This is a genomic window from Salibacterium aidingense DSM 18341, assembly GCF_000429685.1.
Lineage (GTDB): Bacteria > Bacillota > Bacilli > Bacillales > Marinococcaceae > Salibacterium > Salibacterium aidingense.
Genome location: NZ_AUCI01000006.1, coordinates 113,081 through 228,423, shown reverse-complemented (window position 1 = coordinate 228,423; position 115,343 = coordinate 113,081). Strand labels below are relative to the sequence as shown.

Genomic DNA, 115,343 nt, shown 5'->3' with positions numbered 1-115,343 from the left:
CAGCGGTTAGTGGATAATGGGGATACTGTTATTATCATTGAGCATAACCTGGATGTGATCAAAACGGTAGATCATATTATTGATCTCGGACCGGAAGGAGGAGACGGCGGCGGTAAAATTGTAACCACCGGGTCTCCTGAAAACGTAGCGGAAGATAAACAATCTTACACCGGCTATTATTTGAAACCAATTTTAGAGCGGGAACAAAAACGGATGGAAGAACGATTGGCAGCTGCCCGGCAGGTGGCGGAGCCTTCCTCTTCCTAACATGAAAGCTGCCCTGCAGACGAGAAATGGATACCGCGAACCGGCCATTTGCTTTTTTCTGCGGAGCAGCTTTTTCCTTTACGAACGGAAAAACGGGCACCAGAGGGAGAGGGACTCCGACTTCAGACGGAAGAAATATTGAAACGGAAACGGTATCGTTGACGTATAAAGGAATAAGCAATCATGTTTGCGAAATACCCTTAAATTGAATAAAAGGAAGGGATCAATCATGGAGGAAGAACGCAAACTAATATTAAAAATGGTGGAAGAGGGAAAAATCACTCCGGAAGATGGATCGAAACTTTTAAAAGCCTTAAACTCTAAATCGGAGGATCAGCAAGAGGATAGCAATGCTTCGGTTTCCGGGCCGGAGGAAGGTTCTGGTCCGAAAGAGCAGCAGGGGACTGTCACGGAAGCTTCAACAGAGACAGAATTGTCGACCCGGGTCAGCCGGGAGAAAGAGCAGCAGACAGAAAACGGCGAGGAATCCGAAAGGCGGAAAAAAACGGATCCCGCCACAGGATTCACTGACTTTATCGACAGTGCCATTCAGAAAATAAAAGAACTAGATCTTGATTTTAATTTTGGCCCGTATCAGGAAGTTCACCATATCTTCCAGCATAAAAATATGGAACAGTCGGTGGTTGATGTTTCGCTTGAAAACGGCTCGCTGGAATGGAAACCCTGGGATGAGCCGGATGTGAAAATAGAATGTGATGTGAAGGTATATAAGGGCAGAACCCAGGACGAAGCCCGGGAGGAATTTCTGAACCAGACCGCATTTGAAGTTGACGGCAGTCATCTGCAGTTTTATACGAGAACCAAATCAATAAAAGTGAATGCCGTAATGTATGTTCCGCGTAAAACGTATGAACGTCTGCAGGCCTACACGTTTAACGGGCATTTGAAAGGGGAAGAAGTAAAAGTAAACAGTTTTTCTGCTAAAGCAGTGAATGGAAGCCTCACGATCCAAAACCCGGATGCCATGAAGTTTCATGCGGAAACAGTGAACGGCCCCATAAAAATAACGGGCGGGCGCGTGGACATTGGAGATATTAAAACCATGAACGGCACCATAGAACTAAACTCCGAAATCCGGGATTTGGAAGCGGAATCTGTGAATGGGACGATTGACAGCTTGATCAAAATTACTCAGGATGCCAGAGCGAACCTCTCGGCAACCACAGGAAGTATATTTGTTACCGTTCCGGAGCATATTCGTACCGAAGGACAATTACGGACGAATGTTGGGAATTACAATTATTCCCTGAGCGATATGGACATTCATGAAGAGAAAAAAGATTTTATTCAAAAATCGCTGCGCTTCACATCTAATCATGCAGCCGCTCCAAGACTGCGTTTGAATGCCAGTACGAAAACCGGTTCTATTTCGGTGAAACCGGACTACACCTGAGGAGGGAAAAGCAATGAAAAAACTAGTACGCAGCCAGAGTAATCGAATGCTTGCCGGTGTATGCGGCGGCATCGCTGACTACTTTAATGTGGATCCTACTCTGATCCGTATTGTCAGTGTTCTTTTATTTTTTGTTACAGCAGGTTTCCCGGTCCTTGTCGCTTATATTGCCCTTGCGATCATCATGCCCAATGAAGGAGATGTCACAGAGTAATGGGGTGTCTCGTTCCGTTTCTTGTGAATATGGTAACGCTCATGGTGGTCGCCGGGTTCTTCCCGGGATTTGAGCTTGACGGACTTGCCGCAGCGTTTATGGCAAGCCTTCTTTTATCGATTATAAACGTTCTTATTCGACCGCTGCTTGTGATTCTTACCCTGCCGATTACCGTATTTACGCTCGGCTTTTTTATCTTTATTATCAACGCGGCCTTGCTTATGCTGACAGCCGGGTTGATGGGAGATTCGTTTAACATTTCCAGCTTTGGCATGGCGCTGCTTGCTGCCGTGGTCATCGCTCTGTTAAACGTGTTAATCAACAACTTTATCGTCGAGCCGCTGCGAAGAAAATAAATCTAACAGGAACACGGAAAGGCCGGCCGCCTATATGAGAAGCTCCCTGCGGACATTTGTGCCGTTAAATGGCCAAATGATCGGCCTGTGCCGTTTTTTTCGGACATTTGTTCCTTTATTTCCCCTTTTTTTAGCGAAAAAAAGCGCTCTAGGCCCCGATTAGCGGAACAAATGTCCGAATCCCCCTTGCAAAAGCGAAAAATCCAGAGAATAACGGATCGAATGTCCTCATGCTTCTGCAAAAGGGTGTCTATTCTTGGCAGCTCCTTTTTTGCAATGCTCCAAGGGACGAAAGACGAGGGACCTGGGTTCCTTTCTTTTCTTTTTCTCAGCCTTCTGTAAAAACCATCACCTTCCTCTCTGTTTCAAACCTTTCCCGCTGATTTGCCATTTCCAATAGAAGGTGAAATCGTGCTACAATAATACAAGTATAAGGAGAAAAATTCTGATGATTTCCAGCCGTCTTTCGCGCTGGAAAGGTTAGAGGGGTATGTATGCCAAAAGTAAGTGCCAATGATTTAGTCCATCAATTCAACTTAGAAGTACTGGCGGGGCAGGATGGTGTCTACCGTGCCATCACCACAAGCGATATTTCCCGCCCGGGGATAGAAATGGCTGGTTTTTTTACGTACTATCCGGCAAAAAGGCTTCAGCTGCTGGGGCGCACGGAGCTTTCTTTTTTCCAGCAGTTAAGTGACGAGGAAAAAAAGGAACGAATGACAAAACTCTGTACATATGATACACCCGGTATTATTATCTCACGCGGTTTGATTGCTCCCCCTGAACTAATAGAGAGTGCGGAAAATATGGGGGTACCTGTTATGAGAGCGGATGTCACGACAACTCGTTTGAGCAGTCAATTAACAAATTTTCTGGAAGCCCGGCTTGCAAAATCGACGGCCGTACATGGGGTGCTCGTTGATATTTACGGTATCGGTGTCCTGCTCACCGGAGCAAGCGGAGTTGGGAAAAGTGAAACGGCACTGGATCTGGTACGGCGCGGCCACCGCCTGGTAGCAGACGATTCAGTAGAGATCTTTCAGCAGCACGGAGATACGCTGGTGGGAAGTGCTCCGGAATTGATCCGCCATCTCCTGGAAATCCGCGGTCTTGGAATTATAGACGTGATGACCTTGTTTGGTGCCGGAGCGGTGCGTCCTTTTAAACGGATCGGGCTGACGATTCACCTGGAGCTTTGGGATGAAAACAAAGCATATGACCGGCTGGGTCTCGAAGAAGCAAAACTGCAGATTATCGATACGGAAATCCCCAAGTATACTATCCCGGTCCGTCCCGGGCGGAACCTCGCTGTAATTGTGGAAGTCGCAGCCATGAATTTCCGTCTGAAACGAATGGGAATTAATACCGCGCAGCAGTTTTCCGACCGTTTGACAGACGTGATCGAAGAGGGAGATCGTGAGGATTTTTAACGTTAGGAGCGAAATCAGATGATTTATACAATAGAACCTATCGACCGTGTCGCATTTGAAATAGGGTCATGGCCGGTTTATTGGTATGGTATTATCATAGGGCTTGGTGCCTTTCTAGGATTTATTATTGCCAATCAGGAAGCGAAAAAGCGCGGCCTGCCGAAAGATATTTTTGCTGATTTGCTGATTTTCGCGATTCCGATCGCGATTTTATGTGCAAGATTGTATTACGTCATTTTCCGCTGGGGTTATTATGCCGACCATCCCGGTGAGATTCTTGCTGTCTGGGAAGGCGGCCTGGCGATACACGGCGGTTTGATCGGTGCGGTCTTAACAGCCCTGGTATTTACAAGAAAACGAAGGGTTTCGTTTTGGAAAATGGCAGATATTGCGGCACCCAGCATTATATTGGGGCAGGCCATCGGACGCTGGGGAAATTTTATTAACCAGGAAGCCCACGGCGGACCGGTGTCGCGCGAATTCCTGGAAGGGCTGCAGCTCCCTGAGTTTATTATTAACCAAATGTTTATTGATGGCACCTATTATCACCCTACTTTTTTATATGAATCGTTATGGAGTCTGACAGGATTCGTCCTGCTCCTGCTGCTGCGCCGGGTCAACTTAAAACGGGGAGAATTGTTCTTAAGTTATGTGATTTGGTATTCCATCGGCCGTTTCTTCATCGAAGGTATGCGTACGGACAGTCTTATGATTGGAGACGTACTGCGGGCCGCACAGGTTATTTCTGTACTGCTTGTTCTTGCCGCGGTGATTCTTTGGATCTACCGCAGAAAAACCGGCATGGCCTCTGCCCGGTATTTGGATGAGGACGGGAGTGGAATGCCAGGGTCCAAAAAGAACAAAACCCGAAAAAAGAAATAAAAAGGACAGGGGGAGAGGTATGAACACATTACGTAAAGGCGGCTTGGCCGGTCTTAAAACAACATGGATACTGGGGAAAGTTATATTTCCCATCACTCTCATTATTACCATATTGGGTTATACGCCTATTCTTCCATGGACAGCGGAACTGCTGGCCCCGCTGATGAACATCATCGGACTCCCCGGGGAAGCGGCGATTCCGCTTGTCCTTGGAAACGTCCTTAACTTATATGCAGCGATTGGGGCGATTCTATCGATGGATTTGGCTGTCAAAGAAGTTTTTATTCTGGCAGTCATGCTTTCATTTTCCCATAATTTATTTATTGAGTCCGCTGTCGCTGTGAAGGTTGGTGTCCGCATGTCCGTGGTGCTGGCCGTTCGGATTGGTCTCGCTTTCGTTTCAGCGCTTTTTATTCATCTTTTATGGAGCGGCGGTACTGAACCGGCTCAATATGGCTTTGTTTCCGGCGGAGCATCCCACCAGGCGGAAGGAGCAGGTGCCATTCTATGGGAAGGGGTCTCCAGTGCCGTTCTGGGCGTCGCGCAGCTGGCTGCGGTTGTGATCCCGTTAATGATTTTTATTCAAATTATGAAAGATTTGCATTGGCTGAATCTGTTTTCGAAAGCTATGTCTCCCTTCACGAGAATGCTGGGAATCCGCGAAAACACCTCCACCACTCTGGCCTCCGGCATTTTTTTCGGGCTGGCATTCGGGGCAGGTGTTATGATGCAGGCGATTGAGGACGATAATGTAAAAAGGAAGGACTTGTACTTAGTATTTATATTTCTCGTGGCCTGCCATGCTGTTATTGAAGACACGCTGATTTTTCTACCGCTTGGCATTCCGGTGCTTCCATTATTGGGAATCCGTCTGCTGACAGCGATCGTTTTGACGATGATCGTGGCTTACATTTGGAATAAAGCGGAGAAAAAGAAATCTATCCGCAGGGAGGCGGCTTATGACTATCAACACGATACTATTTGATTTTGATGGCACCCTCGTAGATACCAATACATTAATCATTGCTTCGTTTGAACATGTGCTGGAAGCCTATTATCCCGGGCAATACAGCCGAGAGGATATCGTAGAATTCATCGGTCAGCCGCTGCCCGAAAATTTCCGCAGCGTTGATCCGGAGCGTGCGGAAGAAATGATCCGGATGTATCAGCAGTACACCCTGGAGAACCATGATGAGTTGATTGAAGAATACGAGGGGGTAACGGACACCATAAAAACCCTGCATCAGCAGGGGTTTAACCTTGCTGTTGTCACGACAAAACGCAGAGAAACGGCACAGATGGGGTTGAAAACGTCAGGGCTGGCCCCGTATTTTCCAACTGTCATTACCCTGACTGACGTGCAGCACGCCAAACCTCATCCAGAACCCCTGCACAAGGCGATGCAGTCCTTTGATGCACAGCCGGAGGAGACAATGATGGTGGGGGACAGCCAGTATGACATTCTGGCTGGGAAAAATGCCGGAGTGACCACCGCCGGGGTGGGTTGGACAATTAAAGGAGAGGCTCATCTTCAATCGTTTGAACCGGATATTATGCTGCCAAAGATGCCGGCTCTCCTTGACTATCTCGGAGTGAAAATGACATGAGACGCACCGAACGCTATCCTGTAAAGACAGGCAATTCCCTCTGGCATATTTATAAAACCGTCCCTTTCTGGAAGGTGGTTAAAAACTTTACCGTCATTCAAATGGCCCGATATACTCCCTTTCTGCCTATGAAAAATTGGATGTACCGGACCTTTCTGCGCATGAAAGTGGGGGAAAAAACGGCATTTGCCCTGATGGTGATGCCGGACATCATGTTCCCGGAAAAAATCAGGGTCGGAAAAAACAGCGTGATTGGATATAATACCACCATTTTAGCGCATGAATACTTAATTACGGAATACCGGCTCGGCGTAGTGAGCATTGGGGATCACGTAATGATCGGTGCGAATACCACCATTCTTCCAGGAGTCCATATCGGGGATCATGCTGTTGTTGCTGCAGGATCAGTTGTTCATAAAGACGTGGAAGCGGGAACCGTGGTCGGCGGTAACCCGCTCCAGATCATATCAAAAGACCCTTTTCCTGAGCAGTAATGAAGTGACGGAAAAGGGTTTTCGTTTATAATTTCCAGATTGACGGCGTGTGCAATCGGGTGTAAACTACACGATATACACTTTATCTCTCTATTACATTAGCATACTAAAGTACATAAAATGAGTGATATAAACCATAAAACCTTTGGAAAGGAGCAGCTGCGATGAGCCAGCCATTTATGTTTGAAAAACCGTTAGGAATGCGGGATACGCTGCCGGCTTATTATCAGATAAAGCGGAGTGTACAGGATGGGATGGAAGAAGAAATTGGAAAATGGGGCTACCTTCCCATGGAAACGCCCGCTCTCGAATACTATGACACCGTAGGGAATGCTTCTGCGATCCTGGAACAGCAGTTGTTTAAATTACTGGATCAGCAGGGGCATACCCTCGTGCTGCGTCCGGATATGACCGCCCCGATTGCAAGAGTGGCGGCGTCCAGTTTGAAAGACCAGTCCTTTCCGCTCCGTCTCTCTTATCATACGAATGTCTTCCGGTCCCAGCAGCGGGAAGGCGGGAGACCGGCAGAGTTTGAACAAATGGGGGTAGAACTGGTTGGAGACGGTACGGCCAGTGCAGATGGGGAAGTCATTGCCCTGATGGTTGCTTCTCTACAGGAAGCTGGTCTCCAGGATTTTCAGGTTGCTGTTGGTCATATCGGTTATGTCAATGCGCTGCTGCTTGATGTCCTGGGAAGTCAAGAGCGTGCAGATACCCTGCGCCGCTTCTTGTATGAAAAAAATTACGTCGGCTTTAAGCAGCATGTTAAAAGTCTATCGCTCTCTTCTATCGATGAAAAACGACTATTAGGCTTGCTGCAGCTGCGCGGCGGACCAGAAAAATTCAATGAAGCAGAGACGCTTGTTGACAATGGAGAAGCCGCAAAAGCGCTTGAGAATCTGCGTCAGCTCTGGGACGTTTTGGAGTGTTATGGCGTGGAGAAATACATCAAGCTTGATTTCAATCTTGTCATGCATATGAGCTATTACACAGGCATTGTGTTTGAAGGATATGGTAGCCGGCTTGGTTTTCCTCTGTCCAGCGGCGGCCGTTATGACGAACTGCTCGAAAAATTCGAGCGCCCGGCACAAGCCACAGGTTTTGGCATCCGTCTTGATTTATTGGTGGAGGCTCTCGGGCACGCCGAAGAAAAGCCCGGCCAGACGTGCATTCTCTTTAGCAAGGAACGCAGAAAAGAAGCGGTGGAAGAGGCCAAAAACCAGAGAAATCAGGGGAAACGGGTAGTGCTGCAGGATTTACAGGGTGTAGACAATATTGATCAATGGACCGAAGCTTTCACGGAAGTGATCGACTTGATCGGTAGGAAGGGAGGCAGACAGACATGAACGATCCATTAAAAGTCGCGATGCCGAAAGGAAGAATTTTTGAAGAAGCCGTGGAACTCCTGCGTCAGGCGGACTTTTCGCTCCCTCCTGAATTTGAGGACTCGAGAAAGTTAATTGTAGATGCCCCGGATGCAAATTTGCGTTTTATTTTGGCGAAACCGATGGATGTGCCCACCTATGTGGAGCATGGCGTGGCCGATATCGGAGTGGCAGGCAAAGATACGATGATTGAAGAAGAACGGGACGTGTATGAAGTGCTTGATCTTCATATCAGTGAATGTTACATGGCTGTCGCAGGTCTCCCCGGTTATGAAAAAACAGATATTAATCCGAAAGTGGCATCCAAATACCCCAATCTCGCCACCCAATACTTTAAAGAGCAGGGCGAGCAGGTGGAAATTATAAAACTCAACGGCTCGATTGAACTTGCACCGCTGGTCGGCCTGGCAGACCGGATTGTTGATATTGTCTCCAGCGGGCAGACGTTAAAAGAAAACGGCTTGGTGGAGCTTGAAACGATTGTTTCTATCACCTCCCGTCTGATCGTCAATCCCGTCAGCTACCGGATGAAAGATACCCGTATTGATGACATGGTGGAACGTCTGGCACGGGTAGTAGAGGGGGAAGAAGCATGAATATTACAGAACTTAGGAAGAATGTCAGCCTTGCCCGGAATCTGGAGTCGGGCACTCATAAGGAAAGAGAATCGGTGGAAGCCATCATCAGTAAAATCCGTGAAAATGGAGACGAGGGCTTGAAGGATTTGACGGAACTATATGACGGCGTGCGGCTTGATCGTTTTTTCGTTACAGAAAAAGAAATAGAGGATGCTTATCAAACCTTTAATGAAAAATCCCTGCAGTCGCTACGCAAAGCGATCACTACTATCCGGGCATTTCATGAAAAACAAAAGCAGCAGTCCTGGATAACGACGCATGAAGACGGGACGATGCTCGGTCAGAAAATCACCGCGCTTGATTGCGCCGGGGTGTATGTGCCTGGTGGAACGGCGGCCTACCCCTCAACGATAATGATGAATGTGATACCCGCCCAGGAAGCAGGGGTGAAAACCATTATTATGGCTTCGCCGCCGGATAAGGAGGGGAATCTGACACCGGCTGTTTTAGTAACGGCAGCAGAACTTGGCGTCTCCCGTATCTTAAAAGCAGGCGGCGCCCAGGCCATAGCAGCTCTTGCCTATGGGACGGAGTCTGTGCCGCAGGTGGATAAGATTACCGGACCGGGGAATATTTTTGTGGCCCTTGCGAAACGAGCTGTATTTGGACGGGTCGATATCGACATGATCGCCGGGCCCAGTGAAATTGTGGTATTGGCTGATGAAACGGCACGTCCGGATTACGCGGCGGCTGACATGCTTTCTCAAGCGGAGCATGATGAAAGGTCCTCGGCCGTGCTGGTGACGACCTCCCGTGAAATCGCGGAAAAAACGACAGCAGAACTGGAGAAGCAGCTCGAAACCCTGCCAAGAAAAGAGATAGCTGAAAAAGCTCTGGAGAATTTTGGAGCTGTATATTTGGCAAAGACGATGGACGAGGCGGTAGATGCGGTGAATCAGCTTGCCGGGGAACATCTTGAATTACTGGTGGACGATCCCCATGCGCTGCTGGGCAAAATACGCCATGCAGGGGCGATTTTTCTCGGATCCTACAGTTCCGAACCAGTAGGAGATTATATGGCAGGGCCCAACCATGTCCTGCCGACCAACGGGACGGCCCGTTTTTCGAGTCCATTAAGCGTCGATGATTTTACGAAAAAGTCAAGTATCATTTCTTACAGCAGCAGGGCTTTTTATGAAAATGTGGAGGACATTGCCGAGATTGCGCGGCTGGAAGGGCTGGAAGGCCACGCCCGGGCAGTGGAACTGCGCAGGAAAGGAGAAGAGCAATGACAGAAAGACGCAGTTCGATAGAACGAAATACGAAGGAGACCAATATCCGCCTGGACATGAATATTGACGGGGAGGGAAACAGCTCGATTACGACCGGGGTTCCTTTCATGAGTCATATGCTCGACCTGTTTACCAAACACGGCCACTTTGATGTGACGATCGAGGCGCAGGGCGATACCGAGGTGGATGATCATCATACCACAGAGGATATAGGCATCTGTCTCGGTCAGGTTTTTCATGAAGCAGTCGGGGATAAAAAAGGCATACGCCGCTACGGGCAGGCGATGGTGCCGATGGATGATGCGCTTGCCCAGGTAGTGGTCGACCTCAGCAACCGTCCGCATTTAGAATACCGGGCAGATCTCCCGGGAGCGAAGGTCGGAACATTTGACACAGAGCTTGTCCATGAATTTTTATGGAAATTCGCTCTGGAAGCCAGAATCAATCTGCACATTATTGTTCATTATGGTTACAATACTCATCATATCATTGAGGCGGTTTTTAAGGCGATGGGACGGGCGCTCGATGAAGCGACGCAGCTGGATGAACGGGTGAAAGGGGTCCCCTCAACAAAAGGATTGCTGTAAGGAAGGAAGTGGACAGGGCATGATCGGTATTATTGATTATGGAATGGGAAATCTTCACAGTGTGAGTAAGGCGTTGGAACGTTTGAACCTTCCCTATTTTTTATCAGAAAATACGGACGAACTGAATAAAGCAGACGGCCTTATTCTCCCGGGAGTCGGCTCTTTCCATGACGCAATGGGTCTGCTGAAGGAAAAAGAGCAGGAGACATTTATTAAAACATGGGCCGCGGACGGCAGGCCGCTCCTTGGTATTTGCCTTGGCATGCAGCTGCTGTTCGAGGGCAGTGAAGAAAATGGGGAGACGGAAGGCCTGGGATTTCTTCCGGGATATGCGAAGCTTTTTCCAGGGAAAACAAAGGAAGGAACAGCGTATAAGGTGCCGCATATGGGCTGGAATAAACTGACCTTTCAACAGCCGCAGCACATACTTCTGCAGGACACAGAAGAAGGGCACGTTTATTTTGTCCATTCCTACGTGATCGACACCGAAGATAAAGATGTTTTAATCGCCACCAGTGATTATTATGGGGAAGTACCAGCTGTTGTTGGCAGAGGCCGGGTGCTTGGAACACAGTTTCATCCCGAAAAAAGCAGCACCCTCGGCATGAAACTACTTGAAAACTTCGGCCGAATGGTGTCGGAAGGGAGAAATACGGATGAGTAAGTTCGACCTTTATCCAGCTATTGATATAAGGGGCGGGAAATGTGTACGACTTCTGCAGGGGGATTATGAGAAAGAAACCGTATACGGGGATTCTCCTGCAGCGATGGCAGAGCGGTTCCGGAAGGCAGGGGCCTCCTGGATACATATGGTTGATTTAGACGGAGCGAAAGAAAAAAAGCGGGTGAACCATGAAGAGATTGTTCACACGGCACGTTCTCTGGATATCAAGGTGCAGGCAGGCGGAGGCATCCGGACGGCGGAAGATGTTGCCTTTTACCTCGAAAGTGGAGTGGACCGGGTTATTCTTGGCAGTGTGGCGGTGCAGCATCCTGATTTTGCGAAAGAAATGCTGGCCCGTTATAAAGAACAAATTGCGGTCGGACTGGATGCCCGGAACGGCTATGTGGCTGTGAATGGCTGGCTGGAAACATCCGAAGTTACCGCGGTGGAACTCGGCCGTAAAATGGTTGCCTATGGAGCCAGGACGTTTATTTTTACGGATATTTCCAAAGACGGCATGATGGAAGGACCCAATGTTCAAGCTGTGGCGGATCTTGCAGCACAGACAGGAGCGGAAGTGATTGCTTCTGGAGGTGTGAGTAGTCTGAGCGATGTAAAAGAATTAGTGAAATACCGCGAGGCAGGAGTCACAGGTGCCATCACCGGAAAAGCCATTTATACCGGGAAGCTGGATCTCGAAGAAGCGCTGCGGGAGGTGAATAAGCTGTGATTACAAAACGTATTATTCCATGCCTGGATGTGAAGGAAGGCCGGGTGGTAAAAGGAATTCAGTTTGTGGGCCTCCGGGACGCAGGTGATCCGGTCGAATTATCGTCTTTTTATGATGAACAGGGGGCGGATGAACTTGTGTTTCTTGATATCTCCGCTTCCCATGAAGGACGTAAAACGATGGTGGATGTTGTACGGGAGGTTGCCGGCACCCTGGCCATCCCGTTTACGGTCGGCGGGGGCATTAATACCCTCGATGACATGCGCACCATTCTTCGCGCCGGGGCTGATAAGGTCTCTCTGAATACAGCTGCTGTGAAACGGCCGGAGTTAATCAGTGAAGGAGCCGATTATTTCGGATCCCAGTGCATCGTGACAGCAATAGACGCCAAGTTTGACGAAGCGCTTGCATCCTGGAGAATATATACCCATGGCGGCCGTACCTCCACCGATTGGGAAGTAACCGACTGGGCTAAAGAGGTCGTCCAACGCGGGGCCGGAGAAATCCTGTTAACGAGTATGGATCAGGACGGTGCCAAAAATGGCTTTGATCTTTCTCTTACAGAAGCGGTGAATCAGGCAGTTTCTGTCCCGGTTATCGCCTCCGGGGGGGCCGGAGCGAAAGAACATTTCACGGATGTATTTGAAAAAACGAACGCGGACGCGGCCCTGGCTGCTTCCATTTTTCACTATAAGGAAACGTCCGTGGAAGAAGTGAAAAAGCATTTACGTGAAAAAGGAGTGCGGGTGCGATGAACATTGCAGACCTTCAATTTGATGAAAATGGATTAATTCCTGCGATTATACAGGATGCAGTTAGTAAAGAAGTGCTGACGCTTGCTTATATGAATGAAGAATCGCTTGGAAAAACAATGGAAACGAAAGAGACCTGGTTTTACAGCCGCTCCCGCGGGAAGCTCTGGCATAAGGGAGAGACTTCTGGAAACACGCAGCAGGTCACAGATATCCGTTATGACTGTGATCAGGATTCTCTCGTTGTTCTCGTTCTTCCGAATGGACCAGCCTGCCATGAAGGCACCTACAGCTGTTTTTCAGAGTCGCTGCTGAACGACGTTCCAAACGGAAAGACCAGCCGGTTTGAGATATTGAATACACTGGAGGAAACGATCGCGAAACGATTCGCAGAAATGCCGGAAGGAGCGTATACCACCTATTTATTCACGGAAGGTGTAGATAAAATTCTAAAAAAAGTCGGAGAAGAATCAAGCGAGGTTATCATTGCTGCTAAAAATCGCGATCCCGGGGAGTTGAGCATGGAGAGCGCGGATTTGCTGTATCACCTGTTTGTCCTTTTAAGAGAACAGGAACTGCCGCTGGATCAGGTTCTTCAAGTATTAGAAGAACGACATGGGAAATAGGAGCCGGGAAAAGAGAGCGGAGATGCTCTCTTTTTTTGTATAGGGAAGCATAAATTTTGGGCGTTTTCGAGATCCAGTTCCAGCGCCCAGCCGCTCGGGGTTTCTTCTCCGGAGCAGGCTGTCCTGCGCAGTAGAAGAATCGCCGCCTACAAGCTCCCACGTCCTGTGGAAAACGGCGGCACTAGCACCTCCTGTGCGTCGCAGAACCTGTCGCGGCTGCCCAGGGCGCTTGCGCTTTTCTTACCTGTACAATGGATGATATACTGGCTTTACTGTGAACTGTTTCTCCGATGGAGGGGATGCCATGAAATCGCAACATACCCAGGGACAAGTGATCCCTTTTATACAAAATAGTGAATACTTCTTTAAACGGGGCGTCCACGCTTACCAGAAACAGGAGCTGAAGCGCGCCGTTAAATATGTGCGCCGGGCAGTGGAACTAAATCCGCAGCAGGGAGTGTTCCAATGTCAGCTTGCTGCCATTTATTCGGATATGGGCGAATACCATACGTCAAACGATCTTCTCCTGCATGTACTGGACGACGTGGATGCCGATTTATACGAATGCTATTTTTTTCTTGCCAATAACTATGCCTATCAAGGATTTTTCGATAAAGCCGGAGAAACAGCCAGGCAGTATTTGTCCCTTGTGCCGGAAGGCGATTTTTCCGAAGATGCAAGAGACCTTCTGGATATGCTGCAGATGGAGGAAGAGCAGGAGGATGTAATTCCGCCGGATACGGATGATGAACTGATTATAACGTATGAACGGGCGCTTCGTATGATAAAAGAAAACCGTTATTACGAAGCGGAGACCTATCTGGAAAACATCGTTGCGGAGTATCCTCTGTATTTTGCGGCTCAAAGCCAGCTGGCTCGTGTCTTCTTTTTAAAAGGACAGATCGAAGAAGCGCTTGCTTATGCAAAAGATGTGTGGCTGGAGCATCATTATTTACCGGCCGGCTGCCAGCTTGCCTTGTTTTACAGCGAGGCAGGACGGGATAAGGAAGCGGTAGAAGCTGCAGGTATGTTGAAACGGCTCATTCCGATGGATCGGGATAACCTGTTCCGGCTGGCCTCTACGTTATGCCTTCTGCACGAATGGGAAAAAGCCCATCGTTTATTCCGCATGTATCTCCTTCGTTTCACCCCGGAGGATGCCAACTTTTTCTTCCATTACGGCGTGGCTGCTTATGAATCCGGCAGGCTTGGAGCAGCCAGAAAGCAGTGGGAACTGGCGAAAGCACAGGGCCATCGCGGGGCGGAGACATTGCTGGAGAAACTGGGAAACGATCTGTTATACTCCAGTGATGTGCACCTGGAAGCCTGGACGTATTATCAGTTATAACGAGTGAAGCAGATTGGTAGACTTTCTTTCCCTTTTTTTTTACGATAACGGTGAGAGATTCGATATATGGATGTATCTGCTTAAACAGGATAGGGGATATTATGGATGAGAAAGAGGAGTGAATCGTGATGTCAGAAGAAAAAATTTATGATGTGATCATCGCAGGAGCCGGCCCTGCCGGTATGACTGCTGCGGTTTACACATCCCGTGCTGAAATGTCCACACTGATGCTGGAGCGCGGTATTCCCGGTGGACAGATGGCCAATACAGAGGACGTGGAAAACTATCCGGGGTTTGAGCACATTTTAGGCCCCGATCTTTCGAATAAAATGTTTACTCATGCGCAGAAATTCGGAGCAGAATACGCGTATGGAGATGTAAAGGAAATAGAAGACGGCAAAGAATACAAAATGGTTAGAGCAGGAAACAAAGAGTATAAAGCCCGTTCCATTATTGTGGCAACCGGCGCTGTCTATAAACAACTTGGTGTCCCGGGAGAACAGGAACTCGGCGGCCGCGGTGTGTCCTATTGCGCCGTGTGTGACGGTGCCTTTTTCCGGGATAAGGAAATTGTGGTCGTTGGCGGCGGCGACTCTGCCGTCGAAGAAGCCGTATACCTTACCCGTTTTGCTTCTAAAGTGACAGTCATTCACCGCAGAGATGAACTGCGTGCCCAGAAAATTCTGCAGCAGCGGGCTTTTGTTAATGACAAAATTGAATTTAAATGGAGTCATGTCGTAAAAGAAATAAACGATAAAGACGGAAAAGTCGGCAGTGTAACGTTAACCGACTTGAATTCAGGGGAAGATTACGATTTTGAAACGGAAGGCGCTTTTATCTATATTGGTATGATTCCGCTGAACGATGCGGTGAAAGGCCTGGATATCCTTAATGAAGAAGGGTATGTAGAAACCAATGAAGAAATGGAAACAAAGATACCAGGGGTTTTTGCTGCCGGAGATCTCCGCGAGAAATCCCTGCGTCAGATCGTAACCGCGACAGGAGACGGTTCCGTAGCGGCCCAGACAGCCCAGCAGTATGTAGAGGAACTGAAGAACACCGTAAACGCATAGTTTTGTTAAAAAGGCTGAACATTTTTTAAATCGATTTTAACCCGTTTGTAACAGATGTGAAATAATTAACGTGTTATGATGGAATCAGTAATTGACCCCCTTTTTTATATAATAATTGGAGAAACACAGGCGTATAACATGCCTGTGTTCTTTTTTTTGTCATTTGAAAACGTAAAGGATCCATTAGGCAGAAAACAGCGATGTCACGTTTTCCCCTCCTTTCAAACAATGTCGGGTCCCAGCGTAAAAAATTGAGCAACCGCTCGTATCCATAGTATACTGTAAGGAGAACAGGCGAGGTGGCATATATGCAGCGAGTAACGAATTGTATTCTCCATAAGGATAAGGAGGTCCTGTTGTTACAAAAGCCAAGTCGAAACTGGTGGGTGGCTCCGGGCGGGAAAATGGAAGCAGGCGAATCCGTCCGGGAAGCTGCTGTGCGGGAGTTTCGTGAAGAAACAGGAATTACTGTGAAAGACCCCGTCGTCCGGGGGATTTTTACTTTTGTTATAATAGAAAACAAACAGCATTATTCAGAATGGATGATGTTCACGTTTGAAGCAAGAAAGTGGAGCGGCACCATGCTGGAGCAGTCGCCCGAAGGCCGCTTGGAATGGATGCCGGTGGAGGACGTCCTGCACCTGCCTATGGCAGCAGGCGACCGCTCTATATTTCAGCACATATTTCAGGAAAAAGGTGTATTGTACGGAACATTTCATTATACCCCGGATTACCAACTAATCCGCTCGGAGTTTCAAAAAGATGAGTAGTTGTACAGGAATCGGGACGAAGGGAAGGATGAAACAATGGGCCAAATGACAGAGGACATTCATGTGGTTATTATCACAGGAATGTCCGGCGCAGGGAAGACTGTGGCCGTCCAGAGTTTTGAGGATTTAGGGTATTATTGTGTGGATAATCTGCCGCCGGCGCTCATTCCCACATTTATTGAGCTGATTGAAAACTCAGGCGGAAAAATGAATAAAGTTGCTCTTGTCATTGACCTGCGGGGACGCGAATTTTTTGATCACCTGTTTGAAGCCGTGGACAATCTGCGCTTAAAATCCAATTTAAGCACCCATATCTTGTTTTTAGATGCGAAGGATAATGTCCTTGTCCAGCGCTTTAAGGAAACGCGTCGTTCCCATCCGCTGGCGGCGGAAGAAACACCGCTGGAAGGAATCAGGCAGGAAAGGGAAATTTTGGAAGATTTGAAGGGGAGAGCCCGTCAAATCATTGATACAAGTGAACTGAAGCCAAAGCAGCTCAGAGAACGAATCATTCAGTATTTTTCCGGGCCTGAAAAAGATGCGTTTTCGGTAAATGTTATATCATTTGGTTATAAATACGGCCTCCCCATCGATGCCGATTTAGTGTTTGATGTTCGTTTCCTGCCCAATCCACATTACATTGAGCACCTGGAGCCAAAAACCGGATTGGAGGAAGAAGTCTCTTCCTATGTGTTAAAATGGACGGAGACGAAAGAATTTATAGAAAAACTGCTTGATATACTAGGCTATATGCTTCCTCAGTATAAGAGGGAAGGAAAAAGCCAGCTTATTATTGCAATAGGCTGTACCGGAGGGAAGCATCGTTCGGTGACACTGGCGGAATATGTAGCAGATTATTTCGCCGGCGAATATGCTACGCATAAAAGCCATCGGGATATGGGGAAAGGGAAGGATTAACATCGTGAATAGACCAAATATAGTTGTCATAGGCGGGGGAACCGGGTTGTCTGTGCTGTTAAGGGGATTGAAAACATTTCCTGTAGACATTACAGCGATTGTAACGGTGGCAGATGACGGCGGCAGTTCAGGGATTCTGCGCAAAGAATTAAATATCCCGCCGCCCGGAGATGTCCGCAACGTACTGGTGGCACTTGCCGAAGTAGAGCCCATGATTGAACAGATGTTTCAGCACCGTTTTCAAAATGGAAATGGACTGAGCGGCCACTCCCTTGGCAATTTGCTTTTGGCCGGCATGACATCGATTACCGGAGATTTTGCCCGGGGTATAAGCGAACTGAGCACGGTCCTGAATGTGAAAGGAAATGTCTTCCCGGCAGCAAATCAGAGCATCGAACTGGAAGCGGAAATGATGGATGGGACTACCGTTGCCGGGGAATCTAATATACCTAACTCCGGAAAACAAATAAAAAAAGTCCGTCTTTCTCCAGAGAACGTGGAACCTCTGCCGGAGAGCCTGGAGGCTGTGCGGCAGGCAGATTTAATCGTGCTGGGGCCGGGAAGTCTTTATACCAGTGTGATCCCGAATCTGCTCGTTCCCGGGATATCTGAAGCGATTTATCATGCTTCCGCCCGTAAGATCTACATTTGCAATGGGATGACCCAGGCGGGAGAAACCGATGATTTTACGGTGGCTGACCACGTGGAGGCCATTCGGTCTCATATTGGATATAATATTATTGAAACCGTGCTTGTCAACAATACAGAGATCCCGGCGGAGATTTTGCAAAAGTACGCGGAAGAATCCGCATTTCCTGTCCATTTTGATGAACAGCGGTTGAAAAAGCTCGGTTACCGCGTAGTAAGAGATGCATTTATGCATTATCAGGACAACTTATTTCGTCATGATGCGGTCAAAGTCTCCCAATCGCTTCTAACCGAAATATAAATAGTTTTTACGAGTGAATGTGGAAAGGAAAGGCGGTGCCAAAAGTATGTCGTCTTTTGCAGCTATGACAAAAAAAGAGCTGACCCAGTTTGAATCAGAGGACTGCTGCGCAAAAGCGGAGCTTGCTGCTTTGATCCGTATGAATGGCGTTATATCTTTTAGTGATGGAAAGCTGATTTTAGATGTATCCACCGAAAACGCAGCGATTGCCCGGCGTATTTATAAGTTAATCAAACGGGTTTATGCGGATATTGCTGTGGAACTGATGGTACGGAAAAAGATGAGACTGAAAAAGAATAATGTTTATTTAGTCCGGATAGTGGAGGAAAGCCGTGATCTGCTGCGTGATTTAAGCATTATGGAAGACGGGTATCGTTTTATCCGCACCATCTCCCGGGACATCTTAAAGGATACCTGCTGCAAACGGGCTTATCTTCGAGGAGCGTTCTTAGCCGGTGGATCTGTCAATCATCCAGAAACGTCTTCGTATCATCTGGAAATTTTTTCATTATACGAAGAACATAACCGGGCCTTACGCGACCTGCTCCAGGAATTTGAACTTTCTTCAAAAAGTTTGGAACGAAAAAAAGGATTTATCCTCTACATTAAAGAAAGTGAAAAAATAACAGAATTTCTAAATGTCATTGGGGCGCACCAGGCTCTTCTTTATTTTGAAGATGTGCGCATCATGAAAGACATGAGAAATTCTGTCAACCGACTTGTCAATTGCGAAACGGCTAACTTAAATAAAACGGTAGGAGCTGCGCTCAGACAGGTGGAGAATATTCAACTTGTGGCAAATAAAATAGGATTGGAGCAGCTGCCGGACAAGGTCCGGGAAATGGCGGAGCTGCGGGTGAAATACCAGGACGTGACCTTGAAAGAGCTGGGAGAAATGGTGCCGAGCGGCCCTGTCGGCAAATCAGGAGTAAACCACAGGCTCCGTAAAATTGACCAGTTAGCTGAAAAAATTCGAAATGGCGAGGATGTGCAGCCGGAAAACGGTGTATATGCAGATTAACCTGGAGGGAGGAAATAGGATTTGATTGAAAAAACAGCAGAAGTTCGATTAAAGACGGGGCTGCAGGCCAGGCCCGCGGCTTTATTTGTTCAGGAAGCGAACCGCTTCCAATCGGATGTGTTTATCGAAAAGGAAAATAAAAAAGTAAATGCCAAAAGTATTATGGGCATTATGAGTCTGGCGGCACGAACAGGAGAAACAATCAAGCTCACGGCAGATGGGAATGATGAAGAAGACGCGGTTGAAGAATTGGCCGGTTTCGTAGAAAAAGAAGAATAAAAAGAGCGGCATCGCTTAACGATGCCGCTTTTTTTAATATACGTTTTATTTATATAAAACATCGTCCACTAAACCATAGGATTTGGCATCCTCAGCCGTCATGAAGTTATCACGGTCGGTATCCCGTTCAATTACTTCCAGCGGCTGTCCGGTGCGTTCAGACAGAATATGGTTTAACTTATCACGAATCTGCAGGATACGGCGGGCGTGAATATCAATATCTGTAGCCTGCCCCTGCGTGCCTCCAAGCGGCTGATGAATCATCACTTCGCTGTTTGGAAGGGCAAAACGCTTGCCTTCCTGCCCGGCAGCCAGCAAAAAGGATCCCATGGAAGCTGCCATGCCTACACAAATAGTGGAAACTTCCGGCTTGATATGCTGCATGGTATCATAGATCGCCATGCCGGCTGTGATCGAGCCGCCGGGACTGTTAATATAAAGAGATATATCTTTCTCTGGATCGTCCGCAGCCAGGAATAGAAGCTGGGCGACGACTGAGTTGGCAATATTATCGTCAATCCCGGAGCCGAGCATAATAATACGGTCTTTCAGAAGACGCGAATAAATGTCATAGGCGCGTTCCCCGCGGTTCGTTTGTTCAATGACTGTTGGAATTAAGTTCATGTGATTACATCCTCCTTTGTTTAGTACGTTCAGCCCTGTAGGAAGCTGCTGATTCCATCATACTCCTATGGTCAGTAATGGTCAAATAAAAAGACAACAACCTGAAAATCTCTTCGACCATTGTACAACAATTAAACCAGCAGCTCGAATGAATTGCAAATAACACAGCTCGTTAACTGTTTCGCTTATGTAAAACGAAATTCCTTCTGTATCATATCCGAAATTTTTGTTCTTCAAACTTCGTAAAGAAATCTGACGATTATACACGGCATTCCTTTTCTTTAAGATATAATAAAAATATGTCGAAAAATTTTAAGAGATAAAGTACGAGCGCTTTTACATATGATATAATAAGTAAACGCTTTCAATTAGAAGCAGAAGGAGGAAACGGCATGAACCTGGAAATGGGGCTGCATCAGAAACAGACAATGAATCTCGTCATGACACAGGAGCTTCGCCAGGCAATCTCCTTATTACAGCTTTCCACACTTGAATTGAATAATTATATAGAAGAAGCGGCCTTAGAGAATCCGCTGATGGAAATCGAAGAACAGGAGTCACCGATGCGGGAAGAGCCCCGCTACGATATGCCGGTAATGTGGAAGGATGAACCGTCGGATTCCCAGGAATATCAGGATCGGGATGACTTTTCTCCCTTTGACCAATTAAAAGATGCAAGGGAAAGAATATCTGACTATTTAATTCACCAGATCCGGCTGCTGCCTGCGGATCCATTGGAATTAAAGCTGTTAAAATATCTGGCAGGCAATGTCAGCGATCAGGGATACCTCGAAGGAACATATGAAGAAACAGCCGCTGTATTTTCCATTTCCCCGGAGCAGTATGAATACGCAGTGGCAAGGCTGCAGAGTCTTGAACCAGCCGGGGTTGCAGCCAGATCGCTCGGGGAATGCCTGCTGCTTCAGCTGGAGCGGATATCTCCGCGTAAGCCTTTAACTGAAAAAGTTGTTTCAGAGCATCTGGAAGCATTGGGGGAAAGAAACTGGAGAAGCCTGGCGGATAAACTTGGTGTGACCCTGCTTGATATTCAAGCGGTTTATGATGATATACAGGAGCTGGATCCGCACCCGGGAGCTGGTTTTGGAGGAGAAAACCCGGTACGGCTGGTCCCTGATGTGTATGTAGAGCGGGAGGGAGAACGTTTTACCGTCCGCCTGCATGATGAAGGGCTGCCCAGAATACGAATGAATCGGCACTACCGCCATCTGCTGGAGCAAAAAGCAGAAGGGGAGGCCGCAGAATATGCAAAGAAAAAATACAAGCAGCTGGTTTGGCTGCTGAAAAGTATTGATCAAAGACAGCAGACGATCCGCAGTATTACTGAAGCAATCGTGGAATTTCAGCGTGATTTTTTCCGTGACGGTTCTTCCGCCATGAAGCCGTTAACGCTTAGGGATGTGGCAGAGGAGGCAGAAGTACATGAATCCACCGTGTCACGCACAACAACAAATAAATATGTACAGACTCCGCACGGGCTGTTTGAACTGAAATATTTCTTCTCCGCCGGCATGAATAACCATGAAGGTGAGCAGACCTCTACGTTTGCTATTAAAAATATGATAAAGGATGTAGTGAAACATGAAGATAAGCAGAAACCATTATCGGACCAAAAAATCTCCTCCTTTATCGAAACGGAAAAAGGAATCTCCGTTTCACGGCGGGCGGTTGCTAAATACCGCGATGAGTTAAGTATTCCTGCTTCATCCAAAAGAAAACGTTATATGTAGCAGGGAGCTGCCGGCAGCGGGGGATTGACTATTTCAGGCAGGTCTCCCTAATGAAGGGGACATTTATTCCGTTATTTCTTCGATTTTTCCTATTTTGAAGGGGGTTGCGGACATCTGTTCCGTTATTCCCCCTTTTGAGGGTCAAAGAAGCGGTCCAGAACCAAAATAGCGGAACAAATGTCCGAAAAACCTCCGCAGACCGGCCATCCGGCCAGTTAACGGAATAAATGTCCGCACAATGTCCCGACTTTTGCAGCGGACGGCCCCCTTTATAAGGACCGGCGGCCGCCGTTTTATTTAGACAAAAAAGAGTTCTTCGTTCTTGCCTGCTGTCAGAAAACTTGGTAATATATTAAGAGAAAGAGGAAAGATCTTTTTTTATTCCGCAAGCGGGACTTAAAATGTCTCATAGGGACAAATTACGTCCCGGAAGGCTGGTGATGGGGTACATATGCGGCAATTTATTGAACTTCAAAAAAAACTACAGCCCGATGTACTTGAAGTCATGCAGAAGAGGTACCGGATACTGCAGTACCTCCGGCTGATGCAGCCTGTTGGCAGACGTACACTTGCGGGCAGTCTTGACGTTTCGGAACGGATTCTAAGGGGAGAAGTTCTCTTTCTTAAAGAACAGGGTCTCGTTTATATTGGCACAGCTGGTATGACCTTGACTGAAGATGGTGAAGCACTCCTGGAAGGTCTGGAAGAAACGATGAAATCTGTGACCGGGCTGGCTGACTGGGAATATCGGGTGGCGGACATACTGGATGTTCAGAGAGTGATTATTGTTCCCGGGAATAGTGACCGCTATACATGGGTAAAAAAGGAGTTAGGAAGAGCTTGCGTTCAGCAGATGAAAGCCATGCTGGAGGCTGATGATATCGTAGCGGTGGCCGGCGGGACAACACTTGCCGATGTAGCCGAAATGATGACACCGGATGAAAAGCTAAGCAACGTCACGTTTGTGCCCGCCCGGGGAGGACTTGGAGAGAAGGTGGAAATACAGTCAAATACGATAAGCTCAACCATGGCAACCAAAGCCAAAGGAAAATACAGACTGCTGCATGTACCGGATCAGCTGAGCGAAGAAACCAGGGAGTCCCTTGTTCTTGAACCAGGGATAAAAGAACTGCTGCGCTCTATCCGCCAGGCGAAAATGGTCGTTCATGGGGTCGGGGCTGCTTCCACGATGGCTGAAAGACGGGAAACTCCGCCAGCCACGATGGAAACGTTAAAAGAAAAACAAGCCGTCGCAGAGGCCTTTGGTTATTATTTCGACAGAGACGGGAATATTGTCCATAAAGAAAAAACGATTGGTTTGCAGCTGGATGATCTGAAAGATAGTCAGACTGTTGTCACTGTTGCCGGCGGGGCCTCAAAGGCGGAAGCGATCAGTGCTTATATGAATTATCGGCCCAGTGATGTATTGATCACAGATGAAGGGGCTGCTCAGGCCGTTCTCGGTCTTTCCTAGTCCCGGATGATCCTGAGGACTCCGTAGAGAGTTTTAAACTCCCATACGGATAATATAAAATAATTATTTATAACAAGGAGGATTTTATTTATGGCAACAAAAATTGGAATTAACGGTTTTGGAAGAATCGGGCGGGTTGTATTCCGTGCTGCGTTGAAGAATGACGATGTCGAAGTTGTCGCTATTAATGATTTGACCGATGCCGAGATGCTCGCCCATCTTCTAAGATATGATACGGTACACGGGAATCTGGAAGAAGAAGTGACCGTTAACGGAGAGAACCTGGTGGTAGGCGGAAAAGAAATTCGTGTTACCGCAGAGAAAAATCCAGCTGACATTAACTGGTCCGCTGCCGGCGTAGAGCTTGTTATTGAGTCTACCGGCTTGTTTGTCAAACGGGAAGATGCTGCCAAGCACCTTGAAGCCGGCGCTAAAAAAGTTATTATTTCCGCTCCGGGCAAAGAAACCGATGCGACCTTCGTTATGGGCGTTAATGAAAACACCTATGATCCCGCCAAGCACGATGTGGTTTCCAACGCGTCCTGCACCACAAACTGCCTGGCACCGGTTGCCAAAGTGCTTAACGATACGTTTGGTGTCAAACGCGGATTGATGACGACCGTTCACTCTTATACAAACGACCAGCAGATTCTTGATCTGCCTCATAAAGATTATCGCCGTGCCCGTGCTGCTGCCCAAAACATTATTCCAACATCCACCGGCGCCGCCAAAGCCGTAGCTCTTGTTCTGCCTGAATTGGAAGGAAAGCTGAACGGTGGAGCGATGCGTGTTCCAACACCGAACGTATCCCTTGTTGATTTCGTGGCAGAACTTAATCAAAACGTAACAGCAGAGGACGTGAACAACGCGCTGAAAGAAGCAGCGGAAGGCGAGCTTAAAGATGTCCTGGGTTACAGCGAAGAACCGCTTGTATCCAGTGACTATAACAGCACACCAAGCTCTTCTACTGTTGATGCTCTTTCCACGATGGTAATGGAAGACAATATGATCAAAGTTATCTCCTGGTACGATAACGAGTTTGGTTATTCCAGCCGTCTGGTGGACCTTGTAGCTTACATGGCCAAGCAGCAATAATAAAAATAGACCCCCGGGAAAGATACAGAAAGGGAGAAGAAAAATATATTTCTTGCTCCCTTTCTTTTCCTTGTGGAGGATTTTATACCCGCCGTCCTCTTTCTGCTTCCCACAGAGAGGGGGACTGGCAGGGAATCCTGGTTTTTAATACAATGTGTGTGGGAAAGACAATCCATAGGTAAGTAGAATGAAGGAGGCTCCTGGATGAATAAGAAGTCCATTCGAGATCTTGATTTAAAAGGGAAAACGGTTTTTTGCCGGGTCGATTTTAATGTCCCAATGAGCGAAGGGAAAGTAACAGATGACACGCGTATCCGTGCCGCTCTTCCAACGATCGAACATTTGGTGGAACAGGGGGCAAAAATTATCCTCGGAAGTCATCTCGGCCGTCCTAAGGGAGAAGCGCATGATGAACTGCGTCTCGGGCCGGTTGCTGTGAAGCTGGGAGAGCTTCTTCATAAAGACGTGAAGAAAGTGGATGAAGTGTTTGGAGAAGAAGCGAAAAAAGCGGCCGGGGATCTGGTAGAAGGAGAAGTACTTCTTCTCGAAAATCTCCGCTTTGAACCGGGAGAAGAAAAAAATGACGAGACGCTGGCTGAAAACCTGGCTTCCCTGGCCGACGTTTATGTAAATGACGCGTTTGGCGCAGCACATCGCGCTCATGCCTCCACGGAGGGTGTGGCCCGCCATCTGCCGTCGGTATCCGGCCTGCTTATGGAAAAAGAGCTGGATGTCCTCGGCCAGGCGTTAACAACCCCTGAGCGTCCGTTTACAGCTATTGTCGGGGGGGCCAAAGTGAAGGACAAGATAGGGGTTATTGACAATCTACTGGATAAGGTAGACAACTTGATTATAGGCGGCGGCCTCGCCTACACCTTTGTAAAAGCAAAAGGATATGAGATCGGAAAGTCGCTTCTTGAAGAAGATAAGCTGGATCTGGCGAAAGACTTTATGAAAAAAGCAGAAGACCAGGGCGTGCAGTTTTACATGCCGCTTGATGTTACGGTAGCTGACGATTTCAGCCGGGACGCCAATACCAAGGTAGTAAATATTGATAACATCCCTTCCGATTGGGAAGCCCTCGATATTGGTCCGAAAACGATCGATACGTACAAAGATATTATTCAGCAGTCCCGGTTGGTATTATGGAACGGGCCGATGGGAGTGTTTGAATATGAAATCTTCTCCAAAGGAACTAGAGGAATTGGAGAAGCCCTTGCTGAAGCCGAGGATACGTATTCCGTCATTGGCGGCGGAGACTCGGCAGCAGCGGTAGAAAAGTTCGGACTGGCCGGGCAGATGAGTCATATTTCAACCGGCGGCGGTGCATCGCTTGAATTTATGGAAGGAAAAAAACTGCCTGGTGTAGCTGCTCTGGATGATAAGTAAAATCCAACGAAAACAGGGAGGAATGAAACGATGAGAAAACCAATTATCGCAGGGAACTGGAAAATGAACAAAACACATGGGGAAGCTGTTTCATTCATCGATGAAATAAAAGGAAATATCCCATCCAGTGAAGAAGAAGTAGAAACGGTGGTGTGTGCTCCAGCTTTGTTTCTTAAGGAAATGAAGGATAAAGCAGCCGGCTCTGATGTGAAAATCGGGGCGCAGACTATGCATTTTGAAGAAAGCGGAGCCTTCACTGGAGAAATAAGCCCTGCCGCGTTAAAAGATCTTGGAATAACACACTCTATCATTGGGCACTCCGAGCGTCGGGAAATGTTTAATGAAACCGATGAAAGTGTGAATCAGAAACTGCATGCCGCCTTCCAATACGGCATTACACCGATTATGTGCTGCGGCGAATCCCTGGAGCAGCGGGAAAATAACCAGACAGAGCAGATTGTCCGCGATCAAGTGGAAAAAGGCTTTGCAGGTATCAGTGCGGAAAAAGCACCGGACGTCGTTGTGGCTTATGAGCCGATCTGGGCGATTGGAACCGGCAAATCTTCCACGGCCGAGGATGCAAATGAAACATGCGGCACCGTGCGGAAAGTTCTCGCAGAACTGTATGATGAAAATACGGCGGAAGCGGTTCGTATTCAGTACGGCGGCAGCGTCAAGCCGGAAAACATTGACGGCTATATGGAAAAAGAACATATTGATGGCGCTCTTGTCGGCGGAGCCAGCTTAAAACCCGATGCTTTCCTTCAGCTCGTGGAGGCTGGCAGAAATGAGTAAAACACCGGTCGCACTAATTATACTAGATGGCTATGCACTGCGGGAGGAGACGAAAGGCAATGCTGTCGCACAGGCGGATACCCCGAATTTTGACCGCTACTGGAAAACATATCCGCATACACAGCTGGAAGCCTGTGGAACTTCTGTTGGACTGCCTGAAGGGCAGATGGGCAATTCTGAAGTCGGCCATATGAATATCGGAGCAGGAAGAGTTGTGTACCAAAGCCTGACAAGAATAAACAAAGCAATCGAAGAGGGAACTTTCCGTGAAAACGAAGCATTGTTAGGTGCAGTAGAACACGCGAAAACGCATAACAGCAGCCTTCATTTATACGGACTTCTTTCGGACGGCGGCGTACACAGCCATATTCAACATTTGTTTGCCCTACTTGATGTCGCCAAGGAAAAAGGGATAGATAAAGTATATATTCACGGTTTTCTGGATGGAAGAGATGTCGGGCCGACGACAGCAAAAACCTATGTGGAAGAGCTGCAGACGAAAATGGCAGACGCCGGCCTCGGTCAGCTCGCCAGTCTGCACGGAAGGTACTACGCGATGGACCGCGATCACCGCTGGGAACGTTTGGAAAAATCTTACCGTGTCCTTGTGGAAGGAGAAGGTCCTGCTTTTAACAGTCCGGAAGAAGCCATTGAACATTCGTATAATGAGGAAGTATGGGACGAATTTCTCGAACCGTGTGTATTGAAAAATCAAGAGGGAGAACCAACCGCCACGATCCAGGACAATGATGCGGTGGTGTTCTTTAATTTCCGTCCCGACCGGGCGATACAGCTTTCAGAAGTGTTTACGAACGAGAACTTTAACGGTTTTGATATAGGAAACAAAGCCCCTGAAAACCTGCATTATGTTACAATGACGGCTTACAGCGATTCCGTTCAGGCGGAGGTCGCTTATCCGCCGCAGGATTTGAAAAATACGATGGGAGAAGCAGTAGCGAAGGCGGGGCGGACGCAGCTCCGAATTGCGGAAACAGAAAAATACCCGCACGTGACCTTCTTTTTCAGCGGCGGGCAGGAAGAGGAATTCGACGGGGAAAAACGAATTCTTATCGATTCGCCAAAAGTGGCAACGTATGACCTGCAGCCCGAGATGAGCGCCTATCAGGTTACAGATGCATTAATCGATGAAATCAACGCAGACCGTCATGATTTTATTGTTTTGAACTTTGCCAATCCGGACATGGTGGGCCATTCCGGCAGACTCGATGCTACCATCCAGGCGGTGGAAGCAGTGGATGAGTGCCTTGGCAGGGTAGTCGATCGGATTACAGAAAAGGGGGGGCATGCGATCATTACAGCTGATCACGGCAACGCAGATGAAGTCATTACCCCCGAGGGTCAACCGATGACAGCCCATACGACGAATAATGTGCCGGTGATTGTCACGAAACAAGGCATAGATCTACGGGATCAAGGGATTCTTGCAGATCTTTGTCCAACGGCAGTGGAACTGCTTAAAATGGAAAAACCTGATGAAATGACAGGCGAGTCTTTAATCAAATCATAAAGGAGTAATGAAACGATGAGTATGATTACAGATGTATATGCACGCGAAGTGCTGGATTCCCGCGGCAATCCTACGGTGGAAGTAGAAGTATATACGGAAACAGGGGCGTTCGGACGTTCTCTTGTCCCAAGCGGTGCCTCCACAGGGGAATATGAAGCGGTGGAACTGCGGGACGGGGGAGACCGTTTTATGGGAAAAGGTGTCCTGCAGGCCGTAGATCATGTCAATGAAGATATCGCTCCGGACGTGGTTGGCATGGAAGTAACCGATCAAACTGGAATTGATGAACTGCTGGTTGAACTAGACGGAACGGATAATAAAGAAAAGCTTGGAGCCAACGCGATCCTGGGCGTATCTATGGCCGCTGCCCACGCTGCCGCAAGCGATCTTGGTCTTCCGTTGTATGAATACTTAGGCGGGTTTAACGCAAAAACCCTGCCGGTACCAATGATGAATATTTTAAACGGCGGAGAGCATGCGGATAATAACGTAGATATTCAGGAATTTATGGTCATGCCGGTCGGCGCCGAAGATTTTCCACAGGCCCTGCGCATGGGGGCTGAAATTTTTCATAACCTGAAAAAAGTCCTGAAGGATAAAGGATACAACACGGCTGTAGGCGACGAAGGCGGGTTTGCTCCTGATCTTGGCTCGAATGAAGAAGCGCTGCAGACGATTGTGGCCGCTATTGAAAAAGCCGGCTATAAGCCCGGCGAAGAAGTCCAGCTGGCGATGGATGCAGCTTCCTCTGAGATCTACGAAAATGGAAGTTATAATTTGAAGGGAGAAGGGGTCGTTAAATCTGCGGATGAAATGATTTCCTTTTATAAAGACTTGGTCGAAAAATACCCGATTGTCTCCATTGAAGATGGTCTGGATGAAAACGACTGGGAAGGCTGGAAAAAACTCACCGAGGCGATTGGAGATAAAGTTCAGCTCGTCGGCGATGATCTCTTTGTTACAAATACTAACAAGCTGTCACGCGGGATTGAAGAAGGCGTCGGCAACTCTATTCTTGTCAAGGTAAATCAGATTGGGACCCTCACGGAAACATTTGACGCAATGGAAATGGCAAAACGTGCCGGTTATACAGCAGTGGTTTCCCACCGCTCCGGAGAAACCGAGGATGCCACGATTGCAGATATTGCTGTTGCCGTGAATGCTGGCCAGATTAAAACTGGAGCGCCGTCCCGCACAGACCGGGTGGCCAAATACAATCAATTAATCCGTATTGCCGATGAACTCGGCAGTACCTCGGTCTATCCCGGAAAAAAAGCATTTTACAATTTAAATAAATAACAGAAAAGAAGCCGCAGTCTGCTCCCTCCACTGCGGCTTCTTGATAAGTCAGGACTTGCGGGAAGAGCAGCTGTCGAACATTCCATCTGACGGGGGCCGTCTGATGAAGCTGAGGTGCTGCCCGCGGAAAGCGAGTCTGCGCAGGGATCGCGCGTCTATAAATAAAACAGCTGAATGGCATGAGGCAAAAACCCGCAGAATGAACCAATTTGGTTCATAAAGCTTTACGTCTGGAGGGGCTGCGTTATTTAAGTAGTGATTGCCAAGACAGGATGCTTGTGTTACATTATCAATAGTGTAAATGGACGTGGAGGTGTCATGTTTGCAAACGTTGCTTTATGTGCTGCTGATTATCGTTTCTTTGGCCTTGATTGCAGTAGTACTGCTGCAGGCCGGCCGCAGTGCGGGATTATCAGGAGCTATTTCCGGCGGAGCGGAGCAGATGATCGGAAAACAAAAAGCACGCGGGGTTGAGGCATTTTTAAGCCGTGCCACCGTGGTCCTGGCCGTTTTGTTTTTTGTTCTAACGCTTTTACTTGGTTATTTTCTGTAGAAGACAGAGAGAAGGATAGAGAATAAAGGAAAGCAGCGGGATGGAATCTTGCTGCTTTTTTATAGTATTAGAGTTTATAAAAATTCGCGTTCTTAAGATCCAGCTTCAGCGCCCAGCCGCTCGGAGGCCCGCACGAAGGGGGTCATTCGACGTTGTCACAGGAAGTACTTACACAGGAGGTGGGGGCTTCTACGCTGCGCACAGGACGTGGGCGCATTTAGTAGGCACACCTTTATTTTTAGGCGGACGCTTTCGCTTTTCTTATGATTAATGGCTGGAATACACGGAAATAGGGTATATTGGTAAGAAAATGGATAGGAAGAAAGAAAGGAAAAAGGATAAAGAGAGAAAGGGGAACCTATAATGAAAGTAGTACCGCCAAAGCCGTTCACATTCGAAGGAGGAAACCGCGCTGTTCTTCTGCTGCACGCATTTACGGGAAATTCCGCCGATGTCCGCATGCTCGGGCGTTTTCTGCAGAAACGGGGTTATACGTGCCATGCTCCCATTTTGAAGGGACACGGCGTGCCTCCCGAAGAACTGATGGAAGCTAAAGCATCGGACTGGTGGCAGGATGTTGAAAAAGCCTGGCAGTATCTTAAAAATGAAGGGTATGATGAAATAGCCGTGGCTGGGCTGTCTCTGGGGGGATTAATGACACTGAAGACAGCATACATGTTTGATGTAAAGGGCATCATACCAATGTGTGCCCCGTTAACGACATCAGAGAACAAAGATCGGCTGTATGAAGGGGTTCTGCAATATGCAAAAGACTTCAAACAGCTAGAGAAAAAAGACGAACAGCAGATTGAAAAAGAAATGGAGGCTTTTCGGAAACGGCCTCTGGATACGCTGTATTCGATTAATGAAACGATAGAAGATGTCAGGGGCTCCCTGGATATGATATACAGCCCGGCTTTCATCGTTCAGGCAGAGAAGGATCAGATGGTGGAACTGGAAAGTGCCAACTTGATTCACGACGAAATAGCTTCTCACGATAAAACAATAAAATGGTATGAAAACTCCCCTCACGTGATTACCCATGGGCCGGAGAAGGATCAGCTTCATGAAGACATTTATCAGTTTTTAGAACGGCTCGATTGGGAATCAGATAACTAGATGTTATCTGAAATTATACGATCTAACGAAAAAATAGATACGAAAGGAGATGAAACAGTTGGATCAAGAACAGAAGCAGCAATTACTGCAGTATATGAAAGAAGATGCCGCCAAACCAATGGCGGTGGAGGAAATACAGGAAGCCTTTGGCATGAGCGGCGGAGATGAAACAAAACAGCTGATGAAAGCATTAAATGAAATGGAAGAAACGGGAGATATTGTACGAACCCGAAGCAACCGCTACGGGGTCCCCGAAAAAATGAACCTTCTGAAAGGCCAGGTGCAGAGCCATCAACGCGGCTTTGCGTTTATTTTGCCGGAAAATAAAGAAGACGATGATGTGTTTGTTCCGGCTAATGAATTAAATGGCGCCATGAATAAAGACACGGTGCTGGTCCGGGTGCAGCGTAAATCTTCCGGATCTAAACCGGAAGGTGCTATCGTCCGGATTTTGGAACGGGGTGTAACGAAAGTCGTCGGGACGTATGCAGACAACCGTTCCTACGGATTTGTAGAAGTCGATGACAAGCACATTAACAACGATATATTTATCCCGCAGGATGCAGAAAACGGGGCAGTGGACGGACATAAAGTAGTCGTAGAAATCACCAAGTATCCGGAGGGCCGATTTAGTGCAGAAGGAAAAGTGGTCAATATTATCGGCCATAAAAACGATCCGGGGGTAGACATTCTAACGATTATTCACAAGCACGGCCTTCCGGGGGACTTTCCGGAACCCGCTCTGGAGCATGCGAACAGCGTGCCGGACCAAATTTCCGCAGACGAAATATCCCAGCGCCGGGATTTGCGGGAAGAAACGATTGTAACGATCGACGGGGCGGACGCCAAAGACCTGGATGACGCCGTCCAGGTAAAAAAACTGGAAAACGGCAATTATATGCTCGGCGTGCATATTGCCGACGTCAGCTATTATGTAGAAGAAGGCTCCCCCATTGACGAAGAAGCCTACGACCGGGCTACCAGCGTGTATTTAGTAGACCGTGTTATTCCAATGATTCCGCACCGTCTTTCGAACGGAATCTGCAGCCTTAACCCGAAGGTGGACAGGCTCACTCTCTCCTGTGAAATGGAGATCAACGGAAAAGGGGAGATCGTGGATCACGATATTTTTGAAAGCGTGATACGTACCAACGAGCGGATGACCTACAGCGATGTCCGTCTTATTTTAGAACAGAAAGACGAAGAAACGCGGGAAAAATATAAAGAACTCGTTCCGTTTTTTGAGCAGATGGAAGAGCTGGCAGCTGTTCTGCGCCGGAAACGCTTTGCCCGCGGTGCCATCGATTTTGATTTTAAAGAAGCCGAAGTGAAAGTAGATGACGACGGCACTCCTCTGGATGTGGAACTAGTCGATCGTTCTGTGGCGGAGCGGTTGATCGAGGAATTTATGCTGGCTGCCAACGAAACAGTAGCCGAGCATTTTCATTGGATGAAGGTGCCGTTTATTTATCGTATTCACGAGGACCCGGATTCTGAGAAGCTGGAACGGTTCCTTGAGTTCGTTACAAACTTCGGATATGTGGTAAAAGGCACGGCAAACACCATTCACCCGAGTGCGATGCAGAAAGTACTCGATGAAGTGAAGGGGGAACCGGAAGAAGCAGTTATCAACACTGTACTGCTGCGTTCGATGCAGCAGGCCAAATACGATGCAGAAAACCTTGGTCACTTCGGATTGGCTTCAGATTTCTATACCCATTTTACGTCCCCGATCAGACGTTACCCGGACCTTATCGTCCACCGTTTGATCCGTGAATATCTCGTGAACAAAAACCTGGATGGGAAAACGAAAGAAGCCTGGAGAGAAAAACTGCCGGATATCGCTCAGCATTCTTCGGAAATGGAACGACGCGCGGTCGATGCCGAGCGCGAAGTGGATGATCTGAAAAAAGCCCAGTATATGCAGGACAAAGTCGGCGAAGAATTTACTGGATTTATCAGCGGTGCGGCCAACTTCGGTCTGTTTGTCGAACTCGAAAACACCATCGAGGGCATGGTGCATATCAGCTACCTCACCGACGATTATTATCACTATGATGAAAAACAATATGCCTTGATCGGCGAACGTACCGGCAACGTCTTCCGTATCGGCGATCAAGTCGAAGTCCGCGTTCTCCAGGTCAATCTGGACGAAGCCGATATCGACTTTGAAATCGTCGGCATGAAGCCTCCGAAAAAACGGAAACGCAAAGAAAGCCCAACGGTCATTGAAGGGGGCGACCGCTCGAAAAAAGAGAAACCAAAGGCGAAAAAAGGCCGGCAGAAAGGAAAAAATGGCGGCACCAAGGGAAATAAAGCATTTTACCAAAATGCCCCGAAGAAAAAAGGCAAGAAGAAGTAAGTGCTGCGGCAAGCGGTGTACAGAATGTAGTCTGGTGCGAAGCCTTCCATAAAGCTCCCGCTTTTCCCGTGTAATCGGGAGCTGCGGAAGACAAACACCTCGCATTAGGTCGAGATGGAACGCTGATGGCCGCCAGAGGATGTTTAAAGACGTCTCTGGAACAGCAATTGCTCCGGATTCCTTTCTTCGATGGAGCTTTGGAGGACGCTAATTATAATTCCCGGCTTCTCCTGTCTTCCAATTCGACTTTTGGAACCATTAGCAGAAAAAAAGGAGAAAAAGTGTTCCCCACATGCTTTTGGGGGCTACAAAAAGAGAAAAAGAAACCATTACCGGTCTCCAACTTCGTATGGGGCCGATTATAAAAAATAATTCGTCCGGTCTGTCCTCCAGAATACAGCGCTTACGAAATGCCCTATACGGGCAGCCTTAAAATAGAGCCAGCCGCCTTTTAGTCCCGGCAAATGGAGGCGGTGTAAAACCAACCAAGTTTTCACAACGACTTCCTAGTAGCTAAAGGACGTTATGAACTTCTGTCCAGGCTCACCTCCTTTTTATTTTCGGCGGCTTCTGTTGACGTTTTTACAATTATTTTGCTACGATGTAGGAATGAAGGAGAAAAGAAAGGTGTACGGGAGATGGCGACAAAAACGGAAGGACGAGTGTTAGCGCAAAACCGGAAAGCCCGCCACGATTTTTTTATCGAAGAAACATTTGAAGCAGGGCTTGTGTTAAAAGGAACAGAAATAAAAGCGATACGTGCCGGCAAAATAAACATCAAAGACAGTTTCGCGAAAGCAGAAAAGGGAGAAATCTTTCTGCATAACGCCCACATCAGTCATTATGAACAGGGTAACCAGTTTAATCATGACCCGCTGCGGACGCGGAAACTGCTCCTTCATCAACGGGAAATCAATAAACTGATTGGGAAAAGCCAGGAACCGGGTTATTCCGTGATTCCCTTAAAAGTTTATATTAAAAATGGAGTAGCCAAAGTGTTGATCGGCGTAGCACGGGGAAAGAAAAAATATGACAAGCGCCAGGCGCTCAAAGAAAAGGATGCCAAACGCGAAATGGACCGGGCGGTACGCCGGCAGATGAAAGGTGAATAAAACCCTTGCATTTGTGTGTGCATATGTTATAATAAAATGTCCAAAGGGGATCATAACCAATCTCCTTTGCTTACTAACAAAATGGGGACGACACGGCTTCGACAGGGATAGGTCGAGGCTGAGTTGCGAGCCGAGCTGGGCAGGCCTCGAAAAAGGCCCACGCCAATAATAACTGGCAAATCAGAAGAAAACCTCGCAGTAGCTGCATAACCAGTTTTCTGCGGATCCCGCTCTCCATCGCCCATGTGGAGTGATACGGGGTCTCACTAATAGTGGGCTACGCTGTTCAGCCGCCGTCTGAGGCTGACAGAAGAGACCAATCAGACTAGCCCTGCAGCGGCCCGTCACTAGGCCAACGCAGCGGCGAATCACAATATAGTGACTACGCTCGTAGAAGCTCAGTCAGCGATATCTCTGGACGTGGGTTCGATTCCCACCGTCTCCACCAATACATAATAAACGTTGATTTAAAGGGATTTTAATAACTGTGGTAACATTCGTGGTTTAGCATCAAATTGAAATACCTGCGCTGGGGTGAAGTCGTCTTCCATTTTGAGGACGGCTTCTTTTTCTGTCGTGGGGTATAAGTGGCTATACGTGTTTAGCGTGGTGGCTACATCACTATGACCCAATCGTTGGGCTATGACAGACACCATGATATTTTTATTAATCAAGTAACTGGCATGGGAATGCCTAAAGTCGTGCAGCCTAATTTTTTTGACGCCAGCAGCCTTTACGTATTGCTCATACTTTCGGTCAAGTGTTGTCGTGGATACATGGTCATAAAATTCACCGAACACAACATATCTCATTTTTTCGTCATCTCTCAATTGGGATAACAGCCGCATAATATGAGACGACATAATGATTTTCCGCCGCGATGCTTGCGTTTTTGTCGTTGGTTCGATTGTACGCTGTTTTATCAACATTAATCGTGTCTGTTTCAAAATCAACATCGCCCCAGATTAAGGCAAGGAGCTCCCCTTTTCGCATCCCTGAGTAATGGAAAAACTTGAGGAAATGAAGGAGGAAGCGATCATACAAGAGCCAAGCGCAGGACACAAAGAAATCTGGAAATGGGCTGAGGAAAAGGGATTGTTCAACGGGAAGGACCCGCGCAAACCAATCACAAGGCAACAGGCTGCGACTGTGCTGAAACGATACGATAAGATGAAAAAATAAGAAAGAGCAGGGGCTTTGCCCTTGCTCTTACATAGAAAAGAGCAGTATGGAATGAGGAAATGAATGCTGCTCTATTCAAAACCTTTATGAATACACAAAGGATTATTTATTAGGATATCCTGTTTTTAATATAATAAACAAAGCGGTCTAATTATTAGTTAATTCATCCCGATCCGCAGCTTGTGGAGGTTCCTCCATCCATCCGTGTTTGATCATGAGTTTCGCTCCATTGTCGGCAAATTTTGCTACTTCAGCCATCAGTCTGCTATACATAACACCGAGATCCCTGCGTGGACTCATGGACATGCCTGTACCATAATATCCAAGACTGACAGCTGTTAAAGTTGAGGAGTAAAAGGTCATTTTTTTATCGGAAAAAGTATATATTGTTGAATCAGTAACTTCAGAATCTAACATCATAGGGCTCGGTAAATCATTTTCCTTCAAATAGGATTCAAATATTGCACAATGTTTTTGAGCAATTTCTTTTCCCTTTATAAAATATTGAACCACATCTTTGTCCTTTGCAACTTGGCTATATCCCATCATTGTAGCGGAACCCAACGCATTTCTTTGAAAATTGGCATAAAGATGTGCTATTTCAGTTGCTGTTAACGGTCTTCTTTCTCCAAAATATCCGGTTAAAAAACTTTGCTTGGTAACATAGTCAAACGATTCTGCTTTGGGGAGTTGCGGAGGCCTAACATACAACCCCTTTGACAATAAAACATCATTGGTCCATTTTATGATTTTATCTGACTCATTGAGACAAGTACTAAAAAAATGATAAATGTCCTCTCTCGCAACCAAACTCACTGCCAAACTGTAATTGTTTAATCCAATTTTTCCCAGTTGATTAAGAGTATTTAAATAGTACTTATCGGTAAACAAACGGGGAGCTGTAACGTCCACGTCTTCGCTTAGTTTAAAGCCATGGGGAATTGGATGATTTTCCTTATTAAATATTTCAACGACGCTATTGATATGAGATTGAGAAACCTTTAAGACGTATTGTAAGATACTTTTTATTTCATTATCTTCAACAATGTTTAATTCGTGCTCCAGATGACAAATGGCAGCACTGTCATTCATATATGTCACCCATAATTGTGAGATTTCTGCTGACGTTAATGGTATGTCTCGTTCTAACAATTGCATCCCTACTCTTTAAAAGTATACTTGTTATGTTTTAGGATGTACCATTTTTAATGTTGTATTCCTCTTATAGTTAACTTTAAATGAAACGTTAACATCCGCATACTTTCCCATCTAAGGTTAGATTCTGATGTCAGTTTATCATCTATATAAGTCACCTGTTTATTATTCTCCACTTTTTATTGGTGATTAAGTTTGTCTGGTCATTTTATCGCGGTTTTACAAATTATCATTTTACTGCTTTGCCCGCTTTTTGTAGTTGGTGGGAGACATTCCTGCATTGGCTGCGAAGAAACGGATAAAATGGCTTGGAGAAGAAAACGATAATTGTTCTGCGATTTGTTCCACGGTTAACTCACTTTCGAGAAGTAATTGTTTGGCACTTTTCATACGAAGCTGGGACAGATAGGTCTTCGGTGATACTCCGTATACTTTTTTGAAGCAGTTGTGGATGTGTGTTCGATGTACATTTAATTTTTCAGCCATGACTTGTATGCTTATATTTTTATCAGAATAATACTCCAGTAAATATGCTACTTTATGGGCGATGTAAGAGGTGGAAGGCTGGGTTGTTTCGTATTCTTTTTGTTCACGGGTTAATGCTTCCTGAGCAAGGAAGGTAATAAATTGAAGGACGCTTGTTTGAATTTGTAATTCTTTCATGGCTGCAGGAATGCGTTGCTGCGGAGGCAGGTTTTTCTGATTTTTATCATTAAAATGAGCTTCAAATTGTTGTAAGATGTTGTTCGCCCACTGATTGAACTTCTCTATCACCTCACTATTTGTTTTTTCATCCATGATGATGGGATTAATCATTGTCTGAAAAATGGAATGGACCTCGGGACGTTCAATGTCAAAGTGAAAATCGAAGAATTCACTGTCTTGCAGGGCTTCCGTATGATGATACAAATCCGATTTAATAATCATCGCGTTACCTGAGGCGAGGCTGTATTTTTTTCCATTAACCCATTGGATCAGATTTCCCTTGGTGCAATATAAAAATTCAAAGAAGCTGTGCCTATGATTGGGGTAGGACCAGGTTTTTGAAACTTTGGAATACTGGACTTTTGTTAAATGCACAGCACTGTAGAGTCTATCTAAATGGAAAATATATTCCATATATCGTTTCCCCCAGATTCATACTATTTATTCTTCAGCATACCATTGAATCCCTCCAACTACAAAAGTGCAATAAGAATCTACTTTTATAGATAGTTTTTTTGTTACAACTAACTTATTATCAGTATTAACTTATTCTTTTGTAGTCCTTTTTAAAATGAAATGGAAGGAGGAAAAAAATGGTATTTTCTTGGGCAGCACTGAAAACTGAGCTGTCGGTTCTGTGCAGACATGGCCAATTCACTGGGAAACTCCATCAACATACAACAGAGGAATGGACAGCTCTTTACTCAGATTTACAGGGGGAGGGAAGTGTTTATAAGGTAATCGTTTCCCTAAAAGAGGAACAATTAAAAAAAGTTTTGGAAGCGTTTCCATGTTCTCCGAATGTCGAAGATGTGCAAATGATGCATCCTGATCAAACCATCTCCCTTGGCATACTGGAAGAACATCCAGATTATCATTTCGGGAAACAGTGGTTTTTTACTCCTCCTCCACTCGTATTTCCCTTAAGAATGGAGCAGGGATGGATTGGGATTGCTGTGGGGGCCGAGCCGGGGCGTAATCTATTTACAACAGTTTCATTAAAAGCTGCAGGTACCGGAGAGTACGAGGTACATGTCTATTATGACGGGTATTATAAGGAGGAGGGAAAAGCCTGTACTGTATTTCTTACAAACGAGTATCACGCTTCACCAAATGAAGTGATTGCTTCTTATTCCCGGCTTCTTCAGGAGTTGAAATGGGCGCCTGCCCCAAAACGATCGATCCCTGATTGGTGGAAAGAAACATTTCTCTGTACTTGGGGTGATCAATTTAATATAACCAAAATTAATCAGTCCAAACCTAATAAAGAAACAGAAACCCATCATATAACAACGTATGAGACGCAGGCAAACCAAACAAAATGGTTTAAAACGCTGCAAGATTATGGTATTCCCGTAGGCATTATAAGTACATCGGATAAATGGCAGCTTGATCGTTACCGGCCGGTTCCTGATGAAGACCGTTATGAAGATCTGCGAGCTTTTGTGGACTGGCATCACAGGGAAGGAAGAAAAGTGATTGCCTGGTGGGGGCTGTGGCATATTGACGGCGCCCCTGCGGAATGGAGCATACGGGATGAAAACGGAAAGCCATTGACACTAGATCCAGAACATCCGGAACTACGGAAAGTGATGAAAGAAGATATCAAACAATTAATTAGCCCGGATGGTTTTGATATGGATGGTTTCTTTATTGATTTTACCGGCCGGCATCCAAATGGAGAAAATTGTAAGAAGTACGGAGATAAATGGGGAATGGAACTGCTGTATGATTATGTTAAATGCATCCACGATAATGCAAAATCGGCCAAATCGGACGCAATGATTATGACTCATTGCTGCCACCCTTACTTTGCGGATGTGACAGATGTATTTAGACTAAATGATTTTCTGTCCAAAGCTCCAAATTCTGTGCAGCAGGGGGAGTATCGTTACAATATTGCAGCAATGACGTCTGATTGGTTAATTAATATGGATAATTGGTGGATGTATGATCTTGAACAATGGAGAAAGTATCAAAAGTATGCGCCAACGAAAGGAATTCCCGCTGCCTGGCATACCCAGGGTGTATTTGGCATGGGAGCCGATTCTTATGGTTACGAGCCATTCACGGAAGAAGACTATATAGAATGGCGCGATCTGTGGATGGAGTACCGAAAAAAAGCCGGACTTTCTTGACGGAACTTTAACGCAATAAGATCCTGAATGTTTAGGGGTCGGCGGAGGGAACGATCTTTCCCATGGCTTGGGTCAGTAAAAAAGTTTAAATATAAAGGAGGATATAATGAAAAAAGTAAAAATATTCTTTATCTTTTCGATTTTTCTTAGTTTGCTTGCAATGGCAGCTTGTGGTTCCGATGGATCTTCGTCCGACACAGAGGCCGAGGACATCACGCTGGAGCTTGCGTACTGGACTCAGGACACTGGGATGGAAGAAATCTTAGAACATGCTATTGAGATTTATAATGACGATCATGAACATGTGGAAATTACGTTCACGTCGGTCCCTTTTGATAATTATTGGACAAGAATGCAAACAAGTCTTTCTGGAGGACAGGGACCTGATATTTTATTAATGGATGGTCGTAATTATTTGCAATTAGCTTCCCTTGGATTGCTTGAAAATTTGAATTCTTACATTGAAGACTCCGATTTGGATATGAGTGTTTATCCGGACGGGATGAACAATTTGTACAAGTATGAAGAGGAGCATTATGCAATTCCTTTTGTAATGGGGCCGATGGCCTTGTACTACAATAAGGAAATATTTGATGAAGCCGGGGTAGATTATCCGGATGAAAGCTGGACCTGGGAGGATGTAGAAGAATACGGAGGACAGCTAGCGGACAACGAAGACGGCACATACGGTTTTATTGTTGATACCACGACGTTTACCCAACAGGCAGGCTTATTTCCATTAGTGCACCAGGCAGGGGGATCTATTATTAGCGATGATAAAACGGAATCTGGATTCGGAACACCTGAAACCACCGAAGCTATTCAGTTTTTGCAAACACTTACGGAAGAAGGGATTTCTCCGCCCGTAAGTACTTTGCAGGAAACACAAGCGAAACAAATGTTTGGATCAGAAAGGGGAGCTATGTACACGAGTGGTTCCTATGACGTGAGCTTTTTCTCCGAATCGCTGGGAGATAAATTGGGTGTTTCTGTTCTTCCTCAGCACAAGCAGAAAGGATACCCGATTCATGGCTCGGCTTTCTCCGTAAATGCGAACTCAGAATACAAAGAAGAAGCATTTGAGTTTATTAAAGTACTGACTGGAGATGACACGCAGGAATTTTTGGGTGAGATAGGGAGTAACTTTCCCGCTCATATGGAAGTGGTGGAGGTGTGGGAACAATCTCATCCAGAGCTTGAACTTAGTGCCTTTCGAGAAGGATTGGATGATACCGTTCCCTATCCATCATCTTTGACGATTTCCGAATGGCAGGAAGTTGTTACATCTGAATTGACAAGTGGGATATCAAACAATACTCCAGCTGAGGAAGTTTCGCAAACTATTGAAGAACAAATGAATGAGATTCTTGAAGAGGAAAATAGATAAAGGTTACCAATTATAACCATATGGACAGACTCTTCCTTTCTCTGTCCATATGAACTCATTCGAGGTGTATGTTATGAAGGATGGATCCCAGCAAAGAACCCCAATTATTACAGATAAGCATAAAGAAGTTATTTGGGCGTATGTCCTTACCTTGCCGGCCTTTTTAATCCTTCTGATGTTTCATATTGGCCCGGCCCTTTCTTCTTTCTGGTATTCCTTGACGAAGTGGAACGGATTGACAGCTCCTGAATTTGTAGGCTTTGCTAATTTCATGGCGCTCATGAAAGATGGTGAATTTCTGCACTCTGTTTGGAATACGATTTTATTTGTCTTGGGTGCCGTTCCATTACAAGTTATATTGGCAACTATTTTTGCTGTGTTATTGAACATGGGCTTGAAAGGGACGGGGTTTTACAGGACCATCTACTTTCTCCCGGTTGTTACGATGTTAATTGCAGTAGGCTCTATATTCCGCTGGTTATACAATTCAGAATATGGATTAATCAATTATTTGCTTGGTTTGCTGCACTTACCTCAGCCGCAATGGCTGACAGATCCCGGTTTATTGTTGTTTTCTATTATTATAGCTGAAGTTTGGCATCGAATGGGATATAATCTAGTAATTTTATTGGCAGGTTTGCAATCTATTCCCCGCAGTCTTTATGAAGCGGCGGATATAGATGGGGCCAGCATCATACAAAAGTTTTTTAATGTCACTTTACCATTGCTTTCCCCCAGTTTATTTTTTGTGATTGTTATTTCATTAATTAATTCCTTCCAGGTGTTTGATTTGATATTTGTGATGGTGGGAGAACACCCGTCTTTATTAAATGAAACCCAGTCTATCGTTTACAAAATTTATGAGGAAGGGTTCAAATTTTACAACATGGGTTATGCGGCGGCCCAATCGGTAGTGCTGTTTTTGATGATTTTCGGCGTAACATTACTTCAGCTTTATTACCAAAAAAAGTGGGTCCACTATCAATAGAAAGGGTGAAATTTTTTGCGGGCGGTTCCTATAAAATCACTTAGTGTGCACCTCGTTTTGATTATTGGCGCGATAGTGTTAATGATTCCATTTTTTTGGATGATTATAACTTCTTTGAAAACAAGCTCAGAAGCATTACTCATCCCCCCGACGCTTCTGCCTGAAAACTGGCAGTTTTCTAACTATATTAATGTATGGAAGGAATCCAACTTTGTGCAGTATTATCTTAATACTTTTATTGTGATGGCTGTCCGAACAGGAGGACAATTCTTTCTATGCTCTATGGCGGCTTTTGCCATTTCCACGATGAGATTTCCTGGTAAAAATATTATTTTTGTCATGATGCTTTCAGTGATGATGTTCCCGCCGCAAATCGTGATGATACCAGTCTATGCGTTAATGAACCAAATTAATTGGCTTGATACGTATTATGTGCTGACCGTACCAATGATGGCTGGCGCGTTTGGTGTCTTTTTACTGCGACAGTTTTTTCTTTCCATACCAAGGGATCTATATGAAGCCGCCAGAATCGATGGTTGTTCCTTTCCAAGAATTTATTGGAGCATTTATATGCCGTTGTCTATACCAGCACTGGTTTCTTTATCTATATTTGTCATTTTGGGGTCATGGAACGACTTTCTTTGGCCGCTCGTTATGACGAGTTCCCCGGATATGATGGTACTATCTGTTGCGATTGCCAGTTTTGCCGGGGAGTTTATGACAGATTATCCTTCGATGATGGCTGCAGCATTAATGTCCGTCATCCCCTTAATTCTTATTTATTTGTTTTTTCAGCGCTATTTTATAGAAGGTATTGCGCTGACTGGGGTGAAAGGATGAGAGGCCGTGCCGGCCAAATAAATCCCGCTATAACGCAATTAATGATTAAAAGAATGTAAATGGTAGAAAGGAGAGGATCAGCATGAATATAGATAAACCTAATGTGATTGTTTTTTTCACCGACCAACAGCGTTGGGACACCACAGGTGTTCATGGAAATCCAATGGGATTAACCCCAAATTTCGATCGCATGGCTGTGCAGGGAACTCACGTTGATCATTCATTTACTTGCCAGCCGGTTTGCGGGCCGGCACGATCCTGCCTTCAAACTGGTCTTTATGCTACGACTTCCGGATGTTACAGGAATGGGATTCCTCTTCCTGAAAATAGTAAAACCCTGGCTCATTATTTCAAAGAAGGAGGGTACCGTACTGGTTATATTGGAAAATGGCATTTGGCTTCAGAGGAGCCGGTACCGGAAGAAGAACGAGGGGGTTATGATCACTGGCTCGCATCCAATATATTAGAGTTCACTTCCGATGCATATGATACAGTCCTTTACGATAACGAAAACGAGCCGGTGAAATTGCCTGGATACCGGGTGGATGCCCTGACAGATGCAGCGATTCGTTACATGAATGACCAGCAGGAAAATCCTTTTTTCATGTTTTTATCTTTTATTGAGCCGCATCACCAGAATCATCTAGATGATTATTTAGCACCTGATAACTATCGTGAATCTTATACCAGTGGATGGATTCCGCCAGATTTGGCAGCATTAGGAGGCAGTACACATCAGCACCTGGGTGGATATTATGGAATGGTAAAACGTCTTGATGAGGCCCTGGGAAGGCTGATGGACGCATTAAAGAGTTTAGACTTAAGAGATAATACGATTCTTTTATTTACTTCCGATCATGGTTGTCATTTTAAGACGAGGAATGAAGAATACAAACGGTCTTGTCACGAAAGTTCTATTCGGGTTCCGACTGCTTTTTGTGGCCCTGGCTTCAATAAAGGCGGTCCCATCCGTGAATTGGTCAGCTTGATTGATCTTCCCCCCACCCTTTTAGATGCTGCAGGCTTACCTGTACCGGAAAAAATGCAGGGTAAATCTATTTTACCTTTAGTAAAAGAAGAAAGGCCGGATTGGCCAACCGACGTATTTGTTCAAATAAGTGAAACAAAAGTAGAACGTGTGGTGCGGACCCATCGCTGGAAATACAGCGTTTCTGCTCCAGATAAAGACGGATGGAAAGATGCTGGTTCTGACAACTATGTGGAAGAGCATTTATATGATCTGCAGTCCGATCCTTATGAATTAACAAATCTGATCGGCTTTCAGTCACATCAGGAAACGGCGCGTATCCTACGGGAAAGGTTAACCAGGCGCATGAGGGAAGCAGGCGAGAGGGAGCCGCACATAGAACCAGCTCCTGAAAAGTGGAGCGGTCAGCGTAAGGTATCTGCGGAAGACGCGCAATCATAAGATAGAAGATTATTAAAGAGCATGAGGAGGGGGGCGTGGCTGCAGACGACGTAAATCCAGGATTACTAGAATTACTGTAGGAAGAGTGGAGGAAAAGTATGAAAATTGTGGATGTAAACGTTTGGATGGTTGAAGGAATCAAGTATAACTGGACGCTGCTTAAAGTTTATACAGATGAGGGGTATACAGGTGTTGGAGAAGCAACAAACTGGCCTGGGAGTCCTCTTGTAGAAGCCGCTGCCAGGCACGTAGGCGAACGCATTATTGGACTCGATCCAATGCAGACAGATTTTATTTGAACGAAGCTTTATCGTGATTTAAATTGGGTGGGACCATATGGGGCGAGTTTATGTGCAATCAGCGGGATCGACATGGCGCTTTTGGATTTAAAAGGAAAAGTATTGGAAGTCCCTTGTTATCAGCTTCTTGGCGGCCCGATCCGCACGGAAATTGCTTTATATGCGAATTATTGGTTTACCGGGGGCGGTCATAACGCGGCAGATTATGCCAGCCAAGCAAGAACTGTTCGGGAGCAGGGATTCGATGGGTTGAAGTTTGATCCATTTGCTCATACGAATTATCTGTATGGAGAAGATTTGTCATCGAATCTAGCGTTAACGGAAGAGGCGAAACAACGTGCTTACGATGTAACGAAAGCGGTGCGTCATGCCGTTGGAAATGATGTCGATATGATGATAGAGACACATGCTATGCTAAACTTCAAAACGGCCATCACCATGGCCGAACGTTTAGCGGAATTAAACATTACCTGGTATGAGGAACCAGTGGGACCGGAAAATGTAGAAACATTACAAGCCATTCGTGATCGTTTGAACCCGGGTGTTTCGATTTGTGTTGGCGAACGGCATTATACGCGCTATGGCATTCGACCCGTGCTGGAAAAACATATATGTGACATCATTATGCCGGATATCACTCGATGCGGGGGTCCATCAGAAATGAAACGGATGGCCGCCATGGCGGAAGCTTATAACGTGCAGCTCGCTCCACACAATCCGAATGGGCCGCTTTCCACGTTGGCGAGCGCACATGTTAGTGCCACCGTTCCAAATTTTTTCCGGCAGGAGTTTATGTTTAACGATGTTTCATGGCGGGATGAAGTAATCGACCACCCAATTGAAGTACGAAACGGCCGCCTGATCCTCACGGACCGCCCTGGCCTTGGGGTAGATTTGGTGGAAGAAGCGATGGAAGCACATCCAGGCATTCGGAAATCGCGTGAAGGATTTTACGTATGAGGAGCGCTTTGCTATGTCTTTAGAGGTTGATTTAAGTGGGCAGACAGCAATAGTCACAGGTGTTTCAAGCGGGATCGGAGCTGGTGTTGCCAAAATGTTGGCAAAGGCAGGCGCAGCCGTTGCCGGGTGCTCCAGGTCCCTCGACCATAGTAAGGAAGTACAAGGTCTGGCGGCAGAAATTGAAGGGATTGGTGGTACCTTTTATTATAAACAGGTGGATGTAACGAAAAATGATCAACTTCAATCCTTTGTGGATTATACTGTTTCGCACTGCGGCAGCATTGATATTCTTGTCTCCAATGCAGGTGCCAATATTTTTGAGAAAGCATTGCATTGTGGATCAGAACGGTGGCAGTACAACATTGATCTCAATCTCCAATCCCATTGGATGATGGGGAAACTATGCCATCCCTACCTTAAAAAAAGTTCAAATGGAATTATCCTTATTATGTCATCGAATCATGCGGTAGCAACAATTCCTGGCTGCTTTCCGTATAATGTAACAAAAACATCATTAACGGGCTTGGTTCGGAGTCTTGCTATCGAATGGGGACCGGACATTAGGACAATTGGCCTTGCTCCTGGCTTTATCGAAACAAACGGAAATGAGGATTGGTTCCGTTCTTTTTCTGATCCCCAGGCAGAACGAACGCGGACCATTCAGCTTCATCCTGTGGGAAGACTGGGTACGGTGGAGGAAGTGGGAGGGTTTTGTGCGTTTCTATCAAGCTCTTATGCAGCCTTTGCCACCGGCGTAACGTATGTCATAGACGGGGGCCGCACAGCTTTGCTGCAAGACATGTAAAGGACTTTCTTACAGAAAGGGGGAAAATATCATGAATAAAGAAATAAAAGGGGTTATTCCGATAGCAGCTGCGCCGTTTACGGAAAATGGCTATTTAGATGAAGACAGCTTCCAGCAGATGATCCGTCATCTATTACAGGCAGGTATTCACGGTGTCACATTATTTGGTATGGCAACTGAATTTTATAAGTTAACGGATAAAGAAAGAGGGCGGATGCTCCGGCTGCTGCTGGATGAAACTAATAATCACCCTTCTGTGGCAAGTATGATATCAGTTACTGACCATACCGCAGAAAATGCTATTTCTCATGCCCAACAAGCGGAAAGGATGGGGGCTGATTCCTTAATGCTTTTACCCCCGTTTTTTTTACAGCCCTCTGAACACGCTATTACGGAACATATTCGCAAAGTGGCAGACAGCGTTGACATTCCAGTTATTGTACAATATGCTCCTTTGCAGACAAATGTACGTATTCCACCTGAAGTCTTTTTAACATTGCATGAGAAGGTACCGAATATTCAATTTATTAAAGTAGAAACACAGCCGCCTGGACGCTATATTACCTCATTGATGGATCACTCCCAAGGGAAACTGGGTGCATTGGTCGGATATGCAGGGGTGCAGATGCCTGACGTTTTAGAGCGGCGTGCTGTCGGTATTCAACCCGGCTGTTCATTCATTGAGCTATACGTTCAACTGTATCAACTATTCCAATCAGGTGAAAAGAAGGGTTTTCATACATTATTTCAAAAACTACTCCCGTATATTTCTTATTGGATGCAGGGAATTGAGTTAATAATTAAAGCGGAAAAAGTGATTTTATACAAACGCGGGATTATAGCCTCCGATTATTGTCGTTCCCCCCAGTATACCCTTGATAATATTGAAATGAAGATGATTGACCGCTTTTTGGAGCAGTTTGCAGATGAATTAAGAAACGAAGGACGTTTGTAATTAACTGAATGAGGAGGGTATGTTCCATTGAAACCTAAAAATATTTTGTTCATCACTAGTGATCAGCAGCGTTGGGACGCGGTCAGTTTTCAAAATCCGATTGTTAAAACCCCTAACCTGGAACGGATCGCAAAAAAAGGAATAGTATTTAACCGTGGGTATACATGCAGCCCCGTTTGTACCCCTGCCCGGACCTCTCTGCTAACCGGTCATTATCCATCTAAACATGGCTGCAATACAATCGGAACGAGTCTTCCGGAAGATTACCCAACCATCCCGGCAAAACTATCGGAACATGGGTATTTCACAGGTTTAATTGGTAAAGCACATTTTATGTCTTGCTTAACTCCGGGCAGCTTTGAGGCAGGGCCTAATATTTATGATAGAGACTTTTTCCGGGAATGGAATGGACCTTACTTTGGATTTGACTATGTACGTTTTGTAACTGGACATAGTAGTGAGAAGCATGCGGCGAGCGGACACTATGGATTGTGGTTAGAAGAAAAAGGGATAGATACCAATAATTATTTTGGTAAAGGTACGCCGCACGATGTCGGAACTTGGGCGCTGCCGGAAGAAGTCTCGAATTCAAAGTGGACGGCGGATGAGACGATGGAAGCAATCAATATGGCAAAACAGAAAGAAGATCCTTTTTTTCTATGGGCGAGTTTTCAGGATCCTCATAACCCGTTTGTGGTACCTGAACCCTGGGCGAGTATGTATAAGAAAGAGGAAGTACCATGTTACGACCTTCAGGAAGGAGAGATGGAGAACAAGCCATCTTTCTATCAAGATCTAGTAGACGGTACAATGTATGAGAATGAACCTGAATTACATGTCAATGGAATGCCGGCCCCTTGTATAGGGGAGCTGCCGTTTTTGGAAGATGAGAAAAAGAGAGAAATGATGACAAAGTATTATGGAATGGTTAGTCAGATGGATCATCATATCGGCCGCATATTAGATCATTTGGAGAAGACGGGTCTTATAGATGATACTGTTATTGTCTTCACCTCCGACCATGGTGATTACATGGGTAATCATGGCTTGTGGTATAAAGGTTTGCCAGCATATGAAGACATTCAGAAAGTCCCCTTTATCGTTTCCCACCCTGACTGCAAAACGCCCGGAGACAGGAGCGAATCGTTACAAAGCTTAATTGATCTAGGAAACACATTTATGAATATTGCCGGGATAGACCCTGATCCTGGTATTCAAGGAATAAATCAAGAAGAAGCCTGGAAAAATTGCGATACTGAAAAAAGAGACTGGGTAATGGTAGAATTTCGTCCAACAGAAAGTTCATTTATGCAAAAAACGTTCATCGTACAACAGTATAAATTGGTGGTTTATCATAATCGGACATACGGTGAGTTGTATGATTTAAAACAGGATCATGAACAATTAAACAATTTATGGGACAAGGAAGAAATGCAATCCATAAAAACTCAACTCCTGCAAGCCCTGGCTTCGGCGGAAATGGAAAAGGATGGAGTGTTACGCGCAAGGACGGCAATATCATAAGAATCTAAAAATTTAGTGCTGTTTTTGAATATCCGGGGGGTGCTATCTCCAAAGGAGCATTGCAGCATATGTCCATCCTTTACTGACCCGGAAACTTATATGCATTCTGCTGGAGGAGCCCATGGATAAGCTGGTGTATGTTTTGAGTACTTTTTCCGGGTATTAAAGGAAAGCGTCCGTTTTACCTTTTTTGGCAAGTTTGTTAAAAGAGGCAGCTATCCCTTTGAAGTATTTTACAAAGCAGTGTTGAGAAAAGGGTGTCTTTCTATGTCTTGCTGCCTTTGCTAAAGAATTAAACCAGCCAAAAAATCATAACAATGAAGAAGTACACGGAATTGCTACATTCAATGATAGCGGTGTGCTTTGGTTGTAATGGTTTTTTGTAAAAAAGAAAGATGCGGAAAAAACTAAACAAATAAGCAGCTCCCAAACCAATAAATCCGAAAACAAAGCTTAGGATAACAAGAAGGCTGTGATAAGCCCATGCATACCACTTGAACGTCGAATTGTTTTTTTCCCTGATAAACATCTTTACAAAAAAGACACTGCCAATAAAAAAACCAACCGAAGCTGCCCAAATATAAAGGGCGGTTTCTTCCCATGTTCCACTTCCAATGAGGTATGCAGCAGGCCCTCCTAAGCACAGTCCCATAATCGCAAAAAGGTCATTTAAAAAGGCTCGTTCGTTTTTGCGTCTGGCAAAAATGATGTTAATCCCCAGCATCGGGAGCAAAAAGCCAGCAAACAAGAGCAGCTCCGGATAGAAAAGCAGCGGCACACTAAGAAATAACATTGCGATACTGGTATAGGCAGCGAAGCCCTTGACATACATGCCTCTGTTTTTCTTTTTCTTAACAAACAGCAGCAAGGGGCTGGACGAAATATACAGAAAAAACCAGCCGGGAAAAAGGAATAGGTGAATCCAATGCGGTCGGCCGGCAGTCATCCCGATTAAAAAGGGAAGGGCAACCATTACCCATGCCCCGTGCTGCCTTGGTAATACCAGCCTTTTCATAAGGTATCCCCCCTGTTTTCTTAAAACGATCGACCAAGGAAGTGAGAAACATCATAACGGACAAATAAAAATCTCCCAGTACGGGAGGTGGTTACACGAATAACAATGATCATTTATCACTTATGAGAGGGGAGCCGACATAAAGGGGGGGTTATGCGTAGTTACCATTTTATTAAATGCTTTATTTACATGTTGCAGGAATGTAAGTACAGGCAGGTTCACTTTCCAAATAGTCCCCTGTGACGGCATAAGCACGGGCACGAGAACCGCCGCAAACGTGGCGGTATTCGCAAACCCCGCATTTACCTTTATAAAGGTCCGGATTTCTGAGCTCTTAAAAGACTGAACTATTGCGGTAAATGTCAGCTAACGGGGTCTTTCTAACATTTCCGCAGGGAACCGGAAGAAAGCCGCTTGGATAAACATCACCGGTATGGGAAATAAACAGAAATCCGCTGCCATCTCTGATTCCTATGGGAGCCCTTCCTAAATCATTCGTAGTTTGCGGACTGTTGCCGTTTGAAGCAGGATAACGACGGTTTCGTTTTTCTTGTTTTTTTCGTTGAAGCTTAATACGCTGGTAATGATGGGCTTCTGTTGTTTTAACATCAAAGGAGGATAATTGGTCCAAGTCATAAAGCCAGTTTAACACGATTTCATGCTCCTCTGGAGTAATCATATCCTCCTTCTTCCCGCGTCCGGCCGGTACCAGAAAAAAGACGCTCCATAGAACGGCATTTAATTTTTCGACTAATTGCGCCATCTCCTCTAAATGGTTGAGGTTATAGCGTGAAACGGTCGTATTAATTTGAACGGGGATCTCCAATTCATTTAAATAATCGATGGCGTTTGTTGTTAAATCGAAGGACCCGCTTGTGCCGCGAAAATAGTCATGAATCACTGCATTCGGCCCATCCAGACTGAATGCCCAGCGGGACAGGCCGACCTCTTTAGCCTTCTGGATTGCTTTTTTGGTAACAAGTGGTGTGGCACTGGGGGTCATCGATACCCGTACCCCTTTTTGGACGGCATAATCCGCTAAATCGTATAAATCTTCCCGCATAAGCGGATCCCCGCCGGTAAATACAAAGAGAGGATTGTCCATCTCATAAATTTGATCAATAAGATGCTCCCCTTCTTTAAACGATAATTCCCTAGGATCTCTACGATATTGTGCTTCCGCCCGGCAGTGCAGACATTTCAACTCACACGCCCGTGTCACCTCCCAAATCACAATGAACGGATTTTTGCTGTAATCCCGCAATATACCACCTTCTTTTCATCACTTAAAAATTTAAAGCTTTCCAATTTCTACTTTCCAGGTAGTTGGACCTTCTTCGGTGTAGTTCCAGTTAAATTGCCCTTCTCTTTCCATCATGAATTGGTAATACAATGGACGGGGATCGTGGTCATTCTTTAATTCCATGACTTCTCCGGGTTTCAATTCATCAAATGTGCTGAAAATAACGGGATGTTTTTCCTTTGCCGGGTATTCGGTCGTGTCTACTTTTGCAGCATAAACAGACAAATTATGCTCCTCCTTATTCAGTAAAAATGGCTTACAATCGTCAGTATACGCGGTGGCCGGGTGTTTGAATGTGAGATTTCACATTCATCGCGTGTGATAAAAATCACTGTTGCAAAAGGAAGTTTGAAGTATTATAAAAAGTGATATAGTCCCGTTTTTTACCGTAACGGAACTGAATCACACAGTGTAAAAAAGGGGAGTTGAAATGATGCCGGCAGACATAATTACCCGCCACTTGAAAGGGGTACCTCTTTTCAAAGAATTGACGGAGGCCGAAATAGAACCGATTGTAAAGATCGCGCATGTAAGGACCTATAAACCACGAACCTTTGTGTTTATGCAAGGTGATCCACTGGAGCGGGTCTTTTTTATTCAACAAGGAAAAGTGAAAATATATAAAACGGATATAAATGGAAAAGAACAAATTGTTTCGATTTTAAAAGAAGATGATATGTTCCCTCATGTCGGTTTTTTTGGAAGAGGTAGTTATCCAGCCCATGCAGAATTACTCGAAGAATCAATTATTGTGGTGATCCCGATTGCTGAGTTTGAAACGATTTTGCTGCAGTACCCGGAAGTCAGTGTAAAATTGTTTCGTGTTATGGGTGAAAAAATCATCGATTTACAAAACAGACTGGAGGAGCAGGTGCTGCACAATACAAAAGAACAAATTCTGATGCTCCTTCTCCGTCTCTGCGAAGCATATGGCAGGGAACTGGGGGCCGGTCAGGTTCAGCTTGACACCTATTTTACTAACAGAGAGCTTGCCAATATGATTGGAACGTCGAGGGAAACCGTAAGTCGTACATTGACACAGTTACGAAAAAAAGAATTTATTCACTTCAATAAATACGGATATTTAAATATATCAACAGAAGCCATTCAAAAAGAACTGTTTGACTTGTGATGAGAATCACTCCGGATTGTATCTTTTTCCTTTACGATAAGGACAGGAATAGGAAAGGAGGGACCAAAAGTGGAGAAACGTCAAGCAGACACCCATGTTGTTGAGTTGGACGTACGGAATATGCTTCGGAATAACCAGGAGCCATTTCATATTATTACCAAAACGGTACGATCATTAAGATCGGAGGAACGCCTTGTTTTACATGCCACTTTCCGGCCGGCACCTCTGCTGACATTTATGAAGAAAAAGGGGTTTGAAAACGAGGTTGAACAAGTAGAGGAAGACCATTGGAAGGTAACCTTTTACAGGGATGGGGGGATGGCTATTGAAACTGAATAATCGCGGTCTTGAACCCCCGCAGCCGATGGTCCGTACGCTTGACGCCCTTGAGCGGCTGGGCGATCATCAATCCTTGATTATTATAAATGATAGAAAACCAATGTTTTTGTATCCTGAATTAGAAGAAAGAGGATACTCGCATGACACGGTGTCGTTAGAAGATGGAAGTTATCAAATTACGATTAGAAAGAAAACGTAGCGATGTTTCCACAGCCAAGGTCCAAGGCGGGGACAGATATTCGTCTTCCTTTGTTGTTCATCTAATTTGCTTTGCCGGCATTTCTTGCAGCACAAGGGCTGCTGCTTTTCAACGCGGCTGCTGTTCTGGAAGGGTCGTATCGTTCTCCGGGGATTTGGGGTGCTGCCCACCTATTATTGCTTGGGTTGGGAGCAATGGTGGCAATGGGTGCGATGTATCAGATGGTACCTGTCACTTTTCTCGTATCCATTTGGAGCATTCGTCTTGGATTTGTTCAATTTGTGATAACAGCTGCTGGTATCCTTTCTCTGGCCGCCAGTTTTTTTATCCGTTTAGATTGGCTGCCTGTCAGCGGTGGATTGACGCTGCTCGGTTTATTAATATTTTTGCTGCAGATGGTAATGAGTATGAAAAGTCAAAAGGAAAAAAACATTCTTTTCTTATTTGTGCTGACAGCCTTACTTTGCCTTTTCCTGACGATTATGCTGGGACTGCTTCTTTCCATAAGTCTAGGATTTGGTAGGACGGTGTTTGATCACCTTGCTATATTAAAAAGCCATATTCTTTTGGGTTTGGCCGGGTGGTTTACACTGCTTATCATGGGATTTTCCTATAAACTTGTGCCGATGTTTTCTTTAGCTCATGGTTTTTCAATGAAACTCAGCCGCTGGGTATTTGGTATTTACATTACAGGTTTAGCCCTATCGACTGTTTCTTTTTTCTCATTAACCACTAATTTATTCACAACTGGCCTTATCCTGCTGTTTGCAGGTTTTACCTTATTTACGGTCCATATCGGTCAATTATTAAAAAAAAGAATGAAAAAACGGTTGGACAAGGGTTTTCTTTTTTCATTGTCCTCCATAGCGGGAGGCTGGCTTATTCATTTGTCTGCGGCTGCCGCCTCGTTTTTCCCAGGTCAGGAAGGATTATTTGGACGGCTTGTTTACTTGTACATTTTCGTCTGGATTACCTTTACGATTAGTGGTTACTTGTTCAAAATCGTACCCGTTCTCTGGTGGACCTATAAATACAGCGGCCAAGCCGGACAAAAAGGAACACCGCTTTTAAAAGATTTAATCCGCGAGCGTTCAGCAGTTATCATTTTTACATTATTTGCTGTCTCGGCTTGCGGCATCGTGGCGGCTTTTATTTTAGCACATACCGTTCTTTTTTCCCTAAGCCAGGCTTTGTTTTTTGCAGCAACGGCTCTGTTTTGTACAGAGGTTATTAGAGTGCTGACTAGATAACCCAGGAGGCATCGAAAATGGAGATGAAAAACAAAGTGATGAACGCCTTAAAAGAGGTATATGATCCAGAACTTGGCATTAACGTCATTGATCTTGGGCTCATATATGAAATAGAAGTAGATGAGAAAAACCATGTTGATGTCAAAATGACGTTAACGACGCCTGGATGCCCGCTTCATGATAGTATTGTGTATGGGGTTAAACATTGTATCAATTCTCTTGCAGCCGTTAAAACCGTCGAAGTTCAAGTCGTCTGGGAACCTGCATGGACTCCGGAAAAAATGAGCAGACTTGCAAGCGAGCAGCTGAAATTTTAAAAGTAAATGATATAGACGAGTACCGGGCTCTTCACATCAAAAGATGCCGGTACTTTTTTTAATCCCTTGGAAACTGATGAAAAGCATTTGCCTGAACCGGACAGCAGCAGTGGTGGAGGACACGAACCCCCGGAATGAAGCTCTTCGAGGCCTCCAACATAGCTTTTGTACCCACTGGCTAGAGGAGAAGAAAAGGACCGGTCTCCAAACGTTTTTGGCAGCCAAGAAAAATGTAAATGGAAAGCGTAGTGTTCTCTATCCCCACGGAGATAGGACTAGGACAAAATTTAGGCGCAGCTATTCTCCAGTTACCCTCCCTTCTTCCGCCAGAATGTTAATCGGAGGCCCCCCTGTGCTGTCAGCATTGGAAATATAGGGGAACGCTTCACCCTGCAGCGGTATAATGTAAAAATACACTTAATATGGGCGGATTTCCATTTTATGTTTTTCTTATACCTGAAAGTAAAAAGGTCAACGAGTGATGAGGCTCACTTCGCCCCCGGTGCTTTCTATTTAGAATAAGGGTGTAGGAAAGGGGAGTGATAACGATGGCCGATAGTCCTTTATCAAGAAAAACACAACCTGCTGAACAAGCCGACAGGAAAGAAGAGTATTCATTAAAAGGGACGTTGATATCGGTAGGGGTGGTAGGAGCAATCATCCTCATTATGTGGGCAGGGGTGTTTTGGCTGTACATGTCGAGAGTGTAAGGGGGAGGAATAAACATGCACCGATTGGAAGAAATTTGGATTACGTTAAGTGTCGGACTTTTACTTGTATTTATGTTAATCATTGGTTATCAGACGTTCGCGCTTGGGATGGGACCGCCGAGTCATAAAGAAACGATTGATCCGCAAGAAGTAGACGAAACCGAACCATTTGATGACCCCGGAGTGAAGGAAACAGGGGATAACGAATATGAAATTGTCATGACGATGCAGGCCTTTCAGTTCACCCCGGGCGACATTGAAATACCCGCTGGAGCAGAAGTAACGTTTACGTTGGCCACTAAAGATGTAACCCATGGTTTTCAAGTAGCAGGAACGAATATAAATGCAATGGTTATGCCGGGACACGTTCAGAAAATAACTCATACATTCGACGAACCCGGGGAGTTTCTTATATTGTGCAATGAATATTGCGGGATAGGCCACCAGATGATGTCTACAACAATTACGGTAACGTAGGGAGGTGACGGCATGGAACAAGCAAGGACTGAACCGATACGTCAAACATCTAAAAAAGCATTAGGCATAAATCAGAAGGATGCGAAGGTTTCCCTATCCTATTTAACGGTGGCGTTTGTGTCGCTTCTCATCGGTGGAATTTTAGGGCTGCTGCAGGGACTGGAGCGGTCAGGGCTTTTAGAATTACCTACAGGTGTTAACGGCACATGGCATTTTATTACTCGTTGTTTTTTCCACTACTTTTACGATTGGCTATCAGTATGCTGCTCTTTCGCATTCTTTCGAGGGCCTGTTGTTTAATGTTCGAAAGCTGGCATGGGTTGGCTTCGCTTTCATGCTGACGGGAACAGCACTCGTTGCTGTGATGATTATTTTGAACGAAGCATCTGTGTTATACACATTTTATCCTCCTTTAGCCGCTCATCCCTTCTTTTATGTTGGATTAGTACTTCTTGTATTAGGGATCTGGGCTTGCTGCTTTGGTGTTTTTATCAATTACAGTCACTGGAGAAAAGCACATCGCGGGCAGCCGACGCCACTATTAGCCTTTTTTGCAATGGGTGTATTCGTATTATGGTTTTTTGCAAGTATTGGGATAACGATTGAAGTGCTGACCCTGATTCCCTGGTCGATGGGTTTAGTAGAAACTACGAATGTTATGGTGGGGCGTACGCTGTTTTGGTGGTTTGGACATTCCCTCGTTAATATTTGGTATCTGGTGGCTGCTTCTGTATGGTATGTGGTTGTACCAAAACTTATTGGAGGCAGGCACTTTAATGAAAAATTAATTAAACTAGTAGTTATTTTGCTTGTGATTCTAAACATTCCCGGTGGATTTCACCATCAAATTGTCGATCCGGGGATTTCCCTGTCGATTAAATATTTGCATGTATTTATGAGTCTGGCGATCGCAGTGCCTTCATTAATGACCGCCTTTGCGATGTTCGCTGTGTTTGAGCGTGCCGGTAGAAGATTAGGTGGAAAAGGGCTGCTTGGCTGGTTGAAAAAACTCCCATGGGGAGATGTTCGTTTTTTAGCGCCAATGATTGCGATGATTGCCTTTATTCCTGGGGGAGCAGGCGGCATTGTCAACACAAGTAATCAACTGAACCAGGTCATTCATAACACGCTGTGGGTTGTGGGTCATTTTCACGTCACAGTAGGGATGTCGGTTGTTATGACCTTTTTCGGCATTTGTTATTGGCTGGTTCCCTATCTTGCAAAGCGGCGGCTCACTGCAAAGATGAATAGATTAGGGGTTATTCAAACGATCATTTGGACAGTTGGTATGGTTTTAATGGCAGGTTCACAGCATGCAGCAGGACTGCTGGGTGATCCGCGAAGAACTTCTTTTACGACCTATGGGGACCATTCCACAGCATTAAGCTGGATACCCTATGAATATGTCATGGGGATGGGAGCGGTACTACTGCTGATTGGTGTCCTTATTCAGGTGTATGCCGTGTTTCATATGATGTTCTTTGCCCCAAAGGGAGAAACGGAATTTCCAGTGGCTGAGGCAGAAGATGGGGCCGCACCAGCCCCGATGTGGACCGAGCGCTGGGGTCTGTGGATCGTCTTATTGCTTATGGTCGTGGCGATGGCGTATGTGGTTCCGATTATGGATTTTATTCTGAATGCACCACCCGGGTCGCCTCCGATTAAAACATGGTAACACGAGCGGGGTAACATCCTGTATTACGATTACCTCTGAAACCTTTAAGGAAGGGGTCGTTATGATTTATAAACATCGTACGGCTTTTGCTATGATTCTCGTGGTGTTGTTTGGAATGACATTGTTTTATATTAGTACGGATGGATTCAGGGCATTTACATCAGAAAGCGCAAGATCGTATGAATTAATGCAGAAAAACCCTGCCGTTCCTTCTGTCACGTTAGAAGATAGTCAGGAACGTACTTATTCCTTTGATGAACTGGCTGAAGATAAATATGTACTTCTAACGTTTATGTACACCAGCTGCACGACAGTATGTCCCCAATTGGCCATGAATATGGCGGAAGTGTACGACTTGATTCCGGGCGAATATGTAGGAAAAGAGATTGTTTTTTTAAGTATAAGTTTTGATCCAACAAAAGATGATCCGGAAACGTTAGCTAAATATAGGAGAGCTTTTGGAAGCGACGGGCAAACCTGGCGGATGGCACGTATTAAAGATCAAGAAGAATTAGAGCGTCTACTAGAAAAATTAGGCGTTGTGGTGATTCCCAACGAATATGGAGAATTTCAGCATAATGCTGCCTTTTATCTGGTAGGAAAAGAAGGCCGGTTACAAGAAGTGATGGATTTCACAAATGTGGAGGCAGCAGCCGGGACAGTGACGGCGATCCTTGAAAAGGGGGAGAATAGGCCATGAAACAAGCGGTATATGGACTATTGCTGTATGGTTTTCTTGTTCTTCCTCCTGTGGCTGCATTGTTAGAATCGATCATGATTGTTCACATGCATATGCAAATGCCCTTGTTAGTGTTATCCGGTATTTTTATGGCTCGTTTTTTTCAAATTCACTTTCCTCGATTTTTTGAGAAATGGAATAAAAACGGGGTCCCTGGTGTTTTATTATTTATGGTGATCTGGAGCTATTGGATGATTCCACGAATGATGGACGAAACGTTAAGCGTCCAGGCAGTGGAAGTATTTAAATTTATCAGTCTGCCATTTTTAGCTGGAGTATCTCTTCGTGATAGTTGGAGCAAACTTGGGTCGAGTGCTCAATCAATGGTTTTTGTATTTCTTACAGTCGTATTTCTTTTCATGGCATGGATATATATTGGAGCGGATAAACAAATATGCAACAATTATCTCGAAGTGGAACAAAAAACATTAGGCTGGGGATCCCTGGCCTTTGCATTAATTATGATTATATATTTTCTGCAATTATTTTATATCGATCAATCGGAATATAAATAAACAGAACTCCGTGATATTTTTCACAGCACCATGATGATGGTGTGATTTACAATAAAAACGTAATAAAAAATGACTCAGGGGGGATATCGATGAAAAAGGCTTTATTAACAACACTGTCCATCGCTTTTCTTTTTCTACTGGCAGCATGCGGGGGCACAGATGGGGAAGATACGGAAAACGCAGGCACAACAGTTGATATTACTGCAACCAACTGGGAATTTAATAAGGAACACTTTACGGATCCGGCCGGGGAGGAAGTTACCTTTCATCTAACCAGTGAAGAAGGCATGCATGGCATTGAAATTGAAGGGACAGATGTAAATATTGAAGGAGAGGGCTCAGCCACGGCAACCCTGGATCCTGGGGAGTATACAATCATGTGCAATGTACCGTGTGGAGAAGGGCATGAGGACATGGTTGCCACCTTGACAGTGGAGTAGTGGAAACCAGACCTGTGATATTTTTTACAAGCGGGGTGTGATATAGATCAATCTATATATCTGTTCGGTCCTTTATTATATGAAGTAGGAGGTGCATAACTGATGATTGAAAAAATTGATGCAGCTGAAACAGTAGGGGAGATTGTCGTTAAATGTCCAAAGGCAAGTGACTTTTTCAAAAGTAGAAAAATAGATTTTTGCTGCGGGGGAGACCGTCCATTAAAAAAGGTTTTATTGGAAAAAGGCATCGATGAAGCATCAACATTGGAAAAACTGAATGAGTTATATTTTCAAACGATGGCCACAGATACTATTACGGACTGGCGGGCGATTTCTTCGCAAGAAGTGATAAAGCATATCGAACAAACACACCACCTTTTCATTAAAGAAGAGTTAGAACAATTGGCGCCTTACGTGCGAAAAGTAAAGCTGGTACACGGTGCAGACCACCCATTTCTCCATGAAATAGACGATCTTTTTACAGCATTTAAAGACGACCTTCTCGCTCATACAAAAAAAGAAGAACAATCTGTTTTTCCGGCAATCCTTGCATTTGAACAGGAAAATCCCGGTCATTCCAGAGAAGACCTTGCTGCCATGATTGAAGAATTAGAAGCCGAGCATGATGACAGCGGCGGCATATTGAAAAAAATCCGCGAGTTAACAAATGACTATACCCTGCCGGAAGGAGCCTGCAGAACCTATCAATTAGTATACAAGAGACTGGAAGCACTGGAAGATGACACTTTTACTCATATCCATCTGGAAAATAACATTCTTTTTCCTCGTTATGCGGTATAAAACGCACGTGTCGCCGGTCTCCGATGGGAGGTCGGCATACGCAAAGGTTTATGCGTAATGGGAATTAAACGCTTGTGTTTTAATTGATATACACGTGCACAAAATACATCGATTTTATTTTTTAGATGTGACACTAGAACAATGGCGTTCCCTTTATTTTTTTGATCTTTTAGTATCTGTTTTAAACATTCATCCCCATTTTGATCTAATCCATTGGGTTGGTTCATCTAATAGCAAGACATTAGGATGTTCCATAATGGAATAGTAACGTACAGGTTTTTTATGGGTAGATTCCAAACCTACTTTCTCTAGTGCTGAATGAATATCAGTGTCAGTGATTTTATTCTGAATGCTTGCAAGCAGCCATAAATTGCGATAACTAGAATACTGAGGTAGAAAAGAAGTAAGCGTTAAATAATCCCCCCTTATTTTTCAAGGTGGGGATTATTTAACGCTTACGCGTCCATAAATAAAAGCACACAGTCGGGGTTGGTGCTCTGTCTTTCATCACGTTCAAACGTCACCTTCTTGCTCAAAGCTTGCCTACGGTTTGAGCTTCGGAAATGCTGTAACATTAAAGAAGTGGAGACAGGCTCGCGGAATAGGTTTAAAATTATGGATAATAAACAGACTTGAGCCCTCCTTTAAAAAAATATTTATTTCGTTGTTAATGGATTTGGCATGATTGCGTATTAACTAGTGAATTAATCATGACCCATGGGTTATTTGACAATGAAAGGAGTTGTAATGGATCACTTGGTAATAGAGGGAGGCGGAGAGATGAGATGAAGTATGCCCAATCCAACATACCTGCGTATCGGTCCGTAAGAACAGATACAGCAAAAAAAGAAATGACAGACCTTGAATTCGACCAGATTTTTGAAACGTATTACAAACGGGTGTATAAATACATTTGCTATCGAATCAATGACCAGTATATGGCAGAGGATTTATGCAGCCAGGTATTCGAGAAAGTGATTGTCAAATACAACACTTATTCTCCCGAGAAATCTCCTTTTGAAGTATGGTTGATCGCCATTGCCAGAAATATCGTCACGGATTACCACCGTTCAATGAAAAAGGGATTTCACTTTTCCATGGACTCTTTGTTAGACATGGTTTCATTCAATTCGTCTCCGGAAGAAGAGATTGTTTCAAAAGAAAAAAACAAGGATTTATTTCAAGCCCTGAGCCACCTTAGGGAGAAAGAGCGGAATATCATCGCCCTGAAATTTGGTGCAGATCTAAAAAATTCGGAGATTGCTGAGTTGGTGGGGATCAGTAGCTCCAATGTCGGTGTTGTTATCTACCGAAGCCTAAAAAAACTTCGCGAACGCTTGAATGTGAGGAGGAATGGGCATGAGTGAAAAAAAACCTAACGATGAGGATCTCAAGGAAGTGCAGCGCTTGCTTATCACCACAGAGGTGGACGAAGACAAGCATAAAGAAAAGATTTATAACCAGGTAAAATATAAAATGCAAACAGAAACATTACACAATAATAACCAGAAAAAGGATGTGTTTTTTATGAAAAAAAAGATGAAGCATATTGCCATTGTAACAACAGTTTCCGTTTGTTTGGTTGGCGGCTTTTCAACGACCACTTATGGGCAGGAAATGATTGAATCGATCATGGACCGTTTTCAAATAGGCGATATGGAAGTCACTCAATATGACCAATTGCCCGTGAACGAAACAAATAACGACGAGAATGCTTCGGACACAGACCGCGAAGAAGTTCACAAGCCAAGCGTATCTCTCGAAGAAGCACGTGATACGATGGAAACCGATTTTGGAGTTCCGACACAGATGCCGGACGGTTCTGAGCTCTCGAAAATAGTCATGCCCCCCCAAGATGCTTTTGATGTTGAACTTCAGTACACAAAAGAGGATGAATTGGTTTCTTCCTTGTTGATTTCAGAGGGCGACAAGGGAATTTCAACAGATGAAGAGGTCAAAAAGGAAGATATTGCCGATAAAACTGTTTACTTCGTCAATGGCATTGTATTATGGGAGCATGAGGGGTTGACTTATGAGCTGTATCAAATGAGCGAAGAAGGCTTTGGGACAGATTCGCTTGAAAAAATCATTTGGTCCCTGGCAAGCGGAGAAGAATACAGTGAGGCAGAACAATTTTTCACAGAACAGGGTGTAGCTGCTGAGGAAATAGATCAGGCCATTACCCATTCCATTGAAAAAAACAATAAACTGAAAGCCGGGTTGGGCGAAGAAGCCTATGAAAAACTGCAATCGGGAGAATTTAACGAAGAAGAAGAAACGAAGATCAGAGAAGAAGCAGCGGAGATCCTGGAAAAGGAAGGAAAGTAGGCTGAAATACTAGGGATCCGTATGGCAGGAGTGCCGTGCTGCGACCGGACTAAATCGAGTAGAGTCTGGGACAAAACCATCGCGAAACCAAAAATTCCCGAACCATTCATGGATGAATGGGTTCGGGAATTTTTGTGCGTCTTTCTCTTGCTGCGTCAACATCCTTCGCTTTTGCCCATCGGGCACAAGGGCGACATCTGCTCAAGTTTACGATGTTCTACTTCACAGTGTCTTCTTTTGCCGCGGGCACGGCTGGCTCGTAGAAAGGAGGACTTGAATTTTTACGGGATGCTATTTTATTTTATGTAGGAGGGAGAAGTAAGCCTGGTATAAGTTTCTAACCAATAGAAAAATCCTTACTGAATGAAAAAATTTTCATCCAATTCCTCATAGTGAATGTAATTCAGAAAATCTTGTATCCTTACATCTTTTTTTTTAACAAGTTCATCTAATATAGAGAAATGACATATTCTGTACACCCCATGTGAGGGGGATTTTTCTCCGTTGCGGACAGGAATAATAGCTTCTAATTGTTGTGTCGTCTGAACGTACACACAAAATTCGGCTGCCTCCGGGGAGATAATGAAGGCATCCCTTTCGACCAACCATACAAATGATTCTTTGGCTAAGGAGAAAGCTGTATAAATATGTCCAATAACACCTTTTCCTTTATAAAATTCTGTTATAATTCGAATAGAATTTCCTATAAAGGGAAGGTACAGTTTAGGATGATTTGTTATTAAAATAACCTCAGAGCATACTTTTCTCATTTCTGAAATCTGGCTTTCCAGCTTATCTTTTTCTGTTATTGACAGAAAGTTATTCTCTTTTTCCCTTTGTTTATCAATAATCACACCCGATAACCCCAATATACCCGCCTCCTTTTTCTCACCTATCATATAATGTGATGCATCGGTCAGCTGTAACATTTGTCACAGTTTATACGATAAACTGTGACATAAATCACTTTTTAAAATATGTATTTTAGATACAATAAAAGTAACAATAATCTGGAGGGATTTGGATGCGGACTTCCGCTGTAAACCGCAGCGATATTAATCACTATCAGAACACGGCCGGTTATTCTGCTTACAACCTTGATGCCATCAAAGACATCATGTATATGCACCCGATAGAAAGAGGACATTTCCTGTTTTTAGAGGACGATCCAGCAGACAAACTGTTTTTCATTCGAGAAGGAAAGGTTAAACTGACAAAAACGACGACAGATGGAAAAGAGCATATTCTAAGCCTGTTTGGCAAAGGCGATATGTTCGGAGAATTAAGCAGTTTTCAGGAGTTAGCCCACAGTTACAGTGCATACACATTGGAAGACAGCCAAATAGGGATCATCCAACAAAAAGATATGGAAATTTTACTATGGCAGCATGGAGACCTGGCGATAGAATTTATGCATTGGAATACACTGATGGAACGTATCACTAAATCCAAATTACGGGACTTAACGTTTCATGGCAAATCAGGGGCGCTTGCTTCCACACTCATACGCCTGTGCAATTCGTATGGAGCGCCCGATGGAAATAGTATTTTCATACAGAAAAGAATCAAAAACGGAGAGCTCGGCGATTTTATAGGAGCCACCCGCGAAAGCGTCAACCGCCTGCTCTCCGATATGAAAAAACAAGAAATTATTTCTCAGAGGGACGGGTGTCTTGTCATCCATGAAATCTCCGCATTAAAAGCCATGTGCTATTGCGAAGAATGCCCGGTGGAAATCTGTCGTATGTGATTAATTCTGTTTCTCATTCGTTTTTCGTAAAGTAAGCCGATAGTTCTTGCAATTTTTCTTCTGGTAACACTCGTTCAATCATCGGAAAAATAACACGTTCTTCTTTGCGAACATGATTCTCAAGTAAGATACCTAATTTCTGCAGCGTCTCTACCGGAGGGTTGGATGCTTGAGAAATCGAATCTATCAAAGCCCGAATCTGAACGTGTTCCATCAGCATGTCTTTAATTTCCGGATGGTCAACCGAATCGTATCTGGCAAATGCTGTTAGCAATATCTCTTCTTCTTCTCGAAAATGTTGCTTTCCAGCAGGTTCCCAAAAGGATAGTGTGTCCTCCAACACTTCTGTTACAGAATAACGGGATAGTTCTGTGCCGGCCCGTTTTAGATTGAGTGCCACAAATAATGCTTGGTGATGGTGATGTGACAAAGGGTATAATGCTTCATGGCGTTTTATACTTTCACGCTTTGGTTTCACGTAAATCTACCTCCTTTGTTCGCCCATTCTGTCTTATATTTGACTCGACCTTATCTTTTATAAATAAGATTATTTCATATAAAAGAAAGGCAAGAACCAGCCACGGCCCAAATGATAAAATAAGTTCTCGCACAAAAATAACAAACTCTCCTTCTATCGCTGAAAAACTAACAGTAAAAGCATACAACATTCCGAACGTAAAATTACGCGACCATTGGGAAATGTCGTATCTTGCTATCCCTTTAGCTACACCATAACATTTTATTCTTGCCACAACACGCCACAGTTCAATAGCCTCCACCACCACAAACCAACTAACTGCCCATATCCATAATACAAAAATAAATCGTACAGGAAATGCAGTCGTCAATGAAGCAGCCAAACCTGAAATTGAAATGGCGCCATGTATAATGCAGTTCGTATTTTTCCAGTCATCTGCAATCTTCCAATTTCGTATCCACAGATAACGTCTCATAATTAATAAAAAGCCCGTTACATATAAAAGAAGACCAAAGCTTAAAATCAGTGCATTCCCATAGTCAGGCAATGGGTTATTAAAAATATTAAATAATAAGATGACGATGGATTGGGTTCCAACTGTTGCCAGGAGTAAGACGCCATGTACATTATTTTTTTCCGGACCTTGAAGGATCCGCTTAAACCCATCGATGCAATGGCACACATACCATATATAAAGAATGACATTGAACGTTCCCATAAGATATGGAATAAATCCCAGATTGATAGAAAACTCGTGAATCACATTTCCAAGAACCGATGTCCCAGCCACCCATGTTCCTACCGCAAATAATTGTATAGGATGCTGCAAATATTTTTTGTGAAATTCACCTTTGCATAAAGCGGAAAAAATGGAAACCACCATCGCCAACCATACACCAGCCAGTATAAGTGCGAGGAGTTCCCCGTTGTCATACAAAGTTGGGAACTCTCGCATAGCACTATAAAAAAAGATACCATGGGCCATGATAATGGCGCCCGCCGGTGTTGGTAACGATTCTTTTTTTATAAACCAATACTTACAGATAATGCAAACCAGTAATGTACCAGTAAACCACCATAAATTAACCGACAATTTCCCCTCCCTCCTCTGATAGACCCCTTATTAATTTTAGATATTAGGAATATTTTTATCTATATTAAGACGCTGTGATTAGAAACTTTTCTTTTTATATTGGGACCTCGATCGGTATTGCTGCGGTGCCCGGGACGGATAGGTCACGGGAGCACTATAAAAATGAATCAAGCGGGTAAATGGTATGGAGGCGAACAATGCAAAAGCGGCTATAATGTGTGCCTGAAAGATAAAGGGGACCTCGAGCATCAGCTGATATTCCGGCTGAAAGGTAAATAAACTCCGAAACCATGGTCCAATCGTTGTTCGATATTCATAAGAAACCACCGTCGTATTATAAATAATCGTCATGTATGTTCCCATTCCCGACACGATCAACAGGGCAAAAACAGAAAAAAAGTCAGAAAAGGTGGCATGTACACGAATGCGGTCAATGGTCATCTTACGTATAAGCAGTATAATAAGCCCGGCAATAACCATTAGTCCAGCTAAACCTCCGCCATATATCGCTCCGATGTGGTACAATTCGTCCGTTATACCTAAAAATTCATATACCCCTTTTGGAATCACCATACCCATGATATGTCCGGCAAAAGCGAAAATAATACCCCAATGAAAAAGCGGAGAACCAATCCGGAGCCATTTTTTTTCAAACATTTCCGTTGAAGGGGCGGACCAGCTTTTCTGTCTGAACGCATAACGGTATAGTAAACCGACAACCATGATTGCCAGTGTGACATATGGGAAAATGACCCACCAAAAAATTCCGCTCATTTCGTACTCGTCCTTTCTTTCTTTCAATGTAGAAACGTATTACTCATACATAATAGGGTAAGGCAGTTCTTCTACATCGGCTTCTTCTCTTTCACATTTTATCTTTTCTATTTCTTCATGTGTGGGCTCTGGAAAAACGTAATTATTTAAGAGATGGAGTATGGGAGCGTAAGGATTGTCCTCAGCAATATGTTCACACATGTATTGCAGAGCAACAGCTAATCGTCGTACAAGCCGCTCGTTATCAAACTTATCCGGACATACTGCTAGAAATTCAAACAACATCGGCATATAATCTGCCAATTCTCCTTCCACTCGTTGAAAACCAGCTTCATTAATATTTTTTTGTAATTTAATTAAGGCGGAGCCCCTTTTTGCACTATCTCCGAATTCATGCGCTGTTAAATACAGTCCCAGCTTTGATTTCAAATCAAACGTAGAAACATAGATTTCTTTTCTGCCTTTATCCGGGAGGGACCGTAGGGGGGTAAGAGCGGCTTTGCCTTTCTCGTACCACTCATGCTTCGTTATATTTTCCTCCATACATTCCAGTATTTCTTTTTCCAGCTCCGGAAAAGGCTCCTCTGGATAATGCAACAATCTTGAAGCTGCCATCAGGATCGTTCGTTCTTGAATGTCCATGGTTATTTCCCCTTTCCACTAGAAAAAGATAAACCCTCCGGCGGTGCTAAGTCTTCAATACTGCAGGCTCCCTGCTGGTAGTATTGGTCGTCATCCATCTCGCGGCGGCCCGTCGGAATGACGAAACGTTCCTTATATTTTGCCACTCCTAACAGCCGATTCATTTCTTCGAGTTCCTCTGTATTGGTGTTTGCTTCGGCGATAATCTGACTTTTATTAAACTCCTCCATACCGCCAACTGTTTTTGCCCTCCGATGCACTCTCATCGCTGTAAGTTTTAGGAGTACATTACGAATGACTTCTGTATCTCCTGCGGACAACAGCGATGCCAGGTATTCCATCGGGATTCTCATTTGATCTACAGCCGGAATATAGCCATCTGTCGATAATTCTTCTTCATTTGTCATATGATTCATGATAGGGCTGAGAGGCGGTACGAACCACACCATCGGCAGCGTCCGGTACTCAGGGTGCAGCGGCAGAGCTATCTTCCATTTTATCGCCATTTTATATACAGGTGATTGCTGTGCCGCTTCAATCCAGGAATCATTAATGCCTGCTTTTTTCGCTGCTTCTATCACTTCAGGGTCAAATGGATCCTGGAACACAGATAACTGGGATTCATATAATTCCTGCGGATCTTCGACGGAAGCTGCCTCTTTAACTTTATCCGCATCATATAACACGACACCGATATAACGGATACGTCCGACACAGGTTTCTGAACAAATGGTGGGGAGTCCTGCCTCTGTCCGTGGATAACAAAAATTACATTTCTCTGCTTTATGTGTGTTCCAATTGTAATACACTTTGTGATAAGGGCAGCCATTCATGCAGAAACGCCATCCCCGGCAGGCATCCTGGTCGACAAGAACGATTCCGTCTTCGTCTCGTTTATACAGTGCTCCGGAAGGACAGGAGGCTACACACGATGGATTCAGGCAGTGCTCGCAGATTCTAGGCAAATACATCATAAATGTTTTTTCATATTCCATCGAAATGTGCTCCTGCAGTTTTTGAACGTTGGGATCGAGCGGAACGACCTCGCTGCCGCCCGCTAAGTCATCATCCCAGTTTGGCCCCCATTCCGGTTTGTCGATGTATTTACCGGTGATCATAGATTGGGGCTGGGCCACCGGTATATTTTCTTTTTTAGGGCTGTGAATCAAATGATCATAATCATACGTCCAGGGTTCATAGTAGTCGTCAAGTTCCGGCATTTCTGGATTATAGAAAATATTTGCAAGCTTTGAAATCGGCCCTCCAGCTTTTAATTGCAGTTTTCCGTTTTTATACACCCACCCGCCTTTAAAACGATCTGTATCTTCCCATGCTTTTGGATACCCGGGGCCGGGACGGGTTTCTACATTATTGAACCACATATATTCTGCACCTGGTCGATTGGTCCATGTGTTTTTACACGTAACCGAACACGTATGGCAGCCAATGCATTTATCCAAGTGCATCACCATCGCTGTTTGTGCCTTAATCCTCAAGCCAATCCACCTCCTTTAATTTTCGAATCACTGCAATGGTATCCCGCTGGTGACCGGTTGGGCCGTAATAATTAAATCCATAGCTTAACTGGGAGTAACCACCAATCATGTGCGTTGGTTTCAGTGATATTCTCGTCACACTGTTATGTGTACCGCCGCGCTTTTTATTGATGGCTGTGGCCGGGACACCCAGCGTACGGTCCTGGGCATGATACATATAGGCAGCCCCTTTTGGCATCCGGTAGGTCAACACAACCCGCGCGGATATGACGCCATTGCGGTTGTACACTTCAATCCAGTCATTATCTTTCAAATCAATCGATGCTCCGTCCTCTTCATTCATCCATACGGTCTGCCAGCCTCGGAATAATTGCGCCATATTGGTTGTATCTGTGAACATGGTATGGATTCCCCATTTTTGGTGAGGGGTCAAATATCTGACTGTGATCGACTTTCCGTTATCTTCTACCCCCGTTTCATCACTTAGAAAAGGACCATGAGAAAGCGGGGGAATATACAATGGCAGGGCCTCTCCAAAATCAAGCATCATCTCGTGATCCAGGTAAAAACTCTGCCGCCCCGTTAATGTCCGCCACGGAATCTTATATTCGGTGTTGACGGTAAACGGGGAATAACGTCTATTATCCTTCTCCAAACCGCTCCAGACAGGGGTTGAGATGGCGTGTTGGGGTTGAGCGGTTAAATCATCCAGCGTAAAAGATTCTTCTTCACGTCCTTGCGCTATCTCACCTAAGTCCTGTCCTGTTTTCTCTTCTAAGGACTTCCAGCCTGCAACCGCCCGTTTTCCATTAGTCGCCCCTGACATCGCTAATATCGATTCAATGACTTGTTTGTCTGAATATAAATCTGGATGCCCTTTTCCGAGGCCTTCTCTTTTAGAGATTCCTAAGCGTGTCATTAATTCTTCATAGACCGGTTCACCTGGAATATGGACACCTTTGCCGCCATAGCCTTTTTTAATATTCGGGCCAACAGTTGTCATTTGTTGAAAAACATTGGGATAATCCCGTGTGACAATTTGAAAGGTAGGCATGGTTTTACCCGGAATGGCTTCTACTTCCCCTTTACGCCAATCTTTGATTTTTCCATGCCCTTGCGCTATTTCTCCCGGAGAATCATGACCGAGCGGGGTCATAACCAGATCTTCTGATTTTGGCAGATGCTTTTCTGCCAGTTCAGAAAACACTTTACTAATTTCGCGAAACGTATTCCAATCGCTTTTGGCTTCCCAGGGTGGAGAAATCGCTGCATTAAAGGGATGGACAAAAGGATGCATATCGGTACTGCTTATATCAAATTTCTCATACCATGTGGCTGCCGGAAGAACAATGTCCGAAAACAACCCGGAACTAGTCATTCGAAAATCGATACTAACGAGTAAATCGACCTTTCCAGTGGGAGCCTCTCCATCTGCATTCACATCTTCAGGGCGCCACGAATGTTCAGCCTCTGCTAAAACCTGATCTTCTCCTCCAATTAAGTACTTTGCAAAGTATTCATGTCCTTTGCCGCTGTCTCCTAATAAATTCGAACGCCAATTGAAGAAAACTCTTGGAAAGTTACGCGGATCGTCTGGATTTTCAATCGCCCAATCTAACTTCTCCTGCTTGATCTGCTCCACCACGTCATCGATGACTTCCTGCTCATTCGAAGCTCCTTTTTTCCTGCTGTCAGCTACAAGATTCAGTGAATTTTGAGAAAACTGAGGAAAAGAGGGAAGCCAGCCCAGCCTTGCTGCCAGCGCATTTATATCGGCTGGATGCATAGCGTTGTATTTCCCGCCCCAGCTGGATTGGTCTTTATTAATTTCTGATTCATACCGGAACTGATCGGTTGCAAAGTAGAAGAACGACGTCCCATTCTGCTGTCTGGGCGGCTTCACCCAATCGTTTGCGAAACCGATTTGCTGCCAGCCTTCAAGCGGACGTACCTTTTCCTGTCCTACATAGTGGGCCCATCCACCGCCGTTTACACCCTGTGCTCCCGTTAGTAAGACAAGGTTCAAAATAGCTCGGTAGATTTGGTCACTGTGGTACCAGTGGTTTGTTCCTCCGCCCATCGCAATCATGGATTTGCCGTTTGTTTTCTCCGCGGTATCGGCAAATTCCTTTGCTACTTGAAAGACATGCTCTTTACGTACACCGGTTATACTTTCCTGCCAGGCGGGTGTAAAAGGTTTAGGGTCGTCATAATCAACAGGATAATCACCCGGGAGGCCGCGCGCTACCCCGGTGTGGGCCATCATTAAATCATAAACAGTGGTGACCGTCAGTATATTTCCTCCCTGGTCCTTTATTTTTTTAACAGGGACGGCACGGGACACCGTTTCGCCTTCTTTTTTGGCGAAATCCGGAAATGTCACAAGAACATTTTCATCCGCTTGATGAATGAAGCTTAAAAGCGGGTCGATGGATGTCCCATCTTCTTTGTCCAGGTGAAGATTCCACTTTTTCCCCCCATCCCATCGAAATCCCTGACTGCCATTTGGCGTTTCTAATGTATCCGTTGCTGCGTCCCATACCATTGTTTTCCAATCACCCATGGAATGATCGTTATTCATATCCGTGGTTCTTAGAAATCGACCAGACCGGTAATCTCCTTTTTCTTCATCCAGGGTTACAAGAAAAGGTAAATCGGTGTAAGTTTTCGTGTAATCCATAAAATAAGGAGTGTCTTTTTTTACATAAAATTCTTTTAAAATAACGTGAGTCATTGCCATCGCCAGGGCACCATCTGTCCCGGCTTTTGCAGGAAGCCAAATATCTGCGAATTTTTCATATTCGGCATAGTCTGGACTTACTCCGATTACTTTTGTTCCGTTATATTTTGCTTCAATCATAAAATGCGCATCCGGCGTTCTTGTCTGCGGAAGATTGGTTCCCCAAATGATAAAATACTTGGCATTATACCAATCCGCACTTTCCGGCACGTCCGTTTGTTCTCCCCATACTTGCGGGGAAGCGGGCGGCAAGTCGGCATACCAATCGTAGAAACTTAATATGTTGCCTCCAATAAGCGATAAAAACCGTGATCCGGCTGAATAACTAACCATGGACATAGCTGGTATTGGACTGAAACCAGCCACGCGGTCCGGTCCGTATTGTTTGATCGTATGAATCGTGGCACTAGCGATGATTTCACACATCTCCTGCCAATCCGCGTGGACAAATCCTCCTTTCCCGCGGGCGTTCACGTACTTAGCCCGTTTTTCCGGGTCACAAACGATACGTTCCCAGGCTTCCACTGGATCATACCCCTTGTCACGTTCCGCCTGCCATAGTTCATACAAATCACCACGAATGTAAGGATATTTCACTCTGATCGGGCTGTATGTATACCAGGAGAAGCTGGCTCCTCTCGGACAGCCGCGTGGTTCATATTCAGGAAATTCCTCCCCTGTGCTTGGGTAATCCGTTTGCTGGGTTTCGGAGGTGATGATGCCGTCTTTGACGTATACTTTCCAACTGCAGGAACCTGTACAATTTACGCCGTGGGTGGAACGAACTACTTTATCAAACCGCCAGCGTCTGCGATATACTTCTTCTGCACTTCTTGATTTTGGACTTTCTTCAGTCCAATCTTGATTTATTTTCTCTCCGCGTTTTAAATGTTTCAGCGTTTCAAATAATTTATTTTGTTTTTTCTTCAACCCGTTCGCCCCCTCTTTCTGCTATCCTTCTATTGGATTAAATCGTTCCCCTTCCAGGCGAAAACTTCCTTCTCCCGCTTCAAGCTCTTCTGAAAAAATTTTAAAGGTCGGGGCATTCGAGGCTGCTAGTATTAACCGTTCCAATGTATCCAAGGAGTGAAGGTCATAAATCTTCCCAATCACACCCGGAGCCATGGCTCCGAATCTCATCTGCAAAACCGCAATTAAATCTTCTCTGTCTTGTACAAGCCCAGCGTCCTCTTCAAAACTAAACATCGTTCCTCCTCCTTCGCTATTTTACATTTTCATCATTTTGAAATAATCAGCTGCCATCGTTTGTTTAAGCGTTTGGGCTGTAGACTCCATAAACGCCGATAAATCTTTGCTCCATTCGTGCCATTCTTCAAAGGAAGCGAATTTCTCCTCCGCATGCGGGAACTGTTCCCCGTAATAGAGGATAAGCTTAAGCCCGTTTTCATATTCGACCGCGTTGGCCTGAATATCATACGGTTGAATGTGGTAGGCATCTAATTCTAGAATCAATTTATTATATATATCCGGAGCTACAATTCGTAACGACTTTTCCTGGTGTTGTTCGTTTATGCTCATTCCTATTCCTCCTTTTCCATCCGCTTCCTAATGATGAGGTAAAATCTGCAGTTCTTTTTGATTGTGCAGTTGATCAACTAAAATCAAAGCATGGAATCGCTGCAGGACGGATTCATCCATCCCCCCGGCACTTAACCGTTCTTTGATTTCTTTGGCAAGCAGCCGAAGCAGCTCATGATCACGAGTTAATGCGATAATGTCTTCTTTGAGATTCAGATCCTGTTCTGCTAATTCCTTATATAAGCCTTTCTCCTCCTCGTCGGCATGACGTAACGTTCTTGTTTCCCAATGTTCTATCAAGACATAGGCTAGCTCCAGTGCTTGTTCCATCCGCTGGTTTCGTAATAAATGTTCGAGCATTCCGGTTATTTCCACTGCTTCCTGTAATGCTGCTTCATGTATCGAAGAGTGGCTGTCGACGTGCTTTAATGCCGGTCCTGACATGCTAACCCTCCTGCTCTTTTTCCGTTAGTAAATTCTTGATTTCCGATTGATTTTCTTTTATCTTCTGCATATCTGACTCCAGCTTTTGCAACTGTTGAAAAATAGGGGACAACGTTTCATCTAACATCTTTTGTAACCGTTCGGATTTCTCGTTTTGGGCATCCATCGATCATACTCCTTTGTTTTTACGATTTAAGATTGGTTCCATTGTAGCCCCCATAAAAAAAGAAAGATGTGATTATTATCACATCTTCTGGCTTCCATCTATTTTTCATTTATCGGTCACATTTCTTTATGGATTTCCTTCATGAAATGGAAAAGAAGATTTTGTTTGATCGCTTTTACCATTTCAGGGCAGGCAAAAGATTTGCTTTCACTTTAAAAAAGGGAAATTTGATAAAAGATATATTATGGTGTATAATACACTATTGTAATATACAATAGTTAGGTGTGTTGATGTTATGTCGTATGTTGAATGTGCAGTATTAGGTCTTTTACATGAAGGTTATCGGTACGGATATGAGCTGGATAAGGTTATAGAGGAGCGAAGTATGCGTTATTGGAACAACCTCAGCCGTAAATCAATCTATTTAGCATTAAAGAGGATGACAAGTAAAGGATGGATAGCAGCAAGGGAATATAAAAGCGGGAACATGCCAGTACAAACAAAATATACTTTAACCGAGGCGGGCCAGGCAAAATTGGAAGAGATGATAGCAGAAGGGTTAAGTTCTCAAGAGTTTGTAAAATTCGGTTATAGTGTACCGATGGCTTTTATTTATATTCTTCCTGCGGAACAAGCGATCGAACAACTCATGAAGCGGCGTACCTGGTTAATAGATTTTATCAAACAAATTCCTTCCCAGGACATGGATGAAAATAGGGAAGAGCCTTTAGGGAAAAGAGCAAACATCAGGCTGCTCCGGGCCCATTATCACATGGAATTAGAATGGATGGATTGGGTGATCTCTGAACTAGAAAAAGAAAGGGAGGAAGAAGTGGATGATAACTAGTCAGCCTGCACGGATCTTCAGTATGTTAGAAGGATACCATCCCGTTAAGAATATAATTGGAGCAGGAGACCCCAATGTTCATAAAATAGACGATCAATGGTGGATGTTTTTTGGAGGATTTCAACGAAATTTTAAAAATAATTTATTCTGTGCCAGTCTGCCGGCAGGAGAACCTCTAAACAGCCAGATGACATGGACCATTACCACTGCCTCTGATAACCCTAAAAAGGCCATGCCGCTGATTGAACAGCCTGATAAAACAGAGTGGGATGGGTATGGTTTGCATGAACCATGCTACGTTGAAGGTTATACAAAAAGCAGTCAAGGCAATTTTATACCATGTCAACGTATTTACTATACCGGGAGAAAGGCAAAAAATACGTTGAAAAATGACGAACCTTTTTCCATTGGTTTTCTTGAAAAAAACTCTGATGGATGGGAAAGACACCCCCAACCTATATTAAAAGGGGACGAAAGGAACTTTAACGTCCTTGCCCCAAAAGTAATGTATGAAAAAGGAAAATGGAGAATGTGGTATAGAGCTAATTCAAAAGAAGCTCCAAAAGGAGAGAAACCCCGCACGGAAATATATTATACAGAAAGTGAAGATGGGGTACATCACTGGACCAAGCCAATTCTTTTCTTTACGAGAGAGGATGAAGTGGCACACGTTTATCCTCTTCAAATCGATGATTCATTTGAGATGTTGATAAGTAAAATTCCCAATCTTTATGGAGAAAGTTTTTATCCAGCTCAAAAGTTATGGCTATTAACAGCCAATGAAATTAGTGGGGAACGTAGTGATTGGTCTAATAATCCGAAAGAATTAATACAAGCACAAGAAGGAGAAGACTGGTACAAGGGAGGGTTCTTTGGAGCAAGTATGTGCCACGCAGATTTGGTGGAGGAAATGGGCTGTCGCTATGTGTTTTTCACAGGGATTCATACCCCCTTTAACAAGGTCAAATATGCGATAAAAAGAATATTTTCACTAAAAAAACCACCAATCCCTTCTCCATTTTATTTTTCTATAGGATATTTTAGATGGACAGGTGAAAAAGAATAATCGGGTTGACATATGTAGAACATCCGTAAAATTTACTCCCCTCGACTATGTTTAGTATTTTCCACCATACGTTTGACACAGCCGTATACTCCAATCCTCATTAATAGTGTCAGACCTCGTCCCAAGTGAAAAGCCTAACTATAAGAATCGAAAAAGATACATAAGGTCAGTATGTTACACCTATTATTTTGATGTGACTACCGACTTTATGTATTTAGGATGTTAAGCTTTATAAAGAAGAAATAATTATACTATTTTTGTATATTTTGATAAATAAAAATTGGTAATAAGCATTAGTTCTTTATAAAGGGCTTTATAAATGAAGCAGATTGGAAGGAACGAAACCATTTTCCGATTAAATATTTGAAAGCGCTGACAACTGTTCTGGCGGTTTATCTGGAAATGAAATTAACACGGATGAGATTTTACAACATAACAACGCATAACCTTCCAACGAATGACGCCACTTTACACTACTAAAAGTTGGGGTATTTAACATAGGGAGGAGGTATAAAAAATCAGCCGTTTAGGATAAAACCCTAGCGCCAGCTGCTGGGGACTTTTAAATGAAAGTAAAATATTCTGAATAATTAAAATATAAAACGCTATATTGCCCCGGCATTTAGGAGTGGCCGATTCAGCATTATACACCGTTGTTTCCTGTTTTGATATTCATCATTGCTGATTCAGATAAAGTAAAACTACTAAATTTTTTATAGTGCCCCAGAGGAGGTGAAGGAGATTTAATTTTTTTATGCCGCCTTACTTTGTTGAGGGAGGAGGCTTGGCATTCTACTGTTCTATAAGGGAGGAATAAACGTTGAAAAAAAAGTTATGGCTGGCGGCTGCAGCACTCTTTACAGCCAGTTCAACAGCAGCTGGCATTCCTGTTCATACGGAAGAAGTTGGTGCATTGAATGCAGAGAATAAGGAGGAAGAAATTCTTCAGGTAGATTTAAGTAATAAATACCGCCCGGTTACCCAGGTGGCATCAGGCGCACTTTATGGTTTAGGGGAAGAAGGATACCCCAAAGAAGATCTGGTTACTCCAACAAAACCTAAAATGTTTACACAAATGGCTCCCGGAGGAACTCATTTTCCGAATGGAGAAACAAGAGTCCTGGGGGATGCCCTGGAAGTGGCGCCTATTGCTGCAGAGGCTGAGGCAGCCGTGACAATCCGAATGCCTGACATCTATCCGGACTTCCCCTATCAATGGGAGGGATGGAATGATTGGGAAGGCAAAGTAAGACAAATAGTCGAGGATGTACAAGAGTCCGATGCAGAAAATATATACGGATACGAAATATGGAATGAACCGGAATGGACCTGGGATGAGGAAGAATCAGGTTCCTTTTTGGAAGGCTGGGAAAGAACCTACCAACAAATTAAAGAAATAGATTCTGAAACAGATATTATTGGGCCAAGCCTTACCCAGTATGACGAACAGTGGCTGAGAGGTTTTTTAATACACGCCAGCGAAACAGATACGCTGCCGGATATTATCAGCTGGCATGAATTAGGAAACCCGGAAGGAAATCATGAGGATGGACCGGCACCATGGGCAATTGAATCACATGTGGAGGACTACAGAGCATTGGAAAAAGAGCTGGGAATAGCCCCGCTGCGTATTAGCATCAACGAATACGCCGTTCAGACAGAACAGGCGGTGCCCGGCTCAATGGTTCAATACATCGGCCCTTTTGAAAGAGCCGGAGTAGATACTGCTAATCTGGCTTTTTGGTACAGGCCCGGACGGCTGAGCAATTTATTAACCGACTCGATGGAGCCGAATGGCGCATGGTGGACGTATAAGTGGTATGGAGATATGTCAGGAGAGATGGTGATGACAGAACCATCAACGGAATATTCAGCTGGACTGGATGGAGCAGTAAGTATTGATAACGAAAAAGAAGAAGTGAAAGGAATCTTCGGGGGAAATGATGGGGATAACGTTTTGTCCATCGAAGGGTTAGAAGAAGTGGCGTTCATGGAAGATACTGCGCATGTGAAAATAGAGGAAGCTCCGTGGTATGGAGTAGATACGCCGTTAAGTGAACCATCGACCGTATTGGAGGGAGAGTTTATCACTACCGATGAGAAGCTGAATATCCCGATTACAGATATGGAAGAAACGTCAGGTTACAATGTAACGATTACTTCCTCTGGAGATGCTATATCACGATATGAAGCAGAACATGCCGCTGCAGAACCGGAGGAAGTTGTGGAAACAGACACACATGCCTCTAATAATCGGTACGTTCAAATGGAAGACGATAAGCTTGATTTTCAAGTGGATGTTCCAAAAGACGGAGAGTATGAAATACAGTTCAGATACGCTAATGTATCGAATAATAATGTAAGCCAGCAGCTGGCCGTACATGGGGAAACCCGGGAGGCAGTTTTTACTGAAACAGGAGCTTCCAGCTATGAAACGTACCGGACGACGGCTCATTTGGATGCCGGGAGCAATACGATCAGACTGCTGGCAAATGGAGCAATAGACGTCGATTTTCTACAGGTAGATACAGAGCCGAAGGGGTCTTTTGATCTTCGGGCTGAAGCAGAAAATGCCAATATACAGAATGCTAATAGGTACAATTCCAGCTATGCATCCAGTGGAGAATATGTTGGAGATATTGATTACGATAACAGCAGCGTGGAATTTCATGTAGAGGTACCTGCTGATGGCGAGTATATGATGGAGACCGGCTATGCAAATGGAACGGAGACAGACAGCACCCATTCTCTTTTGGTGAATGAAAAGGAAGCAGCGGAAATTGTCTATGAGACGACGGACGGCTGGATGAATGATGTTCCCAATTTTGGTACAAGACAGCAAAAAACAACCGACGTTCCATTAAAAGAAGGCGATAATACCATTACTTTCGAAAATGGAAGCAGCTATGCAGAATTGGATTATATAAGATTAACAAGAAATATTAACAGCAGTACACTCCGTGAAGATGTAAACCATTTTACGAACGAAGGTTTGATAAAGAACAAAGGAATATCAAATAGTTTAAAGACAAAGCTGAAAAAGAATAATATGAAAAGTTTTATGCATCAGGTCGAGGCTCAGAGAGGAAAACATATTTCCAGGGAAGCCGCTGATTTATTGTTAAGAGATGCAGAAAATGCAGTCGGCCAATAATTTAGGAAGGGGAGATCTCAACGTACGTTGGGGTCTTCTTTTATGGGGAAAAGCAACCTTCATCACGATCGTATCTTGATGAAAAAAGAAGAGGAGATCAATTGTTTTTATTCAGAAGTCCTGTCACTTCACACAATTCATACAGTTCATGAATTCCATGAAGTTGGCTGCGGTTTCGATGGTTGATACTTTCAAGCGCATCTTGTGTTACCTTTGCTGCCTGTTGAACCGTCTTATGTTCTAATGACGAGATAACTTCTTTTATGTTGTCAAGAGAATAAACAGTGTTTCGCATGGCGCGAATGAAAAAAATTTGCCGAAGATGCGTTTTGTTATACATTCGATATCCATTATCTGGATTGCGATTCGGTGTAATTAAATGTTCTTTCTCCCAGTGACGAATGGCGGATGGTGCGATTCCGGCTAAATCAGCGGCCTCCCCAACCGTCATTTCGTCTTTGATTTTTTTATTGTTAATATTCGTCAGCTCTGGATGATGCAGCATCTTCAGTGCCTGATCAGCAACTGCTTTTTCCTGATGTAATTTCGCTTGTTCCTCATTTACTATCCAAAATGCTGTGTCAACCTGTCCGCGTTGGATATGAAGGAGAATCTTAGATATAATCCGCATGTTTATTGCTGGAAACATGGCACGAATACAGCGAAAATAAGCAAAATGGATCTCTGTATACAGTCGATATCCATTTTTTGTACGTGCCGGCCTTGGAACAATGCCCCACGATTCATAATGACGCAGCGCACTTGTACTAATATTCAGGGACTCTGCGATCTCCTTTGGTTTAAAGTACATATTCTCATTCCTTCATTTTATAAACTTCTACTAAAACATTAAAGAAATGTGACGGATTATCAATAGGGAACCACCTATTTTCCAACTTTATTATACCAAAACATTGGCACTTGCATGAATGTATTATGATGAAAGGGTAAATCTTTTAAAAGAAAGGAAGGGAGTAAAAATGAAGCTCCATCATCTTAATCTAACGGTAACCGATGTGCAGGCTGCCAGAGATTTTTTAGAAACCTATTTTGGTCTGACGGGAGGTTCCGATCGAGAAACAGGTTTTGATGTAGTATTTGATGACGATGGTTTCGTACTCACTTTAATGAAGGGGCGTGAAGTCCACTACCCAAAGACGTTCCACATTGGCTTCCCGCAGGAAAATGAAGAGCAGGTAGATAGGATTAATCAGCAGCTTAAAGAGGATGGCTTTGATGTAAAGCCCCCAGTACATGCTCATGGCTATACCTTCTATGTTAAGGCACCCGGAGGATTTACGGTGGAAGTGCTTTGTTAACAAAAGAGAAGAAAGATGGAAACGTAGACGATTGAATAGCATAAAAGAAACAGCTCCTCTGCATTCCGTAGAGGAGCTGCTTCCTAGACTATACCCAGCGCGAGGTCAGAACTTTCTTTCGTGTGTAGAATTCGACGCTGTCTTTGCCGTTGGCATGGAGATCTCCGTAGAAAGAGTCTTTCCAGCCGGAGAATGGAAAGAATGCCATGGGAGCGGGGACGCCGATATTGACTCCAAGCATGCCGGCATCTATCGTTTCACGGAATTGGCGGACGCTTCCGCCATCATTGGTGAAAAGGCAGGCTCCGTTGGCAAACGGGGATTGGTTGGTAACATCGATAGCTTCTGTCAGGTCTTGGACTCGGACAATCGATAATACAGGAGCAAAGATCTCATCCTGCCAGATTGTCATCTCCGTGGTGACGTGATCAAAGATCGTCGGTCCGACGAAATAGCCGTTTTCCTGAATCACCTTATCATTCCGACCGTCTCGGACGAGGGTGGCGCCTTCTTCTTCTCCAGCTTGAATGTAGCTGAGCGTTCGCTCTTTATGCTGCTCCCGGATCACTGGTCCCAGAAATACATCGTCTTCCAGCCCGTTTCCGATTTTAATGTCATTGGTTTTTTGGGTGAGCTGTTCGATGAAGTCATCCGCCGCTGTTTCTTCCACCGCGACAACAGAGGCGGCCATGCAGCGTTCTCCGGCAGAACCAAAAGCAGCATTTAACACTTGGGTGGCAGCGTTATCGAGATTGGCATCATTCAGGACGATCGAATGATTTTTTGCTCCGGCCAGAGCCTGAACTCGTTTTAAATTGGCGGTGCCCCGTTTATAAATATATTCAGCGACCGGCTGAGAACCGACAAAGGAAATCGCTGGAATCTTCTTATGGTCGAGCAGGCCGTTTACGACATCATGGGCCCCGTGAACAATATTAAAAACACCCTTCGGAAGTCCGGCCTCTTCCAACAGTTCAGCCAGGCGGTTGGCAAGAAGTGGTGTACGTTCGGACGGTTTCATCACGAACGTATTTCCGGTGGCAATCGCCATCGGAAACATCCAGCACGGGACCATCATCGGGAAATTAAACGGGGTGATACCGCCGATCACTCCAATCGGGTAACGGTACACTCCAGATTCAAGCCCGGAAGCAATAGAAGGAAGTTGTTCGCCCATCATTAAATTCGGGGCTCCGCACGCAAATTCCACACATTCAATTCCCCGCTGTACTTCTCCTTTGGCTTCTTTCAAGTTCTTACCGTTTTCGATCGTAATTAATTCAGCCAGTTCGTCCCAGTGTTCCACCAGCAGCTGCTGGTACTTAAACAAGATCCGCGCCCGGCGCGGCACTGCTGTTTCTTTCCATTCCTGAAAGGCTGCATGGGCGGTTTGGACGGCGTGATCCACCTCTTCCTGCGAGGAGAGAGGGACACGGGCAATGACTTCTGCTGTTGCCGGGTTCAGCACTGCTTCCGTTTTGTCGCTGTTAGCAGGGACCCATTCGCCTCCAATATAATTTTTTAATGTTTTTACGGTACTTGATGTGTTAGTCATACTATTCATACCTCCTAAAAAGAATGTAAATCTAGTGGTTTAAAAGGCTGCATATAAAAGGACAGCAGCGAACAAAATCACCGTTGGAACGACGACACTTAATAAAAAGATAGGTTGATAAGCCCGGCGGTGGGATTCTCCGCAAATCACCCGGATGGTTGTGACAACGTAGCCGTTATGCGGCAGAGAATCGATTCCTCCGGAAGCAAGTGCAGAAATTCGGTGCATATCACCTGCATTCACACCCTGACCAAGGTAAATGGGGGCCAGAATAGGCAGCGCTATCCCTAAACCGCCGGAAGCGGAGCCGGTAATTCCGCAAATAACGGTAACGCCGACAGCCAGCCCGAGAAGCGGAGGACCAGGCATATTGACAAGACCGTCTACCACAGTATTGAAGGCTGAAACTTCAGCTGCTACACTGCCAAAGCCAACCACAGCACATGTATTGGCAAGTGCGGTCAATGCATTTTGCGTGCCGGAAGCAAGCGGCTCCCAAAAGGCTTCTAAGAAATGATTCATCAGGAGACAAGCGGTGCCAATGCCTGTGATTAGTGCAATGAGCAGAGCAGCGGTTGGATTTATAAACTGAGATAACAGGTTTAATAATCCAATCACAATGATCAGCGGCAAAAAGGAAGCAAACACATTAGGCAGCTTTTTGGCTGGAATGGAGCCGGATTGATACTGGCTTTCTTCTATGTCTTCTGCTTCCATTGCTGCAGCCATTTCTCGTTTGGCAGGATCCCCATACGGGAGGGAAAAGGTTTCTCCTTTCTGGACCGCTTTTTTTACCAATTTACTCAACCAAAGTCCGCCTGTGGTCATGATGAGAAGGGCACTTAGCACACCAATCCAGCCTCCTGCTGTTGGGGTTGTACCGAAATGTTCCGTCGGGATGATATTCTGGATTTCAGGAGACCCCGGCGCAGTCATCGTAAAAGAAATGGAACCAAACACAAGGGCGGCTGGGATAAAACGATGAGGCAGGTTTGCTGATTGAAAAAGGGATACAGCGATGGGGTAAACAGCAAAGCCGACCACAAACAGACTGACGCCGCCGTAGGTCATTATCGCTGCTGCAGCCACGACGGCAAACACTGCCCGTTTGACGCCCAGTGTTTTTTTAATCCAGTGGGCGATACTTTCTGCAGATTTCGTTTCTTCCATGATTTTTCCGAAAATGGCTCCAAGCAGAAATACAAGAAACCATGAAGCAAAATAACCCGTGAAGCCATCCATATAACTTTCCATCATGGCCGTCTGCAGGTTAAGTCCGCCTGTCACCGCTGCTAACAGCGAACATAATAGAGCTGCAATGATGATGTTGATGCCCTTCATCGTTAGATAAATTAACAATCCCAGAGATACGATTAAACCAATCATACCAATAACATCCACTTTTTTGCTGCACCTCCTGCGTCGTTTTTTCCTTAGACTTTACTGGTGGAAGAAAAATCGTAGCTGTAGCAGATCCAGTAAAGTTTTTCTATTTCCTGTTTTTCCGGGATTTTTGGGTTTTTGGCAGGACTTCCGCTGTCGAGAGCATCCTCTGCCATTTTATTGACAACGTTTTCAAATTGGTTTAAATCAATGCCCCAATCCCGCAAATTGGGGATGTTTAAGCGCTGACATAATTTTTTTACTGAAGATACGGCAATGTCAGCTGCCTGTTCATCTGTTTTCTTGTCAGTTTCCCTGTCAAATATCCGGCCGAGATCAGCGAGTCGTTCAAGGGCAGCGTCTTTGCTGTATTCTAATACGGCAGGCAGCAGCATAGCGTTGGAGACCCCGTGCGGAACATGAAACAATGCGCCGATCGGGCGGGACATTCCATGCACGAGGCAGACAGAAGAGTTTGAGAAGGCAAGGCCTGCCTGCAGGGCTCCAATACTCATATTTTCCAGGGCATCAATGTTTTCCTCGTCTTCGTACGCGTCCGTGATATGATGAACAATACGTTCCATCGCAGAAAGCGCTGACATATCTGTCATTGGATGAGCCTTGCTGGAGATATAACTTTCAATCGCATGACTTAAAGCATCAATTCCAGTTGCGGCTTTGACGTGTTTGGGTGCTGATTTTGTTAGAAGCGGATCGACAATGGCTGCTGCAGGAAGAAAAGCAGGTTGTTTAATCATCATTTTCACGTTGGTGGACGTATTCGTAATCACGGTCACATCTGTTGCTTCTGAGCCGGTGCCGGCAGTTGTTGGAACAGCAATATGGGGGACCGGCTGGGAATCTGCCATTTTTTTATTTCCCATATAGTCTGCGATGTCTCCTCCATTAGGGATAAGAACCGCAATAGACTTTGCCGTATCAATACAGCTTCCGCCTCCAAGCGACAGTACTAGATCGCACTGCTCCTTTTTGAATTGGTCGAGTGCTTCGGCGACATAGGTATCGGTGGGTTCTGTCCCTACTCCTAAATAAACAGTACTCTTTACATTTTCTCTTGAGAGAAACTGGCGGCATTGGGTGACATAGCCGAGGTCTTCCATGATTTGATCACTGATGATCAATGCCTTTTTTCCTTTAAGTGCTGCTTCCTGCCCTGCTTTTTCAAAAGCGTGCCGTCCATATAGAATGGTCGGCGGCGAACGAAATACGGACTCATCTATCAATATTTTTCTCCCCTTTCTCCTTATCCTGGTACATATATTTCATTTTGCAAAAAGTGTGCCACTTGTTAATACCTGATAAAATAAGGCGCGAGAAAAAGAAAGTGTAGTGTTATTACTACAAAAATAAAAAAGTGTAGTGTTTACACTACACTCAAAGCAGGTGATGTTTTTTCAATTTTTGATAGAGGGTGGTTCGGTGAACACCTAATTCTGCCGCCGTTTTTGCTTTATTTCCATTATTTTTGTTTAATACCGCGGTGATCCATTCCTTTTCTTGTTCGGCCTCAAATTGTTTCATTCTGTTGATGGAAGCTGGATTTTCATTCCAATCGAAGGCTGGTTCTGTTGTACGCTCCAAAAGATACGAAGGAAGGTGTCTTCGGTCGATCTCTTCATTGTCCACAAGCACGATTAATTTCTCCAACACATTGGTCAATTCACGGATGTTGCCGGGCCAGGGATATTGGACAAGCGAATTCATGGCTTCCGGTGTTACCGATTTGGGAGGGAGGTCATGTTTGGCGCAGAGCTGATGTATATAATGAGAGACAAGCGGCGGAATATCTTCTTTTCGCTCCCGCAGCGGAGCTACCGGTATCTCCACCACATTGATACGATAGTACAGATCTTCGCGGAAGGCCCCTTGTTCCATCAGCTTCCGTAAACTTTTATTTGTAGCTGTAATAATACGGGTGTGCAGGTTGAATCGTTTGGTACCGCCGATGCGTTCGAATTCTTTTTCCTGAAGCACCCGCAGCAGCTTGGTCTGCATATCGAGCGGCATCTCGCCGATCTCATCTAAAAACAGTGTTCCATTTTGAGCGAGTTCAAATTTTCCTGGTTTTCCTCCTTTGCGGGCATCTGTAAATGCGCCCTCGTCATAGCCGAACAGTTCCGCTTCAAAAAGAGCGGCCGGGATTGCTCCGCAGTTTATACTGACAAAATTTCCGCTGGAACACGAGCTCAAGTCATGGATCCCCTGGGCATACATTTCTTTTCCCGTTCCGCTTTCGCCTGTAATTAATGTGGTAACATTTTTTACGGCAATCTTTCTGGCAATGGCCTTGGATTCGGCAGTACTTGGACTTGTCCCAATAATCTGGTCAAGCGTGATGATGGGATGGTTTTGCTGCTTGTCGGGGATGCGAGAATGTTGGGGAAGCGTGTCTTTCTTGTTTTGCTGCATGCGTTCATAAATTTTATATAGTTCCGACAGCCCTTCGAAAATCAGCATGCCAATGGCTCCGGCCACCCGGTTGTTCTGCCAGATCGGAATTCGGTGCACTACCATCGCCTGGCCATGGATGTATTGAATGGCTCCGCGCTCCGGAAGGCCGGTTTTTACCGTATTATGAAGATTGGTGTTATCGATAACATCCTGCACGTTTTTTCCGATGACTTCCTCTTTCTCGACCCCGATAAAACGACTGTAAGCATCATTAAATGCCACAACTATGCCGTGGTCATCAACCACAGCGATACCTTCGTAAGCGCTTTCTAAAATGATGTTAATAATTTCGGAGGAATGATCAAGATGATCGAGTTCCTGAACGTAGGTGGAAACTCCTTGTACGATTTCATTTTTTGTCACCAGTCCGGTCATCTTTCCTTCCTGATCCACAACCAGATAGTAATCCCGCGCCAGGGGAAGAAGGTCGGGTAAAGACGTATCTGCTGTAATAATCGAGAAACGCTCCTGCATTATATCGTGGATTAGGGCTTCATTCTCTTTTCCATGTAAAAATCCTCTCAGAAGGGAGGCAGAGGTGACGAGTCCGATTGGTTTCATCTTTTCACTTACAACGGGAAGACAATCTAGATCTGAACTATTCAGTATGTGGGCTGCTTGTTTAAACGTGCTGTTGGGATGGATAAAGGAAGGATTAGCCACCATCAAATTAGCTATGGATGCTTTTGCTTTTTGATTAAACATTTGCTTCTGCCAGATGTCATTAAGATAAGTCAGCAATTCTTTCCCCACCGTTCTATTTTTTTATTTAGTTACATATTAACATTCCTTCGAGTTTTTGAGGTGCTTTTTAGTAGGTGAGCCAATGGGGTGAATAAAAAATAAAATCCCTTCAAGTAATCATTCCAGATCCAATAAAATTTGGAGACCAATGGAATATATACTTTAAAGGGATAAATACTGATCCTGTTACGAGGGGAACGAGACGCTTTTTATAGAGAGGTCAGCGACTTAAGTTCTCCATGGTACGCGGCCTGGTACCGTTCCCTTACATCGTCAATAGTGTAAGGTTTGGGGCTTGGAGCAAGTAGTCTTGTTTGTTTAATGCCATTTTGAGCTAAATGTTCTATATCTTTTTCTTCTATTCCGTACTGATCAAGAGTAGTTGGAATACCGACTTCTTCTACGATATTCTTCAACTCTTTCACCGCGGCAATCGCGGCTTCCCGTTTGTTCAGGTGCTCCGTCTTGACATCCAGGGCGTCTGCCATTCGTGCCATTTTACTGATGCAGGACGGCCAGATGTAATCAAAGACATAGGGGAGCAGCGCAGCATTGGAGACCCCATGTGGAATTTTATACACCCCGCCTAACGGATAAGCGAGCGCATGAACTCCGCCGACCCCGGCGTTATAAAAGCTTAACCCGGCTATCAGACTTCCCCACGTCATGTTGCGTCGTGCTGATTCATCATTCCCATTCCACACCGCGGTACGGATGTTGGAGGATATACGTTGAATTGCGTCCAGGGACAATGCCTCTGTTAACGGTGTAGCGTTGACAGAAACGAAAGACTCCAAGGCATGGGTGAGAGCGTCCACTCCCGTCGAAGCTGTAATATGCGGAGGAAGGGAGTAGGTTAATTCTGGATCGACAACAGCTGCATCGGCCAACAGTTTCACATTTGTGATAACATCTTTCGTATCTTCCAGAGAAAAGACGGAAATATCGGTAACTTCTGCACCTGTTCCAGCTGTGGTTGGAATCAATACTTTTGGAAGGCCCTTATGAGTTAACTCCTTTTTTCCGGTAAGGTTTAAATAATCTTCTACGTTCCCTTCATTTTTACACAAAACGGCTGCTGCTTTTGCTATATCGAGGGCGCTGCCGCCGCCTATTCCGATGACAAAATCGGCTTGAAAATCTCTTAAGGACTGAAGCGCCTTGTTTCCAACGTCTAGCGGTGGTTCCGGAACCAATTCTGAATATATGGTATAGTGGAGGCCGGCCTTTTTCAAATGGTCTTCTAATTTTTGGACGATTCCTGCTTCCACTACTCCCGGATCAGCAAACACCATCATTCGTTCTGCTTCAAAGGATTGAACAATGGATGGTACTTCTTGAATCGAGCCTTCTCCTGAAATAATTTTTACAGGGGAGGCAAATGTTTTATACATCATGTCAGTCACCTCTGTCTAAAAAATTAAATACTGGTTTCTACCTCTGAATCAGAGGTAGACTGGACGTTCTCAGCAGTCGCCAGAGTTACAGCACACATAACAACCATACTGACTAGTACACCAATACCAGCTGCACCAAACGGATTCGAAAAGTCGAAGCCAAAGGGCAGATAGACAATCCAATATGTGACTGTTCCCGCTATCAGTGAAGCCAAAGCAGCTGTTTTCGTAGCCTTATCCCAAAGCGCCCCAACAACGAGTGGGCCGGCTGTCGCAGCCATGATACCTCCAATGCCAATCCACATAAACACGGCTAAGTACTGGGGCGGGGTCCATGCTAATATAACAGCGGCGATAATGACGATAAACGTGCTGTAACGGCTGATTAAAAGCTCATTTCTTTCTGCCTTTTCCTTTGTAATGTTCAATTTTGGTACAAGCGTTTTGCGGTAGAGGTCATTAGCTAAAAGCTGGGTTAATGAAACCACAAGACCGTCTGATGTAGACATAATCGCAGACAATACAGCGATTGCTAAAAAGGCGGCTATAACTGGCGGAAATATTTCACTAAACAAGACTGGTACAATTTGGTCCGGCGCAATTCCGGCATCACTGCCTACGACGGCTAACCCGAGCATTCCCCCAAGTCCCATTAAGGGCAGGACAGTGGCAAAAATCGTACAGTACATAATAAGCTTTTTCAGATTACGCCCTGTTTTCACCGCCATAAATTTATTCCCTAAATGCGGAAGGACTGAAAAGGGCAGGTGGGCAATGAATAGAAGCGCGACGAGCCAAAACGCCCCATATGTGTCGTGCCCAGCTAAAAACAGTTGGCTGAATCCGCCTTCTGGGTTTTCCCTGTCAATGGTGGCCAGCATATCGGAAAAACCGCCATCTACTCCAACACTGCCAACAAAGGAAAAAAATACAACAAGAGCTACAATAACCATTAAAAAACCTTGAATTGCATCGGTCATAATATCAGAGTGGGAACCTCCCATAAACACATAAGTTGCTAGCACAACGGCAGTGATCATAAGGCCGGTTTCATAATTGATCCCCATCATCATCTGAAACATCGTAGCCGCTGCCACAAATTGTGATACGACATAAAAGATTAATAGAATGGAAATGATCGTTAAAGCGATACGAAGAAAATTACTGTTGTATCGTTCTCCGATAAATTCAGGGATGGTTCTTGTTCCAAATTTATCACCATATTTTTTTATTACTTTTGCTACAAATAACATTCCGATTACTGTAGCAATTGGATAAAGCAGCGGATACCACAAGCTTGGCGTCCCGATATCGTAGGCGAGCCCCGGCATGCCCATAAAGGTAGATCCGCTTGAAATACCAGCAGCTATAACAAGCGCTACGACCAGAGGACCATAACTGGAACGAGCTGTGGCGAAATCATCCGAGGTATTGGTTTTTCTCATACCAACCCAGCCCATAAACAACATAAATGCGATAAAAAGCCCCATAAATATCCAAGAATACATTACAATGGTACTGTCCATTTTTATTCCCCCCTAATTATTCATCGTTTAATATATTCGTTTTCCACAAAATAAGGGCCATACCAATCCATGTGGCTATAATTAAGACTGTCATAATCACCAGCATGTTCATTTTGTTTCACGCTCCTTTTTCATAAATTGATGAATTTCGGGAAACTTCTCTAGTTTTTCAAGAGAGGCCGACATCGGTTCGTAGAGAAAGGTTTTCGTATTTTTGGACCATCGCCTGTTTCTCTCGATGATTTGATAAGGGACGTATACAAATGAATGCTTAATAAGCTCTATCTCCGGTACGCTCCAGGAACGAGCGTGATGAAGATAAAATCGGCGTACTGTCTCAAAAGCATCATCAATGCATTGTTGTTTGGAAATGGCCCCCTTCATTATAAGAGAAGGATTCACTTCTTTTACCACAAAGTTGGGAAGATTATTGGCCATGCCGCTGCCATTTTTCATCCTATCGGTCATCATAGTCATTTTCTCTTTCCGCTTTCCAAAAATAGATCGGAATTTAATAAGCCATTCTGTAGTGTAATGCGGGTAGTAGACAGAAGCCGGGAGCTCCTGTGTTTCATCATTAAATAAGGTTATTTTCACTTTCATCAACCTACCTTTCGTAGTTGATACTAATCATTTTCAGTTCTGTCATTTCATCTATTGCATATTTCACCCCCTCTCTGCCATAACCAGAATCTTTTACTCCGCCATAAGGCATATGATCGAAGCGAAGAGTGGGTACGTCGTTAATAAGGACTTGTCCTACTTCCAGCTGGTGGGCCATTTTCATCGCCTGCTGCAGATTATTGCTGAAGAGACCGGCATTTAATCCGAAACGGCTGTCATTTATGTTATCAATGGCGTCGTTGGCATCGTTCACTTTGTTAATCAAAACCACTGGCCCAAACACTTCGTTGCAGGAAATTTTTTCCCTTCGATCGACATTCGTTAATACGGTGGGGAGCACTCCATTTCTATTGCTTTGTCCTCCTGTTAAAACGTTCGCTCCACCTTTCTTTGCCTCGTCGATCCAATCAAGGACACGTTGTTGTGATTTTTTAGTAATAAGGCTTGAAACCATCGTGTCTTCTTCCGAGGGATCTCCAAACTTCACCTTTTTCGTTTTTTCTACAAAGGACTGTTTAAATAAATCAAATAGCTCTTCATGGACGTAAATACGCTGCGTGCTGAGACAAACCTGTCCATTATACATAAATGCTCCGGCAACGGCTTTGTCGACAATGTTTTCCAGTTCATTTGCACAACTTTGGTCCACGTACATGGCGGCATTGCTTCCAAGTTCCAGCGTTACTCGTTTCAATCCCGCCTGGCTTTTAATAAGCCTGCCGACTTCTGGACTGCCGGTAAAAGAAATCTTTTTCACTCTTTCATCATTGATCATCACTTCACCAAGGGCAGGGCCGTCTCCCGGAATAACGGCAATTGCTCCTGCCGGAAGACCTGCCTGAGTAAAAATATCAGCAAGCAGTAAACTGGAGAGCGGAGTTTGTTCCGCCGGTTTTATAACTACGGTATTTCCCGCTGCCACCGCCGGTCCCACTTTATGCGTCGTTAGGTTTAATGGAAAATTGAAAGGTGTAATCGCACCAATCACGCCGAGCGGTTCATGGATAGTAAAAGCGTCTCTGCCTTCTCCACCTTCAGCCGCATCCAAAGAGAGGTATTCTCCGTTTAACCGTTTAGCTTCTTCTGCAGAAAAACGAAGGGTCTGCACTGTTCTATTCACTTCATTTCTTGCTGATTTCATAGGTTTGCAGGCTTCTTTTGAGATAATGTCTGCAGCTTCTTGTTTTCTCTTATCTAATAAAGTTGCTGATTGAAATAAAATGTCAGCGCGCTCCCTTGATGTTAACGCTTTCATATTTTTGAAAGCTTTTTCTGCACTTGAAATGGCCTCATCCATGTCTCTCTTCGAACTTTCTGCAATGTCTGCCAGTTTTTCATCTGTATGAGGATGGTAAAGCGGATAGTTTTTCCCTGCTTGCCGTTCTGCCCCATTCACAAATAGTCCTTTTTTCATAACAGTGCCTCCTTCGTTACTTTGAATACGTATTCAAAACCCGAAAAAAGAAAGACCGTGCCTTTATATGGCGCACGTTGTCTTTCGTTGATACAAAATGGGTTCAAGAGTCACTTCCACAGGTGTATCTTCTTGGATGTTTCCCTCCAACATATCAATAAGGTATTCAATGCCTAATCTACCAAGGTTTTGTTCTGTTTTTTGGCCAATTGTAGTCAATTCAAACGAATGATGCCGGGCCAGCCTTACATTATCCATTCCGCATATACTAATGTCATCCGGGATATCATACCCCAATTCTTTCAGCACATCGATCGCAAGAATGGCGATCGAATCCGTGGCGGCAAAAATAGCTGTAGGTTTATGTTTCTGCCCCATCATCTTCAATACTGCTTCCCGTATTTCTTTTTCACTTGTATCGGTTTCGTGTATCAGAGCATCGTCTAAAGAGAGATGCTCCTTGAGTTTCACAATAAACCCTTCACATCTGCCGTGAAACGTGGAAGTGTAGAGAGGGCCGCCTATAAATCCAATTCTCTTGTGGCCGAGTTCTAAGAAGTGATCTGCCGCCAATTTTCCGGCTTTTCTGTTGTCAATTTCCACAAAATGCCCTGGCTTGTTATGTTTTCTGTTGAACATCACAAAGGGCAGATTTAAGGCTTTTAACTCTTCATAGATCGGGTCTTCCATAAAAATAGATGACAAAATAATACCATCGAGCTGCATAGATAACACTGACTCGTATACAGCCATATTATCACCGGCATTTTCAAAAAAGACATTGGTTTTGTACCCTTTTTCATTAGCATAGTTAATGATCGAAGTAGTGGTTTCTACAAAAAAGGGGTTATGCAAGGGGCCGGATATTAAAGCAAGGGTTTTCGTTTGTTTACTGACAAGGGATCGTGCAATGGCGTTAGGCCGATAATTCAGCTCTTTCATTGCTTTCGTCACTTTTTCTGCATTGGTCTTACTTACTTGGTTGGATGCATTTAATACCCTGGAGACAGTTGATTGAGAGACGCCTGCTCGTTTAGCTACATCTTTTGATGAAACCATAACCGCTCCTTTACTTGAATGCGTATTCAATTGTGATTGTAAACAATGCTAAGTTTTTCTTTTATATTTGTCAAGAGGGTTTTATGATTAAATCAAGTTTTATCCAGAAAGGGCTGCAAAATGGTAGATAAAAAGATAGTATTTACATTGAATCCGTTTGCATTTACACTTACTGTATGAATACGTATTCACAATATACTTTTTCTAAAAGGAGTGAGAGGATTGGCAGCCTATTTAAAAAAAGGAAAAAGTGAAGCAGAAATACAAGAAGCTGATTCGAAGGTACAAGAAGCTGTAGAAAATATTATTCAGGATGTGGAAAACAGAGGAGACCGTGCGATTATAGAATTATCCGACAAATTCGACAAGTGGACGCCAGATAGCTTTCTTTTGGCTGAAAACGAGGTGGAAGATATTGTTTCCACTGTACCGGATAGTGTTATAGAAGACATAAAATTTGCTCAATCTCAAATTCGCAATTTTGCTGAACATCAACGTGAAGCCATTCAGGATATGGAAGTGGAGACCAGGCCCGGCGTAATCCTCGGACACAAAAACATTCCTGTGAACAGTGTCGGCTGTTATATTCCAGGAGGACGATATCCAATGGTTGCCTCCTCCCATATGAGTATCGTGACCGCAAAAGTGGCCGGAGTAAAACGAGTCATTGCCTGTACTCCTCCTTCCCAGGGGGAAATACCTGCTGCCACCGTGGCAGCGATGCATCTGGCGGGGGCAGATGAGATTTACATTCTTGGCGGTGTTCAGGCCATGACCGCGATAGGCATCGGTACAGAGTCCATCGCTCCTGTTGATATGATTGTCGGGCCAGGGAATCCGTTTGTTGCAGAAGCAAAACGTCAGCTGTTTGGACGGGTAGGTATTGATTTATTAGCCGGACCAACCGAAACTCTTGTCATTGCGGATGATACAGCGGATATTCAAATGGTGGCGACTGATATATTGGGGCAGGCTGAACACGGTCCCACTTCTCCGGGCGCGTTGATCACTACATCCAGAGAGCTGGCTGAAACGTTGGAAGAGGAAATATCGCGGCAGTTAGAGTCACTTTCCACCGCAGAAGTGGCCGGAGCTGCCTGGCAGGACAATGGTTCCATTATCCTTGTTAATAATTTAGAAGAGGCTGTGACGGAAGCTGATAAGCTGGCATATGAACATGTCGAAGTATTGACGAAAAACCCGGATTACTTTTTAGACAATCTTACTAATTATGGAGCTCTCTTTTTGGGACCGGAAACAAATGTGGCATATGGAGATAAAGTGATCGGAACGAACCACACGCTCCCAACCAAAAAAGCAGCACGTTATACGGGGGGACTATGGGTAGGAAAATTCCTGAAAAACTGCACGTATCAAAAAGTAACTGAGGCTGCCAGTGTAGAAATCGGCCAATATGCGGAACGGCTCTGTGAACTTGAAGGATTTGCAGGACATAAAGAACAAGCTTCTCTCCGAGTTCGGAGATATAGTTGAAGTTAGAAAGCCCAATTCTAAGATGTTAGATAAAAAATAAAATCCATTATGAAAGCAGGTTTTCTATTATTTAAAAACTGATAGAAGGGGCCGAGACAGAAGGATAGGAGCCGGCCGAAAACCCGAACAAAACAATGACGATGGGATCGCTGCACCCGGTCACTGCGCTTTCCATGGGGGCGGCTTCAGCTCACTTGGTAAAGAAGATCGCATTACCAAGGGAATCTTCAGTTCGTCTTCGTCCCATAGGAGTCTCCGTGGCCGGCCTCGGCTGAATAGAGAGGGAGGTTGGGCCAAACGAAAGAAAAATTGGTAAAACGGACATCTTAGGGTTTATGTAACAATAACGTCCATTTAGCGGAGTCAAAATAGGTCGACTCCTGCGGGAAAAGCACGAGTCTCGAGACCCCGCAGGAAGTGGCTTTCTTCCGAGGAGGCTCGAGCCGTGCCCGCGGAAAGCGACCTATTTTGACGTAGCGATAGAACAATACACAAAAGTGGGAGGGCAGCTGTGATGGTTTCAACGTCGAGATCTGATCTATTATTAAACATGGATAAATAGGCTAAAGGAGATTGTAAAGGCCGCTGCCCGGGTTTTCTTTAACGGAAATCGCGGTAACTTTCCATGCATCGGGCAGTTATCGTATATAATACGGCAGCGCTGACGGAGATCAGCGATACAACCATTAACCAGTTTTTCATTGGATGATCCTCCTAATCTTTTTAACGGAATGACATTTTATTTTTAGAAGAAGCGGACTTTCCCTTTTTTCAGAATGAGTTTTGGTCCGCCGACAAGAAATAGATAGCGGTTATCGATGACATTTTTCATGGCACGTGCTGTCTTTCCATAAAGCTTTTTGTCATCAAGGATATTTCCAATAGCATCCCCTTTACCAAGCGAGGCTACCACTCCTTTGTTATCGAAGACAAAACGGCTGGTATTTTCTCCATACAGCAGGGCTTTCAGGTTAGAGGCACAGGTTCCTGCTTCCTGGATCGCACTTTGGGCATTGACGGGATAAGGTTTATCATTTTCGTAATCCCATACCCAGGAGCAGTCGCCGATAACAAATACGTTATCAAAGCCGGGAGCCCGCAAATCTTCTCTTGCATTAACCTTGCCCTTCGTCAACTCGAATCCGGCCTCCCCGACGATAGAATTAGCCTGGACCCCGCCGGTCCATACTACCGTTCCGGCTTTAATTTCCTCTTTGTCCTCTCCGACAATAAAGCTGTCCGGGGTGCATTCCTGAATTTTTGTGCCGATCCGGAATTCTACTCCCCGGTTTTCGAGGCTGGTTTTAGCATATTCGACTAGTTCTTCATCAAACCCGGGTAGAATAGTCGGTGCTGCTTCTACGTTGATAACACGGACTTTTTCTTCACTAATTTCGTATTTCCTGCAGAGTTCCGGAACTTTTTCTATGACTTCCGCTACGAATTCAATGCCCGTGAAACCAGAACCGCCGATTAAAATGTTCAGCAGTTTTTCATCATCATCTTCTCCGCTCGCATAACGGATGAATTGAGATTCCATGTGCTCGTAGATCGCTTTGCTGTTTTCAATATTTTCGATCGTCCAGGCATGTTCCGCAATACCGGGAATGCCGAAGGTTGCGGTTTCAAAGCCAAGAGAAATAACAAGGTAATCATAACCCAGTTCTCCATTTTCCATCATTACGCGCTGCTCCTGAGGCTTGATTTCTGTGACGGAATCATAAACGATCTGGACCCGTTTCGTATCAATGACATCACTGATCATAATCCGGGCGCGGTTTGGATCAATGGTACCTGCTGCAACTTCATGAAGCCAGGTCGTCTGATAATGATAGTTATGCTTGTTGACTAAGACAATATCTGCTTCTTCTGGTTTCAGCTGCTGGATGAGCCGTTTTGTCGTCATCATTCCAGCATAGCCGGCCCCCAGGACAAGAATTCTTGGTTTACTGCTCAACGTTATCACCTTTCTATGATAGTATGTGAAATAATACACAAACAAGCCTGCAAAAAACCTTTTCGCGAATCATCACTCATTTTAGTATAACAAAATCCACAACATTGTTAAATATTTCACAATCGAATTTATTTCTTTTCCATGGTTTCATTAACTAATTTCCGCTTCTTAACGGAAAAAGTATGCGTTTTCATGGGGATAGGAATTTCATACACTTAAATCAGACCAATCATAGGAAATTCGAAGGAGGAACGACATCATGAAAAATATTCTATTAGCATGTTCAGCAGGAATGTCGACAAGTTTATTGGTTTCGAAAATGGAGGAAGCAGCACGAGCAAAAGGTGTCGAAACGAAAATTTGGGCTGTGGCCCAGGATAAGGCAGAGTCGGAAATGGAGAATGCAGATGTTCTTCTCATCGGACCGCAGATGCGGTTTATGAAGAACAAATATTCCAAAGTGGCGAAGGAGGCTGGAATTCCATTGGACGTGATTGATCCTGTCGCTTATGGAAGAGTAGACGGAGAAGCTGTTTTAAATAAGGCTCTTGAATTGATGGAAAAAAAATAAAATCAATGAAGAGTGGGGAGAGAATATTTTAGTAGGGGGAACATGTGATGAATAATAGTAAGTTTATGGACTTGCTAGAGCGAATTTTAATGCCGATTGCTGAAAAATTGAATAATAACCGCTACTTAACGGCGCTTCGTGACGGTTTTCTGGTTGCCCTGCCGTTAATTATCTTTGGATCGATTTTTGTTGTTATTGCCAACTTTCCTTTCCTTGATCAGATGCTGAGTGAAGAAGCGTACACTGCGTATCAAGAGGCGTTAAACCCTGCCTCTGCTGCGACGCTTAGTATTATGGGTCTGTTTGTGATCATTGGGATAGGGTATAAATTAGTGGAACATGCCGGCGGAGAAGGAATATACGGAGGCGTTGTTTCGCTGGCTGGTTTTCTTATTCTGACGCCGCAGGTGGTTGAAGATACAGCAGGCGGTATTCCAACGTCCAGTATTGGGGCAGAAGGTTTATTTCTTGGAATTTTATCCGCCTTTCTCGCGGCAGAAATCTACCGCTATTTTGTAGAACGGGACTGGACCATTAAAATGCCGGCCGGTGTTCCGGGAGCGGTTACCCGCTCATTCAGTGCTTTAATCCCTATTGCGATGACGTTGTTTATATTTTTAGTCATTCGGATTATTTTCAGTTTTACCCCGTTTGATACGGTCCAGAACTTTATCTATACCGTTTTACAGGAGCCGTTGACTGCTTTGGGCGGCGGACTGCCGGCCACGATTGTCGCTGTGCTGCTTATTCAGCTTTTCTGGTTTTTTGGGCTGCATGGCCAGATCCTCGTAAACTCGGTGCTCGATCCCATCTGGTACACGCTGAACAACCAGAACCTGGAGGCTTTTCAGGCTGGCGAGGAACTTCCCAATATTGTAACAAAGCAGTTCATTGATACCTTTATTGTAGGGATCGGCGGTTCCGGGATGACGCTTGCAGTGATAATTGGTATATTTCTCATCGGCCGGAGCAGACAGATGAAGCAGGTGGGCCGTGTGGCAGCTCCGGCAGGTATTTTTAACGTAAACGAGCCGATTATTTTCGGGCTGCCTATTATTATGAATCCATTGGTACTTATTCCCTGGCTGCTGGCACCGGTAGTTGTTGCGGTATTCGTTTATGTTTCCATGGCAGCAGGTATGGTGCCAAAACCGGCGGGAGTTATTGTACCTTGGACGACGCCGCCATTGCTAAGTGGATTCCTGGCCACCGGAAATGCCTGGCAGGGTGCTGTCGTTCAGTTATTTAGTATGTGTATCGTCTTTCTCATATGGTGGCCGTTCCTGAAAATTATGGATAAGCAGTATTATGAAACAGAAAAACAGGAAGATGCCGCAGCAGCAAAGGAATAAAAAGGTGGAGGTCAAGAGGTGAAAACGATCATGGAAGAAATTACAGAAATAGCCTTTCAGATTATTTTATATGCCGGCAATGGCAAATCAAGTGCCATGGAAGCTATTCAGGAGGCAAAAAACGCCGATTTTAAGCGGGCGGATGAGCTGATCGAAGAAGCCGGCACAGAACTGGGCAAAGCTCATGAGTTTCAGACAAAGCTTTTGCAGCAGGAAGCAAGTGGCGAGGAGGCGCCTGTGAATGTGATGCTTATCCATTCCCAGGACCACTTGATGACCTCCATGACAGTAAGAGATCTGGCAGTAGAGATTATAGAGATTTATCGAAATAAGAACGCAGGAGGGTTTAACCATGACGCCTAAGTATAAGTTTCCCGAAGGATTCTGGTGGGGAAGCGCAACATCCGCGACGCAAATTGAAGGAGCCGCCTTTGAGGATGGTAAAGGATGGAATATTTGGGATTACTGGTATTCGCGGGAACCCGATCGATTTTTTGAAGGGGTGGGTCCTGAGTCGACCTCCGATTTTTATCATACGTACAAGGAAGATATTCAGCGAATGAAAGATATCGGCCACAATACGTTCCGTTTTTCGATTTCCTGGTCGCGTCTGATTCCGGAAGGAGAAGGCGCGGTGAATGAAGAAGCAGCAGTTTTTTATAATAACGTGATAGATGAGCTCTTGTCTCAGAACATTGAGCCGTTTGTTAATCTGTTCCATTTTGATATGCCGTTATCGATGCAGAACATCGGAGGCTGGGAAAACCGCAGGGTGACCGAAGCCTATACGGCTTTTGCGGAAGAATGCTTCCAGCGGTTCGGGGACCGCGTATCCAAATGGTTTACGTTTAACGAGCCGATTGTGCCGGTCGAAGGCGGTTATCTCTACGATTTTCACTATCCGAATGTCGTTGATTTCAAACGAGCCGCACAGGTAGCCTACCATACCATTATCGCTCATGCGAAAGCGGTACAGGCTTTTCGGAACTTTTCCATTCCAAACGGCAAGATCGGCATTATTTTAAACTTGACGCCGTCATACCCGCGGAGTGAAAATCCGGCGGACCTGCGGGCTTCCCGTATCGCTGATTTATTTTTTAACCGGAGCTTTTTAGACCCTGCGGTGAAGGGAGAATTCCCACAGGAATTGGTCGATATTCTCAGCGAACACGGGCAGCTGCCGGAAACAAGAGAAGGAGACAGCTCGCTGATCAGAGACCATACCGCGGATCTTCTCGGGGTTAATTATTATCAGCCGCGGCGGGTCAAGGCGAAAGAACATTTACCGAATCCGTATGGTCCATTCATGATGGATTGGTTTTTTGATATGTATGAGATGCCCGGCCGGAAAATGAATCCATACCGGGGCTGGGAAATTTATGAAAAAGGTATCTATGATATCATGATGAACCTGAAAGAAAACTATGGTAATATAGAATCGTTTATTTCGGAGAACGGAATGGGAGTACAGAACGAAGAACGATTCCTGGAAAACGGTCAGATTCAGGATGATTACCGGATCGATTTTATTAAAGGACATTTAAAATGGCTCCATCAGGCCATTCAGGAAGGATGCAATGCGAAGGGGTACCATTTGTGGTCCTTTATGGATAACTGGTCCTGGATGAATGCTTATAAAAACAGGTATGGATTTTTTTCCGTCGATTTGGAAACGAAAGAAAGGTCCCCGAAGAAAAGCGCGGACTGGTTTAAAGAAACAGCAGAAAATAACGGTTTTTAAATTCCTGAAAAAAGGCTCTGACGGATGTATCAGGGCCTTTTTTCAAAAGGAAGAGGAAGGAGGGACGCTATGAATCCAAGATTAACAGCACTTCTGCGGGAATTCATGGCAGCGGATACCCCTTTGACCAGTCAATATCTTGCTCACATTAATCAGGTGACCACAAGGACGACCCGGGATGATATCAAGCAGCTGAACCAGATCGTTACGAAAAATGGAGCTCGGATACAGTCTCTCCGGGCGAAAGGCTATACTTTTCATATTGAGGAGGATCAGCTTTTCCGTCAGTTTTTGGAAGAGGTTTTTCAAGAGAATACCGATTTGGACCAAACGCTGCCGGACTATCCGGAGGAGCGGGCGAAATATTTAATCAAGCGGCTGCTGCTTGCCGGAGATTTTGTAAAATTGGATGATCTGGCCGATGAATTGCTCATCAGCCGATCCACGATACAAAATGATATTCGTACGGTGAAAGATATTTTACGCACGTATGATATTACCCTGGAAAAACGTCCGAATTATGGATTAAGGCTTACCGGAAGTGAAGTGAAGCTGCGTTTTTGTATGTCGGAATATATATTCGACCGCAGTGAGAAAAGTGAAGTCGATATATTTAACAGCCAGCTGCCCTGGCTTGTGAAGGAAAACTTGAATGAGATATGGGATATCATCGTGGAGGAGATCAAAGAGCATCAAATCAGCCTGTCCGATATTGCTATCAATAATTTATTTATTCATATTGCAATCACATATAAACGGGTGAAGTCTGGTCATCATGTCACGTTCTATCCGAAGGAATTTAATGAAATTATGGATCAAAAAGAATACGCCGTTGCAAAAACGATTGTGAAGAAAGTAGAACATGCGCTGCAGGTGACGTTTCCGGAGGTGGAAATTGCTTATATTGCGATCCATTTACTGGGGACAAAAATGATCTCCCAGACAAATGTCACGGAAGAGCGGATCGAACAGCTGATGGACGAAAAAGTCTACCATCTAACCTCTTCTATTCTCGAAGCAATCGAAAAGAAATTGGAACTTGGAATACGCCATGACCGGGAATTAATTATCGGGCTGAGCCTGCACTTAAAACCAGCTGTGAATCGGTACCGGTATGGGATGAATATTAGAAATCCGCTCCTGGACGATATAAAAGCCAATTATCCTGTCGCATTCGAAGCGGCTATCATTGCCGGGATGGTGCTGGAAGAGGAAACCGGTGTAAAAATAGAAGAAAGTGAAGTAGGGTATATTGCGCTTCACATTGGAGCAGCAATGGAAAGAAAAAAACTAGAAAGCGGACCGAAACGGTGCATGATCGTCTGCGCATCCGGAGCGGGCAGCGCCCAGTTAATCTATTATAAACTTCAAGCCCAATTTGGCTCGAGTCTTGAGGTAGCTGGAACGACAGAATACTATAAACTGAATCAAATTTCTCTGGAGCCGCTTGATTTTCTTGTGAGCACGATTCCGATACCAGAAAAACTGCCGGTACCGGTTATACAGGTGAACACTATTTTAGGAGAAGGGGATCTGAAAAAAGTTGAAAACTTTGTGTTTCAGAAGGAGAAAAATAGTGTGGTGGAATACGTGAAAGAAGAGCTTATGTTTTTACAGCAGGATCTTCAATCAAGAGAGGAAGTTCTGCAGTTTCTACAGGAGCAAATGCATCAAAAAGGATATACAGAAGAAAATTTTCTGGAGAAATTACTTGAAAGGGAACAGGCGGCCCCGACCAGCTTTGGAAATTTAGTAGCTATTCCGCATCCAATCACCCCGCAGACAAAAGAAACATTTTTAGCGGTATGTACGCTTCAGAAACCGATCATGTGGGAAGACAAACGAGTTCAGTTCATCTGCCTGTTGAGTGTAGAGAAAAACAGCAGCATTGACTTGCAGACGCTGTATAAAAGCCTGGGCAGCATTGTGGACGATCTATCGCTCGTGCAGCACCTTGTGAAGTGCCAGTCCTACCAGGAATTTCTGAAATTATTTATCTCTTCAGCACAATAAGAAAATCAGCAGGGGCCCAAACGGCGCCTGTTTTTTGTGCGAAGATAGAAAAGACAAGACTTGAAGTCTTCGATGGTCGTTTCCAGCACCAGATCCCTTAGGCGTTAAGGAGCTCCGGCAGCAGTTGTGGAGGACAGCAGCCACCGGAACGAAGCTCTTATTGTCCTCCAACTTCGTTTTTGGACCTTTTGGCAAAGAAAAACAAAGAAGGACCGACCTCCAAATACTTATGGGGAACACGAAAAGAAAAAAGGAAAGCGCCCTGTTCTCTACCCCTTAAAAATGCCTGGTAAATACTTATAATTAGCAGTTAGGCGGGAATACATAAGCCATCATGACGAGAACATTAGCTGATTAAGCCAAACGCTGGGAGTTCCAGGCTTTCGTGCTTGTCTTCCCTTTTTTTATATGGTAATCGCATTGATAAAATCATAATATTTTACAAATAGGAACTGGTAAGAGAAGATAAGAAAGGATACGAATTCATAAAGAGGAGAAGTGATACCATGCCCGAGAAAAATGAACAGATTGTTTTGGCCGGACGGCCCGAGGGAATGCCTTCTCATGAACATTTCGCTTTTGAAGAAGTTTCTGTGGAAGAGCCGCAGGACGGTCAGGTCCTTGTGAAGACCATATACTTATCGGTAGATCCATATATGCGCGGCCGGATGAGTAGTGCCGAGTCTTACGTGGCCCCATTCGAAGTCAACGAAGTCATTACCGGCAATGTAGTAGGAGAAGTCGTTGCATCAAAATCCAGTTTGTTTGAGCCGGGGGATAAAGTAATGGGGATGCTGGGCTGGAAACGGTACAACACGATTGAAGACGCGGCGGTCCGGAAAGTAGATGAATCGATTGCTCCTTTATCCGCCTACTTAAACATTCTCGGTTTAAATGGGCTTACTGCTTATTTTGGTCTGCTTGAAATCGGGAGGCCGGTGGCAGGCGAAACAGTGGTGATATCCGGCGCCGCCGGTGCTGTCGGGATGGCTGCAGGCCAAATTGCAAAACTACGCGGAGCCCGTGTGGTGGGGATTGCCGGAACGGATAAGAAAACAGACTACTTGAAAACAGAGCTTCGCTTTGATGAAACAATTAATTACAATGCCGTTTCCAATCTGGAAACAGCATTGGAGGAAGCCTGCCCCAAAGGCGTGGACGTTTACTTTGACAATGTGGGCGGTCCGGTGTCGGACGCGGTAATGACACAGTTGAATGACTTTGCCCGAATTCCGGTATGCGGAGCCATCTCTTCGTACAATAAAACAGAAGATACTGGTCCGAGAGTGCAGCCGACGTTGATTAAAAGCCGTGCATTGATCCAGGGTTTTATTGTCGGCGATTATGCTTCCCGTTTTCAGGAGGGCAGTGAAAAGCTGGCAGCCTGGCTGTCGGAAGGAAAACTGAAATATGAAGAAACGATAGTGGAAGGTTTTGAAAACGTGCCGGAAGCCTTTTTAGGACTGTTTACCGGTGACAACCTTGGCAAACAACTGGTGAAAGTGAACGAACCAGCTGCTGGAGTTGAATAAATGCCGGACGGTTTCGTTTTTGCCTGGAGGCAAGAAAGTAAGAAGGCCTTGGAGCCCCCTCCCTTTTAAATAGGTTTGATCGATGAAGTTTGTGGTATAGAAAAGCTGGAAGTCATTTTTTTCTGGAAGGAAGGATAGCTGATGGATCGAGAAACAACAATTGGCCACACGGATATAAAAGTAAATCCTATAGGAGTAGGCACAAATGCTGTAGGCGGGCACAATATCTATCCGAATTTGGATGAAGAGCAGGGGAAAAACGTAGTCCGCACGGCTTTAGATCGTGGCATGAATTTTCTTGATACAGCCTATGTATACGGCTTGGGCCGTTCCGAAGAACTGATTGGGGAGGTTGTCAAAGAACGCGGAAATCGTCAAGAAGCCGTCATTGCAACAAAAGCGGCCCATGAATCCAAAGAAGGGAAGATGGTTTTCAATAATTCCCCCGCTTTTTTGAAGGAGGCAGTGGAGCAAGCCCTGAAGCGCCTGCAGACGGATTATATTGATTTATTCTATATTCATTTTCCCGATGAGAATACGCCGAAAGCAGAAGCTGTAGGTGCACTGAAAGAATGCAAGGACGATGGAAAAATACGGTCGATTGGTGTCTCTAATTTCTCGGTCGAACAACTGAAAGAGGCAGATCAGGATGGGTATGTGGACGTGATTCAATCCGAATACAACCTGTTAAAACGCGGAGCGGAAAACGATCTGCTGCCTTACGTGAAAGAGCGCGGGATTTCCTTTGTTCCTTACTTTCCACTTGCTTCCGGGCTGCTGGCCGGGAAATACGATAAGAATACGACATTCGCCGATAATGATATCCGTTCAAACAGTCCGATGTTTCAGGGCAGTACGTTTTATGAGAATCTGGAAAAAGTGGAGAAGGTCCGGCGCCTTGCCCGAAAGAAAGGTGCGGAAACCGCTTATGTGATTCTGGCCTGGTATTTAACCCGGGATGCCATTGATACTATTATTCCAGGTGCCAAACGAGTCGAGCAGGTGACAGACAATGGACATACACTCGATGTGATGTTAACGGAAGAAGAAATAAAAGAAATCGACCAAATCTTTTCCTAGCACAGAAAAAAGGACGAAGCTTGGTTGACTTGATATGCTCCCCTTGTAGTAGACAGTTAAAATAAAAACTGTTTAAGACTAGGAGGAGCCTTTTTTATGTCCTGAAATCTAATCTATCCGGACCTGAAAAGGTAGCTATTATGGTATTACATGCCTTTAAGTGACGTGTAACGTCATCATCCCTTCATGAAAAGATGACCATGACAAACTGGAAACTTACCCTCCATGACCTATAATTTTTTTCTTCTTCTAATTATCATTAGTAATAATGGGTCTAGAGGAGGGGAAACGTTAAGGATGAAAAAGATCTTGATTGTAGAAGATGAGGAAGACATTAGAAATTTAATCGTTCTCTATCTGCAAAGTAAATATGATGTTCATTCCTGCAGTGACGGGGACAGGGTATTATCCGCCATACAGGAAATCCAGCCGGATGTCATTCTGCTGGATATTCTGCTTCCGGGCAGGAACGGGATGGACATTTGTGAAAAGCTTCGCGAGACGGATGTAGAAACGCCCGTCCTATTTTTAAGTGCGAAACGGGAATTTGAGGATAGAATCCAGGGACTCGAATTAGGAGCGGATGACTACATTATCAAACCGTTCGATCCCGGGGAATTAATGGCGAGAATCCAGGCCCATCTGCGCAGAAAAACAATCAATACATCCCGCAGGGCGGCTTCGGCTAAGGTGCTGAGAATGGAAGATCTTGAAATAGACATGAATAGCTGCACATTAAAACGAAATGGGAAAGTTCTGCATTTATACGCGAAAGAAATGCAGCTGCTCTTATTATTGGCACGAAGCCCCAACCAGGTTTTCAGTACAGAACAGCTGTATGACAAGGTGTGGGGGACCGACCGGTTTGGAGATCTAAAAACAGTCTCTGTTCATATCAGCAACCTGCGAAAGAAAATTGAGCGGGATCCTTCCCGGCCCTCTTATATAAAAACGGTGCGCGGCTTTGGGTATAAATTTTTAAAAACGTGATAAGAGGTATAAATTCTGATCTTTTTTGAGCTTGTTACTGTCCTGCCAAGACCAACTGGCGGCTAAAGGCGTTTCTAAATTAAATAACGGCGGATATACTGCTGAGCCTCTGTTCTAGTTTCCACCCCTAATTTCCGATACAGGACGCTTAAGTAATTTTTCACGGTTCCAACAGATAAAAACAGCACTTCAGCTATTTCGGTATTTTTAGCTCCTTTTTCTAAAAGTTCAAGTAATTGTTTTTCCCTTTCATTAAAAGGGTGATTCCCTTTCTCCCAATTAATCGGACTGGAAGTTTCCTGCTCTTGGGAACTTTTTAATTGGGCTGCCAGGTGAGTCGAGAAAGAGGTTGGAAGAATCATCTGTCCATTCACACAATCTCTTATGGCCTCCACAATTCTTTCGGTATCCCAGTCTTTTAATAAAAAACCCGACGCTCCGTTAATAATTCCTTCGGTGATGTCCTTTTCTTTCGCATCGGAAGTAAGCAGAAGCACGTGAATGTCTGACATGCAGGTTTTTACTTTGACTGTTGCTTCCATGCCGTTTATATCCGGCATGTGAAGATCCATTAGTATCACATCGGGCTTTTTCTCACGTACGAATTCCAGTACATTTGCTCCATTTCGGGATGTTCCAATGACTTCTATATCTTCCTCAAGGTTTAAAATAGTCCGAAAGCCATCAAGAATGACAGGGTGATCATCGGCTAATAAAACGCTTATTTTCTTCATTCCTATACTCCCCTTCCTTCGTATGTCGGGACCTGGCTGGGAAGGATACATGAAGGTGGCATCCTCCCGTTTCCGCCTGACTAATATGTAACTTCCCTTCCAACAAACGAAGACGCTGCCGGAGGGAAGAAAGTCCAAAGCCAAGATTAAAATCTTGCGGAAGGTGCCCGTTATCAATCAGGTGGGCATGTAAAATGCCGTCTTTTACATAGAGATGATAAGAAAAGCAGGTACTTTTCCCGTGACGCAGCCCGTTGGTAATTCCTTCCTGTAATGCTCTATATAACGTAAGTTCCGCCATCTTTGACAAAGGTGGAAGATCTTCGATGGACTTCTTTACTGTAATATTGCTCTGCGTTTTCGTATCTTCCAGAAGGGCAATAAGTGATTGTTTTAAATCAATAAAAGATTGCTGTTCATACAGGGTATGACTCGCGTGTCTCACTTTTTCAATACTCTCTCGAATATGATCTCTGGAATGCTCCAGCTGGTTTCCCGCCTTATCGTAATACCCTTTGGTAAGCAGCTGTTTTACGGTTTGGATACTGACCAGCGATGTTGTTAAAGTATGGCCGATGGTATCATGTATTTCCTGGGAAATTCTTATTCGTTCTTGTATTAATGTTTTTTCTTCAAGTTCCTGCATGGAGTCATACAGCCGCTCGTAGGCTTTTGCAAGCTTTTCCTGCTGTTCAAAAGCTTGTTTAGAAATAAAAGCAAAACCAAAAAATAAAGCATACTCCAAAAAACGAGGCACGACATAACTGATTTCTTCAAAAGGCGGGAACCCCTGATTCAAAGCTGTTCCGGCAACAAAACCGCCATAGCAGAGCAAGGTAAATGGAACACTGATAGAACGAGGGGTTTTATACGCCAGCTCTGCTAATAAAATAAAGAAAAATATTTGCGGAACAAAGCTTCCGTCCACCATCTGAATTCCGAAGGCAGCCAGCCACTGTAACCCTAATAAGGCATAAAATGTCCAGTTTTTATAGGAAATGTCCCATAACCAGTAGCGAAAGAATTGAATGAGCGAAAAGCTCAACACAAGAGCTATCAGGAGCAGCTGTCTGGTTTCATTGGTCTGATACAGAATGAAACCGCCGAGAATCAAGGACAGGAGAAGCATCAAATGAATAGCGTTGGACTGTCGATTATTCATGGGTGTCCTCCTCTGCATGCAAAAATAGTAAGGACTTTCGGTGCAGACGAATAGTTTAGTTAATTTATTTTATCAAAAGGCAGAAAAAAGCCCAACTCCTTTTATTAAAAAATAAGACATAAACTCCTTATTGTTGGAAATAATGAAGAGAAGAAAGGAGGAGATCTGAAGAATGTATGACAGAAACAAACATCAGCACGAAAATGATGAACAATTGACTAACCGCCAGGGTCATCCAGTGACAGATAACCAAAATACCCGTACAGTTGGAAACCGCGGGCCGATGACCCTGGAAAACTACGATTTTCTTGAAAAGATCAGTCATTTTGACCGGGAAAAAATACCGGAACGGATCGTTCATGCCCGTGGTGCAGGGGCGCATGGGTACTTTGAGTCCTATGGTACCGTTGGGGAGGAACCGGCCTCTAAATACACTCGGGCTAAAGTTTTTCAGGAAAAAGGACAGCAAACACCGGTCTTTGTCCGATTTTCCACAGTAAACCATGGCAAGCACTCTCCGGAAACGCTCCGCGATCCGCGCGGGTTTGCGGTGAAATTTTACACGGAGGACGGAATTTGGGATTTGGTCGGCAACAACTTAAAAATCTTTTTTATTCGTGATCCGATTAAGTTCCCGGATTTTGTTCATGCCTTCCAGCCGGATCCGGTGACCAATATTCAGGACGGGGAGCGCATCTTTGATTTTATCTCCCAGTCCCCGGAAGCGATGCATATGATTACATTTTTATTTTCCCCGTGGGGCATTCCGGCAAGTTATCGCCATATGCAGGGCTCCGGAGTGAATACGTATAAGTGGGTGAATGCAGACGGTGAATCAGTGCTTGTGAAATACCATTGGGAGCCGGTGCAGGGAATCAAAAATTTATCCCAGGACGAGGCCATGAAGGTCCAGGGGAAGAACTTCAATCACGCCACCCAGGATTTGTTTGAAGCCATTGATGATGGGAATTATCCAGAATGGGAATTGTATGTACAGATTATGAGTGATGAAGAACATGAGGAACTCGATTTTGATCCACTGGATCCGACGAAGCTCTGGTATAAGGATCAGTTTCCATGGCTGCCGGTAGGCAAAATGGTATTAAATAAAAATCCGGATAATTATTTCGCGGAAGTAGAACAGGCAGCCTTTGGCACAGGGGTGCTGGTGGACGGCCTGGATTTTTCGGATGACAAGCTGCTCCAGGGCAGAACGTTTTCTTATTCCGACACCCAGCGGTACCGCGTGGGCAGTAATTATTTACAGCTTCCGATCAACAAGCCGAAAAAGGAAACTATTACGAATCAGCAGAAAGGACAGATGGATTACCGCGTAGATTATTCTGAACACCGCAATCCACACGTTAATTATGAACCATCGCTGATTGAAGGACTGAAAGAATCAGAAAATCCGGGCCAAGAGCATGAACCATACGTAAAAGGCCGGCTGAAGCGGGAATCTATTGAACGGACGAACAATTTTGCCCAGGCCGGGGAAACTTACCGGCGGCTCAGTGACTGGGAACGTAAAGACTTAATCAACAATCTGGTGACGACACTGAAAACCTGTGACTCCCGGGTACAGGACCAGATGATATCTCTATTCAGGGAATGTGATGAAGACTACGGAAATCGCGTAGCGGATGGCCTGAAAATGGCAGATAGCGGAGGGAGCAAAGGTCCGATCGGAACCGATGAAAGTGAAGAAGCTGTCATGGAAGCTGAGAAAATGGGCCACGTCTCCGATCCTTATTAAAATAAAGCTGGAGTGTATTAGGGACACTCCAGCTTTATTTTATATCAACAGAAAGATCTGCCAGTGTTGTGAGTGGAACTACCCGAGGGCGACATCAAGGGTCATCATTACAGCAAAGCCGATCATGAGACAGATCGAAGAAAACTGGACATAGCCGCGCTCCTGGGATCCCGGGATAATTTCTTTAGCGACAACAAAAATCATCGCACCTGCTGCAAAACTCAGTGCGTAAGGAAGCAGGGGATCAACCAAGATAATGGCTACCGCTCCAAATACTGCTGCTATAGGTTCTACCATACCGGAAAACTGGCCGTACATAAAACTTTTCCATTTAGACATTCCTTCCCGGTATAACGGCATCGACACAGCCATCCCTTCCGGAAAGTTTTGAATACCGATGCCAAGGGCAAGAGCAACAGCTCCTCCTATAGAAGCATTCGAAAACTCTGCTGCTAATGCGCCAAACGCCACACCAATGGCAAGGCCTTCGGGTATATTATGAAGGGTCACGGAAAAAACGAGTAATGCCGTACGGTGTTTCGCCTTGATATTTTTTATTTCAGCAAAATAGCGGTCATGATTAATGACGGGAAGAATTTTATCCACGAGCAGCAGCAGAGCTCCTCCCAGCAAAAAGCCGATTAAAGCTGGTATGAAGCCGGGGACCACGCTATCTTCGGCCATGTCGATGGCAGGAGCCAGAAGAGACCAAAAGCTGGCTGCTATCATCACGCCGCCTGCAAAAGCAAGCATTCCATCCATTAGTCGATGGTTTGTTCCTCTGGAAAAAAATACAGCTCCTGCACCAAAAGCAGTCATCCCCCAAGTGAACAGGGTGCCTAAAAAGGCCTGCATGACTGGGTGTAACGATAAAAAATATTCCATTCTCTCCACTCCCGTTTTGAATGTATATCACTTTTTTGCCTAAGGGAAACTTTTATTTTATCTTACTCTTAAGTGAGGAAACTGTCAATAACAAAGATGACAAAAGAGGTTGTCCAGCTGGAGAAAATATTGACAGAAAAAGAAAACATGATAGAATGATAACTGTTATCAATTAAATTGATAATGATTATCATTATTGAATGTGGACAGCTCGTATTCTTTAAAGAAGTAGAAAGTATAGGACTTATATGAAAAAAAGGTATTTAGCAGGAGCGCTTCTGGTATTATCTTTCGCTTCTATCTTTATCGGCGTTACTCCCTTATCACCCTTTGACCTGTTTGATTTAACGGAAGATCAGGCTCATACGCTGGCAGTAAGCCGGCTGCCGAGACTTGCGAGTATTCTTATTGCCGGAATGAGTATGAGCGTCTGCGGCATGATTATGCAGCAGTTAAGCCGGAATAAATTCGTTTCTCCGACTACTGCAGGAACCATGGATTCTGCCAGGCTCGGGATTCTGGTAGCTCTAATGATTTTCACGAATGCATCCCCGCTGGAAAAGGCAGCCGTGTCTTTTGGTTTTGCATTATTGGGAACATTCCTATTTATGAAAATACTTGAACGTATCAAGTTTAAGGATTCCGTGTTTATTCCGCTGGTGGGACTCATGTTTGGCAACATTATCGGTTCCATCACGACGTTTTTTGCCTATAAAAATGACATCATTCAAAACATGTCGTCCTGGCTGCACGGAGATTTCTCGATGATCATCAGCGGGCAGTATGAACTGATTTACATAACCCTTCCCGTATTATCATTGCTTACGCATTCGCAAATAAATTCACTGTTGCGGGGATGGGGGAAGACTTTTCCACCAATCTCGGCCTTTCTTATCAGAAGGTGGTAAACCTTGTCCTTGTGGTGGTTGCCATGGTGACCTCCGTTGTGGTGCTGACAGTAGGCATGATTCCGTTTCTGGGTCTGGTGGTTCCTAATATTGTCACCATCTTCCGGGGGGACCATTTAAGAAAGAATCTGCCTCACACAGCAATGCTCGGTGCTGTATTTGTGTTGTTCTGCGACATCACCGGCCGGCTGATCATTTTCCCTTATGAAATATCGATCGGTCTGACCGTCGGTGTGAACGGAAGCGGCCTATTTATCTATTTGTTGCTGAGGAGAAAAGCCTATGAGTCATAAGGCCAAGCTATGGCTTCTATTTGTTCTGGCTGTGTTATGTGCCGCCTTTTTTATGTTTCAGGGGAGTGGAAGGAAACTGGGATTACGTCCTGCCGAGCAGGGGAAAAAAGGTGCTTGCGATCGGATTAACCGGAGCAGCCATTGCTTTTTCAACTATTGTGTTTCAGACGTTGACGAACAACCGCATATTAACACCGAGTATTATCGGACTGGACTCGCTTTACATGCTCACCCAGACCGCTATTATTTTCCTTTATGGATCAGATACATTGAGCATCACGAACAAAAACGTAAATTTTCTGCTCTCCATCGGAATGATGAAGATGTTTGCTTTCCTGCTGTATCACTTTCTTTTCCGCGGAGAAGGACGGAATCTTTATTTCCTGCTGTTAATTGGATTGGTGTTCGGCACATTTTTTGAAAGCATCTCTTCGTTCATGCAGATGCTCATTGATCCAAATGAGTTCCTGATTGTGCAGGATCGTATGTTTGCCAGCTTCAACAACGTCCAGACCGAGCTGCCCCTTTTATCTACGGCGGGGATAAGTCTCTCTGTCCTTTACTTTCTCCGGTTTGCCAGGTATTTGGACGTACTCGCTCTTGGAAAAGAACATGCTGTCAACCTCGGTGTTCCCTACGATTATGTGGTTAAGCGGCTGTTGTTAATTGTCGTGGTATTCATTTCTATTTCAACGGCGCTTGTCGGCCCTATTACGTTTCTCGGCCTGCTTGTGGCCAATGTGGCGTACGAGTTTATGAAAACATTCCGGCATAAACCATTAATCACAGCGGCTGTGTTAATCAGCATTATTGCTTTAATAGGCGGGCAGGTGCTGGTCGAAAGAGTTTTCACTTTTTCTACCACATTAAGCGTCATTGTGAACTTTGTGGGCGGTGTTTATTTTATATATCTTTTGTTAAAGGAGAATAAATCATGGTAAACGTAAAACATTTATTTAAAAAATACGGGCCCCAGACAGTGGTGGAGGGTGTTTCTGTGCAGGTAGAACCTGGAAAAATTACGACGTTTATCGGACCGAACGGGGCCGGGAAAAGTACGCTGATGTCCATGGTAAGCCGTCTGATTACACGGGACAGCGGGGAAGTGCTTGTCGATAACAGAGACGTAGCCGAGACTTCCAGTAAAGAGTTAGCGAAAAAGGTATCCATATTAAAACAGTCCAATTACATGAATGTCAGGTTAACCGTGAAGGAGCTCGTTTGCTTCGGCCGTTTTCCTTATTCACAGGGAAAACTGAAGGAGGAGGACTGGAAGTATGTGCACGATGCTATTCAGTACATGGAACTGGAAGACATGCAGGAGAAGTTTCTGGATCAATTAAGCGGCGGCCAGAGACAGCGTGCGTTTATCGCGATGGTCATTGCCCAGGACACGGATTATATCCTGCTCGATGAACCCCTGAATAATCTGGATATGAAACATTCTGTGCAAATCATGAAGGTGCTTCGTCAATTAGTTGATGACCTTGGGAAAACAGTGGTCCTTGTGATCCACGACATTAATTTTGCTTCCTGTTATTCCGATTATATCGTCGCGATGAAGGATGGCAGAATTGTGAAGGAAGGAAGCACAGATGAAATCATCAATCGCGAGGTATTACGGGATATTTATGAGCTGGATATGACCATTCAGCACATTAACCACCAGAAGATCTGTGTTTATTTTTAAACACAAGAGGGAGGAAAAACAAACAGAGTTCTGCTTGTACTTGGTCCATGATTTTATACAAAGGAGGAGCACATAATGATGAGAAAAATCACGATGTTTATGGCAGGATGCTTACTTATAGTGGTAATGGCAGCATGCGGAGCAGAAGACGCGGAAGAAACTTCCGGAGAGGAAACAGAAGAGGTTTCAGGAGAAAGTCCATCAGAAGAAACCACAGACGAAGAAAATACGGAAGAAGCAGCGGAAGTTACTATTGATCATGAACTGGGAGAAACAACGCTGGAAAAAAATCCGGAGAATGTTGTCGTATTAGACTTTGGCAGCCTCGATACGCTGGATGCGCTGGGAGTCGATGTAGGCGGTGTTCCACAGGCCAACGTTCCTGAGTACCTGGAGCAGTATGAGAATTCCGAGTATGAAAATGTCGGGGGGATTAAAGAGCCGGATTTTGAAAAAATTGCAGCCATGGATCCGGGGTTGATCATCATCTCCGGCCGGCAATCGGATGCGTATGAAGAATTAAGTGATATTGCTCCTACCATCTATATGGGGGTTGATACCGAAGACTACTGGAATTCATTTGAAGCCAATGTAACCGCCCTGGCCGGTATTTTTGAAAAAGAAGAGCAGGCGGAAGAAGAACTGGCTTCCATCAAAGAAGATATTGATGCCCTGCAGGAAGAAGCATCGTCTATGGACGAAGAGGCACTCGTTGTTCTGGCCAATGACGGGGAACTCAGTGCCTATGGGGCTGGATCGCGATTTGGTATCATTCATGACGAATTCGGTTTTCCACAGGCCGATGAAAACATCGAAGCATCCACCCACGGACAAAGTGTTTCGTTTGAGTATGTGAAGGAAGAAGATCCGGATTATCTGTTCGTCATTGACCGCGGTGCTGTAGTCGGCGGTGAGACAACTGCCCGGGAAGTAGTGGAAAACGAATTAACAGAGCGGACCTCCGCCTATGAAAAAGGAAACATTGTGTATCTCAATCCAAACTACTGGTACATTTCCGGAGGCGGCCTCCAATCCGTGCCGGAAATGGCAGCAGAAGCAGAATCAGCTTTGGCAGAATAAAGAAGCCGGGACAGAAGGATAGGAGCTGGCCGAAAACCCGAACAAAATAATGACGATGGGATTGTTGCACCCGGTCACTGCGCTTTCCATAGGGACGACTTCAGCTCACTTGGTAAAGAAGATCGCATTGCCAAGTGAATCTTCAGTTCGTCTTCGTCCCATAGGAGTCTCCGTGGCCGGTCTCGGCTGAATAGAGAGGGAGATTGGGCCAAACGAAAGAAAAATTGGTAAAACGGACATCTTAGGGTTTATATAACAAAAACGTCCATTCAGCGGAGTTAAAATAGGTCGACTCCTGCGGGAAAAGCACGAGTCTCGAGACCCCGCAGGAAGTGGCTTTCTTCCCGAGGGCCCGCCGGATGCGGGTCAGATCGGCGTCGGCACAGGATGTGCCGTCCTTAGCCGATCCTCCTTTATTCGAGCCGTGCCCGCGGAAAGCGACCTATTTTGACGCAGCGATAGAACAATACACAAAAATCCGAACGATTTATGAAAAAATCGTTCGGATTTTTTGTCCTTGATAATGTTTTGTCCCAGACTCTTTTTTTTCAGGGTCTGGTGATGGATACCTGGGAACTGCTATCAGGTGGACATCTGATCCTCTATTTTAAGGATTTTTCGTTTTTTGCAGGAGGTCGCGGACATTTAATCCGCTATTTCCTGTTTTCAAGGCAAAAAGACCTGTCCTTTTATCAAATAACGGAACAAATGTCCGAATAGGCTTCTAAAAGGCGGTAATTTCGTCGAATAACGGAATATATGTCCGCAGAAACCCCTGGCGCTGGCACCAGCCAGACTGCTTAAAACAAATTCTCGTCTGTAATGGCGCCTTTGGCACTGGAAGAGACGAGCTTTGCGTATTTCGCGAGCGCTCCCGTCGTGTGACGCGGTTGAAATGGTTCTTGTGTACGAGCCCGTTTATCAAGCTCTTCGCTCGTCACATCAAAATTGATTTCCTGGGTTTCGCTGTCGATTGTAATCTTGTCTCCGGTCTGCAGCAGTGAAATCGGCCCGCCGGCAGCAGCTTCCGGCGCAAGGTGTCCGATCACAAACCCGTGGGATCCTCCGGAGAACCTTCCGTCTGTGATAAGAGCAACTCTCCCTCCGAGACCGCGGCCGACAATCATGGCGGTGATGGAGAGCATTTCCGGCATGCCAGGTCCGCCTTTGGGGCCGACGTTCCGAATGACAAGAACGTCTCCTTCTTGAATCTCGTCTCCTTCAATCGCTGTCGTTGCTTCCGCTTCACTGTCATATACTTTAGCCGGTCCTTCGAAACGGCTGATTTTCTGGCCGGACATTTTAGCGACAGCACCTTCCGGGGCTAGATTTCCTTTTAGAACCACAAGTGGCCCATTTGGCTTGATCGGCTGGCTGAGGGGTTTGATAATGTCTTGTCCTTCTTTTAAATCCGGAGCTTCGGCCAGATTTTCCGCCAGTGTTTTTCCAGTGACGGTGAGGCAGTCTCCGTGCAGAAGGCCTTCTTTCAGCAGCATTTTCATAACAGCGGGTACGCCGCCGGCCATATAAAGGTCCTGCATGACGTATTTGCCGCTTGGTTTCAAATCCGCAATATGCGGAACGTTTTTGCGGACCCGTTCAAAGTCGTCATAGGTCAGCTCAACGTCTGCGGAACGTGCGATGGCGAGCAGGTGCAGAAAGGCGTTCGTTGAACCGCCGAGAGCCATGACCACCGTGATCGCGTTTTCAAACGCTTTTTTCGTCATAATATCGCGCGGATAGATTTCTTTTTTCAGAAGATCGATAACCATGGCGCCGGCCTGACGGCATTCTTCTTCTTTATAGTCATAAATGGCCGGAGTGGAGGAGGAGCCGGGAATACTCATGCCGAGGGCTTCCACAGCAGCCGCCATTGTATTGGCCGTGTACATGCCGCCGCAGGCACCAGCTCCTGGACAGGCGTTACATTCCACTTGATGAAGTTCTTCTTCATTAATGGTTCCTTGTTGATACTGGCCGACCGCTTCAAAAGAAGAAACGATATCGATATCTTGTCCGTTTAATTTGCCTGGCTGAATGGTTCCGCCATAAATATAAACAGAGGGCAGATTCAGCCGCCCG

At 44.9% G+C, this 115,343-nt stretch carries 108 protein-coding genes, 1 other RNA gene and 3 pseudogenes (2 of these 112 running past the window's edge); 79 read left to right on the top strand and 33 right to left on the bottom strand.

All coding sequences use genetic code 11. From position 1 onward, the window contains the following. The 24 genes from uvrA to G475_RS0107140 form a co-directional block, all read left to right on the top strand. Positions 1–267: the end of an excinuclease ABC subunit UvrA gene (gene uvrA / locus G475_RS0107265; protein ID WP_026700710.1), read on the top strand. The gene continues 2,619 nt to the left of window position 1, outside the view; 267 of the gene's 2,886 nt are visible here — the last part of the coding sequence; its start codon lies beyond the left edge, outside the window; the stop codon is at positions 265–267. A gap of 229 nt (positions 268–496) precedes the next feature. Continuing rightward, on the top strand, positions 497–1,681 hold the full coding sequence (locus G475_RS0107255; RefSeq protein ID WP_026700708.1) for a DUF4097 family beta strand repeat-containing protein: 1,185 nt from the start codon (positions 497–499) through the stop codon (positions 1,679–1,681). Between the two features lie 13 nt (positions 1,682–1,694). Further along, positions 1,695–1,895, top strand: coding sequence for a PspC domain-containing protein (locus G475_RS0107250; protein WP_026700707.1), 201 nt, complete (start codon positions 1,695–1,697; stop codon positions 1,893–1,895). After that, positions 1,895–2,251 carry a phage holin family protein gene (locus G475_RS0107245; RefSeq protein ID WP_026700706.1) on the top strand — a complete coding sequence of 119 codons (357 nt, stop codon included), beginning with the start codon at positions 1,895–1,897 and terminating at the stop codon, positions 2,249–2,251. The genes G475_RS0107250 and G475_RS0107245 overlap by 1 nt, the downstream gene beginning before the upstream one ends. A 494-nt stretch (positions 2,252–2,745) precedes the next feature. Continuing rightward, a complete protein-coding gene (gene hprK, locus G475_RS0107240; RefSeq protein ID WP_026700705.1) occupies positions 2,746–3,681 on the top strand; it encodes an HPr(Ser) kinase/phosphatase in 936 nt (311 codons plus the stop codon). Positions 3,682–3,699: 18 nt separating this feature from the next. Then, entirely contained in the window at positions 3,700–4,563 is an 864-nt protein-coding gene (lgt, locus tag G475_RS0107235; RefSeq protein ID WP_026700704.1) for a prolipoprotein diacylglyceryl transferase, read from the top strand. A 19-nt stretch (positions 4,564–4,582) separates the two neighbouring features. Continuing rightward, positions 4,583–5,548 (top strand): nucleoside recognition domain-containing protein, encoded by a 966-nt coding sequence (locus G475_RS0107230; RefSeq protein WP_026700703.1) that lies wholly within the window; start codon positions 4,583–4,585, stop codon positions 5,546–5,548. Continuing rightward, entirely contained in the window at positions 5,523–6,170 is a 648-nt protein-coding gene (ppaX, locus tag G475_RS0107225; RefSeq protein WP_026700702.1) for a pyrophosphatase PpaX, read from the top strand. Before G475_RS0107230 ends, ppaX begins: the two co-directional genes overlap by 26 nt. Further along, positions 6,167–6,664: an acyltransferase gene (locus G475_RS0107220; RefSeq protein WP_026700701.1), complete on the top strand. Its 498-nt coding sequence runs from the start codon at positions 6,167–6,169 to the stop codon at positions 6,662–6,664. The genes ppaX and G475_RS0107220 overlap by 4 nt, the downstream gene beginning before the upstream one ends. A gap of 164 nt (positions 6,665–6,828) precedes the next feature. Further along, on the top strand, positions 6,829–8,010 hold the full coding sequence (locus G475_RS0107215) for an ATP phosphoribosyltransferase regulatory subunit (RefSeq protein WP_026700700.1): 1,182 nt from the start codon (positions 6,829–6,831) through the stop codon (positions 8,008–8,010). Then, positions 8,007–8,645, top strand: a complete 639-nt coding sequence (gene hisG / locus G475_RS0107210) for an ATP phosphoribosyltransferase (RefSeq protein ID WP_026700699.1) — start codon at positions 8,007–8,009, stop codon at positions 8,643–8,645. The genes G475_RS0107215 and hisG overlap by 4 nt, the downstream gene beginning before the upstream one ends. Beyond that, positions 8,642–9,919, top strand: coding sequence for a histidinol dehydrogenase (gene hisD, locus G475_RS0107205; protein WP_026700698.1), 1,278 nt, complete (start codon positions 8,642–8,644; stop codon positions 9,917–9,919). The genes hisG and hisD (G475_RS0107205) overlap by 4 nt, the downstream gene beginning before the upstream one ends. Further along, positions 9,916–10,506, top strand: coding sequence for an imidazoleglycerol-phosphate dehydratase HisB (gene hisB, locus G475_RS0107200; protein ID WP_026700697.1), 591 nt, complete (start codon positions 9,916–9,918; stop codon positions 10,504–10,506). The genes hisD (G475_RS0107205) and hisB overlap by 4 nt, the downstream gene beginning before the upstream one ends. 19 nt (positions 10,507–10,525) lie before the next feature. Beyond that, positions 10,526–11,170: an imidazole glycerol phosphate synthase subunit HisH gene (hisH, locus tag G475_RS0107195; protein ID WP_026700696.1), complete on the top strand. Its 645-nt coding sequence runs from the start codon at positions 10,526–10,528 to the stop codon at positions 11,168–11,170. Next, a complete protein-coding gene (gene hisA / locus G475_RS0107190; protein ID WP_026700695.1) occupies positions 11,163–11,900 on the top strand; it encodes a 1-(5-phosphoribosyl)-5-[(5-phosphoribosylamino)methylideneamino]imidazole-4-carboxamide isomerase in 738 nt (245 codons plus the stop codon). Before hisH ends, hisA begins: the two co-directional genes overlap by 8 nt. Further along, complete coding sequence (gene hisF, locus G475_RS0107185; protein WP_026700694.1) at positions 11,897–12,655, top strand: imidazole glycerol phosphate synthase subunit HisF; 759 nt, start codon at positions 11,897–11,899, stop codon at positions 12,653–12,655. Before hisA ends, hisF begins: the two co-directional genes overlap by 4 nt. After that, positions 12,652–13,278, top strand: coding sequence for a bifunctional phosphoribosyl-AMP cyclohydrolase/phosphoribosyl-ATP diphosphatase HisIE (gene hisIE / locus G475_RS0107180; RefSeq protein WP_026700693.1), 627 nt, complete (start codon positions 12,652–12,654; stop codon positions 13,276–13,278). Before hisF ends, hisIE begins: the two co-directional genes overlap by 4 nt. A gap of 304 nt (positions 13,279–13,582) precedes the next feature. Beyond that, positions 13,583–14,626 carry a tetratricopeptide repeat protein gene (locus G475_RS0107175; RefSeq protein WP_026700692.1) on the top strand — a complete coding sequence of 348 codons (1,044 nt, stop codon included), beginning with the start codon at positions 13,583–13,585 and terminating at the stop codon, positions 14,624–14,626. Between the two features lie 128 nt (positions 14,627–14,754). After that, positions 14,755–15,699 (top strand): thioredoxin-disulfide reductase, encoded by a 945-nt coding sequence (gene trxB, locus G475_RS0107170; RefSeq protein WP_026700691.1) that lies wholly within the window; start codon positions 14,755–14,757, stop codon positions 15,697–15,699. A gap of 308 nt (positions 15,700–16,007) precedes the next feature. Beyond that, positions 16,008–16,469 (top strand): NUDIX hydrolase, encoded by a 462-nt coding sequence (locus tag G475_RS0107160; protein ID WP_026700690.1) that lies wholly within the window; start codon positions 16,008–16,010, stop codon positions 16,467–16,469. A gap of 36 nt (positions 16,470–16,505) precedes the next feature. After that, positions 16,506–17,387 carry an RNase adapter RapZ gene (rapZ, locus tag G475_RS0107155; protein WP_026700689.1) on the top strand — a complete coding sequence of 294 codons (882 nt, stop codon included), beginning with the start codon at positions 16,506–16,508 and terminating at the stop codon, positions 17,385–17,387. Between the two features lie 4 nt (positions 17,388–17,391). Next, on the top strand, positions 17,392–18,336 hold the full coding sequence (locus tag G475_RS0107150; RefSeq protein ID WP_026700688.1) for a gluconeogenesis factor YvcK family protein: 945 nt from the start codon (positions 17,392–17,394) through the stop codon (positions 18,334–18,336). Positions 18,337–18,382: 46 nt separating this feature from the next. After that, a complete protein-coding gene (whiA, locus tag G475_RS0107145) occupies positions 18,383–19,357 on the top strand; it encodes a DNA-binding protein WhiA (protein ID WP_026700687.1) in 975 nt (324 codons plus the stop codon). Between the two features lie 21 nt (positions 19,358–19,378). Continuing rightward, the gene (locus G475_RS0107140; RefSeq protein WP_026700686.1) at positions 19,379–19,636 is read left to right on the top strand and encodes an HPr family phosphocarrier protein; all 258 of its coding nucleotides are present in this window, start codon (positions 19,379–19,381) and stop codon (positions 19,634–19,636) included. A gap of 45 nt (positions 19,637–19,681) precedes the next feature. Here the strand turns inward: G475_RS0107140 and clpP are convergent, their stop codons facing one another. Beyond that, entirely contained in the window at positions 19,682–20,260 is a 579-nt protein-coding gene (clpP, locus tag G475_RS0107135; protein WP_026700685.1) for an ATP-dependent Clp endopeptidase proteolytic subunit ClpP, read from the bottom strand. Positions 20,261–20,652: 392 nt separating this feature from the next. Between clpP and rpoN the strand changes: the two genes are divergently transcribed. From rpoN to ssrA, 12 genes are all read left to right on the top strand, one after another. Further along, the gene (rpoN, locus tag G475_RS0107130; RefSeq protein ID WP_026700684.1) at positions 20,653–22,008 is read left to right on the top strand and encodes an RNA polymerase factor sigma-54; all 1,356 of its coding nucleotides are present in this window, start codon (positions 20,653–20,655) and stop codon (positions 22,006–22,008) included. Positions 22,009–22,459: 451 nt separating this feature from the next. Then, positions 22,460–23,482 carry a sugar-binding transcriptional regulator gene (locus G475_RS0107120; protein ID WP_026700683.1) on the top strand — a complete coding sequence of 341 codons (1,023 nt, stop codon included), beginning with the start codon at positions 22,460–22,462 and terminating at the stop codon, positions 23,480–23,482. Positions 23,483–23,572: 90 nt separating this feature from the next. Further along, the gene (gene gap, locus G475_RS0107115; RefSeq protein WP_026700682.1) at positions 23,573–24,577 is read left to right on the top strand and encodes a type I glyceraldehyde-3-phosphate dehydrogenase; all 1,005 of its coding nucleotides are present in this window, start codon (positions 23,573–23,575) and stop codon (positions 24,575–24,577) included. 204 nt (positions 24,578–24,781) lie between these two features. Continuing rightward, the gene (locus tag G475_RS0107110) at positions 24,782–25,966 is read left to right on the top strand and encodes a phosphoglycerate kinase (protein ID WP_026700681.1); all 1,185 of its coding nucleotides are present in this window, start codon (positions 24,782–24,784) and stop codon (positions 25,964–25,966) included. A gap of 30 nt (positions 25,967–25,996) precedes the next feature. Next, complete coding sequence (gene tpiA, locus G475_RS0107105; protein ID WP_026700680.1) at positions 25,997–26,761, top strand: triose-phosphate isomerase; 765 nt, start codon at positions 25,997–25,999, stop codon at positions 26,759–26,761. Further along, the gene (gpmI, locus tag G475_RS0107100; RefSeq protein ID WP_026700679.1) at positions 26,754–28,289 is read left to right on the top strand and encodes a 2,3-bisphosphoglycerate-independent phosphoglycerate mutase; all 1,536 of its coding nucleotides are present in this window, start codon (positions 26,754–26,756) and stop codon (positions 28,287–28,289) included. The genes tpiA and gpmI overlap by 8 nt, the downstream gene beginning before the upstream one ends. A gap of 15 nt (positions 28,290–28,304) precedes the next feature. Then, a complete protein-coding gene (gene eno, locus G475_RS0107095; protein WP_026700678.1) occupies positions 28,305–29,588 on the top strand; it encodes a phosphopyruvate hydratase in 1,284 nt (427 codons plus the stop codon). Between the two features lie 301 nt (positions 29,589–29,889). Then, complete coding sequence (gene secG / locus G475_RS0107090) at positions 29,890–30,141, top strand: preprotein translocase subunit SecG (protein ID WP_211233916.1); 252 nt, start codon at positions 29,890–29,892, stop codon at positions 30,139–30,141. A gap of 363 nt (positions 30,142–30,504) precedes the next feature. After that, positions 30,505–31,260 (top strand): alpha/beta hydrolase, encoded by a 756-nt coding sequence (locus G475_RS0107085; RefSeq protein WP_026700676.1) that lies wholly within the window; start codon positions 30,505–30,507, stop codon positions 31,258–31,260. Between the two features lie 58 nt (positions 31,261–31,318). Continuing rightward, complete coding sequence (rnr, locus tag G475_RS0107080; RefSeq protein ID WP_026700675.1) at positions 31,319–33,622, top strand: ribonuclease R; 2,304 nt, start codon at positions 31,319–31,321, stop codon at positions 33,620–33,622. 638 nt (positions 33,623–34,260) lie between these two features. Next, positions 34,261–34,734: an SsrA-binding protein SmpB gene (smpB, locus tag G475_RS0107070; protein ID WP_026700673.1), complete on the top strand. Its 474-nt coding sequence runs from the start codon at positions 34,261–34,263 to the stop codon at positions 34,732–34,734. 83 nt (positions 34,735–34,817) lie between these two features. Further along, positions 34,818–35,182: a transfer-messenger RNA gene (gene ssrA, locus G475_RS26720) on the top strand. A 19-nt stretch (positions 35,183–35,201) separates the two neighbouring features. Here the strand turns inward: ssrA and G475_RS24450 are convergent. The 3 genes from G475_RS24450 to G475_RS0107055 all read right to left on the bottom strand — a co-directional run bounded on the left by G475_RS24450 (position 35,202) and on the right by G475_RS0107055 (position 38,190). Further along, on the bottom strand, positions 35,202–35,681 hold the full coding sequence (locus G475_RS24450) for a site-specific integrase (RefSeq protein ID WP_407636194.1): 480 nt from the start codon (positions 35,679–35,681) through the stop codon (positions 35,202–35,204). Positions 35,682–36,063: 382 nt separating this feature from the next. Then, positions 36,064–37,074 carry a DUF3231 family protein gene (locus G475_RS0107060; RefSeq protein WP_026700672.1) on the bottom strand — a complete coding sequence of 337 codons (1,011 nt, stop codon included), beginning with the start codon at positions 37,072–37,074 and terminating at the stop codon, positions 36,064–36,066. 231 nt (positions 37,075–37,305) lie between these two features. After that, positions 37,306–38,190 carry a helix-turn-helix domain-containing protein gene (locus G475_RS0107055; protein WP_026700671.1) on the bottom strand — a complete coding sequence of 295 codons (885 nt, stop codon included), beginning with the start codon at positions 38,188–38,190 and terminating at the stop codon, positions 37,306–37,308. A 179-nt stretch (positions 38,191–38,369) separates the two neighbouring features. Between G475_RS0107055 and G475_RS0107050 the strand changes: the two genes are divergently transcribed. From G475_RS0107050 to G475_RS0107010, 10 genes are all read left to right on the top strand, one after another. Continuing rightward, positions 38,370–39,914 (top strand): alpha-amylase family protein, encoded by a 1,545-nt coding sequence (locus G475_RS0107050; RefSeq protein ID WP_026700670.1) that lies wholly within the window; start codon positions 38,370–38,372, stop codon positions 39,912–39,914. Positions 39,915–40,020: 106 nt separating this feature from the next. Beyond that, positions 40,021–41,301 carry an ABC transporter substrate-binding protein gene (locus G475_RS0107045; RefSeq protein WP_026700669.1) on the top strand — a complete coding sequence of 427 codons (1,281 nt, stop codon included), beginning with the start codon at positions 40,021–40,023 and terminating at the stop codon, positions 41,299–41,301. 73 nt (positions 41,302–41,374) lie between these two features. After that, positions 41,375–42,289 (top strand): carbohydrate ABC transporter permease, encoded by a 915-nt coding sequence (locus tag G475_RS0107040; protein WP_051302262.1) that lies wholly within the window; start codon positions 41,375–41,377, stop codon positions 42,287–42,289. A gap of 15 nt (positions 42,290–42,304) precedes the next feature. Then, a complete protein-coding gene (locus tag G475_RS0107035; RefSeq protein ID WP_035710434.1) occupies positions 42,305–43,129 on the top strand; it encodes a carbohydrate ABC transporter permease in 825 nt (274 codons plus the stop codon). An 82-nt stretch (positions 43,130–43,211) separates the two neighbouring features. Continuing rightward, the gene (locus tag G475_RS0107030; RefSeq protein WP_035710432.1) at positions 43,212–44,558 is read left to right on the top strand and encodes a sulfatase-like hydrolase/transferase; all 1,347 of its coding nucleotides are present in this window, start codon (positions 43,212–43,214) and stop codon (positions 44,556–44,558) included. 98 nt (positions 44,559–44,656) lie between these two features. After that, positions 44,657–44,857, top strand: a complete 201-nt coding sequence (locus G475_RS27650; RefSeq protein ID WP_211233915.1) for a hypothetical protein — start codon at positions 44,657–44,659, stop codon at positions 44,855–44,857. A gap of 27 nt (positions 44,858–44,884) precedes the next feature. Further along, a complete protein-coding gene (locus G475_RS24445) occupies positions 44,885–45,817 on the top strand; it encodes a mandelate racemase/muconate lactonizing enzyme family protein (protein WP_267880100.1) in 933 nt (310 codons plus the stop codon). Between the two features lie 13 nt (positions 45,818–45,830). After that, positions 45,831–46,622 carry an SDR family NAD(P)-dependent oxidoreductase gene (locus tag G475_RS0107020; RefSeq protein ID WP_026700665.1) on the top strand — a complete coding sequence of 264 codons (792 nt, stop codon included), beginning with the start codon at positions 45,831–45,833 and terminating at the stop codon, positions 46,620–46,622. A 31-nt stretch (positions 46,623–46,653) separates the two neighbouring features. Further along, the gene (locus G475_RS0107015) at positions 46,654–47,577 is read left to right on the top strand and encodes a dihydrodipicolinate synthase family protein (protein WP_035710431.1); all 924 of its coding nucleotides are present in this window, start codon (positions 46,654–46,656) and stop codon (positions 47,575–47,577) included. A gap of 27 nt (positions 47,578–47,604) precedes the next feature. After that, on the top strand, positions 47,605–49,101 hold the full coding sequence (locus tag G475_RS0107010) for a sulfatase-like hydrolase/transferase (RefSeq protein WP_026700663.1): 1,497 nt from the start codon (positions 47,605–47,607) through the stop codon (positions 49,099–49,101). Between the two features lie 292 nt (positions 49,102–49,393). Here G475_RS0107010 and G475_RS0107005 read toward each other — a convergent pair whose 3' ends face one another. The 3 genes from G475_RS0107005 to G475_RS0106995 all read right to left on the bottom strand — a co-directional run bounded on the left by G475_RS0107005 (position 49,394) and on the right by G475_RS0106995 (position 51,644). Further along, positions 49,394–50,116, bottom strand: coding sequence for a YwiC-like family protein (locus G475_RS0107005; RefSeq protein WP_035710428.1), 723 nt, complete (start codon positions 50,114–50,116; stop codon positions 49,394–49,396). A gap of 334 nt (positions 50,117–50,450) precedes the next feature. Continuing rightward, entirely contained in the window at positions 50,451–51,380 is a 930-nt protein-coding gene (locus tag G475_RS24440; RefSeq protein ID WP_407636193.1) for a TIGR04053 family radical SAM/SPASM domain-containing protein, read from the bottom strand. A gap of 30 nt (positions 51,381–51,410) precedes the next feature. Further along, positions 51,411–51,644, bottom strand: coding sequence for a DUF2249 domain-containing protein (locus G475_RS0106995; protein WP_026700661.1), 234 nt, complete (start codon positions 51,642–51,644; stop codon positions 51,411–51,413). Between the two features lie 208 nt (positions 51,645–51,852). On the opposite strand from G475_RS0106995, the gene G475_RS0106990 reads away from it, so the two are divergent. From G475_RS0106990 to G475_RS24425, 14 genes and pseudogenes are all read left to right on the top strand, one after another. Then, positions 51,853–52,551 (top strand): Crp/Fnr family transcriptional regulator, encoded by a 699-nt coding sequence (locus G475_RS0106990; RefSeq protein ID WP_026700660.1) that lies wholly within the window; start codon positions 51,853–51,855, stop codon positions 52,549–52,551. A 69-nt stretch (positions 52,552–52,620) separates the two neighbouring features. Beyond that, positions 52,621–52,890, top strand: a complete 270-nt coding sequence (locus tag G475_RS0106985) for a DUF2249 domain-containing protein (protein ID WP_026700659.1) — start codon at positions 52,621–52,623, stop codon at positions 52,888–52,890. Continuing rightward, the gene (locus tag G475_RS0106980) at positions 52,862–53,089 is read left to right on the top strand and encodes a DUF2249 domain-containing protein (RefSeq protein WP_407636192.1); all 228 of its coding nucleotides are present in this window, start codon (positions 52,862–52,864) and stop codon (positions 53,087–53,089) included. Before G475_RS0106985 ends, G475_RS0106980 begins: the two co-directional genes overlap by 29 nt. Before the next feature lie 71 nt (positions 53,090–53,160). Continuing rightward, a complete protein-coding gene (locus G475_RS24435; protein ID WP_156911642.1) occupies positions 53,161–54,339 on the top strand; it encodes a hypothetical protein in 1,179 nt (392 codons plus the stop codon). Positions 54,340–54,356: 17 nt separating this feature from the next. Next, a complete protein-coding gene (locus G475_RS0106970) occupies positions 54,357–54,656 on the top strand; it encodes a metal-sulfur cluster assembly factor (RefSeq protein WP_026700657.1) in 300 nt (99 codons plus the stop codon). Positions 54,657–55,204: 548 nt separating this feature from the next. Continuing rightward, positions 55,205–55,366 (top strand): cytochrome c oxidase subunit 2A, encoded by a 162-nt coding sequence (locus G475_RS26710; protein WP_084414031.1) that lies wholly within the window; start codon positions 55,205–55,207, stop codon positions 55,364–55,366. Between the two features lie 15 nt (positions 55,367–55,381). Then, a complete protein-coding gene (locus G475_RS0106955) occupies positions 55,382–55,843 on the top strand; it encodes a cytochrome c oxidase subunit II (protein ID WP_035710426.1) in 462 nt (153 codons plus the stop codon). 12 nt (positions 55,844–55,855) lie between these two features. After that, a pseudogene (locus G475_RS24430) lies at positions 55,856–57,518 on the top strand (cbb3-type cytochrome c oxidase subunit I). 61 nt (positions 57,519–57,579) lie between these two features. Next, complete coding sequence (locus G475_RS0106945; protein ID WP_026700655.1) at positions 57,580–58,218, top strand: SCO family protein; 639 nt, start codon at positions 57,580–57,582, stop codon at positions 58,216–58,218. Beyond that, on the top strand, positions 58,215–58,772 hold the full coding sequence (locus G475_RS0106940; protein WP_026700654.1) for a hypothetical protein: 558 nt from the start codon (positions 58,215–58,217) through the stop codon (positions 58,770–58,772). The genes G475_RS0106945 and G475_RS0106940 overlap by 4 nt, the downstream gene beginning before the upstream one ends. Before the next feature lie 89 nt (positions 58,773–58,861). Beyond that, a complete protein-coding gene (locus tag G475_RS0106935) occupies positions 58,862–59,212 on the top strand; it encodes a cupredoxin domain-containing protein (RefSeq protein WP_026700653.1) in 351 nt (116 codons plus the stop codon). A gap of 102 nt (positions 59,213–59,314) precedes the next feature. After that, positions 59,315–60,013, top strand: a complete 699-nt coding sequence (ric, locus tag G475_RS0106930; protein WP_026700652.1) for an iron-sulfur cluster repair di-iron protein — start codon at positions 59,315–59,317, stop codon at positions 60,011–60,013. A gap of 851 nt (positions 60,014–60,864) precedes the next feature. Further along, entirely contained in the window at positions 60,865–61,380 is a 516-nt protein-coding gene (locus G475_RS0106925) for a sigma-70 family RNA polymerase sigma factor (protein WP_233275744.1), read from the top strand. Next, on the top strand, positions 61,373–62,341 hold the full coding sequence (locus tag G475_RS24425; RefSeq protein ID WP_051302258.1) for a hypothetical protein: 969 nt from the start codon (positions 61,373–61,375) through the stop codon (positions 62,339–62,341). Before G475_RS0106925 ends, G475_RS24425 begins: the two co-directional genes overlap by 8 nt. Positions 62,342–62,697: 356 nt before the next feature. Here the strand turns inward: G475_RS24425 and mobA are convergent, their stop codons facing one another. Beyond that, a complete protein-coding gene (gene mobA / locus G475_RS0106915; RefSeq protein WP_156911641.1) occupies positions 62,698–63,195 on the bottom strand; it encodes a molybdenum cofactor guanylyltransferase in 498 nt (165 codons plus the stop codon). Positions 63,196–63,365: 170 nt separating this feature from the next. Between mobA and G475_RS0106910 the strand changes: the two genes are divergently transcribed. Continuing rightward, positions 63,366–64,091, top strand: a complete 726-nt coding sequence (locus G475_RS0106910; RefSeq protein ID WP_051302256.1) for a Crp/Fnr family transcriptional regulator — start codon at positions 63,366–63,368, stop codon at positions 64,089–64,091. Positions 64,092–64,104: 13 nt separating this feature from the next. On the opposite strand, the gene G475_RS0106905 is transcribed toward G475_RS0106910, so the two are convergent. The 10 genes from G475_RS0106905 to G475_RS27140 form a co-directional block, all read right to left on the bottom strand. Continuing rightward, positions 64,105–64,569, bottom strand: a complete 465-nt coding sequence (locus G475_RS0106905; RefSeq protein WP_051302255.1) for a hemerythrin domain-containing protein — start codon at positions 64,567–64,569, stop codon at positions 64,105–64,107. Next, positions 64,553–65,662 (bottom strand): TDT family transporter, encoded by a 1,110-nt coding sequence (locus G475_RS0106900; protein WP_026700647.1) that lies wholly within the window; start codon positions 65,660–65,662, stop codon positions 64,553–64,555. Before G475_RS0106900 ends, G475_RS0106905 begins: the two co-directional genes overlap by 17 nt. Positions 65,663–65,740: 78 nt before the next feature. Next, positions 65,741–66,436 (bottom strand): respiratory nitrate reductase subunit gamma, encoded by a 696-nt coding sequence (narI, locus tag G475_RS0106895; protein WP_026700646.1) that lies wholly within the window; start codon positions 66,434–66,436, stop codon positions 65,741–65,743. Between the two features lie 39 nt (positions 66,437–66,475). Continuing rightward, on the bottom strand, positions 66,476–67,078 hold the full coding sequence (gene narJ / locus G475_RS0106890; protein WP_026700645.1) for a nitrate reductase molybdenum cofactor assembly chaperone: 603 nt from the start codon (positions 67,076–67,078) through the stop codon (positions 66,476–66,478). A 2-nt stretch (positions 67,079–67,080) separates the two neighbouring features. Then, on the bottom strand, positions 67,081–68,574 hold the full coding sequence (gene narH / locus G475_RS0106885) for a nitrate reductase subunit beta (RefSeq protein ID WP_026700644.1): 1,494 nt from the start codon (positions 68,572–68,574) through the stop codon (positions 67,081–67,083). After that, positions 68,564–72,244, bottom strand: a complete 3,681-nt coding sequence (locus G475_RS0106880; protein ID WP_026700643.1) for a nitrate reductase subunit alpha — start codon at positions 72,242–72,244, stop codon at positions 68,564–68,566. Before G475_RS0106880 ends, narH begins: the two co-directional genes overlap by 11 nt. 21 nt (positions 72,245–72,265) lie before the next feature. Next, a complete protein-coding gene (locus tag G475_RS0106875) occupies positions 72,266–72,520 on the bottom strand; it encodes a hypothetical protein (RefSeq protein ID WP_026700642.1) in 255 nt (84 codons plus the stop codon). A 21-nt stretch (positions 72,521–72,541) separates the two neighbouring features. After that, the gene (locus tag G475_RS0106870) at positions 72,542–72,853 is read right to left on the bottom strand and encodes a hypothetical protein (RefSeq protein ID WP_026700641.1); all 312 of its coding nucleotides are present in this window, start codon (positions 72,851–72,853) and stop codon (positions 72,542–72,544) included. A gap of 27 nt (positions 72,854–72,880) precedes the next feature. Further along, a complete protein-coding gene (locus G475_RS0106865; protein ID WP_026700640.1) occupies positions 72,881–73,297 on the bottom strand; it encodes a hypothetical protein in 417 nt (138 codons plus the stop codon). Position 73,298: 1 nt separating this feature from the next. After that, positions 73,299–73,463, bottom strand: coding sequence for a hypothetical protein (locus G475_RS27140; protein WP_156911640.1), 165 nt, complete (start codon positions 73,461–73,463; stop codon positions 73,299–73,301). Positions 73,464–73,758: 295 nt separating this feature from the next. On the opposite strand from G475_RS27140, the gene G475_RS0106855 reads away from it, so the two are divergent. From G475_RS0106855 to G475_RS26290, 3 genes are all read left to right on the top strand, one after another. Further along, on the top strand, positions 73,759–74,310 hold the full coding sequence (locus G475_RS0106855) for a PadR family transcriptional regulator (RefSeq protein WP_026700639.1): 552 nt from the start codon (positions 73,759–73,761) through the stop codon (positions 74,308–74,310). Between the two features lie 187 nt (positions 74,311–74,497). Continuing rightward, positions 74,498–75,376: a hypothetical protein gene (locus tag G475_RS0106850; RefSeq protein ID WP_156911639.1), complete on the top strand. Its 879-nt coding sequence runs from the start codon at positions 74,498–74,500 to the stop codon at positions 75,374–75,376. Positions 75,377–76,196: 820 nt separating this feature from the next. Then, a complete protein-coding gene (locus G475_RS26290; RefSeq protein WP_051302253.1) occupies positions 76,197–78,530 on the top strand; it encodes a CBM35 domain-containing protein in 2,334 nt (777 codons plus the stop codon). 97 nt (positions 78,531–78,627) lie between these two features. Here G475_RS26290 and G475_RS0106835 read toward each other — a convergent pair whose 3' ends face one another. Beyond that, positions 78,628–79,341 (bottom strand): MerR family transcriptional regulator, encoded by a 714-nt coding sequence (locus tag G475_RS0106835; RefSeq protein WP_026700637.1) that lies wholly within the window; start codon positions 79,339–79,341, stop codon positions 78,628–78,630. A gap of 169 nt (positions 79,342–79,510) precedes the next feature. On the opposite strand from G475_RS0106835, the gene G475_RS0106830 reads away from it, so the two are divergent. Next, positions 79,511–79,849 (top strand): VOC family protein, encoded by a 339-nt coding sequence (locus G475_RS0106830; RefSeq protein WP_026700636.1) that lies wholly within the window; start codon positions 79,511–79,513, stop codon positions 79,847–79,849. An 88-nt stretch (positions 79,850–79,937) separates the two neighbouring features. Here G475_RS0106830 and G475_RS0106825 read toward each other — a convergent pair whose 3' ends face one another. The 9 genes from G475_RS0106825 to G475_RS0106780 all read right to left on the bottom strand — a co-directional run bounded on the left by G475_RS0106825 (position 79,938) and on the right by G475_RS0106780 (position 92,023). After that, the gene (locus G475_RS0106825; protein WP_026700635.1) at positions 79,938–81,404 is read right to left on the bottom strand and encodes a CoA-acylating methylmalonate-semialdehyde dehydrogenase; all 1,467 of its coding nucleotides are present in this window, start codon (positions 81,402–81,404) and stop codon (positions 79,938–79,940) included. Between the two features lie 39 nt (positions 81,405–81,443). Continuing rightward, positions 81,444–82,805 (bottom strand): GntP family permease, encoded by a 1,362-nt coding sequence (locus tag G475_RS0106820; protein WP_026700634.1) that lies wholly within the window; start codon positions 82,803–82,805, stop codon positions 81,444–81,446. A 32-nt stretch (positions 82,806–82,837) separates the two neighbouring features. Beyond that, positions 82,838–84,031: an iron-containing alcohol dehydrogenase gene (locus G475_RS0106815; protein WP_035710422.1), complete on the bottom strand. Its 1,194-nt coding sequence runs from the start codon at positions 84,029–84,031 to the stop codon at positions 82,838–82,840. Positions 84,032–84,182: 151 nt separating this feature from the next. After that, positions 84,183–86,000, bottom strand: coding sequence for a sigma-54-dependent Fis family transcriptional regulator (locus G475_RS0106810; protein WP_233275743.1), 1,818 nt, complete (start codon positions 85,998–86,000; stop codon positions 84,183–84,185). A 212-nt stretch (positions 86,001–86,212) separates the two neighbouring features. Beyond that, positions 86,213–87,400, bottom strand: coding sequence for an iron-containing alcohol dehydrogenase (locus G475_RS0106805; protein ID WP_026700631.1), 1,188 nt, complete (start codon positions 87,398–87,400; stop codon positions 86,213–86,215). 23 nt (positions 87,401–87,423) lie between these two features. Continuing rightward, entirely contained in the window at positions 87,424–88,926 is a 1,503-nt protein-coding gene (locus G475_RS24415; protein WP_051302251.1) for a sodium:solute symporter family protein, read from the bottom strand. 108 nt (positions 88,927–89,034) lie between these two features. After that, on the bottom strand, positions 89,035–89,529 hold the full coding sequence (locus G475_RS0106790) for a hypothetical protein (protein WP_026700630.1): 495 nt from the start codon (positions 89,527–89,529) through the stop codon (positions 89,035–89,037). A gap of 4 nt (positions 89,530–89,533) precedes the next feature. Beyond that, positions 89,534–90,964 (bottom strand): aldehyde dehydrogenase family protein, encoded by a 1,431-nt coding sequence (locus G475_RS0106785; RefSeq protein WP_026700629.1) that lies wholly within the window; start codon positions 90,962–90,964, stop codon positions 89,534–89,536. 63 nt (positions 90,965–91,027) lie between these two features. Beyond that, positions 91,028–92,023, bottom strand: a complete 996-nt coding sequence (locus G475_RS0106780; RefSeq protein ID WP_026700628.1) for a LacI family DNA-binding transcriptional regulator — start codon at positions 92,021–92,023, stop codon at positions 91,028–91,030. A 222-nt stretch (positions 92,024–92,245) separates the two neighbouring features. Between G475_RS0106780 and hisD (G475_RS0106775) the strand changes: the two genes are divergently transcribed. Next, the gene (hisD, locus tag G475_RS0106775) at positions 92,246–93,517 is read left to right on the top strand and encodes a histidinol dehydrogenase (protein WP_026700627.1); all 1,272 of its coding nucleotides are present in this window, start codon (positions 92,246–92,248) and stop codon (positions 93,515–93,517) included. Between the two features lie 745 nt (positions 93,518–94,262). Here the strand turns inward: hisD (G475_RS0106775) and G475_RS0106765 are convergent. Then, positions 94,263–95,474, bottom strand: a complete 1,212-nt coding sequence (locus G475_RS0106765) for an NAD(P)/FAD-dependent oxidoreductase (protein WP_026700626.1) — start codon at positions 95,472–95,474, stop codon at positions 94,263–94,265. 259 nt (positions 95,475–95,733) lie between these two features. Between G475_RS0106765 and G475_RS0106760 the strand changes: the two genes are divergently transcribed. From G475_RS0106760 to G475_RS0106720, 8 genes are all read left to right on the top strand, one after another. Beyond that, positions 95,734–96,045: a PTS sugar transporter subunit IIB gene (locus tag G475_RS0106760; RefSeq protein ID WP_026700625.1), complete on the top strand. Its 312-nt coding sequence runs from the start codon at positions 95,734–95,736 to the stop codon at positions 96,043–96,045. A gap of 47 nt (positions 96,046–96,092) precedes the next feature. After that, on the top strand, positions 96,093–97,397 hold the full coding sequence (gene celB / locus G475_RS0106755; protein ID WP_026700624.1) for a PTS cellobiose transporter subunit IIC: 1,305 nt from the start codon (positions 96,093–96,095) through the stop codon (positions 97,395–97,397). Between the two features lie 30 nt (positions 97,398–97,427). After that, positions 97,428–97,760 carry a PTS lactose/cellobiose transporter subunit IIA gene (locus G475_RS0106750; protein ID WP_026700623.1) on the top strand — a complete coding sequence of 111 codons (333 nt, stop codon included), beginning with the start codon at positions 97,428–97,430 and terminating at the stop codon, positions 97,758–97,760. Further along, positions 97,750–99,138 carry a glycoside hydrolase family 1 protein gene (locus G475_RS0106745; protein ID WP_026700622.1) on the top strand — a complete coding sequence of 463 codons (1,389 nt, stop codon included), beginning with the start codon at positions 97,750–97,752 and terminating at the stop codon, positions 99,136–99,138. The genes G475_RS0106750 and G475_RS0106745 overlap by 11 nt, the downstream gene beginning before the upstream one ends. A 69-nt stretch (positions 99,139–99,207) precedes the next feature. Then, positions 99,208–101,151, top strand: a complete 1,944-nt coding sequence (locus G475_RS0106740; protein ID WP_026700621.1) for a BglG family transcription antiterminator — start codon at positions 99,208–99,210, stop codon at positions 101,149–101,151. 506 nt (positions 101,152–101,657) lie between these two features. After that, positions 101,658–102,683 carry an NADP-dependent oxidoreductase gene (locus G475_RS0106730; protein ID WP_026700620.1) on the top strand — a complete coding sequence of 342 codons (1,026 nt, stop codon included), beginning with the start codon at positions 101,658–101,660 and terminating at the stop codon, positions 102,681–102,683. Between the two features lie 141 nt (positions 102,684–102,824). After that, positions 102,825–103,763, top strand: coding sequence for an aldo/keto reductase (locus G475_RS0106725; protein ID WP_026700619.1), 939 nt, complete (start codon positions 102,825–102,827; stop codon positions 103,761–103,763). A 297-nt stretch (positions 103,764–104,060) separates the two neighbouring features. Beyond that, positions 104,061–104,753 (top strand): response regulator transcription factor, encoded by a 693-nt coding sequence (locus G475_RS0106720; RefSeq protein ID WP_026700618.1) that lies wholly within the window; start codon positions 104,061–104,063, stop codon positions 104,751–104,753. Between the two features lie 74 nt (positions 104,754–104,827). Here G475_RS0106720 and G475_RS0106715 read toward each other — a convergent pair whose 3' ends face one another. Then, complete coding sequence (locus tag G475_RS0106715; RefSeq protein WP_026700617.1) at positions 104,828–105,487, bottom strand: response regulator; 660 nt, start codon at positions 105,485–105,487, stop codon at positions 104,828–104,830. After that, positions 105,456–106,649, bottom strand: coding sequence for a sensor histidine kinase (locus G475_RS0106710; RefSeq protein ID WP_026700616.1), 1,194 nt, complete (start codon positions 106,647–106,649; stop codon positions 105,456–105,458). Before G475_RS0106710 ends, G475_RS0106715 begins: the two co-directional genes overlap by 32 nt. Before the next feature lie 172 nt (positions 106,650–106,821). Between G475_RS0106710 and G475_RS0106705 the strand changes: the two genes are divergently transcribed. Further along, complete coding sequence (locus tag G475_RS0106705) at positions 106,822–108,405, top strand: catalase (protein ID WP_026700615.1); 1,584 nt, start codon at positions 106,822–106,824, stop codon at positions 108,403–108,405. A gap of 78 nt (positions 108,406–108,483) precedes the next feature. Here G475_RS0106705 and G475_RS0106700 read toward each other — a convergent pair whose 3' ends face one another. Further along, positions 108,484–109,290 (bottom strand): ZIP family metal transporter, encoded by an 807-nt coding sequence (locus G475_RS0106700; RefSeq protein ID WP_026700614.1) that lies wholly within the window; start codon positions 109,288–109,290, stop codon positions 108,484–108,486. A gap of 248 nt (positions 109,291–109,538) precedes the next feature. Between G475_RS0106700 and G475_RS24410 the strand changes: the two are divergent. From G475_RS24410 to G475_RS0106680, 4 genes and pseudogenes are all read left to right on the top strand, one after another. Beyond that, a pseudogene (locus G475_RS24410) lies at positions 109,539–110,491 on the top strand (ABC transporter permease). Further along, positions 110,481–111,432, top strand: a pseudogene (locus G475_RS24405) (iron chelate uptake ABC transporter family permease subunit). Before G475_RS24410 ends, G475_RS24405 begins: the two co-directional pseudogenes overlap by 11 nt. Then, complete coding sequence (locus tag G475_RS0106685) at positions 111,426–112,181, top strand: iron ABC transporter ATP-binding protein (protein WP_026700613.1); 756 nt, start codon at positions 111,426–111,428, stop codon at positions 112,179–112,181. The pseudogene G475_RS24405 and the gene G475_RS0106685 overlap by 7 nt, the downstream one beginning before the upstream one ends. A 78-nt stretch (positions 112,182–112,259) precedes the next feature. Beyond that, positions 112,260–113,261: a siderophore ABC transporter substrate-binding protein gene (locus G475_RS0106680; RefSeq protein ID WP_035710473.1), complete on the top strand. Its 1,002-nt coding sequence runs from the start codon at positions 112,260–112,262 to the stop codon at positions 113,259–113,261. 800 nt (positions 113,262–114,061) lie between these two features. On the opposite strand, the gene ilvD is transcribed toward G475_RS0106680, so the two are convergent. Further along, on the bottom strand, positions 114,062–115,343 hold the 3' portion of the coding sequence (gene ilvD / locus G475_RS0106670; protein WP_026700610.1) for a dihydroxy-acid dehydratase. The gene runs 413 nt beyond the window's last position; only the last 1,282 of its 1,695 coding nucleotides appear in the window; its start codon lies beyond the right edge, outside the window; its stop codon occupies positions 114,062–114,064.

Excerpts from the sequence above, each read along its gene's own strand:
- hisH (WP_026700696.1), top strand. The coding sequence starts at position 10,526 with ATGATCGGTATTATTGATTATGGAATGGGAAATCTTCACAGTGTGAGT.
- G475_RS0106760 (WP_026700625.1), top strand. The coding sequence starts at position 95,734 with ATGAAAAATATTCTATTAGCATGTTCAGCAGGAATGTCGACAAGTTTA.
- G475_RS0106835 (WP_026700637.1), bottom strand. The coding sequence starts at position 79,341 with ATGTACTTTAAACCAAAGGAGATCGCAGAGTCCCTGAATATTAGTACA.
- G475_RS0106865 (WP_026700640.1), bottom strand. The coding sequence starts at position 73,297 with ATGTCAGGACCGGCATTAAAGCACGTCGACAGCCACTCTTCGATACAT.
- G475_RS0106710 (WP_026700616.1), bottom strand. The coding sequence starts at position 106,649 with ATGAATAATCGACAGTCCAACGCTATTCATTTGATGCTTCTCCTGTCC.
- G475_RS0106925 (WP_233275744.1), top strand. The coding sequence starts at position 60,865 with ATGACAGACCTTGAATTCGACCAGATTTTTGAAACGTATTACAAACGG.
- G475_RS0106935 (WP_026700653.1), top strand. The coding sequence starts at position 58,862 with ATGAAAAAGGCTTTATTAACAACACTGTCCATCGCTTTTCTTTTTCTA.
- G475_RS24425 (WP_051302258.1), top strand. The coding sequence starts at position 61,373 with ATGAGTGAAAAAAAACCTAACGATGAGGATCTCAAGGAAGTGCAGCGC.
- G475_RS0107230 (WP_026700703.1), top strand. The coding sequence starts at position 4,583 with ATGAACACATTACGTAAAGGCGGCTTGGCCGGTCTTAAAACAACATGG.
- G475_RS0106785 (WP_026700629.1), bottom strand. The coding sequence starts at position 90,964 with ATGAAAAAAGGACTATTTGTGAATGGGGCAGAACGGCAAGCAGGGAAA.
- G475_RS0106740 (WP_026700621.1), top strand. The coding sequence starts at position 99,208 with ATGAATCCAAGATTAACAGCACTTCTGCGGGAATTCATGGCAGCGGAT.
- G475_RS0106780 (WP_026700628.1), bottom strand. The coding sequence starts at position 92,023 with ATGGTTTCATCAAAAGATGTAGCTAAACGAGCAGGCGTCTCTCAATCA.
- G475_RS0106715 (WP_026700617.1), bottom strand. The coding sequence starts at position 105,487 with ATGAAGAAAATAAGCGTTTTATTAGCCGATGATCACCCTGTCATTCTT.
- G475_RS0106970 (WP_026700657.1), top strand. The coding sequence starts at position 54,357 with ATGGAGATGAAAAACAAAGTGATGAACGCCTTAAAAGAGGTATATGAT.
- G475_RS0106705 (WP_026700615.1), top strand. The coding sequence starts at position 106,822 with ATGTATGACAGAAACAAACATCAGCACGAAAATGATGAACAATTGACT.
- G475_RS0106730 (WP_026700620.1), top strand. The coding sequence starts at position 101,658 with ATGCCCGAGAAAAATGAACAGATTGTTTTGGCCGGACGGCCCGAGGGA.
- clpP (WP_026700685.1), bottom strand. The coding sequence starts at position 20,260 with ATGAACTTAATTCCAACAGTCATTGAACAAACGAACCGCGGGGAACGC.
- G475_RS0106855 (WP_026700639.1), top strand. The coding sequence starts at position 73,759 with ATGTCGTATGTTGAATGTGCAGTATTAGGTCTTTTACATGAAGGTTAT.
- G475_RS0106805 (WP_026700631.1), bottom strand. The coding sequence starts at position 87,400 with ATGATGTATAAAACATTTGCCTCCCCTGTAAAAATTATTTCAGGAGAA.
- G475_RS27650 (WP_211233915.1), top strand. The coding sequence starts at position 44,657 with ATGAAAATTGTGGATGTAAACGTTTGGATGGTTGAAGGAATCAAGTAT.
- gpmI (WP_026700679.1), top strand. The coding sequence starts at position 26,754 with ATGAGTAAAACACCGGTCGCACTAATTATACTAGATGGCTATGCACTG.
- G475_RS0107055 (WP_026700671.1), bottom strand. The coding sequence starts at position 38,190 with ATGGAATATATTTTCCATTTAGATAGACTCTACAGTGCTGTGCATTTA.
- rapZ (WP_026700689.1), top strand. The coding sequence starts at position 16,506 with ATGGGCCAAATGACAGAGGACATTCATGTGGTTATTATCACAGGAATG.
- G475_RS0106980 (WP_407636192.1), top strand. The coding sequence starts at position 52,862 with ATGGGGGGATGGCTATTGAAACTGAATAATCGCGGTCTTGAACCCCCG.
- G475_RS0106870 (WP_026700641.1), bottom strand. The coding sequence starts at position 72,853 with ATGAGCATAAACGAACAACACCAGGAAAAGTCGTTACGAATTGTAGCT.
- rpoN (WP_026700684.1), top strand. The coding sequence starts at position 20,653 with ATGAACCTGGAAATGGGGCTGCATCAGAAACAGACAATGAATCTCGTC.
- hprK (WP_026700705.1), top strand. The coding sequence starts at position 2,746 with ATGCCAAAAGTAAGTGCCAATGATTTAGTCCATCAATTCAACTTAGAA.
- narI (WP_026700646.1), bottom strand. The coding sequence starts at position 66,436 with ATGAGCGGAATTTTTTGGTGGGTCATTTTCCCATATGTCACACTGGCA.
- ric (WP_026700652.1), top strand. The coding sequence starts at position 59,315 with ATGATTGAAAAAATTGATGCAGCTGAAACAGTAGGGGAGATTGTCGTT.
- narJ (WP_026700645.1), bottom strand. The coding sequence starts at position 67,078 with ATGGACATTCAAGAACGAACGATCCTGATGGCAGCTTCAAGATTGTTG.
- G475_RS0106700 (WP_026700614.1), bottom strand. The coding sequence starts at position 109,290 with ATGGAATATTTTTTATCGTTACACCCAGTCATGCAGGCCTTTTTAGGC.
- G475_RS0107040 (WP_051302262.1), top strand. The coding sequence starts at position 41,375 with ATGAAGGATGGATCCCAGCAAAGAACCCCAATTATTACAGATAAGCAT.
- G475_RS0106945 (WP_026700655.1), top strand. The coding sequence starts at position 57,580 with ATGATTTATAAACATCGTACGGCTTTTGCTATGATTCTCGTGGTGTTG.
- G475_RS0107085 (WP_026700676.1), top strand. The coding sequence starts at position 30,505 with ATGAAAGTAGTACCGCCAAAGCCGTTCACATTCGAAGGAGGAAACCGC.
- G475_RS0106830 (WP_026700636.1), top strand. The coding sequence starts at position 79,511 with ATGAAGCTCCATCATCTTAATCTAACGGTAACCGATGTGCAGGCTGCC.
- G475_RS0106940 (WP_026700654.1), top strand. The coding sequence starts at position 58,215 with ATGAAACAAGCGGTATATGGACTATTGCTGTATGGTTTTCTTGTTCTT.
- G475_RS0106725 (WP_026700619.1), top strand. The coding sequence starts at position 102,825 with ATGGATCGAGAAACAACAATTGGCCACACGGATATAAAAGTAAATCCT.
- G475_RS0107050 (WP_026700670.1), top strand. The coding sequence starts at position 38,370 with ATGGTATTTTCTTGGGCAGCACTGAAAACTGAGCTGTCGGTTCTGTGC.
- gap (WP_026700682.1), top strand. The coding sequence starts at position 23,573 with ATGGCAACAAAAATTGGAATTAACGGTTTTGGAAGAATCGGGCGGGTT.
- G475_RS0107015 (WP_035710431.1), top strand. The coding sequence starts at position 46,654 with ATGAATAAAGAAATAAAAGGGGTTATTCCGATAGCAGCTGCGCCGTTT.
- G475_RS0106750 (WP_026700623.1), top strand. The coding sequence starts at position 97,428 with ATGGAAGAAATTACAGAAATAGCCTTTCAGATTATTTTATATGCCGGC.
- G475_RS0106910 (WP_051302256.1), top strand. The coding sequence starts at position 63,366 with ATGCGGACTTCCGCTGTAAACCGCAGCGATATTAATCACTATCAGAAC.
- G475_RS0107250 (WP_026700707.1), top strand. The coding sequence starts at position 1,695 with ATGAAAAAACTAGTACGCAGCCAGAGTAATCGAATGCTTGCCGGTGTA.
- G475_RS27140 (WP_156911640.1), bottom strand. The coding sequence starts at position 73,463 with ATGGATGCCCAAAACGAGAAATCCGAACGGTTACAAAAGATGTTAGAT.
- G475_RS0107045 (WP_026700669.1), top strand. The coding sequence starts at position 40,021 with ATGAAAAAAGTAAAAATATTCTTTATCTTTTCGATTTTTCTTAGTTTG.
- whiA (WP_026700687.1), top strand. The coding sequence starts at position 18,383 with ATGTCGTCTTTTGCAGCTATGACAAAAAAAGAGCTGACCCAGTTTGAA.
- G475_RS0107175 (WP_026700692.1), top strand. The coding sequence starts at position 13,583 with ATGAAATCGCAACATACCCAGGGACAAGTGATCCCTTTTATACAAAAT.
- G475_RS0107020 (WP_026700665.1), top strand. The coding sequence starts at position 45,831 with ATGTCTTTAGAGGTTGATTTAAGTGGGCAGACAGCAATAGTCACAGGT.
- G475_RS0107220 (WP_026700701.1), top strand. The coding sequence starts at position 6,167 with ATGAGACGCACCGAACGCTATCCTGTAAAGACAGGCAATTCCCTCTGG.
- G475_RS0107215 (WP_026700700.1), top strand. The coding sequence starts at position 6,829 with ATGAGCCAGCCATTTATGTTTGAAAAACCGTTAGGAATGCGGGATACG.
- G475_RS0106850 (WP_156911639.1), top strand. The coding sequence starts at position 74,498 with ATGACATGGACCATTACCACTGCCTCTGATAACCCTAAAAAGGCCATG.
- hisA (WP_026700695.1), top strand. The coding sequence starts at position 11,163 with ATGAGTAAGTTCGACCTTTATCCAGCTATTGATATAAGGGGCGGGAAA.
- smpB (WP_026700673.1), top strand. The coding sequence starts at position 34,261 with ATGGCGACAAAAACGGAAGGACGAGTGTTAGCGCAAAACCGGAAAGCC.
- G475_RS0107030 (WP_035710432.1), top strand. The coding sequence starts at position 43,212 with ATGAATATAGATAAACCTAATGTGATTGTTTTTTTCACCGACCAACAG.
- hisIE (WP_026700693.1), top strand. The coding sequence starts at position 12,652 with ATGAACATTGCAGACCTTCAATTTGATGAAAATGGATTAATTCCTGCG.
- celB (WP_026700624.1), top strand. The coding sequence starts at position 96,093 with ATGAATAATAGTAAGTTTATGGACTTGCTAGAGCGAATTTTAATGCCG.
- G475_RS0107005 (WP_035710428.1), bottom strand. The coding sequence starts at position 50,116 with ATGAAAAGGCTGGTATTACCAAGGCAGCACGGGGCATGGGTAATGGTT.
- G475_RS0107120 (WP_026700683.1), top strand. The coding sequence starts at position 22,460 with ATGCGGCAATTTATTGAACTTCAAAAAAAACTACAGCCCGATGTACTT.
- G475_RS0106745 (WP_026700622.1), top strand. The coding sequence starts at position 97,750 with ATGACGCCTAAGTATAAGTTTCCCGAAGGATTCTGGTGGGGAAGCGCA.
- G475_RS0106685 (WP_026700613.1), top strand. The coding sequence starts at position 111,426 with ATGGTAAACGTAAAACATTTATTTAAAAAATACGGGCCCCAGACAGTG.
- G475_RS0107160 (WP_026700690.1), top strand. The coding sequence starts at position 16,008 with ATGCAGCGAGTAACGAATTGTATTCTCCATAAGGATAAGGAGGTCCTG.
- G475_RS0106720 (WP_026700618.1), top strand. The coding sequence starts at position 104,061 with ATGAAAAAGATCTTGATTGTAGAAGATGAGGAAGACATTAGAAATTTA.
- G475_RS0107245 (WP_026700706.1), top strand. The coding sequence starts at position 1,895 with ATGGGGTGTCTCGTTCCGTTTCTTGTGAATATGGTAACGCTCATGGTG.
- G475_RS0106990 (WP_026700660.1), top strand. The coding sequence starts at position 51,853 with ATGCCGGCAGACATAATTACCCGCCACTTGAAAGGGGTACCTCTTTTC.
- G475_RS24415 (WP_051302251.1), bottom strand. The coding sequence starts at position 88,926 with ATGGACAGTACCATTGTAATGTATTCTTGGATATTTATGGGGCTTTTT.
- G475_RS0106875 (WP_026700642.1), bottom strand. The coding sequence starts at position 72,520 with ATGTTTAGTTTTGAAGAGGACGCTGGGCTTGTACAAGACAGAGAAGAT.
- hisD (WP_026700698.1), top strand. The coding sequence starts at position 8,642 with ATGAATATTACAGAACTTAGGAAGAATGTCAGCCTTGCCCGGAATCTG.
- ppaX (WP_026700702.1), top strand. The coding sequence starts at position 5,523 with ATGACTATCAACACGATACTATTTGATTTTGATGGCACCCTCGTAGAT.
- G475_RS0106955 (WP_035710426.1), top strand. The coding sequence starts at position 55,382 with ATGCACCGATTGGAAGAAATTTGGATTACGTTAAGTGTCGGACTTTTA.
- hisB (WP_026700697.1), top strand. The coding sequence starts at position 9,916 with ATGACAGAAAGACGCAGTTCGATAGAACGAAATACGAAGGAGACCAAT.
- trxB (WP_026700691.1), top strand. The coding sequence starts at position 14,755 with ATGTCAGAAGAAAAAATTTATGATGTGATCATCGCAGGAGCCGGCCCT.
- G475_RS0106825 (WP_026700635.1), bottom strand. The coding sequence starts at position 81,404 with ATGACTAACACATCAAGTACCGTAAAAACATTAAAAAATTATATTGGA.
- G475_RS0107255 (WP_026700708.1), top strand. The coding sequence starts at position 497 with ATGGAGGAAGAACGCAAACTAATATTAAAAATGGTGGAAGAGGGAAAA.
- G475_RS0106680 (WP_035710473.1), top strand. The coding sequence starts at position 112,260 with ATGAGAAAAATCACGATGTTTATGGCAGGATGCTTACTTATAGTGGTA.
- lgt (WP_026700704.1), top strand. The coding sequence starts at position 3,700 with ATGATTTATACAATAGAACCTATCGACCGTGTCGCATTTGAAATAGGG.
- eno (WP_026700678.1), top strand. The coding sequence starts at position 28,305 with ATGAGTATGATTACAGATGTATATGCACGCGAAGTGCTGGATTCCCGC.
- secG (WP_211233916.1), top strand. The coding sequence starts at position 29,890 with ATGGACGTGGAGGTGTCATGTTTGCAAACGTTGCTTTATGTGCTGCTG.
- hisG (WP_026700699.1), top strand. The coding sequence starts at position 8,007 with ATGAACGATCCATTAAAAGTCGCGATGCCGAAAGGAAGAATTTTTGAA.
- G475_RS26710 (WP_084414031.1), top strand. The coding sequence starts at position 55,205 with ATGGCCGATAGTCCTTTATCAAGAAAAACACAACCTGCTGAACAAGCC.
- G475_RS0106790 (WP_026700630.1), bottom strand. The coding sequence starts at position 89,529 with ATGAAAGTGAAAATAACCTTATTTAATGATGAAACACAGGAGCTCCCG.
- G475_RS0107060 (WP_026700672.1), bottom strand. The coding sequence starts at position 37,074 with ATGCAATTGTTAGAACGAGACATACCATTAACGTCAGCAGAAATCTCA.
- tpiA (WP_026700680.1), top strand. The coding sequence starts at position 25,997 with ATGAGAAAACCAATTATCGCAGGGAACTGGAAAATGAACAAAACACAT.
- G475_RS0107110 (WP_026700681.1), top strand. The coding sequence starts at position 24,782 with ATGAATAAGAAGTCCATTCGAGATCTTGATTTAAAAGGGAAAACGGTT.